Below are 115,343 nucleotides of genomic sequence, written 5' to 3'. Positions count from 1 at the left end.
GGAAGGCCTCGACTGGCTCGCTATAAACCTTCTGAATATCATGTCATACAACTCGAAATGCTTTGGTGTCAAGTTTGTTTGAACTCGGAGAGTCCCATCCAGGATCCCTCTCTTCAATCCGTCTGCATCGATGGGCTTTGTAGGCCTAATGGCTTCATGTGCTCCTTCACTCCCCCAGCTCCTGGGCTTGAACAGCTCTGGTTTTCGTGCGACTTTTTCGAAATATTCCTTGGCTACGGAAATTCCCTTTGAAGAGATGTGCGTGCTGTCGGTTCTGTGATAGGTAATTAGACCTGACTCAAAAAGATCCTGGAGGAGCTTCATCGCATAGGAAGAGCTCAGCCTCAGGTTTCTGCTGGCATCAAAGAGGAGAGAGTCCGTTGTATATGGAGGGGCAGGATTGATCTCTTCGATCCTCTTTTCAAAAGAGGTAACTCTGAGAAAGCCTTCCTCTCTAGCTCTCATTGCCAGCTGCTCAGCATCTCTCTTTTCCTTCTTGAAGAAGAGGACATCGATTCCCAGTTCTGTCCTGATCCTGACGAAATAGCCGGCATCTCTCTTCCATTCTTTGTATTTTTCTATTGTCCACCCAAGCACTGGAGTCTGAACTCTTCCCGCTCCAAGCCAAGGCTTCTGGTACTTCTCTTTCAAGAGAGAAGACAGGGGGAATCCGATCCACCTGTCAGTGATCCTCCTGAGGATTTGAGCTGATACTTTCCTTTCATCTATTTCCCTCAAGCTCCTCAGGGCCTTCACAATGGCATCGGGAGTTACTTCGTGGAATTCCGCTCTTCTGAGCCTGAGGGAAAACGGTTTCAAAACTAAGTAGACGTCCCACGCTATCTTTTCCCCCTCTACATCTGGGTCAGTGGCTATGATCACCTCCTCTGATTCGAGAGCAAGCTTTCTCAGCACTTGAACGACATCCGTTGATCTGCTCACTCTTGTTTTTTCTCCGCAGTATGGGCATGTGCCTTCAACATTGGAGAAAGTTTTTCCGCATGAAAGACAGGAGCTTATTGGAGCATAGACCGGAATTATATCGTTCTCAGCAGCTATGACGCCATGGGTACCAATCCCCTCGTCTGTAGCCAAATCGAAGAGGTGCCCTCTCGTAGCCACAATTGTGACCAGATATGTCTCGAGAGTTTCCTCATCGATTATGGGTACTTCATATGCTACTACTCTTCCAAACCTTCTCCGAGAAGGCCTTCCAAAGAACCAAGCAATCGTTTTGGCCTTATTGGGGGATTCTACTACCATCAGGACTGATTTTGCTGGTTTGAAGCTTTTGACTCCCTCTCCTCCTCTTCTTGAAGAATCAAGCATTCTCACCGTCTTATCCAGATCTAGTTCTTTCAGGCTGACAAGAGTGAAGTTCCTGGAAAATACCGACATTTTTCTCTCAAAAGCCCTCACCACAGCTTCGCTCGTTTCAAGAACAATGCTCAACCCTAATGTCATCTTGTCATTCAGAAACCTGCTGGTTCTCCCGCTTGCCTGTATATATGTGAGTGGGTCTGGAGATATCACGTAGAATTCTTCTTCGCTCTGCCTGAAAATAACACCTGTCCCTATGCTCGCGAAATCCTTGATCTTCATCTTCCATTTGAGCGTCCTCTTTATTTCTACGATAGCCTGAAGGATGCTCTCCCCTAGGTCTCTGAGCCAATCGCCCAAACTATTGATTTCTTTCTTCATCATAGAGATTCTGAGAGCGTTCATTTCTGATGGAGTGAGCTTCATGATCTTCCTGTTGAGCTCAGCGAAAAGCTCTTTCAATTTCTCGTCTTCTTCTGAAAGATAAGCCAGGACTTGAAGCAGCCTTCTTGGATTGATGAGAGCCTGCTCCAAGGGGACCTTGTTTTTAGGTACACCGTAAAATATAGCATATCTGACCTTTTCGGGCAGATCCAGACCTCTGACGGTAACTCCGTAATAGCTGGACACGCCGACCAAAATTTCTGCCTCCCCACTCCTCAGCTTCTCTATGGACCTCTTTCCCGCAACAGCAAGCTCGGCTCTTATTGCATTGGACGAAAGGAAGGAGGCTATTTCCTTCGCCGTCTGAACGCCCTGGTCCCTCGAAACAAAGACGATCCCTCCTCTTCCCAGCTTTTTCACGAGCTCAAGAAGCTTCTCCTTCATTTCTTCACTATCAAGGACAATTTCATAGCTGTCAATTACATTCCTCATATAGGCATGAATGCCCCCTATTTCGAAGCCGAGCAGTTCTTTGAAGAGTTTGGGGCGAAGTCCAGACTGCCTTCCTGTCGCACTAGATATGAGGAGCTGCTTATTTGAGCCTTCCCCTCTGGCTTTTGCTATGATTATTTCCAGCTCTTCGAGCTCCTTCTCCAGCTCTTCTATTTTTTCCTTGCTCCTGCCTGCTATCTTCAAGAAGAAGAGCTCGTTTCTTATCTTGATCGCCTTCAGCGCGGCTGAAATTTCCTCTTCCTTGAATCCTGAGAGAATCAGCACTCTATCGACGTTGGAGGACTCCCTCAGCAGGGAATCTGCATCGTCGACAACAATCAGACCAAACACTTTGTCTTTCAGGATGTCAAATCTCCTAGAAAGAAAGCTCGTAGTTATCAGAAGGATGTCAAAATCTCCCTGCTCAATTTTCCTCAGCTTGTCTTCTCTCCCCTTCTTTGAATCCTTGCTAGAGTATCCAATTATCCTCAGCTTGTTTCCATGAAGCGATGAGTAAGCGCTGAGCCTTTCGAGAGACTGCCTCAGGAGGGATTCAGTTGGAACTAATATGAGAACTTTTGTCCCTTCGATTACCTCATAGATCGAGTAGATGAGCAAGAGAGTTGTTTTTCCAACGCCGGTTGGAGCAGTGATTGCGAAGCTGTCTCCAGATAGCATTCTGTAAGCCCAGGTCCTCTGCAAGCTCCACAGCCCTTTTCCAACCGATTTTTCGAAGAATTTTTCAAACCTCTCAAGCTCTTCATATAGTTCTGCCATCATTGGATAGCTGCCTTCAGATCTGCTAGACATTTCCCGAGAGATCTTTTTGAATCTTTCACCAGGTGGAAGGGCAGAGAGCTTTTTTGCCTCCTCCAAATCTATTCTGGGAAGACAAGCAGAGCAGGGAAGACCTAGCTCTAATCGGAAGGATGAAATTGGACCTCCGCAGTTCGGACAAGAAGCGGCGTAAATCGCTTTCACCAACTTACAGCACCTTAATGCGGCTTCGCTCAGCTCAAATATTGCTTCGAATTTTCTTCAGATGTTGGTTACGTTTTAAAGGAAATGATCGAAGTATTTTGAGCGAGAAAGTTCCGACTTTATCCCCATCCTAAGGGCAAATCCTCCTTCGGGGCTAGGAGATCCTCTTCCTCGTTCCTAGAATACTTTTTCGTATCCAGAGGAAGGCTTGTCGATGGAGTTTTCGTTGCCCATATGTCGTGAACTATCCAGATTAAAAGTTTAGATTAGCTACGTTAGCTCTTATACTAACAGCTCTTCATATAAGGTTGCCTTTCAAATGAAGAAACAAGTTTAAATACCGTGTTTTATCTTCTATTACAGGAAAAAACTAAACTGGTGAAAACAGAATGACAGCACAAGGTCCAACTCCGAGTAATGTCATCCTCGTCGGAAAGAAGCCCGTAATGAACTACGTGATGGCTGTCCTAGCCCTCCTCAACCAAGGTGTTGATGAGGTGGTCGTCAAGGCCAGAGGGAGGGCTATAAGTAAGGCCGTGGATGCCGTAGAAATAATAAGAAACAAGCTGCTGGCCGAGAAAGTTGAGGTCAAAGACATAAAGATTGGCAGCCAGGTAGTCCAGGGCCAGGACAGAACAAGCAGAGTCAGCACCATTGAAATAACCCTGAAGCTCGGAAAGAAGCAGTGAGAGCTAAAAAGCTCCGGGCACGCCATCAAGTTTTTTCTTTTCAAAGCAACTGCGATATCAGCTCCACATTTTACATGCTTTGTTCACAGGATCTGGTTTTTTTGAAGGCTTCTAATCGCTTCTAAAAGCATTTTCATTTCACCTTCACTTCCTATGGTAATCCTCATCCACCTATCGTATTTAGGTGAAAAGGCAGGGACCTTTGAAAGGCACAGTATTTCAATTCCCTTCTTTTCAAGATGCTTCTCAGCTTCCAAGCACTTCAGCGGCAACTCGACGAACAGGAAGTTCGTGTAGCTTTTTGGAGAGAACAACCCCAACTCTGAGAGCTCTGCTCTAACAGCTTCTCTGAGCCTCACAATCGTGCTGACTGCCTTCTTCATGTGATCTATATCTTTCAGTGCTCCCAATGCTAATGCTTGAGAAGGTACTGGAACCTCATAGCCTATTCTGAGCCTTTCGAACTTTTCATTGAGCTTTCTGCTTGAAATGGTGTACCCCACTCTGGCTCCGGCGATGCTGAAAGCCTTGGAAAGCGTCCTTAGGATAACAAGGTTCTCGAATTCATCTACCATGTTGGAAAAAGTCTTTCCAGAAAATTCAAAATATGCCTCATCTATGACAACCAGCTCGGACTGCTTTGCTAACGATGCTACTAGATTCTCATCGGTAAACAGCATATTCGATGTCGGGTTGTTGGGGTTTGATATATACACAACAGCCCCTTTTGAGAGCCTCAAAAGCTCTTCTGCATTGAGCTCAAAATTTCTTCCGATGAGCTCCACATTCTTCATTTCGATGCCGTAGGAGCTCGCTAATCCATAAAGAACGTGAAACGTTGGAAATGGGGCCACAATTGGAAGATTTTTTACCTTAGCATAGACAAGCATGAGGGTCAAAAAGAATGATGAGCCTGGATATATCTCGATCTTCTCCTTATCTGCTCCAGAATAAATGGAAAGCTCCTCCAAGAGAGATTCTCTGAGCTCCCTAACATCGTACCTGTTAGAATGAGAAAGATACTCCTTAGCTATTTCAATTGCCTTCGGCGAAGGCGAAAATGGAGATTCGTTCATGCTCAATCTTATATTCATCGCAGGTCCCCGTGAAATCAGATGAGGCCTAAAGCTACTACTATGAGAAGCAATCCCGCGATCGGTACTATTATGTTTCTCACAGTTGCTACTTTATCCTGAGGAATGGATTTCATAGCGAGGATGACCACTTCCAAGAACACGAGCAGGGGAGCAACGAAAATCAAAACGTAGAGCAGGAGGTACAAGAGTCTAGCAATTCCTGCTATGCTTGAGAGCATAACGAGAAATACAACATATGGTCCAGCTGAACAAGGGATTAAAGCAATGGATAGGAGCAACCCGAAGATGTAGTGAAGAGCGGGGGATCTCTCGATCCACTTTTCAGCGGAAAAAGCTCTCCCTAAGAATCCTCCATCGTCCTTGCAGACCTTGCATCTGCTCTTCTTCACAAATGAATAAATTGAGCTTATTAGAAGGAGAACTCCATAAGCAGCAAGTATGTATCTCATGATGGTAGCTGGTATTTCTCCGAGCGCCCCTATGATTCTCAACAGACCTATGCCGAGAAGCATATAACCGGTGAATACCCCAGCCGCAAAAAGAAGGCCAGATACTGCCGCCATTCTCTTCGATTTTCTTGTCGCTATTGTGAGGAGGAGCAGTGTGTAGATTGATATTACGCAGATATTGACGGCATCAGTGATTGCCAGCGAAGCAAGAGTAGCTATAAAGCTCCTGAAGCTTATAGCGCTTCCACCAGCCTGCGTGCTTGTCTGAGCAGTTGTATTTGTTGGTGGAGAAGTTGCAGTGGTTTGCGATGGGTACAAGAATGTATCAATTATGAACTGCTGAGCAACTTGGGTAGCATTTATGTATCCCCACAGCTGCTCTCCAACGTAAACGGGAAACCGCGATTCGCTGGGGGTAGAGTTCGCGATGCTCGTCCAAAATGTCACATTGTCTACTTCCCCGAGAACGATTGCCAATATATATGTTTTGTTGTAGAGAACGAATGTCTGAGGAACGCTGAGCGGAAAAGAGGAGAAGTTTGCCCAGCTGTAGAACCTGATCAAACATGCTTGATTGGTAGCTATGTCGCAGAAATATGTGTTGTTTGGGAAGTTCTGGGCAAACAGGTTCAGCAAGGCAGCACAATGAGGACAGGTGCTCTCTCCCATTTCATAGAATGTAACCTCTTTCGGTATAGAAGCCGCTGTTGCTGAAATTGCGATGAAGGTCAGCTGCATGGCTACGAAAAGCAGGAAAACTATTGATCGTCTGCTCAAGCTTTTTCACCGAGATGTTGCTAATGTGTGGCTTTTTTTTTAAAAAAGTAAAGGAAGAGAGTATATAAAAATTAAGTATTCTAGTCTTTCTCCAAGAAGCTTTACTCCCCCAAGCTTTAAGGATAAACTGTTTCTAGTGGTATAAGCATTACTGCAACCAATCGAGCAACTCTTTGCTTGTATAAACGGATCTCAGCATATGTTCTGGAGAGGAGCTTCCATAATGCACTTGAAAATATTAGAAGAAGAGAAAGTTTATGCTTTTCAACTGATCTCCTGCATTGACAGCAGAAGCTCAAGCTAATCTACAAAACAGCCTTGAGGGTCAGGAACAACCAGAATTACAGATATCGCATCGGTTCAAAAAAATGCAAACAATAGTTATGATGGTATAAAAACTTTCAGATCTGTCCTCTCAATTTCATAGCGTTGTAAATTCTCTCCACGGAGAGCGCAAATGACGCGTCCCTCATCGTTACCAGCCTGTCAGCATTCCTATCTCTGAATCTCTTCCAAGCGTCCATGACTCTTCTGAAGTTATCGAGCATTATCTTCTCTAACCTCTCTCGCACTTCAATTTCGCTCCAGCTGTACCAATTCAGGTTCTGAACCCATTCGAGATATGACCCGATAACTCCTCCGCTGTTGGCCAATATGTCTGGGATGACAGCATAGAAATCCTTCCTTGAATAAAGCTGTCTTTCAGCTTCTGGAATGGTTGGACCGTTGGCGCCTTCAACAATCAACTTGGCTTTAATCCTAGAGACCTTCTCAGGCGTTATGATGTTCTCGAGCGAGGCAGGCACGAGTATATCTGCATCCACATACAGCGGGACGTCCGTGTCATCTGACTTCTGTCCTCTCGGGTAGGCTCTAACGTCTCTAAGTATTTCAGGCCTGCTCAAAGCAAGCTCCACGTCTATTCCATTTGGATCATATACGCTCCCGTATATGTTGCTTATGGCTATGATTTTTGCTCCTAACCTTGAAAGCCACAGCGCTGCGTAGCTCCCAACGTTTCCGAAGCCGTGCACAGCTACTTTCTTCCCTTCGATCCCTCCCATGAATATCTCTGAAGCTGCTTTCGCCACAACAGCCACACCGAACCCAGTTGAGTATGTCCTCGCAGGATTTCCTCCTATTTCTGGAGGCTTTCCTGTGAAAACCGCTGGAACGTTTTTGCCAGCAAGCTTGCTGTACTCATCCATCATCCAGGCCATTATCTGCGGATTTGTGTTCACATCTGGAGCAGGGATGTCTTTGTCAGGTCCTATGAATGGGTAGAGCGCTCTAGCGTAGCCCCTGCTCAGCTCTTCCAATTCTCTCTGGCTTAATTTATATGGATCTACTCTTACTGCTCCCTTACCTCCTCCATAGGGTATGTTGGCAAGGCTGTTCTTGAGAGTCATCCCCAATGCGAGTGCCATATCAGTTTCGAGAGTTACCTCCGGATGAAATCTTATTCCACCTTTGTAAGGTCCAAGAACGCTGTTGTGCTGAACTCTGTATCCCTCGAAGACTGCTATCTTCCCATTGTCCATCCTCACTGGAATCTTTACGGATATCACCCTCTCCGGCTTGAATATAATGTCGTGAATTTCCTCTGGCAATCCCGCTATCGATATAGACTCCTTCAGAACCTGCGACATCCATTGTAGGTATGAGGACATGCCACATCACTTTCGATATATTAAATAATTACAATCAGATATTTATAAGTTTCTGTTTTAAATCTATCAATGCAATATTTTTTTGATATTTCATGTTGAAATTTAAGTTTATATTAAGCTCAAAATTTCAATCGACACTTTAATTTCTTTCACCAAAAAAGCTATTTATTGAGAATTATATAAAACAAAAACGTTCACAGGTTGCTGTGCAGAGAGAAAACCAAAGCGTTGAGATGGCAGCTGGAGGTAGCGAAGATTTGTCGCAGAGCAGGTATAAGCTATTGCGCTCCCTCGGCTTCATGCACACATTCTTCATAGGATTGGGCGCTATAATCGGAGGCTCCATAGTAGTTCTCATAGGACCTACGATTGCAATGAGCGGCACCTTAGGAGCCATAATCACGCTAATAGTCAGCTCGCTCATAGCAGCCATAACAGCTCTCGTCTATTCAGAAATTACCTCAGCAATCCCCGAGGTTGGCGGAGGGTATCTTTGGGCCAAACTGACAATGCCTAGACCGTTTCCATTTTTTGCTGGATGGATCAACTGGCTCGCTCATACTTTGGCAGGCACCTTCTATGCTCTATCTTTTTCAGTGATGTTTACCCAGCTGTTGTATGACCTGGGCTTCTCTCTTCACATAGGGGCTTACTTCCTAGAGCGAATTGTTGCAGTAGCATTGATTCTGCTGTTTGGCTTCCTCAACTACAGTGGAACTTCTAAAGTAGGCCGATTCTCAATCCTGATTGGCCTAACTTTTACAGCGATTATAGTCTCCTATGCTGCCTATGGTAGCTACATAGGTGTTGTGAGCGGGAAGCTCGCAGCTGCGCTCTCAGATAGCGTCAGATTCACAAATGTCCCCTCAATCTTCATTGCTATGATAACTGTGGTCATCGCGTTTGAGGGATATGAGATATTGGCGCAGACGGCTGAAGAAACTAAATCTCCCCTCAAAAACCTGCCTAAAGCAATACTTTCAACTCTTCTGGCAGCTAGTGCCCTGTATTTGCTCGTAACAATTTCTACCATGGGGATCCTAGGTGAAGGAGCTTACGAATTCTCTTTGCATTTTGGAGACAGGAGCGTTATTAAAGCAGCGTCTATGATGTTCAAATATGGTGGACCCATAGTAGCGCTTGGGGGTCTGGCGACCATACTCTCTTCAATAAACTCTACAATGTTTTCCTCCTCTAGAGTTTTATTAGCAATGGCTAGAGCCGGGGAGTTCCCGAAGTCTTTCGCCGAAATCCATGATAGATACAGAACGCCTTCCAATGCAATATTATTCTCCACAGCCGTTATGATAGTGATGTCCTTTTTCATGGATGTAGTTGTCTCAGCATTCATTGTAGGAATACTATTCAACCTTCTTTTTATCATCGTAAATTATTCAGGGATCAAGCTGAGGCTCATGTACGAAAATAAGCTCAGCTATGGATTCAAGACTCCTCTTTTTCCCCTCATCCCCATGCTTGGGCTCATTTTGAAGATTTTCTTCTTCTTTGTAGCGTTGATCCTCTCTCCTTTGGCCACCCTTGCAACTCTGGGATTGATCGCCTTCGGCTTCTTTCTGTATAAAGGCTTCATTTTCAAATATGAAGTTGAGCATGAGCTCCCCCTCGTGGTTGGCCACGGGAGCCTTGTGAGGAAAGATTACAGGATCATGGTCCTTTACCCTTCAGACAAGAGGATGGGCCTGGTCCAAATCGCTTCACATATTGCGAAGGTTAAGGACGGAGAGCTCAACATAGTGCATCTCATTGAGCTACCGGAACAAACCCCCCTATCATTCGGTTCCAAATTGATGGAGAGGGACGCCAAGCCTCTTAAGGACATCACAGATCACCTGAACGACCTGGGAATACCTACTAGATATTTGATAAGAGTAACGCACTCGATCCCTGATGCTCTCCTGGCAACCACAGAAGAAGAGAAGATCGATCTCCTCATAGCAGACCTGAGAGATGCGAAGAGGCTGGCAGCAAGGCTGACAATTCCAGCAGGCAGGAGGATAGCCGGCGAGCCTGTTTCCAGCTGCGATCTGCTTCTCGTCAATATGAACTTTCCCCCCGTTTCATATACCAGGGCAAAATCGGTGATAGCTATAGTGAGCGAAAGCGAAAAGAACATCGTTGAAAGGTTAGAGGAAATTTTCCCCGATAAGAAGGTGGAGGCCAGGTTGGTCGAGCCGGAAAAGAGGAAGGAGGTTCTGAAAATCATAGAAGAGATAATAAGAACAGAAGGCGAAGTTGGAATTGTGGTCTTCAGCTTCTCCGTGTGGCAGTCCATAAGAAGATACGGCCGCAATTTCCTCTTCCCCTTCATGGTCTTCAAGAGAGGCTCCTTCTCAATAGAAGAGCTCAAGCAGCTCTTCACCGGCTGGAGGTAGAAACGGGAATATGGCGATTCTCGAAGCAGTATTGGAGACCTCCCTAGGAATCTTCCTCGTAGTAATCTCCGGTATTCTCATAGAAGAGCTCGTGGATTGGATTTCCTGGAAGATTAATCGCTCCAGTGCCAGCATAGCCATGATTATCGCCCCTCTCTTGACATCTACCCCGGAAATGGCTGTGTTCCTGATAGCTCTCCTTGAAGGGAGGAAAAACATAGCTTGGGGGACGATAGTATCCCAACCATTCATGGCAAGCACTGTGGTCTATCCGACATTCGTTCTCGTTGCAGTACTCGCTTTCTATTTAGGGAAGAGGAAAACTAGAACAATAAGAGTTCACAGATTTGTAGCTGTTCCACTAATCGTCTTCACAGTTCCTCTCCTTCCGATACTCTTTCTCCACCCAGAAACGCACGGAGTATATGGCAGGATCTATGGGCTCTTTCTGATCGCGATCTATTTTGCCTATTCGTATTTTATGATGAGAGGAACCACTTCCGTAGAAGAGGAGCCGGTTCTGAGGATGAAAGCTCCCCTCCTCCAGATCCTGTCATCTATTCTTGCACTGTACATCGGTGGGGAAATGATGGTGCGGGGCATTTATTCCCTAGGATTGCTGCTCAACTTCGACGAAACCGCGCTGTCTGTGCTAATCGTCCCTCTGGCAACTGTTGTCCCGGAATCTATAGTTGGCCTGATCTTCATAGCAAAAAACAGAGATGATGAAGGCGTGGGGGCAATGGTCGGGGAGAAGGCGCTGTACGGGACCTTTTACCCAGGTCTAGCGATGGTTCTCGGTGCCTATTCTTTGGACCACGCATCGAGAGCGGCTATAGAAATTGCTCTGGTTATTTCGCCAATGGAGTCAGTGGCGGTTTGGTTTGGGTACTTCGGAATCACTGCTCCCCTTGGAGTATTGGGATACATATGGTATCTCCTCAGAATCCTCATGATTTAGAAGGAGATTTTTTCAGTGGATTTTTCCCTTGGTAGAACGCTCCAGCCTCGCGAACACTGCACCACGCATTACTTCATTGCTACGAAAGAGGGACAAAACTATCAGTTTCGCTCAACCCCCTCCCTAGACTTTTTGCATATTTCCGCTTTTCTATATTGAAAGGCTGAAAACAGCATGATGGGAGCCGGCTCCAACGATGAAGGGGGTGGTTCTAGTGAAGACTGAAGCGGGCAACTGCGCTAAGACAGGAATAACAAGCATAGACTACCTCACAGGATGTCTGCCAGAAGGGATTGCTGTTGAGATCTATGGAGATTTCGAGCTGCTCTATCCAGCCTCATACACTGTTGCAGCTACGCTCCACTGCAGAGGTGGAGCTGTTCTCGGTATAGTCCAGGAAGGCCCGCTGAACTACGACCTATTTGCTGTCAGGTCTCTTCTCAGGAACATGAGGTGCTCAGAAGAGGGTTTTCTGATCTCCAGAGCGTTCAGGCTAGAAGATGCTGTTGAGATGCTGAGAGATGCTGCCGACCTTCCTCACAAGTCTGTTATTGTTTTCGATCCATATGCTCATTCCCCTTCTTCACCGAAAGAATATGCGAAGCTCACTCCTCTAACCGCTGCCATCAGAACAGCATCCTCAAGAGGCAAGAGGGTTTTGTTGCTGAACAGAGTGACAAAGTTCGGAAGATTTCTCCCAGAGGGAGGGAAGATGCACCACCACTCCGTCGCCGTAATTGTCAGGATAGAGAAGAGCGGCAGGAGGAGCTACAGAGCAATCTTGGTAAAGCACCCAACTAGACCGCAGATTTCGATTTCAGGCCCTCTCAGGGAGCTGTACGGGGTGAGCGCCTCATGGGAAGAACAACCCCTTCTGCTAGAATGGCTCTAGATCCGGAGATAAAGAGGCTGATCAGGATCATGGAAAGCGTTCATGATCCAGAAGCTAAGAAGGCAATCGAGGAGATAATAGACGGCTACGCGGATCTCGCGCCGGTTTTCAGATCTGTCCCTCCATACGATAAGGCTTACGCCATTCTCCTAGCAGGACTGCTCAGAGCCCTGGAGAAGGTGAATGAAATTGAGCGGAAACTGGAACCTGAAAGCTGAATTTTCGAGGGGAAAAGTCAAGCTGCTTCAAATAGACGGCAAAGGTAGGCTCAGAGAAAAGGAAGTGGAAATTAGCTATCCATTCTACTTGGCTCCCGTTAATCGAGATGCGGAAAGTCTGGAGCAAATCCTCAGGCAGTTTCCCTTCATAGAAGATGCTTTCATAGAAGACTGGTATCTTCCGCCGTGGTATAGTGAAAAGGGAAAAATAGTTAGAGCGGAGGCAGAGTGCCTCCCATGCATCAGAGAAGTAATGAAGAGGTTAGAGGGATTCGCCGCGGAGAGAGTTAATGTGCAACCCTCGAGCAAATCTCTGGCTCTTGCAAGAGGCAATATACCGCTTTTCCAGTGGGATGGCAGAGATCCATGGGAGATAGAGCTGGATCTCCCTCCTGTTCGAGTGCTGTACGCAGCAGAGAGGAAGAGTAAGATTATTCTCTCCTCCACCATAATAGCTGAAGATGGAGAGAGACTGGAAGAGGAGACCCTGCTGGAGGATATGTCCATCGAGCAGCTCAGCGATGTCAGCGAGGACTACCACATAGCTGTGGTAGATGGGAGCAGGATCTCCTGCAAGCTCATAAAGGCTCCCATCTGCCTTGAGCTTGAGAAGAGAGGAAATCCTGTAGATGATGTTGTAGGTCTCATGGAGCTTGCTAGGCTTTCCTACACTAATCTAAAAGAAACAGTAGAAAGGAGCATAGGCCACATCCTCACCGAGATAGAGGCCTTGAAGGCTGTTGAGAGGAGGATGATAGTTCCGCCATTCAGGCCGAGGACCGAAGGATGGAGGACGATTGAGGAACTGCTCGAGGCTGACAGCGGAGGTTTGATTGGCCTCCCGAGGCCCGGAGTGTATAAAAATGCTGTCCAGCTTGATTTTTCCAGCCTCTATCCCTCCATAATTGCCAGGTTCAACATATCGCCTGAAACTATGGAGAGGCCTGGTTGCCTCCACGAGATATCTCCTCCCGGCTCCCTGCACAGAATATGCATTGACACGGCTGGGCTCGTCTCCAGCGTGCTGGAGAAGCTTGTGAGAAGGAGGGATGAGCTGAAAGCAAGAGGAAGCTGGAAGGATTCCAGAAGAGAGAGGGCGCTCAAGTGGATAATGGTGGCCAGCTTCGGCTACCTCGGCTACAGAAACTCCAGATTTGGAAGCACACTTGCTTACGAGAGCGTTGTATCCATTTCTAAGGAGATCATGAGGAGGGCCATTGCAGCATCGAAGGAGCAGGGCTACGAAGTGATCCATTTCATAGTGGACAGCCTCTTCGTCTGGAAGCATGGAGAGAGGATGGATGACGAAGAAGTCATGAGGCTGAAGAAGGCTATAGAAGGAGAGACTGGAATGAAAATAAAGGTGGAAGCTATCTACAGATCCCTTATATTCCCGAAAACAGCGACAGCGGGGTTGGGCGGAGCACCGAACAGGTACTATGGAATCACCAGAGAAGGCAGAATCATCGTAAAAGGGGTCAAGTGTCCTGGCATCGAGACGGTATCGATTCCCGAGGGAGGAGAGGACCCTATCATAGACTTGCTCCTTTCAAATAAGCACCCAAGGAGGCTGTGCTCAGAGCTTTTCCATTTCCTGCAGAAAAGGCAACCAGAACTCGCGTCGCTTTCTCCACGGCCTCCTTGAAAAGAATAATGCCGGCGGATTAAAGCAAGGAGTTTATCGTCTCGAAATTTTGCAGTGGCATCAATCGCTCTTCTCGATTCTTCCACCATTCAGCATACTGCGCATTCCTTGCAGAATAAAAGCTCAAATTGGTACCAATCCTTGAACGTTTTTCCTTCTGAGGTGATGCTTCAGTTTTCTTTTGCGATCCGCAGAGAAATTTTAAGCTGTTTAAAAATTTTGAGGTTGATTTTGTATGTATTGCTTGTTGTTGCGTATTTTTTCCTCTCAATCTTTCTCAATAGTTTTCAAAGCTTCAACTACTCGTCGAAGCGCTCTGCTGGCCTTTTCTCTGATTACAATTGATGCGAATGGATCGAGGGGCGTTGGCGACTCGTTTATTATGAAGAGCTCTGCTCCTCTTTCAACAGCCTTTCTTGGAATGAGAGCTGCAGGAAAGACCGAAAGACTGCTACCTACAACAATCATCACTCTGCACGAGCTGGCCAATCTGAATGCTTCGTCTAGAGCTTCCCTTGGGAGAGGTTCTCCAAAATAGACGACGGCTGGCTTCAAAAGAGAGCCGCATTTTGGACAAATTGGCACCCTTCCCTCTTCAACAATCTGAACAATTTTTTGATCAATCTTTCCTCGAAATCCGCAATTCACACACTCAAACTCATCGAATCTTCCATGCAGCTCGATAACATTTTTGCTTCCTGCTTTCCAATGTAACCTATCGATGTTCTGTGTTATGACAGCTTCTATGAGACCCATCGATTCAAGCTTTGAAACTGAGAAGTGAGCATCATTGGGCTCTGCTCTCAAAATTGGGAAGTAAATTCTCTCAATATAATGCTTCCAAGAAATGTGAGGTTGGCTTGTGAAATAATCCAGACTGAATATTTCTGGATCGATCTTCATCCAAAGACCGTGCTTCCCTCTGAAGTCTGGTAATCCGCTCTCAGTGCTGATACCCGCACCAGTGAAAAACACGGCTTTCCCTCTAGCTTCTACCAGCGATTTCGCTATCAATGTTTCTCTTGAAAGCGACATGGTCCTTTCTCCATTGCATTTATAAAAGTAAAGACCTGAATTAAAGTCAACTATACTGCTTTGACAAGAGAGATGGAGAATGTAGATATGAGCCAGGTGCCGCTTGGATCGACATCCGCTCATAAACCCATAGTGGCGAATGAACAGCTGTAGGCGAGGTGAAGTTCCCTCCGCAAGTGCAATGCACTAAAGTTCAAACCAAAATGATGCAGGCGGGGCAAACGGTTTAAAGAAATAAGCTACATATAGTCAATGAAAATGATGAAATATGGGAAAGTGTCGTCTGTACAGACCGCTTATAAGATGATGGCCGTGACCAGAAAAAATCGGAATGCCTATCGGTCGCCTAAGAAGTAACTTATACCGTTCAGAAAGATAAAAAGGTGATCTTCTAGAAAATGAAGTTTCGAAGGTAATGGAGCTTGAAAGCAGAGGTTACTGTTCCTGAAGTGTTGGTCTCGAAAATAAGAGCTGAGAGCTCAGAAGTTCTCATAGTTCTCAGCATAGAAGGTAGAGAAGACTACGCAGTCGCCAGAGATGTCAATGGAAAGATCGAGATCGATCTGAGATGCTACTGCTCTCAGAAAAGAGAAACTATTGAAAATACTTTGGCTTCGGCAGGCATGAAGAAAGCCCTTTTGAGTTTTCAGCAACTTGATAAAACGAGCGAGGGTTGTCTGTCGTGCTCAATAGCAGCTGCACTGGCAGGTTTTTATTCGAGCGGGAAGTTTCTGGATCTCATGAGGGGCCTGGAAGTTGATCAGGAGTTCAGAGCAGCAGCCGCTTCCTCCCTATTGGGAGGAATCAGTATTTACTCTATTCGAGGAAGAACTCCAGCCCTCTTGAGATACTTCTATCCGAGCGAAGCGATAAAGCTGATTTTCCTTGAAAACGTGAACCCCGGGGGAGAATTCAGTGCTCCCAAGTCGGCGCTCTATGATTTCGTAGAAGGGCTGTCCTTAATTTATTCAGGTGAAAACGAGGAAGGCCTCAGGGCCCTCGTCAGTTCGTCGAACTCCATCCTCAAGAGAGAAGGGTGGCTTAAAGGAAGCGAAGATATTCCGCTCTTTCCATCGATGGGAGGCCTCTTCATGCTCATCCCTTCTTCGGCTTCATGTAGCTCCTATGTGATGGAGGTGAGCTCGAAGGCCTCCGATTTTATTAAAAGCAGAAGTGGTGTCAAAGTGACAAGACTATCGAGAGGTGCGACGGTTTTAATCAATGATTAAGCGTCCCGAAAAGCTCGCGTTTCGTCTTAGACAGAAGATTTTTCCTTAGCCGAATTGGCTTCCTTCCACTCTAAAGGGGGAAGCTTCCCTTCAGGAGTTCACAGGTTCCCCCTGCATCTGGATCGGTATTCTTTCCATAGGCTTGGGGGGGTGACCCCCATCCTGATTGCAAAGGTTAGGAATCCTTCATAGCCCGACATGCTCGCTCGATCCTATGTTTTGATATGTTCGTAGAAATTCATAAGCTTCCTATCTCCGCCTTAAAAGACGAGGCTTCAGCTGTAAGATGGGAGTATAGATCATCTTTAATTATGAAGAAAACTCTAACATTAATAATGTGAATGTTCTATGAACGGAGAGACCGCTCTCATTGTTGCAGGGGGAAAGGGAACGAGATTTCATCCCTATACAGAGCTGATACCGAAGCCCATGATACCTATTGGGAACGAGGAGAGGCCTATACTTGAATATATAGTGAGGTGGCTCGCGAAGCACGGGATCGATGATGTAGTTATGCTGGTAAATCATAGGTGGAAGTACATTAAAAACTACTTCGATACGGGCAGCAGGTTCGGTGTGAAGATCAGGTATTCTATTGATGAGCCAGGAGGATACACCAATACTGGCGGTTCGATATATAAGGCTTTCCAAGAGGGTCTAGTGAAGACCAGGGCCTTAGTCTGGTACGGGGACATATTAGCAAACTTAGATGTAAAAAAGCTTCTTGAATTCCATGAAGAGAAAGGATCTGAAATCACTCTGGTAGTCTCCAGAAAATACTCTGTCCCCGTGGGCATAGCTGAGCTGGAGAGCAACGGTCTTGTTAAAAAAATGGAGGAAAAGCCGAGCCTGAACATAAATGCTACAATAGGCATAGCAGTCGTTGAGAGGAGCGCGTTCGATGAAAAAATAATGTCGGGTTTAGATCTGAGCTTCGATTTCATGGGCGACTTCATCCCCCGAGCTATGAGCCACGGGAAGAAAGTGTACGGATACATTCATGATGGAGAATGGTACGATGTTGGGAGCTTAGAAAGATACAAGAAGATCGACCCAGATGATTTGGAAAAGATTTTCCTATAATCTGCCTCGCCGAGGAAAGCATTTTTTAATTGGCTACTCCCAGTTATAAGCATCCGAAGGTGGTAGATTTGCAGAGCAAGTACTTTCCGGATCCTCTTGTCAGAGAGATACTGGATAGATACAAACAGGTATGGAGCTTAGGATATGCTATCGCCCTTCTGGAGTGGGATATGGAGACCAACATGCCTCCCGAGGCCATTGAAGAGAGAGGCGCTGCAAACTCGCAGCTCGCAGTGCTTCAGCACAGGCTTCTCCTCTCTCCGGAGCTGAAACAGCTGGTCGAAAGAGCTTCAGGAAGGGATGGGCTGACAGATCAGGAGAGGGGAGTGCTCAGAGTGCTTTCCCGAGAGATAGAGAGGGCGGAGAAAATCCCAGAGAAGCTTATAGCTGAGCTGAGAGAAGTTACCACTAAGGCTCATGAGGCTTGGCTCATTTCGAGAGAGAAGAAAGAAGCTGAACCGTTCCTGAGCTATCTCGATCGCATCGTTGCACTGGAAAGGGAGATGGCCGAGAAGTTGGGATACAGAGAGCACCCGTACGACGCCCTCATGGACTACTTTGAAGAGGGGTTCACAACTAGAAAGGCTAAGGAGATGTTCGATTCAATAATTCCAGCTCTCAAGAGGTCTCTGGAGTACGCCTCCAAGAGCGAAGCTTTCCCCAAATGCCACTACCTGGAAAGCTACAGATATGAGCAGGAAAAGGCCAAGAGGATAAACGAGAAGATCCTGGATCTGCTGGGCTTTCCGAGGAAGAGGGGGAGGCTGGATGTTTCCGCACATCCTTTCACCATAAACATCGGCCACAGAGATGTCAGAATAACAACGAGGTATGAGGGCTTCGATGTGAGGAGAACCATCCTTTCAACGATCCACGAGTTCGGCCACGCCCTCTACGAATTGCAAATTGATGATGAGCTTTCCATGACGCCCATAGGGACAGGGGTCAGCATGGGAGTGCATGAGAGCCAGTCTAGATTCTGGGAAAACATCATTGGGAGGAGCAGGCCATTTGCATCTATTCTTGGAGGAATGCTCAGAGAGGAGTTCCCCGAGCTGAAAGGATACGATGACGATGATATATACAGATACGTGAACCTGGTCAGACCGAGCTTCATAAGAGTTGATGCAGATGAGCTGACATACAACTTCCACATAGCGCTCCGCTTCGAGATAGAGAGGCAGCTCATCGCGGGTGAAATAAAGGTCTCCGATGTGCCGGAGCTCTGGAACGATATGATGGAAAAGCTCCTCGGCATTAGGCCAAGGAATTACAGCGAAGGGTTCCTCCAGGATATACACTGGAGTCAGGGCAGCATAGGATACTTCCCCTCCTACAGCCTAGGAACAGTTCTAGCGGCTCAGATCAAGGCCAAGCTGGAAGCAGAGGTATCGCCGATAAGCAAGATCATAGAAAGAGGAGATTTTGGAGCTGTCAGAAACTGGCTGAAAGAAAGGATACACAGATATGGGGCTACCTATTCCCCACCGGAGCTCCTGATGAAGTCTCTCGGCGAGTATGTAAATCCAGAATACTATGTAAGGTACATTGAAGAAAAGTACCTCAGATAACGCTCTTTATGAACCTTCCATTTTCGTACACCAAATCTCCATCAGCATAAATTTTTCCGTTCCTCATGTCCTTTATCATGTCCCAGTGTATCGATGAAGCATTCCTCCCTCCGGTCTGAAGGTATGCTGAGCCGAGGGCCATGTGGATTGTGCCGCCAATCTTCTCATCGAACAGTATCTCTCTGGTGAATCTAGTTATGTCGTAATTCATTCCGAAGGCGAACTCACCGAGCCTTCTTGCTCCCTCATCCGTCGATATCATTTTCCTGAGGAATTCTTCGCCCTTTTCAGCGCTTGCTTCAACCACCTCTCCCCTTCTGAATACAAGCCTGACTCCCTGCACCTCAACGCCCCTCCATATGGCTGGATAAGTGAAGGTTATTTTCCCCTCGACCGAGTCCTCTATGGGGGCGCTGAAAACTTCCCCTCCAGGCATGTTGTTTCTGCCATCATCGTTGATCCAAAGCCTGTTATCGAACCTCAGATATAGATCTGTATCGTCTCCCACCTGAACTTTCAGCTCCTTGACCTTATTCAGGAAGCCGGCCACCTTCTCCTGAACTGCGGCCTGCTTTTTCCACTCCTCAACAGGGTCATCGGAATACAGCTTGACAGCCTTGAATACGAAATCCCTCCACTCAAGGGGAGAGAAACCAGCTTCCTGCGCCATGGAGTTTGTAGGGTAAGCAGTAACCGTCCACCTCAGGGTGCCTGCCGCATCTCTCTTCAGCATGATCTCGCTCAGCTGCCTTGTAGCGGAAGCCACCTTGCTTATCCTCTCCGGATCCACTCCAGTGAGAGGTTTGGTGTGGGTCGGCGCGATTATTCTTATCATGCCACTGATGTTCTCCATGATGAACTTGTCTATAGGTGAGAGGTACTCGAGGAGCTCGGCAGGAGCTTTCCTGTAGAAGTATTCTGTGAGCTCTTCGTTGGCTATTGAAATCCTTGGATAGCCCCCAGCGTCTACTATCTTCTTGTAGAGCTCAACTATGAGAGGCATTCCAGCTATTGTGGAAGATATCATGACTTCAGAGAGGGGCTTAACCCCAATGCAGTAGCTCGCGAGCAGCGAAGCGAACTTTTCTTCGGGTGTCTTGAAGGACAAAACTGTCACCTCGGGATTATTTATATTGCTTATTTAATAGTTTTATCTTTGGGATGATGTTGCTCGAAAGGATGGAGCTGAGCGATGACAGCCCCGCGCAGGTCTGACCATGTAGTGATGCTTGAAGCAGTTAAGCTTCTAGTCAAATCGTCTCTTCTTTCTTTGAAGGCATGGAATTGTAATTCTGCTTCATACCCCAAAGCAGAAAAGCTCGAGTGGAAAACAATTCCCGTCCAGAGCTGCGGCTCTGATTGAGTTCCTGCTGGATTTCGCATATGATATGCGAGACCTCGGCTTTTTTCCTCATTATGGTGTGAATCGACAAGCAGATTGCAGTTTTCTTAGCTGGACGGAAAAGAGGGCTCTTCAAATTGCTCTTGTTGAGAAGGGTGTCCCATTTAAGAAAGCATAAGCTTTTTGACCAACAGCACTTCAGTAAGAGAGGATATCAGGCCGGCTCTTCATGTACATGAACCCGCACGATTTTCGGTATTTTCTCCCTTATTCTCTTTTCAACTTCGTCAGCTATAGAATGCGCCTCTTTCAATGTGGACTTTCCGTCTACGCTTATCACTATGCTTACCAAAAATTCTCCTCCCGACTCTCTCACAACGACGTCGCCCACCTTCTTCACCCCATCAACCGAAAGCGCTATCTTCCTGACCTCAGATGCCACATCTTCTATATTTCTGTCCATGAGAACCTGAGAGACCCTACCCATCAGCTCTGTTCCTTCAAAGATTATGAAAACCGATATCAAGATTGTGAGAATCCCGTCTATTCTGGCTACACCGGTCAACCAATTCGCAACGACTCCTGCTACAGCCCCAAGAGTAATGAGAGCGTCCATCTTATGATGGAGAGCGTCTGCTTCGCACAGAGATGAACCGCTGGATTTCCCGAGCTCCTTCGCTAGATAGTAGTTGTAGTATTTGATCGCAACAGTTATGAGCGTTATGGTGATGGCCTCAAGCATGAACGGCTCTCTGAGAGGTTTCGGGAAGATTAGGGAGCGTGAGCCTTCCAGGATGAAGATGGCCCCGAGAGCGATGAGCATTATCCCTATGAAGAGAGATCCGAGATCAGCTACCCTTCCATGACCGAGAGGGTGCTCTCTGTCAGGAGGCTTCGACGCGATCTTGGAGGAAATGAAGACGCCGAGGGAAGTTATGCTGTCGCTCAACCCGTGGAAAGCATCGGTTATCAATGCAGTGCTTCCGATTGCTATACCGGCAAACAGTCTCATAGCAAAAACGATTAGGTTTATTACTATTGAATAGATCGCCTCCTTCTTCTCGGCCTTCCGTGGATCCCCAATTTTGAAATTGAACATGCACCGCACCAAATTTGAAATATATTTCAAAATTAAAATATTTTTCCTATACGAGAGATCCGTTTAATACTAATTACAAGATCCTATATCTTTTTCTGGTCAGGAGGGAGTAAGCTGCCATCAATGTTATTGCGACCACCATCGCATCCAGAATCTGAAGGTTCAGAGTGGGAATCGCAGTTCCTTCTATAGTTTCAGAGGGAAGCGCCGTGAAGATGAAGTAATAGCCTGAAGAGCTGCTCACCGAGACGTAGAAGTTCTCCCAAATGAGGTTCCCGGAGAGGGAATCATACATGGCGTTTTTTGATCCGTAGCTGAAGGATATCAGAACTTCTGGGCCCTCGACGAATTTGCCGTTGATCAATTGGAAGGCTCCCTTTCCTTGATAGTACAGAGTCCACCCCGACATGTTTAGAACTCCATTTCTGGTGAGTTCGCTTATCTGCTGGGCCGAAAGCTTGAAGTGCGATGGATCGGGAGCTTCAAGTATGGAGAGAAGATCGCTTTTGGGCATTCCGTCAAAGGCTCCGTAAAGCGTCAAGTTGGATGGCGGGACGTAGATCAATGTCATGTTTGCTAGGAGATCCATTGAAGAAGAATATATTAGGAGTTCGTACTCGAGCACTTTTTCCTGTGCATTTGAAGTCTGAGCAGAGGCTGCAAACAGCACAAGAAAAACAGTGATGAGTATAGCACCGGCATTGTTCATGCTCTATCGCACGAGAACGTTTAGAATGCTGCCATTTTAAAAATTTTCTCATGGGAAGAGGACTTGAAGGACTGCCAGCATGTAGAGAGGGATGAAGACGAGCGATATCGTGTTCAGCAGCTTGATCAGGATGTGGAGCGAGGGCCCAACGGTGTCTTTGAGCGGATCCCCTACTGTGTCCCCAACAACTGTCGCTGCGTGAACTGGCGATCCCTTTCCTCCCAGATTTCCTGCTTCAACGTATTTCTTGGCGTTATCCCAAGCAGCTCCTCCCCACATCATCATTATTCCCAAAACAATTGAGCTGGCAGTCGCTCCTACAACCAGCGCTCCTACGGCTTGCCCACCGAAAAGTGTTCCCAGCACGAGCGGTGTTATTATTATTGAGAGAGAGGGGGCGATCATGTTCCTGATGGCTTGCTGCGTACTTATATCGACGGCCCTGTAGTAGTCGGGCTTTTCTCTTCCCTCCAATATTCCAGGCTTCTCCCTGAACTGCCTCCTGACCTCCTCCACCATCATATAAGCTGCTCTGGTTACTGCCTTGAGACCCATTGAAGTGAAGTAGTAGGGAAGCATGGCTCCTATGAGAATTGAGATGAGAACGACAGGCTTAGTTACTACGAGCCCGCCGAAGAAGTTCCTGAGAGCATCAGCGAAGCCCGATATGCTTATCGAGAAGGCCGAAGCCGAGACTGTGAGGACTGAGGGATCTCTTGCTACGAAGTCCTGAACGAATGCCTGGAAGAGGAGCAGTGATGCAAGAGCTGCACTGCCCATTGCGAATCCCTTCGTCAGCGCTTTGGTGACGTTTCCAAGTGCATCGAGGGGATCGAGCCTCTCTCTCACTTCCTTACTGAGGCCGCTCATCTCAGCTATCCCCCCAGCGTTGTCAGCAATGGGACCGGAGCCGTCGAGGGTCATTATAATCCCCGTGAGAGTGATCATCCCCATCGTGGCAATAGCGCTCCCATAGATCCCGTATATGAATTTCGAGAGGTTTATTCCTCCTATAGATGCCTGAGTAGCTGCTGGGAGCGGAGAAGAATACAGAGCATAAAATGATGCCAAGATTGCGATTGATATCGTTATCACAGGTATCAGCGTTGCCCTCATTCCAACGGACAAACCAGAGAGGAAGGTCAACGCTGGCCCACTCTGGCTGCTCTCAGCAATCTCAATGACGGATTTTGAGCGGAGGCCTGTGTAGTAGTTCGTTACAAGAACCATGATTATGCTTGCCGCTATTCCAACGATAGAGGCAACATATAGGTTGATCCAGATCTCCGGGAAAGTATAGTAGTACAGCAGCGGCAGAAGCACCAGCGCGACGGCTGAAGAAACCATTACTCCATTTCGCATCGGCTCGATAGGCTCCCTGTATTTCTTCTGCAGAATTATGGTGAGTATTCCTGGCAGAGAGGAAACGATCCCAATCAGCGATACCAAGAGAGGGAGAAACATCAGCCTCGATGAGTGCTCGGCCTGGACACCAGCGTTTGCCAGCATGAAATATGCTACCCATCCGATCATCATTGCCCCTATGGTTTCCGCGGTGACACTCTCAAATATATCCGCCCCCCTTCCAGCGCAGTCTCCCACATTATCGCCAACTTGATCTGCTATCACGGCAGGGTTTCTGGGATCGTCTTCTGGTATGGATGCTTCCACTTTCCCCACAAGATCTGCTCCTATGTCAGCTGCTTTCGTGTAGATGCCTCCGCCGAGCTGTGCAAACAGAGCAGAGAGGCTGGCGCCGAAAGCGAAACCAGCCAGGCTGTCTAAAACGAATCTGTAGTTAAGCGGATTGTCAATGCTTGCTCCGAAGATGGCTGAATAAGCAAGGTAGAGGGCCGATATGGAGAATAAAGAAAGAGACGGCACTGAGAGTCCCAAGACAGCCCCCCCGATCACCGAGGTCCTGAGGGCTCTCTGCGCGCTCTTTATGGCAGAGGCAGCAGTCCTGACGTTTGCTTTCGTGGAGGCATCCATGCTGAAGAAAGCAGCAACGATTGAAGAGAGGGATCCAAGAAACACTGAAATGCCTACGAGCATTGATTCCTTCAGAACTTCGCTGGCGAGCTGAGGATAGGTGTTTAGAAGCTTCATCCTGTAGCCAAAGTACACCGCAGCCACAACAACCGCAGCCATCAAAATGGAAAAGGAGAGAATTGTCCTCGTCTGCCTCCTCATATAGGCGGATGAACCCTCCCTGATGGCCCTCCATATTTCGATCATGCGCTCTGTTCCCATCTCTTCCCTCAAAAGCATATAGTACATCAGCAACGCCGAAGCAAATCCAAGCGCTCCTCCAAGCAGACCCAGGACCGCTGTGGAAACCAACTGTTTCACCTCAAAGTTAAAGCTTGAAATTATAAACAGCTATTCTCAAGCTCGGAAGGAATGGCTTTTATCTTTTTCTTTGAATGATAAAACATTATAAATGTCTTTTAATACTCCAGAAATGTGCTTTTAATGCTCTCCGCCTTCTGAAGCGCGAACATTACAATTTTTTTAATGTAAGGATGAAAACGTTTATTAGTTGTGCTATCTGATAGAAAAATTCGGTGATCTCCTTGAAGAGCTCTCTTATAGCTTTAATAGCAGTTATCACTGCTGCAGCTGTTTTAGCAGGCCTCTATGCTTTTACGCATTATGGGGCAATGCAGAATCAAAAAAGCAACTTCATTGTAGTAACAGATGGCTTGGGGAGGAATGTGACAGTCCCCATCAACGTTTCGCGAATAGTTGTGCTTGATTCCGGCTCCGCTGAAATCATATATTCTCTCGAAGCAGGGAACCTCATCGTAGGAAGGTTGGATACCATGAGCTTTCCACCAAGCATACTGAATGCGACGCCACTAACATACACGAATGGTGTTGACCTGGAGAAGCTGATCTCGCTCAAACCAGACCTGATAATAACGTATATAAGAACACAGCAGGAGCTCCAGAGCTATGTAGACCACAACCTCACTGTTATAGGAGTACCGTGGACGAATAGCATTGAAGATATCTACAAGACCATTTCAATCATAGGTAAGGCCTTGAACAGAGAGGAGAGGGCCCAGTATGTCATCAACTACCTCAACAGCATGGTGAATCAGATATCCTCGATGGTTTCCAACTCTACTGAGAGGCCGAAGGTTCTCTTCATAAGGACGATAGGGACGTCGGGCATTCAGATAGTTACGCAGGGAATAGAGAATCAACTGATAGATTTGGCCGGCGGCATCAGCTTGAGTGAGGGGCTCTCCAGCAATGCCAGCACGATTTTCATAAACTATGAAGATGTTGTCAAAATGAACCCCGATATCATTGTGCTGAGCTACAGAGTGTCTCAGAACCCCAGCGACCTGCTCACAGACCAGAGGCTCCAGAGCGTAACTGCCATCAAGAACGGCAGCGTTTTCAAGGTTTCAAAAGAGTATACGCCGACAAGCCCTAGGTTCGTGCTGCTTCTCTCCTATCTAGCAAAGATCATCCATCCAAGCGAAGCCTCCGCTCTCAACCTCACAGATATCAGGCTGCAGCTCTACAGAAATATATACGGATTGAGCGATAGTGAAATCGCGCAGATCAAGTGAATTTGAAGGATGAGCAATGAAGGCCGGAGAGAAGCTCGCCATAGCAGCAACAGTGACCTTTTTTTCGTTCGTGATTTCTCTAGGGATGGGCAGCTACGGGTTCGATCCCTTCCGTTCATTGAGGGCGGTCATGGAATATACGGTTGGAAGCGCTCCTGCTTCCGATCCCCTTGCATCTGTTGTAATGCAGATCAGGCTGCCGAGAATACTCGCTGCCCTAATCATCGGAGCTTCCCTCTCAGTCTCCGGAGCTGGATTTCAAGCCCTCTTCAGAAACCCCCTGGTAAGCCCAGATATTCTGGGGGTTTTGGCTGGAGCCGGCTTTGGAGCATCTATAGCAATACTCCTCGACTTCCCTCTCCCAGCTGTCCAGGCCTTAGCCTTTGCGCTCGGCCTAGCTGCTCTAGCTTCCTCTTACCTAATCGCATGGAGAGGAGGGGGAGCGAGAATAATAGATTTGGTGCTTTCCGGAATAATCGTTGGCAGTCTGTTCAAGAGCCTGATGAGCCTGGTCAAGTTTCTCGCCGACCCGGAATCTAAGCTTCCGCAGATAACCTACTGGCTCATGGGAGGCCTCGCCTCAGTTTCCTGGAGGGATGTTGAGATCCTCACAGCGATCTCCATACCTTCCATAATACTCCTCTACTTGCTCAGATGGAGGCTCGATGCGTTTACGGTGGGAGAAGAGGAGGCGAAGGCCCTCGGCTTAAGAACAGAGCTCTACAAAGCCGTCATAATAGTTCTGTCCACACTGCCTGCGGCAGCAAGCACCGTGGTTGCGGGGCTCATCGGATGGGTTGGATTGGTTATTCCCCACATTTCCAGGATGCTCTTCGGCGAATCAAACAGGTTCGTTGTCCCGGGCTCCGCTCTCGTTGGGGCTGCTTTTCTACTTTGGGTCGACACAATATCGAGAGCTGTTCTTCCGAGCGAGCTCCCTCTGGAGGTGCTGACCTCTTTTGTCGGCGTTCCCTTCTTCGCATTTCTGCTGAGGAGGAGGATATACCGTGGATGGAGCTGAGATCAGAGTAGAGGGCGTAAGCTTCAATTACAAGGATACGGGCTTCTCGCTCAAGAACATAAGCATCTCCGTCAGGAGAGGGAAGATCGTGTCCCTCCTCGGCCCAAACGGGTCGGGGAAAACCACGCTCACCAAAATAGTCCTTGGGGTGCTTAAGCCGGTGCCTCCCAACGTGTTCGTTGGGGACAGGAACTTGTTCGAGATGAGCGACAGGGAGAGGGCCAGAACAATAGCATGGGTTCCCCAGGAAGTAATGAGGAGCGTTCCCCTGAGGGTTATTGATTACGTTCTGCTTGGAAGAACCCCCCACGTTTCGCCAATTTCCACTCCAAGCGATATGGACGAAAGAATTGCCTTCGAAGCGCTGAAGAAATTCGGTTTGGAAAGCTATGCTGACAGGTACTTTTCGCAGCTGAGCGGGGGGGAGAGGAGGATGATAAGCATTGCGAGGGCCTATGCACAGGGAGCGCCTTTCATTGTGTTGGACGAGCCCACAGCCTATCTCGATTTCAGAAACAAGATAGCAGTTCTCAAAATTATGAAAGAGTTGGCAGAGAGCGGAAAGGGGATCCTTTTCACTACGCATGATCCAAACGAGGCCATCGCGGTTGCAGATGAGGCCGTCGTTATGGCAAGAGGAGAAGTAATCATCAGAGGCCCCCCTTCCCTAGCGCTGAACGAAGAAGTCATCGAGAAGGTTTATGGAGTTCACGTTAAAATGATCAGGACGGACGGCAGAGAGTTCGTAGCTCCTGCTATCTAAACGAAAAAAATTCTGCGGAATTTAAAGAAAGTTTTAAATATAAGAAAATGGACATAAGAACCAGGCGATAGCTTTGAGTTCGGCCTCAAAGATCTCCATAATTCTGATTGCGGTGGCCCTCGTCTTTTCAGGAGTGGCAGCTGCTCTTGCTTACCAATCATACACGTATTCCCAGAGCCTCAAAACATCCATCGATGAGCTATCAAAGCAGATCACCAACGCTTCATCTCAGATTCTCTCGATTGGAACCTCTCTCTCCTCGCTCCAGCAGATGGGGGTTTCTCTACAGAGCCTTAACTCGACTCTTTCCCAGAGAATCGATTACCTTTCTAAGCAGATAGAAGAGCTAAGCTATCCCATCCAGGTCTACGATGCGCTGAATAGGACGGTCTTCATAACGCAGAAGCCTGCCAGGATAGTTTCTTTGGCACCCAGCATTACTGAGATATTGTTCGCCATAAACGCGAGCTCCTCAGTAGTCGGGGTAGACGACTATTCAAACTATCCGCCAGCCGTGCTTGATCTGGTCAAGAACGGGAGTATACAGAGAGTCGGGGGGTTCAGCACTATAAGTATAGAAAAAATCGTATCCCTGAGGCCAGATCTCGTCATAGGAACGACAGGTGTTCAGTATAAGTTTGTGTATGCGCTGTCTCAGATGGGGATCACCTCAATCTCCTTGAGAACCGAAAGCATCGATGACATCTTTTCGGCCATACTCTTGCTCGGAAAGATAACAGGACACTATCAGGAGGCTTTAAACTTGGACAACGAAATGAAGCAGGAGATTCTGCGAACTTATTCCCTAGTATCAGAGAAGACCCGGGAGAGGCCTACCGTAGCCTACATTGTGTGGATCAATCCGATCTATGTCGCTGGCGGGGGAAGCTTCTGGAGCGATGTGCTGAACCTGGCAGGGGGAGTCAACGCTTTTCAGAACATTTCCCAAGCTTGGCCGCTCATATCCTGGGAGGATCTAGTTAAGGAAAACCCAAGCGTAATAATCCTCTCGGAGTATGCTGGGGGCTTCTCCAATGCTACTCAATTTATACAGTGGGCCATGAGCCAGCCTGGCGGGGGCAGCATCGAAGCTGTAAAGAATGGAAACGTTTACATGCTGCATGGGGAGCTGAACGACGTCGCTTCGAGGCCAGGACCGAGAGTTACAGAGCTTCAGCTTGCTCTCTCCCTCATACTCCATCCCGACCTCTACGGAGCCACAAGCGTTCCCAAAGACCTCAAGCTGTCTGATGTCATGAATCTAACTTCGAAGTCTTAATGCAAAGCTCAAAGCTGTTGATGCTTCCGCTGAACGGGGAGAAGGGCGGGTTGGGCAATTCCCTGAAGAGCTACTTAGAGAGGAAGAGGAGCCGCTTCATTTCTATACTTTTTTCTTCTCTCTTGATGATATTTCCAGCCTCACTGCTCAGCATATGGATCGGATCCTCAGGCCTGCTCCCACTTAATTCCTGGTCTATGAGCCAACCAGTTTTCGAGCTGCGGCTATACAGAACCCTAACTGCAATATTCGCTGCAGTTTCCCTCTCTCTGAACGGCCTCATCCTTCAAACTGTGCTCGTTAATCCAATAGTGGATTCAAACATCTTGGGAATATCCTCGGGAGCAATGCTGGGCACACTTCTAGGCTACTACTTGTCCATCAGGACTGGAATTTACCTTGCACCCCTCACATCCTTCGCAACCTCAATTCTAGTCACAACGGTAGTTTACTTCTTGAGCAGAATGGGAGGATTCAGGGTTCTGGTCATTGCTCTATCCGGAATAATGATCTCGACTATGCTGACATCTTTCTCGTACCTCATCCTCATCGTGAATCCCACCATTTCGCAGGGCGGGGTTGCCGTAGTCCTGGGATCCCTGCAGTTTTCGGATGTGAGCACAGTTGCATACAGCCTGCTCAGCTCCGCAGTAGTGCTTTTCTATCTGCTGGCAAGAGTTGGAAGCCTCAGGAAGATGATGCTCGGGGAAGAACTGGCGAAGTCAGGAGGCATAGATACCGAGTCCCTGAGAAAGGAGAGCATAATAACATCAAGCATAAGCATAACCCTTGTAACTCTGGCTGTCGGACCGATCGGCTTCATAGGTCTCATTGTCCCTCACATCTCCAGGATCTTGGTGGGGGGCGATCCTGGAGCTTCAGCTGCAATATCTTCAGCTCTAGCTCCAACGATCCTCCTTTCAGCCGATGTCGCATCTAGGGTAGCTTTCATGCCATCTGAAATACCCGTAGGAATTGTTATGAGCATGCTGGGAGCTCCATTCTTTCTCTTTCTGCTGATAAGAAGCGCGAGGGGATGAAAATGATCGTAAGGTTAAAAGGAAGCATAGGCTACAATCGTCCCCTTTTTTCAGGACTGAGCTTCACCCTTTCGCCTGGAAAGATCTACTGCGTTATTGGACCAAACGGTTCTGGAAAGAGCACGCTGCTCAAGACGATCTCCGGTGCTCTCAAGCCGCTGGAGGGGAAAGTTGAGGTGGAGCCCCCCGCCAGGTCGATATATGTTCCCCCAGATCCTCCGAGCCTCCCGGGGATGAGGGGTGGAGACGTCGCGCTATCTGTGCTAGCTTCCAGCGAAAAGAGGATCCTCTATGGGAGGTGGCGCTCTGAAGAAGTGCTGGCTGATGTGGGAAGGATCCTGAATGAGCTGGGATCATCCATAGACCTCGAAAGGGAGTTCGACCATCTCAGCACGGGAGAGAAGATGAAGGTCATGCTTGCATCTTCAATTGCTTCCGATGCCAAAGTCCTGCTTCTCGATGAACCGACGGGACATCTCGACGTTAGATCGCGCCTTTCACTCTACAGAATTCTGAGGAGGGAGAAGAACGAAAAGCTCTTCGTCGTGAGCATGCATGAAATAGCTGAGTCCTCCTACGTTTGCGAAAAAGTGATAGCACTGAATGCGAGAAGGCTTCTGGGACCACTGGATATTGCAGAAGCCCTGAAAGAAGATCTGCTGAGGGATCTCTACGGAGTAGAGTTCAGAGTTCTGCTTGTGGACGGAAGAAAAATCCCCATCCCATCTGCTCCATCTTGACGCTGCTGTCATCGTTTCGAGATCCGTAGTTTTCATTGCAACAGAAAGAGGAGCCTTTCGCATGAATCTGTTCTCCGTTGAGCAGAGGAGTTGATTTCCCGGCTATAAGGTTTTAATCTTTAAAAACCTTAACACTTATAAACTTTTCTTCATAAATACTAAAATGTATCAAAGGTGGGACTATTGAACCAAACAGTAAATTTGATTGAAAGGTTCCTTTCTAAATATAGAGGAGGAAGTATAGACGCATATAAGTGTGCCCTAATCAGTCTAAGCAGATACACAGGTATGAATGAACTGGAGCTTATTGAGCAGGGTAGGCAAGATAAGAGCAGGCTTGAAGCATTATTAGACGAGTACAGAGCTACGCTAAAACGGGAAGGAGCAAGCGACTACACGGTGAATACGTACCTGGCTGGTATAAGAGCGTTCTTTAAATTTAATGGAATTGATATCAGAGTTAGACTTGAACGAGGGACTCCTAAGACGCTCGACTATATACCTAAGCCCGAGGAAGTTGATTTACTGTTGCAAAGAGCACCGTTGAAGCTCAAAGTTGCAATATGCCTTATGGCATATTCTGGAATGAGACCTGTAGATGTGGCAAACCTAAGATTTGCGAGCATAAAAGATGAAATCCGTCTTGAGAACAATATCTACAAGGCTCTCAAAATACCTCTAAAAATAGTTGTTAAACAGCAGAAGACGAGCCAGTGGTATATTACTTTCTTGGGTAAGAAAGGGGTTGACATATTGTTAGCATATTTGAACGAAGTGTATGAGGCAAGGAAAAAACCTTGGCAGGAAGATGAAAAACTCCTGCCGTATAACGATGGAGAGTCCATCTATAAAGCTATTACAAGGTATATTGAGAAGCTCAAGCTAAAGCATCCGGAGGCATTCAAGAGGTTTAGGCCATATTCACTGAGAAAATACTTCAGGAGACAGCTAGCAGGGGGCAAACATTAGCGATGCCGAGGCAGAATACCTGATGGGTCATGTAGGAGGCTTGAATTCTCTACAGGCAATCTACACTGGACTAAGGGATCTGGACACTGAAGCTATTGAACAGTTGAGGCAGAAGTATGCCCAGGCAATACCACGCCTAGAAGGGTCAGGCTCCGTAGTGAATAAGCTGGAGCTGATCAAGGCTTTCGCCAAGTCTCTTGGAATAGAGAACATTGATGTAAAGATAGCTAGGCTTAGACGCGAGAACAGGGATGCTGATGAGCTAGAACTTATAGGGAAGCTTATCAAGGAAGAGCTGTTCAAAAACGTTGGTTCTAGGAGCAATGGTGGGAGGAGATACCGTGCTACTGTAGTGAGTGAAGATGAGCTTGTGAACTATATTACTGAAGGATGGGAGCTTGTCCGCGAGCTAAGCAGTGGAAGATACCTGTTGAGGATTGAGGAGACTTGAACAAGCTAGAAGAGTACTTTGAAATCCTTAAGCAGGCTCTAGGTCTACCAAGAGAACTTAAGCTAGTTGTTAAGCCACACCGAGGAAAGTACCTAGGTGAGGTCATCGGGAACTTGGTCTACATATACACAGAAGATGAAGATGAGGCAAGAGCAACACTTTTGCATGAACTTGTAGATGCACTGATAACTTCTCTCATAAACTATGCTAAGAGAGAACAAGAACCAGAAGAAGTCTACAAGGTTAAGGAAGCTGTGGTTGAAACTCTCTGCAGGTTGGTTGATGACAAGCAGGTATTAACAGCGGCCTCGACCAATCACGTTATTTCAATCTTGAGAAAGATTGGAAGAGAAGATTTGATTTGTTAAATTTAAAGCAATGTAATACATAAGTTTATTACTTCTTAAAACAAAAATGTTAAATAGTGATGTAAAAATGAGTGAGCCTACTCAAAATAAAACGGTAAACCTGAATAGAAAGAAGGAAACTAATGGAAGAGTTGTGATAGAGAGGATAAGCGAGGACGGCGAGGTGAGAGTAAAAGAGATAGATCTGGGATGGAGAAAAGTAACTAGAATGGGCAATAGGGGGTTCATAACATTTCCTTCGGCAATCGCTAGAGAAATAGTAGGTAAATGGGTGCAGATAAAAGTGCTATATGTCGAGCCACTGAGCACCAGCAAAGCTGCGAGATAAGGTATATTAATGTAATACACAGCGGTGACAATCGAAGAAGGCGACCCGTATGTCTAATATATCTAACATGTCGCCTTCAAATGCCTCGCCCAGAGAGGCTAGCATAAACCAAAATAAAATCGCTAGCAATAGTAGTGAATGGGATTCTATTGAAACATTGATTAGAGTATTAGATAAGATTACAGATGCTAATAGACCTTTGAAGGAAGCCGCGGCGCTATATGCTATTAGCTCTCTAGTGGGTCATAGAGCTATTATCCCATTCAAAGCATCGCCGAATTTCTTTGCGGACGATACTGTTTATGGTATAAAACTTAACGTGTGGTTTTTGATTATTGGCCCTACAGGTGAATCAAGGAAGAGTACAGTGGCAAATAAAGTGAAGGAGTATTTGAGAGCTGTATTGGGTGGTAAATATAGCGTCCCAGATATTTCTACGCCTGAAGGACTTATTGATACGCTTAAAGATAATAATGGCTTCCTTCCATGGACAATGGATGAATTTGGGATAATTTTGGAAATGATACAAAATAAGCAGTACATGGCCGAATTAACAGGCCTTTGGCAAAAGCTTTATGACGGAACTACAATTATATATAGGACTAGAATAAGGGGTACTATAAATATCCCAAACCCCTACGTAACAGCATTTCTATGTACTAATTTCTATGCTGTGAAGGAAAAACTTATAAGAGAAGAAATGATTCATCACGGGTTTTTGAGTAGACTGTTGCTAATATGGGATGAAGGCATTGAAAATTTCATTCCCATAAGCGAGAATATTTTAACACCTAATAATATTCCTGATATCTCGGTAAGCCCAGATCCCGATATGGAAAAACTGCTTATTTGGGGGAAGAAGATACTTGAGCTTGATGTAAATAGTATTATGCTAATACCTACTCAGGATACTTTGGAAAGAATGAAAAATATTGAAATAAAGTTGCACGAAATAATGAAGAACTCTGATGAGGTTATGAGAGGTGTTAGAGAAAGATATGCCCCTCATCTATGGAAGTTGGCTGGTTTGTATAGGATTTCTAGGATGACTGTAGAAGAGCTTGAAGAGCGAAAGAAGAGTGGTAAATCTATAGCTCCTATTGAAGAAGAAGATCTTAATCGTGCTGGCACATTTCTGCTCAAAGTAGATAAATCATTCAATAGGCTTTTGGAGGAGATGAAGAAAGCGGAGATAGCGAAGGCAAAGCTTGAAAGCATAGAGGACCTTGTTAATATTGTGAAAGAGATTGTATTGAAATATAGTAAACAGGAAAATGGTGTATATGTTATTGATAGAACAGAGCTATATAGGCAGTGGTATAATAAGACAAAGCTTGGGCACGATAAGTTAGAGAAGGTCCTTGATGACCTAGAGAAGCAAGAGATATGCGAGTGTAAGGCGGAGCAAACAAATAGGCCTGGAAGACCTAAACAGCTATGCTCCTTTAAATTTCAATAGCATATTTATTTTTTAACTTTGTCTTAAAAGTAAAATTTCTTTTTTACTTAATAAAAAACAAGCTTAGCTCCTTAAGCATTAAGAGAGCAATTGACTCTTGGTCACAAAATTATTTATTACTTACTACATAATAGTAGTAAAAATTATATCGTGTATGGACATGTATGGAAGGGTTAAATTGAAAGCGTTTTTACAGTTAAAGAGTAGTAAGTAATAAATAATTTTCTCCCTTCAGCAGGCTGGTACGGATTGAACTGTTAGCACAAGCTATAAGAATGCTACAGTTTCATTGCTTCAAAGCTAGTTAAGACCAATGTTAAAGAAAGTTTTTAGTCTTCCTGGAGAAATATATGAATAGTGGAGGTTGGTAGGCTGAGGGGCCATTCGGAGGGGTTGTAGAACTTGGCGAAGAGCGAGAAGCTTGACAGAAGAGAATGCCTGAATGCTATCAACTATATGCATCCACCTCTCATCTCATAAAACCTCAAAATATCTTCTCAAAGAACCTCCAAAGCCGGCTCTTTGGACAAGCATAAGCAAATATAAGCAGAATACAATGAGATCAATCTCTGTTTAACTAAGCAACAAAAGAGGTTTTGCTTGAAAAAGTTGTGTTATTTTAAAGCGCTCATCTCCCTTTTCAGTATACGTACGTTATCGTTATCGTCACGCTCACTCCGAAGACTATGGACGGATTGTATATGTTGACGTAGGTAGTGCCGGGCAGCACAGGCACAATGAAACTTCCCGAGCTTGCAACAAAACTGCTACTATATGGATACCTAATTGAGTAGGACCCATAAGTCCCATTACCTCCTACATAGAAGTATATGTTCCCATTAGCAGAGAATGTTATTACTAGATAGCCTGCATAGTTTAAGCTGTATGCAAGGTATGTGCTACTACCTGCCGGGATTTGAACAGGCTTGTCCTTCTCAAGAGTTCTACTTACTGCAAGGTTTATGATAGCTTGGGCATTGCTATACTTATTTGCTAAGTCATTATACGCCGCCTCAAGGCTGTTGTAGTTGCTTAACAGAGAATCATATTGATTCTTCAGCGAGGTATAGCTCACCTCAAGGTTATTGTAATTGCTTAGCAGCGAATTGTACTGAGCATTCAGCGAAGTATAGTTTGCCATTAGAGAATCATATTGGTTCTTCAGCGAGGTATAGTTCGCTTCAAGCGATGTGTAATCTGCTTTGAGGGAAGTGTAGTTATTGAGGAGGTATCCATATTGGCTATTTAACAATGTATAGTTCGCCTCAAGTGAATTGCATCTAGTGTCTAGCGACATGTAATTTGCTTTGAGAGACTCGTACTGAGCGTTCAATGAAGTGTAATTTTTGCTTAGGTCAGCCAACTGCTCATTCAAGCTGCTGTTCGCATTCCTTAAGGTATATGCATAGTATCCAAGTGCAGATATAGCAAGGACCAAAATTATTATAGCGGTTGCGAAAAGCTTTGAGCTAATACCCCCGCCCTTCCGGGCTTCCCCCTTATCTGATGTCTCCGTTGACATGGTATATGCCCCCAGTATAAATGCTTCCTATCTTTTCAATTCTTTTTTTAACTATAAATAGCTTTCTATGAGAGATCATTATGCTTTACAACCCTGATTTCGTTTTTTCTATTGATATACTGACACGTATCCTGCTATGTTTTGGCAACAGGATTTGCAATATTAGTAAGCGGACTAATCGTAGCTATAGTGCATTCATTGCAAAGAGATCCGTCTCTACAAAGATGCAATAGCAGTTATTTCCTAGAGTCCTGCCAGACTTACAAACAAGGTTTCAAAGAATATCCTAGATTCAACAGCCCTCTGATTAGATCGTCTTTCACTCGCTTTCCTTCTCGCTTCCTATCCATGTCTTAAAGGCTTCGAATACACGCTTATATAGTCTTAATAGTTCTTCTCTAGCTTTATCCTTGTCTAGGGATGGGTTAAAAGCTTCTAGGAACCCCAGATCTATTCCGAGTCTGATAGGATCAGGCTTAACCGGATCAAACTGTTCTGGTATTCTGGCTGGGGCTTCTTTGGAGTACTTATCAAATACTTCTGCAAGCCTCTTCAAGGCATCGGGATTGAGCTTGGTAACGTCTAAAACCGGAAGGAGTCTCCACTGAGCTAGCTTAAGCCTCGTCCACGCGCCTTTAGTCTCTTCTCTATTGAAGAGAACTGTGAGGATACCCCACAAAGTGTTGAACCAGAGCGTGAGAGCTTTCTCTGCGTATTCTCTGAGATCTTCACTCACTTTAAGCTTTACAGCATAGAAGATGTTTGCGAGCACAGGTACCTCTGAGTAGAGAGCTATCACATGTGCTGTATCCCACCATATTCTGTCCGGCACTAGGAGTCTGGATGCATATTTCCTGAATATTTCGTCAGCCCTCTCAGTCTTACCTGCGGCATGGGCATTAGGCTTCACAGTCATTTTCTTCCTAACATCCTCTCCACCCCCATATATCACGGGGTACGCTGTTTCAGTATTCACCACACTAAAGTGATCATGAAACTGATGAGCGTCGACGCCTATCTCCGATATGACGCTGTTGAACCTGATTAACGGGATGCTCAGCTCTATTCTCTCATCTATTATAGTATCACCCTCCCCCTTAGCGAGGAGGTTGTTTACGACAAGGTTGATGAGATAATCGTCATATACGGCAACAAACCTGTTCCAGTTATCCATATTTTCAAGTAGCTGTCGCCGTAGAACCTTTAAGATTAAAGCTCTTGCTCCACCGACCTCTACAAGAGCTGTTCTATTCGCCTTCAACTGCCGGATCGCGCTCTTAATTTCCTCAGATAGCATCATGGCCTCCAAAGCTGTTGAAGGCTTGCTCAGTAAGTTAATAAACACAGTCTCCGCATTCACATCGGCGCTGTCAGACCTCTTAGCTACAACAAGGGTTTCACTTAACGATGTGCCCTCGGAGAAGTTGTATCCCTTCTCTGAATCGCTACTCACAATGATGTACTTTACGTGGAATTTGCTTGCAAGTAGAACTCTTGCGAGGAACCATGAAACCCCAGCAAGCAAACCCCTCGGAAGTACGAAAGCTATAACACCATCATTATTGATATACTTATAGGCCAAATAAAGAAACAGCAATCCCTCACCGGCCTGCCCGATATTTAGGTACTGCCTTAGTTCTAATTCTTTCCCACCTTCAATTATATCCTTTATCACATTAGGAAATGACTTGGCACTATTCTCTGCTATAGATTTTAGCTCTTTCTTAACGATCTCAACAGCTCTTTCATAAGCCTCGGCCATTTTCTCTCTAGATTCCTTATCAGCAATGAAGCCAAAATGACCACGTTGCTCGCCAAATTTCTCTGTTCTACCGGTAGCCCTTGTAAACGGAGGGTTCATTATTATTAAGTCGAATTTCTCGGGTATAGTAAAACTGCCTTCAAAACCCTCAAGGCTTGCTTTTTCTGCTATACCCTTTAATCCGCCCTCTATCCATGTAAGCAATTTGCCTACTCTTCCACCGTTACTGAGCAACTCCAGCGAACCCAACCAAGCCTGCTTTCTCTTTGGAATATATCCTAAGTATATTGTATAGATGTTCTCTTTCGATATGTTCCCTGGACTCAAGAGTGCTAGGTTTAGTGCTGTTATCTGCGAAGCATAGCGAAGCGCGTCTATTCCGTAAATGCCCTCCTCGATAATGGTCTTAGCAATTTCATCAACATCTAGATCCTCAAGTTCGTAATAGTACTTGAGCGCTGTAGCCAGTCTAAGCATCGTATTGTAGGATGCTGTAATCAGTGTGCCACTGCCGCAAGCAAAGTCGCTTACTTTCATAGACTTTATCTTACCAATAATTTTTTCGGCTTCCTGTGATCGGATTTCATGGATTTCTTTTACATCCAGATCTAGAAAAGAATTCAAAGACAGCGATGCCAATATGTAAGCTGCTGGGACTTCTGTATAGAACGTTGCGAAGCCCTTCCTTAGTGCTATATCTCCAGTGATCTTATGGTATACTCTTCCTGCGAAATCCCTCCTCAGGAGGCTGGGACATTCAGCTATCTTAATACCGAGATCTATTAGATCCTTACTCCTATACGATGCGTTAGGAGGGAGCACCTTTAGTATGTCACGCGTTGTTTCTACTGCGACTTTATAGTCTACTTTAAGGAGATCTTCTAGGGCATTTCTTAATCCTTCTAGAGCACCATGCTCTTTAACATACTCTCCAAGGGGTCTTAGTTCCGGGTGCTTATTCCTAATGTGCTCATAGAAAGTTGCTGAGAGAAGTATGGAGAGAGCCGCCTGACCGAATACTACTTCTGGATCCTCTGCTTCAGCAATAGAGAACCCGTAAAGCCTGTAGAGGATATCGTAAATGCCCTTGTAAATCTCTCGTTTGGTATCGATGCTGTTCAAAGCATTTATAAATTCGCTTATCTTTGACTCCACATCTTCTATAAGCTTCGTTACCTCTTCTTCTTTCACAAGGAATTCCACGGCACTATTTATGATGTCTTTAAGAGCAGGAATGTCTATGTCTGTAAACCATCCACTCGTATCTCTCGGTACGAATATCTTCACATCGAATTTAGAGCTATGGATTGCTCTCTCAAGCTCTACTTCGGGAATATTTCTATATTCATTCTTCAACCACAGAGCTATCGATATGTCTGCTATCCCCTGCTCAATCCTCTTCTTAGCATCGCTCTCCGCATCGCTCTTGCTGTAGGATGTCTCTATGACTACCATCAAGCCATTATAGAAGCAACTGATATCAGGTCTCTTTCCGCTTTTAGACCTCTCGGCCCTAGCATCAATACCGAGCTCTTTGCTTAAAATCTCAGCAAGCTTAGCATTAATAATGTATTCAGGAACTTCTGGCATGTGGCTTTACCCGCATCCTTATAATGTAGCTCTTTCTCTTCCCCTCTGGGTCAACCTGGTACCGGAATTTACCTTTACATTTAGGGCACTGATAATAGTAGACATTCCACCACTTATACTTCCACATCTTTAGAAGCCTGAGCTCGCCCTCGTAGCCACAGTAGGGGCATTTAACCACTTGATACACCTCAATTCCTAGAATAGTTCTCTATACTTATTATGATATATTAATTTCGATCTCGATCACGTTGATGATGATTTAAAAGATGCAATTGAAGTTAGAGTATATAAGGGCTGAGAAGAGGTTGAAATATGTTAGATAATGAAAAACCGATTTTCAAATAAATAAAATCAACATGTATCCAAAGATGTTTTAAGTGTTAAAATTCTCATAAATTAAAAGGTTATAAGTTCCCTGAACAATCCATTTTTCGGGAGAGCTTTTTGGATGAACTGCGCCTGTTTAAGAGAATAGCGGTGACAGAAAGAGGAGCAATTGCCGTCGGAGAGAGATTCGAAATAGATTCTTTTGCTGGAAAAGCTGTGAGACTCATTTCCCACTTCCACAGCGACCATACTATTCTTCTCAATATGAGCAAAAAGATAGCTAGGCACATAGTCGCTACTCCGGCGACAATAGATGCTCTGAAAGCTCTGGGGCACTCTCTTCCGGAGGAGAAGCTGATTCCGCTTGAATACGGCAGGTCCCTCGCTTTTGAAGATGAGATCATTACGCTGGTGAGATCAGCACATGTTCTGGGGAGCGCACAGATATTGGTTGAGCTTTCAGATGGAGCCAGAATAGGCTATACGGGGGACTTCAAGTTCCCTGGAACCAAGATAATGAGCGATCTCGATGTCCTTGTGATAGACGCCACGTACGGAGATGAGAGCATGGTGAGGCCGTTCAAAAACGAGGTCGACATACTTTTCAGCGATCTCGTCTCCGAGCTCCTATCAAAGGGGAGGCCTGTGGTCGTGAGGGGCTACCACGGGAAGCTCCAAGAAGCGATGATGATATTGAGGAGGTACGGCGTAGAGGCTCCATTCGTAATGCCTGAAAAAGTCTACATGCTCACAAAGGTAGCGGAAAGGCACGGCTTCAAGATTGGTGACTACTTCTCCGATTCCTCTGCGGAGGGGAAAGAGCTTCTCGATTCGAACTGGTTCGTCTACATGACACATATCAATTCGAGGAAGAGAATTTACCCTTCCACTTCCGAAATAACGCTGACCGGGTGGTTCTTCTCCTCCCCCCTTAAGAAAATCTACGAGAATGGACGGAGCGAGAAGTGGATCGTAGCATTGAGCGATCACGGCGATTTCGAAGATACGATGATGTATGTTGAGGAGGCGAAGCCGAGGAATGTGATCGTGGACGGCTACAGAACTTCTAGGGAAATTGCTGAGTCATTTGCAAGCAGCGTGAGGAAGAGGCTGAATATAGAGGCAAAAGTCATGCCCAATGTTCAGGGAGTGAGAGAGGAAGATTGATTTGCTCCTACCTCCACCCTACCCTGTTAAGAAGGGAGGTGGGCGAATTCCGAGATCTCCAGCGCTCCAAATGTCTCCCATGAGAGAGTTCGTGGTTTTGGCAGAGGCAGCTCTGAGCTCTGAGGAAAGGCTCATCGAGTCTCTCGAAGAGAGGTACAGCTATTCTGAGTCCCTTCTGTGGCTCAGAGCATTTCAGTGGATGGGGCTTTTGGATCCTTCCGAATCGTCTCCTCCCTTTGTTGCAGGGCTGAAAAATCTAGAGCTGAAGCCCATGCCGCTCCTCACTTTATTCAGAAACTCGAGGTGCCCGGCAGAGCTCAAGCCCTGCCTCATTCCTCTGCTCTCACTCCTTCTTCCCAACCCTTTCAGGAGCATCATGATCTTCTCCCTCAGCTCCAGATCCGTTGAAGAAGTTGCGGAAAAGCTCATGGAGCGGGGAAGCGCGGCTGAGAGGTTGATAGCAGTTCAGCATGTGAGATCAGGGGGTAAAGGGACAACTGATCTTGTCTTTTTGCTCAGGCTGCTCTTTTCTGCTGCCATTGTGAGAAGGGGGAAGAAGAGCGACGAAGGAAAGAGAATTGCTTATCTGAGGGAGCAACTCCGAAGGGAGTGGAGAAGCCACCCATGCTCAGGATACTCTCCACTGCTGGGGGCGGATCTCATTGAAGCGGAAAGCTTCGTGGCGGGAAAAATAGAAGGCTTTTATTCGGAAGGAGTTCCGAATGAAATCTATTTAGCTTCCAGGCTCAGAGGCGACTCGAGGGAGTGCCTCATTGAGCTCCTGAGAATGGTCAAAATAAACATGCCGGCTCTGGTAAGCAAATATGAAAAGTACTATGAGTTCAAGCCTTCAAGCTAGCCGCGCAGAACCGAGCAGTCCTTATTCCGTGGAGCCCCGAAATCTTCTCAACCAACTCCTTTATCCTCTTTACCTCACCTTTCACCGCAATGATGAGCAAGCACTCCTCTCTCGTCAGGTGAATGTGAAGTGAAGAAACTATCACATCCATGAATTCGTGCTGGACATCTGTGAGCGATTCGTCGATCCCCCCCGCTTCATGGTTGTACGCTATGAGAGCTGCTCCAGCGACTTTTCCCTCGCTCGCCATCCACTTTCTATCGGCGATGTAATTCTCAGCAGCTCTCTGGAGCACTGAGGACCTGCTTGTACCTTCCAATTCCGAAAGTCTCTCCAGCTCATTCAAAAGATCCTTGGGAAATGAAACCGAGAACCTCGCGGGCATCTTCCATTCCTCCTCTCATGTTATTGTCCTCCCATCTTCAATATAAACTGTCCTGGAGCAGACCTCTTTGAGATCTTCATCCTGAGTTGTGATGACAGCTCCCCATTCTCCTTTCTTATTGACAAAGAACTCCTTCAGCCTGGAGAGCATCGCTGCTTTGTTTCGCTTATCTAGGTTGCTGGTGGGCTCATCCAATAGGAGAAGGTCTGGATCTGTCACAAGAACAGAAGCGAAGGAGACGAGCCTTCTCTGCCCATAGCTCAGCCTGTGAGGGATCCTATCTCTCAGCGTTTCCAACCCAAGCAGCACCAGTTCCCTCTCTGCTCTCCTGAAGGCTTCCTCTCTGCTGAGCCCTCTTGAAAGCAGGGCAAAAGAAACCTCTTCGATAACTGTTGGGTTGAAAAGCATGTCGTCTGGGTTCTGAAAAAGCAGACCAATCCTGCTCCTCGCGAGAGATGCGTTCTTCGAGGTGATCCTGTTTCCGAAAAGGTAGACTTCTCCTTTCTGGGGGAATATCAGCGCATCGAGGATCATGAGGATTGTGCTCTTTCCAGCGCCGTTGGGACCTACCAAGCACACGACCTCTCCGCTCTCAACAGAAATGCTAACCCCAGATAGGGCCCTCGTTCCGTCGGGATATGTGTAGTGGACTTCCTTCAGTTCTGCTATCACCACTTGCTCCACCTTTCAACTTTCGTGAAACTCATAAAGAAATGCAGAAAGAGAGGATAAATGCAAGCATGAAGATGAGAACAAACGCTAGGGAAATCCATGTGAAGCGTGTTTCACCCAAGTGGTATCCTTCGCCTCCCCTTGAGATGAAGGCTGCATTGACCCTCTCCCCCCTCTCATATCCTCTGATCAGCTGGTAGCCAACGAAGTATCCCAGCTCCCTGAGTCCAATGCGGGGGTTGCCTCTCGAGATCAGTGCAAGTGCGGATGCGCTCGTGATCCTAGCTGCTGTGATGGCGTCTATCGATGTTACAGTTATCAGGTATGCTATTTCGCCCGGCATGCCGATCCTTTGAAGCCCTCTGGCAATGTAGGGAATGCCGTAGCTCCTCGACAGGAGAGACGGCAACGAAAGCGCTGCCCAAACCCTAAGCGAGAAAACAGCTGCCCCATAGAATCCGAAGGAAGGTTGAAAAAGGGCTCTGGGAACTGCTATGGCCAGCGAGAACAGAGGTATGAAGAGGAGCGTGCTTTGAAGGAATCTGGAGGGCTTTTCCCCAATTGTAACTGCCAGGAGGATTGATGCAGCTATAACAAACAGCGGAAAGAAAACTCCTCGGGACAGAACGACCAATACGGGAACCATGAGAGCCAGGGCTGCTGAGTCAGCCTCGCTGAAAATCCTGCGCTTAGGCTTCTCGCAGAAGTACATGAGCTCGAGGTATTCACTGAGTTTTTTTACTGCTTCCATCCGCCTTCCTTCCTCCTGAGAGCAGAATGACGAGCAGAACAGCAGCTATCCCAATGAACCCGCTGATGAGCCCCCCAAGCCAATCAGGGAGCCCAGGAACTGTGTACTCCGGAAGGGGAGCTCTGAAGAGCTCTTGCTGGGTTAGGTTCAGTTTTTCTGCCAAGGTATCGAGAGGCTCGTAAGAGTATGAGAAGAGAGTGGAGCCTAGGACCACTGCAATCAATCCAGTTAAGAACAGGACGATGTATGCCTTCCTCATATCCGATCACCCAGTGAAGAGCTCCGGCTTGTACTTTCCAAAAGCGTATACTGCGAATCCCGTTACCACTCCTTCAACTATTCCAAGCACGGCATGGGAGATCGTCATAACCGGAACCGTTATCTGGAGGCCATAGCCGAATGTCTGCTCTGAAAGGCCCAGCTCAATACCGCAGAGAAGCGCTGCAGAAACGATCCCCAGCCAACCCGCTACCGCTCCGGAAATTATCCTGCCATTTTCTCCTTTGAAGAACTTCCTCATCAGCTTGAATGAAGCAAAGGAAACCAGTGAAGCTGCTACTGCCATATTCAGAGCATTAGCTCCAAAAGTCGTTATGCCGCCGTCTCCGAAGATAAGGGCTTGAACGAGCAGCACAACCGATATCCCAACAATTGCGGCGTCTGGGCCGAAGAGGATGGAAAGCATGGGAGTCCCTATGAGGTGCCCTGTTGTCCCTCCTGGTCCAAGAGGGTAGTTGACCATTTGCAGGGCAAAGGCAGTTGCCGTGAGGACGCCGAACAGAGGGATCCTCTCCCTTCCGACCCTCTTTCTGAACCTGAGGTATGATATGCCTATAACAGGCAGAGAAACTATGTAGCAGGCCACCCAAACCTCCCAGGTGAGGTACCCGTCCGGAATGTGCATAATAAATCACGTATGTTACTTTTTTTACAATTTTTTCACACCATTTGGCCCTTTTATTTTTTTCTGGGGCCTGAGCTTCCGGCGATTTGCGTGGTAATTAACAACATGAATAGTGTGCTCTCTGAACTGCGACCTTTTTTCTCGGCTTCAGAGAAACGCCGCGAAATGCGAAGAGGTCCCGAAGCTTAGTGAAGACGCTTTGAAGGATTGTTGCAAAGAAGCAAAGAGCGAGGCCGGATCCCGCTGTAACCCGTCTTCTGTAGTTTCAGCGGCATTCGGCTGAGCGGACAGGCCCTGCCTGCAGCGTCACTTCATCGGCAGAGCTCCTTGCTCCGTGGAGGACGGCCGTTTCATCGGTCCACCCAGCCTCGTCGGCTCCCCGCAGCGTTGCCGCCGCGCTTGAGAGGCCTCATCCTCAAAGAAGCTGGGGCCGTGTCGTTTCTGTTCCGTTGCCGGGGAATCTCTCCCCGCCCCAGTTGGGGGCTCCACTGACGCCGGGAGGACGGTGTTTCCTCAGGGGAATGCTCCCCCGTGAGCCGCTAGCGGTGTCCGGCCTCAATCTATTCCTCTTCTTCTCTGCTAATAACTGTTTTTTCCAGTGGAAGATAGTAGTACTCCCCCATCCTTTTCTGCTCTCTATCAATATAGCTCCCCAGCTTGTTTATCCTGGGCCTTCCTGTTATGGGATCTCTCCTGAAGGTTATATCGAGCTGCTTCAGGAAGGCATTCATTCCCTCCCTCAATCCTACTGGCTGCCTCGCTATCCCATGCAAACCCGGCTTTCCTTCGAAAACCATTATCCTGGAGCATATGTAATCAACAATGGAGAGGTCATGCTCGACTACGAATGCAGCTATTCCCCTGGCCTCGGTCAGCCTCTTTATCACCTTTGAAACCGCCAGCCTCTCTTCAACGTCCAGATATGCGCTCGGCTCATCGAGAAGGTAGATCTGGGCTTCTCTAGCCAGAGCCACGGCTATTGCGAGCTTCTGCAGCTCTCCTCCGCTCAGGCCGGAGACCTCTCTGTCCCTGAGTCTATACAGGCCGAATGGCCTTACGATCTCCTCAAATATCCAGCTGTCAGGCGTGAGGACTGAGGGATTAGCTGAGGTGAGGTTTTCTGCGACTGTCGGTTTATCAAAGCTCTCCGGACTGACGTATTGCGGCTTGTAGCTGAACTTTGCCCGTTCATCGCCTGGGCTGTTCCCCTCTTCCTCGAGAATTTTTGCTATTCTACCGACGAAAGTCGTTTTCCCTATTCCATTTGGACCGAGTATGCCTATTACCTCTCCCCTCCTTATCTCGCCTCCCATGGCATCGAGCCTGAAGCCGCCGAGATCTACGGAAAAGGGATCCCATTTAACATAGACCTCGGTTGCTGTTCCAGACTGCAGAGGGGTCTCGGAGACGTGGAAGCGGATTGACTCCTTTCTCAGTCTCATGTTCTCAGCTGGGAGGTATCCTTCGAGGAAGCTGTTTATCCCCGCCCTTGCTCCGTAGACCTTCGATACTATTCCGTAGACGCCGGGCTCTCCGAACATGACGACCAGTGAATCGGAAAGGTAGTCAAGCACTGCGAGATCGTGCTCTATCACAAATCCATAGGAGCTTTTTGGCAGCAGCTCCCTGAGCATCCCAGCAACCTTCACTCTCTCCCTAACATCCAGAAAGCTGCTCGGCTCGTCGAATATGTAGACGTCTGCCTTCTTCGAGAGAACAGCTGCTATCAGGAATTTCTGCAGCTCCCCTCCGCTGAGCTTCCCTATTTCTCTGTCTAGAACGCTCTCCAGCCCGAGATCCTTGGAGAGATCTCTCCAGATCCCCCTCTCATCTGCCCTCTCGAGAAGCTCGCCTACCTTTCCCTTCAATCTCCTCGGAACGACTTCTATGTACTGTATTTTGTGCGCAACCTTCAGTCTTCCCTCATAGAGCTTAGAGAAGTACTGATGGAGCTCGGTTCCCCTGAGCCTGCTGAGCACGTTAGACGCTGACGGCTGAGATTCCAGGTCTCCGAAATTCGGTATGAGCTCACCTGCCAGTATTCTTATGCTGGTTGTCTTTCCTGTTCCATTCTTGCCTAGAATGCCCACCAGTTGCCCTTCCTTAGGAATAGGGAGGCCGAAGAGCTTGAAGCCGTTCCTGCCGAACCTGTGGATCGTCCTCTTCTCGAGCTCATCGGGGACGTTTTCTATGCTGATAGCAGAGAACGGGCACTTCTTGACGCAGATCCCGCACCCTATGCATATATCTTCGTAGATCAGCGGCTTTCCTGTTTCGCTGCTCAGCTCTATCGCTTTCACATTCTTTCTTCCTCTGTTTACTGGGCAGAAGCGTATGCATTCGAGGCTGCATTTGTCCGGCTTGCAGAGAGAGCTGTCCAATACAGCAATCCTCAAAGACGATCACCTCACGGAGCTCAGACCTTAAGCACACCACATTTCAAAAATGTTCGGTGCCGTCACCACTCATCATCGCCCTCTTCTCACTTCCTCCAGAGATCGGTCATTTTTTTCCTCTTCATCCTTCTAGCTTCCTTCTCCAGAAAGGAATAAACTGCTGCGTGGGGCTTGCCCTCGATGAGCATCCTTATGGCTTCTCCAGCAATTTTAACCTGCTCGTAATCTCCAATTATTCCGATGGCCTTTTCACCGATCACAATATCTGCTCCTGTGGTTTCTTCGATGATCTTTCTTGTTTTGCCCTCCTCTCCTATGATCCTCCCCTTTATCCTCTTCAGGTGGTTCTCTCCCTGAACAATGGAGCCGAGGTCTATTACTTCGAGGACTTGATCTTCTTCGAGGAGCCTGAATGCCTGCTCTGGGGTGAAGCCGAGAGCTATAGCCCTTATGATGTCCCTGGCTCTGAGCACAGATTCTGCGGAGACTCCGCTAGCTGCTGGCTCTATAGATACGCTTCCAGTTCTGCTGTCAATGGTTATGAAGGTCCCCGTCGAGACCTCGATCCTTTCCTTAACGCTGCCTCCAGGGCCTATGACAACGCCTATCCTCTCTGGAGGAATGAGCTCGAAAAGCTTCATCGCGTTGCTCCTCACGCTTCCTTCTCCAGACATGGCAGTAGCTCCTCCAAAAGAGCTTTTCCTTGAACATCTATTCCATATGTCCTGTTAAAGAATCTATCCACATTTGCTACATCCTTTCTCAGGAATTCAACTGCGTTCGGGTGCGAGATCAGCACCGACTGCGAAACATCTATTATTACCGGGGCACCTTCGAATACCATGATGTTGTACTCGCTGAGGTCGGCGTGGACAAGCTTTGCCCTGCAAACCATTTTCTTGATGTTCTCGCATATTTCCACGTAGAACCGATGGGGGTTATCGAGCGATTCTCCAACTTCTTTGAGGAGGGGGGCTCTGATTCCATTTCTCCCGATGAACTCCATAACTACGATATTATCTCTCTGAGCAACCGGCTCCGGCACCCTAACTCCCGAAGAGAACATCCTCTTCAGATTTGAGTATTCTTTCTTGGCCCATAACGACATGAGCTTCCTCGTGCTAGTTGCCTTTATGCCCTCGAACCTCTCATCTCCTTCTATGTACTTGTAGATGCCTTTCTTGAACTCGGCGGAAAAGGTCAGGTATATCTTGATGGCCAGCTCCCTGTTTCTGCCGTCCAATCCCCTGTAGACCCTCGCTTCTTTTCCGGAGCTAACAACTCCGCTTATCTTTCTGAGATCGATCTTTCTAGAAAGCTCGTACAGAGAGCGAAGGGTAAAGGAATCGAAGACTTCCTCCACGGTTTTCAGCAGATCGTAGTCCTTCTCCTTATCCTGCGCTTTAAATGATAAGGATTTGTCCAGCTTTCTCTCGAGCTCGTCTTCTCCCAACAGCTCAGACCCCTTCGAGCAAGCCAGGGGGTATGAGGTTCTTCTGGGCCAGCTTTCTAACTTCACTGCTGGAATACTTGTAAACGAGGTCTCCCCTCTTGTCAGCCTGCATTTCCCAGGGGGCTACGAGAACTACGTCTCCCTCTCTTATCCACATTCTCCTCCTGAGCCTTCCTGGGATCCTGGTCATCCTCCTCAAGCCATCCGCGCACTTTGCCACAAAGTGGTCTCCGCCGAGAATTTTCTCAACTACGCAGATGACCGTTCCCTCATCTGGAAGCGGCATTTCTCCTTCTTGCTCTTCATCTCTCTTTACCATCTTACCACTCTCTCTACCTTGATTTTGAACTGCTTTCAGCCTTCCTGCTTTATTTATCCGATGATTACTTCTCTATTTTTTCAACGGTTCTCTTATTAAGTTTGGCTGCCAGATTAAAAATCTTCACCATACCATTATGCATAAAACTCTCTTTCTTTATCACTGCTATGCTGGTCTTCTTCAGCCCCGATCGCTCAGGCAAACGAGCTCCCCATCAATCAGGTACCTCTTCTCCCTGTGCTCTATCAAAACGAAGCTCTTCTTTTCTGCTGGTTCACCGAAGACATCCGATGCGGGGACTTCCTCTGTAGAATACTCCTCGTCCATCACGATCACCTTATCTGGGAGGACCGCCTCAACTGTAACGCTCTTCGCGGTGCCTGTGAAAGGCTTCAAAGCTTCCATCTCTATCCTGCTCAGCCTTATCTCCTTCCTCCTTGAGAGAATGAGAATTCTGGCATCCTCCCCCCTCTCCTTTATTACGAGGGCCGGCTCTCCTCCAAGCTCAATCAGATCCCCATTCTTGAGGGGGAGAAGTCTCAGCGATATTGAAAGCCTCGTCCTCTTTTCCCCTCCCTTTTCCGAGATGAGCTTATAAGTGAGCTTCGTGGTTCCTCCAAGCTTATTGACTACAGCGGAAGCGATCAGCTTCGCTCCAGCTTTGTCTCTGATGTTTATATCGAAGCCCTCCCTGAGCTCATCTATGCTGACAATCGCCTCCCTCAGCTCGTACGGAAGGGATGAGATGACGTCCATAACTTCCTCGAACGCCTTCCTATCTATTCCTCCTTCGCCTCTTACCTGGATCTTCGCCTCATAGTGGCCAGATCTTTTGGCAAGGCAGTTTGGGCAGATGGATCTCTCCTCTTCTAGCTGGACATCGACTGGAAAGGAAAAGCTTCCCTCCTTGCCGAAGAGGTGGGCTGTGAACCTCCCTTCAAATTCCGTAATGGCAACTTCAAACCCATAGGCTCTGAACCTCTTCCTCAGTTCCCTCTCAGCCTCCTTGGATATATAGTCTACAAGCTTCCGCTGATTGAAAGGTTCCCACTTTCCTCTGAGAAAAACCGCTCCGCACTGACGGCAGCGCTTGATTTCAAGCTTGATCGGTTTCAGCGGATTTTTCTTCAAATAGCACTCAATGCATATCCCCTCTATGAACGGAAGGGAAGGAGATTTTTCTCTGCCGCAAATTGGACACTTCATATCCGCTCTCCTCAGAATAGCGTGTTCACATACAATGCATATGGAATGCCTGCAATCCTCGCTACCGCTTCAGGATGAACGAACCCCTTCCTTATCCCGAGATCTACCGATCTTTCTCCAACGAGTGAAATGTAGTCGGCACCATCCATTTCTGCCTCAGCTGCCCCTTCATCCACTAATTCACCGCCGTAGTAGTCTTCACTCACGTCAAGTATTGCCCTGTCCTCGGTGAACTTCTTGCCCAGCAACTCAGCGTCGCAGATGAGTACCGTTTTGAAGCCCTCAGTTTTAATAACTTTGAGAGAGAAGAGCCCCACCATCAGCGGGATTCCTCAGCGATCAGAAGGCCTTGACTGGCTGCTCGGCTCCGCAGGCATCGCACTTCAATATCCAAGTCTTTCCCTTCTTAATTATCCTGGTATCAGGCCTGCCACATGTTGGGCAAATGATGTAGTTCGCGGCAAACCTCTCCAGAACTTGGCTGAGAGTCGATGGGCTGATCTTCGTGCTGACCGTCAGTATGCCGCTGTTGGGATCGTAGTTCCCTGCTGTTGCCAGCTCTCGCAGTATGTATCTCTGCAGGAGCTCTGGATCCCTTCTGAGGATATCTGCAACTTCTCTGAAGTTTCTGATGATCGTCTGATTTCCAACGTAGTGCACTTGGAACTTTGGAAGCTCGAACCTTTCTCCGCTGCTGGCAGGTCTGGGAACCTTCTGATAGAGCCTCTGAAGGAGCTTTTCATAATCGTAGAACAGCTTTTCATCTATTTCCAACTTTTCCACCACCTTCCTTTGAGATTAGCTCTCTAGCTTTTGCTCTGAGATGCTCTATTAAGCTTTCCAATCCAATATTTTCAGCCGCACTTATAAAATAAATGTCTTTAATGCCTATAGATTCGGTTATGAGGTTCTTGACAAATTCCAACCTCTCCCTTTCAACTGCATCTATTTTGTTGACGACAGGAACAACTTCGACTATCTCGCCTCTGATCTTTCTGAGCATTTCCACCTGATCTTTTATCTCAACAGTAGAAGAAGGAGTTGGGTCTATCAGGAAAAGCAGAATGCCTCTGGCCATTTTCAAGGAGGCTACTGCCCTCCTCTCCGGGAGGTTCATTTCGCTGAACGGCCTCGGCAGGATCCCTGGAGTGTCTATTACCGTTATATCCAGGAGGTTCTCGCTGAGGAGTCTGCCGGGGACGGCCCTCTTCGTTGTGAATGGATATTCTGCTATATCTGTCTTGGCATTTGATATTCTAGTAGCGAGAGTGCTCTTTCCAGAATTCGGAGGACCGGCAATGACAACAGCGACTTTTCCCCTCAGATCTGGAAGCAGCATTGCTTCCTTCTTTATCTCCAAGACCTCTTCCAGCAGCTTTCTATTCCTCTTCACAATTGACAGAAGCCTAGAAGACATGCCCAGCGCCTTCTTCCTCAGATCCCTCCTCTCCGATGACAGCAACTCGCTTTTGAGGGAGATGTAAAGCTGCCTCACTTTTCCTTCAAGGCGGGCGGCCGACTCAAGCTTTTCCAGCGACTGCTCTCCCAAGACGAGGGAGATGTAAGTCCTCAGCTCATCCCTTTCTGCTATGAGCTTGTAGAGCCTTCGGTACGTCTCCAGCTTCTCCGATATTATATTGTAGGCCGTGTTCAATATTTCGATAGCTTCATCCATGCTGTCGCTCTTCTCTGAATGCTTCTGCTTCTCTATGAGCTTTCCCAGCCTTCTGTAGACCTTCTCATAAATTTCCTCGTAAGAAGACAGGTGCATCCTCCTGAGATCAGCATCTGCAGGGCTCGAGAGGGGGGATCTCTCGCTTATCACTTCTTCTTCCCTTCTCTTTCTCCTTTTACTTCCGTCTTCAGAACCTTCATGCTCTGCTTATCGATGAAGACTGTAACGCTTGGGTGCTCTCTGTCGAATTCCCTGACGTAGTACCTGACTAGAACCTTCTTCCCTTCTCTATCTTCTCCGACATCGATCTTTGGCCTTCTCTGCGATTCTGTGAACTTCTTGACCTCAGGGAGGTTCAGAGTAATCCGTATGTAATCAGCATAAAGCTTGAGGGCCTTGTTCTGCTGCCTGTAGTTCATTACAGCGTAGGCTACCGTGAAAATAGACATGGCTGCCATAGCATATGCCATATAGAGCATTACTGTATATCCGTCCAACATGCAATACCTCTGAGTTTCATTTTGAATACAGGAATAAAAGCATATTCTATTTTATATTGAACGTTCAACTAAATATATTTCTCGAGTCCCCCGAAGAAGGTTCAAACAAGCACCAAAGACAGAAGCTCAAATAGACCCACTGTTCGCCTCCAACTAAGAACCTTTGCAGAGGGTGATGCTGGAATGGTTTCAGGCGCTATGCGAACAGAGTGCATACCATGTGGAAAGGTGTTCGAGGGCATCGTCCTCAGCTGCGGAGAGTGCGGAGTGCCAGTCCTGAGATTGAGCGGTATGAAGTGGAAAGTGAAGCAGGGGATCCCCAACATATGGAGATATCAGCACATGCTTCCTCCTCTCCAGCGCAGAGTTTCTCTAGGAGAAGGGCTAACCCCTCTCAGAAGGCTCGATGGGACGCTGGTTAAACTTGAAACAAGGAATCCGACTGGGAGCTATGCAGACAGAGCTTCTGCTATGATAGCAAGCTATTACGCATCATTTCCTCCTTCTCTTCCAGTCAGAATAAACTACGCGAAGGATTTTGCCCTCTCTATAGCAAGCTACATGGCAGGGATAGCTGGAGTCGAAATATACCTAGAAGACCCAGGGTCAGTTGACACCGAAGAAATTCTAACTCTGGCGGAGCTGGGGGCCAGCGTGAAGTTTTCGAGGGAGGGCGACGTGCTGAGCTACATGAACCCCCTCACTATCGAAGGGCTGAAAACCATCGTCTTTGAAATTTTTGAGAGAGGTTTTACAAAAGGCAGCATCATTGTTCCAGCGGAAACCGGGCTTCTAGCTCTCTCTATGTGGAAGGGGTTGGAAGACCTCAGAGAGACTGGGGAGGAAGCTGACCTTGATATTGTAGCGGTGCATTTAGAAGGGACTAGCCCACCCGAAATCTTAAGGGGAATAAGAGGAGTTAGAAGCTTAGCAATCAGCAGGGAGAAGACCTTGAAGGCGCTCATCGAGCTCGCCAGAAGCGGAATAAAGACAAAGCTGATAGCTGCTGCTCCTGTAGCTGCTGCAGGAGAAGTTGGATGCAAGAGGTGCATTTCCATCATAACGGCTTCGAGCGCAAGATATATTCCACAAAGCAGAGGAAGCAGGTCCAAGCTGGCAAGAGAAGTTCTCGAGGTCCTGAAAGAAGTTAAGAGCGGGACAGCTTACGAGATCTGGGAAGCTCTTGGAAAATACACGCTGAGGGGGGTCTACAAAGCTCTAGTCTCACTTGAGAGGTCAGGATTGGTCAGGTCAGAATACGATGTGAAGGGAAGGAAGAGGAAAAAAATCTACGTGTGCTGCGAGGGCTAGGGCGATGAGCGAGATGTTCTAGTGTCATGCTGACATCGAGATCCGCGAAGCTCAGCATCCATCTGGAGCAGACAGAGAACGGGATCATGCTTGAGATTGGCTGAACTTCAGCGAGTGGAGGATCCCTCCGGAACCCCAATTTTCCTTTGGGACTTCATAGATTATTATGCTCACTGCTTCTTTGGGAATTCCCTGCCTCTCGAATGCGGCTGTGATTTCCTCGACCAACTTCTTCTTAACGTCTGCGCTCACTCCCGACCACATAGTTATCTGAACCAAGGGCAAGACATACACCCAAACAATTGCTGTGCAGGTGGTGTTTGTTATTTTTTCGTGCCTGGAGCGAAACTGCTTACCACGATGTTCTTCAAATTGTATCTTTTCGATTCTCAGCAGCATTTTTTCTCAGGAGAGAGCATCTCTATTCTGCTAGGAGAGGGAAGTGACATGCAACGTAGTGATCTTCTTCGATTTTGACAAGATTGGGCTCTTCAGCCGAGCACTTTTCCCTTGCAAAAGGGCACCTGTTGCTGAAACGGCAACCCTTCGGCGGGTTTCTCGGATCAGGCATCTCCCCCCTGAGCCTGATCGTCTTTTCCCTTCTCCTCCTACTGATGCTCGGAACTGCTTCCAGGAGCGCTTTAGTATAGGGGTGGGCTGGATTTTCTATAATCTGCTCTGTTCTTCCAATCTCGACGATCTTCCCTAAGTACATTATGGCTACTCTGTCGGAGATCAGCTTGGCAATTGATAGGTCGTGGGTGATGAAGAGCATGGAGAGGCCCCTCTCTCTCCTGAAGCTCTCAAGCAGTGAAACGATAGAAGCCTTGATTGACATGTCCAGCATCGAAACTGCTTCATCTGCAACGACGAATTTTGGGCTGGTGATCATTGCCCTCGCAATAGCTACCCTCTGCCTCTGACCACCTGAAAGGTTGTGAGGATACCTCTGCGCGATTTCTCTGCCAGGCAGGAGGCCGACTCTCTCCAGCATTTCAACTGCTCTCCTTTCAGCTTCCTCTGGGTCAGCCGTCCCAGATATTACGAGCGGTTCCGCTACGGCTTCCCCAATCTTCATCCTGGGGTTGAGGCTGGCGTAGGGATCTTGAAATATTATCTGCATGTCCTTCCTTATCTTCCTCATTTCATCTTCACTGAGAGAGAGGATCTCTCTGCCCATGAACTTCACACTTCCTGATGTCGGCTCTATCAGCCTCAGAATGAGCCTTCCGGTCGTGGTCTTCCCGGATCCGCTCTCTCCAATGAGAGCTAGCACTTCCCTCTCCCCAATGCTGAAGCTAACTCCATCCACTGCCTTTACTACTGTTCTGTTTCTGCCGAAGATAGTCGAAGAAGAAAAATACTTTCTGAGATCCTCAACCTGGATCACTGGGCTCTCGCTCACGCCATTCCCCCTCCTTTGGAGTGTAGCCAGCAGGATACCCATCTCCCGTTAACATCCAGAACAGGAGGCTCCCTCTCTCTGCATATATCCATCGCGCTCGGGCACCTCGGATGGAATCTGCATCCCTTCGGAGGGGACCTCATGTCTGGGGGGTTGCCGGGGATGGGAGCTGCTCCCTTTTCAGTCCAAAGGTCAGGGACGCTGTTGAGGAGCCCCCTTGTGTAGGGGTGGAGGGGATCCTCTATTACGCTGTCAGCATCACCAAGCTCGACCAGCTTTCCAGCATACATAACCATTATCCTGTCGCTCCAGACAGACGCTAAAGATAGATCGTGAGTTATGAAGATTATTGAGGTTCCCTGATCTTTCATTCTCGAGAGAAGCTCCATTATTCCTTCCTGAACAATGACGTCTAAAGCTGTGGTCGGCTCATCAGCTATGAGGAGCTTGGGCCTGAGAGACATGGCCATTCCTATCACAACCCTTTGCCTCTGTCCCCCGGATAGCTGATGGGGATAGCTTTGAACTACATGCGGAGGGAGGTTCACGCTCCTGATTATTTCTTCGACTCTTGCCGCAGCCTCCTTCTTTGTCACACCCTCATGTTCTATGATGACCTCCACCATCTGATCTCCGATCTTCCTGAGGGGATCCAAGCTTGTCATTGGATCCTGAAAGACCATCGAAATTTCCTTGCCCCTGAGCTTCCTCAGCTCCTCCTTGTCCAGAGAGAGGATGTCCTTTCCTCCGAAGATAATTCTCCCTCCGCTTATCCTACCGGGAGGGGGGACAAGCCGCATAAGCGCATAAGCAAGGGTGCTCTTCCCCGATCCGCTCTCCCCTACGATGCTCAGCCATTCTCCTTGCCCAATGGAGAAGGAGATGCCTTCAACAGCCTTGAGTCTGCCTCCCAGCGTTAAGTACGTTACCTCCAGATCGATCACTTCGAGGAGCACCATTTCCCGTTCACCTGAGATTTGAGGCTAGGCTCGACCTCTCCCCAAGAGCTTCTCCAATCAGCGCAAATCCCAGAGCAAGAATGGTTATCATCACTCCTGGGAAGAAGCTGATCCACCAGTATCCCGTTGTGAAGTATCCCTGCCCTGCTCTGAGGTCATACCCCCAGTCTGGAGTTGGTGGAGTCACCGAGAGGCCCAAATAGCTCAATCCAGCTTCAGTTATTATCGCATCAGCTGCGCTGAGGGTGAAGACAACGAGGATTGTCTGCAACAAGTTTGGCAATATGTGCCTTCTCATTATGTGCCATCTGCTTGCTCCCATGCTCCTCGCAGCTTCGACAAAAAGCTGCTCCTTGAGGCTCAAAGTCTGCCCTCTGGTCATCCTGAAGTAGGTCGGTATGTACACTACAGCTAAGCTGATGGCGGTATTGAGAGGGCTGGGCCCGAGCACCGATGCTATAGCAATGGCTAGAATGAGAGAGGGGAAGGCATATATGCTGTCCATAATCATGCTCAGTATTCTGTCAACTTTTCCCCCTACGAAGCCTGAATAGATCCCCGCGGGTATTCCAACAGCCATTGAGATGATTGTAGCACTCACAACTACGAGGAGAATGATCCTCGATCCGTAGACCACCCTGGATAGAATGTCCTGGCCTATTTGGTTTGTCCCCATGAGGTGAGCCCTGTTCGGCGGCTGAAGAATGTCTGGAGTGGCTCTGGTTGGATCGTATGGAGAAATAAAGGGGGCCGCCACTGCGATGAAAATTATGGCGAGAATTATGCCGAGCCCGATCTTGAACATGACGCCTGGGGGAATATGCTTCTTTGCTTTACTCAATATTTTCCCGAAGCCGGCTGAGCTGAGCTCCATCGCGAGACACCTCAATACCTTATTCTTGGGTCGAGCAGTGCATAGAGAGCATCAACCACAAGGCTGATCAAGCCGACAATGAAGGCGAAGAAGATTATTGCTGCCTGTATGCTGGTGTAATCCCTGTAATCAAGCCTCTCAACTATGAATGTTCCCATACCTGGCCAGCTGAAGGTGCTCTCTGTTAGGACCATGCCTCCGAGCAGTATGGCGAACTGGAGGCCCATGTAAGTTACGACTGGGAGGAAAGCATTCTTAAGAGCATACCAATAGATCTTCCTCTCCCTTATCCCTCTCGCATAGTAGTTCCTTATGAAATCTGAGCTGAGGATCTCAACCATGTTGTTCCTCAGGAGCCTGGTGTAAGCTCCGCTCATGACTATGCCCAAAGTTATGCTGGGGAGGATGAGGTGGAGAACTGAGCTCTTCAGCGCTGCCCAGTTCGCTGTCAGGAGGCTGTCGAGGACGTAAAGACCAGTTATTGTCCTCGGGGCCATTCCTGGATCTATCCTCTGTGCTATCGGCAATACTCTGAGATAGACCCCAAAGATATACTGCAGGACCATTCCCAGCAGAGGGATGAAGGTCACATATGCAACTATGCTGTAGATTTTTATAGCAGCATCGGTCCTCGTCCCCCTCCTTATCGCTGCAAAAGCGCCGGTGCCCAGGCCTATGAGCACGCTGACGATGAAGCCCCAGATGGCGAGCTCTAGAGTTGCTGGGAATCTCTGAGCTATGTATGTTGAAATTGGGACTCCGCTGGGAAATGTAATCGTGACTCCGAAATCTCCTCTCAGAGCGTTGAAGAGATAGCTGAAGTACTGGACGTAGAGAGGCTTATCCAGTCCCGCCATTCTCCTCAGGTTTTCCAGCTGCTCTGGAGGAATGTTCTTCGTTCCCAAGACAGCCAGTATGGGATCACCCGGAAGAATCCTCAGCACTATGAACACGATTGTGTAGAGTATCAGAATCGTCGGAATTATGGCAAGTGCCCTTATTACTAAGTACCTTGCCAGTCCTCCCACTTTTCAACCACCGAGAAAGATTATTAAAAAATCAAAAGATTATTAAAAAATCATTTGGTTTTGGTTATAGAGCTGTACATGAGTATCATTGTTGGGCTCGGAACTATTCCGGTCACGGAACTGCTAGCTACGATGTACAGCTTCCCCTCGAAGAGCGGCACTATGGGAACATCGTGAGCCAGTATATTCTGCACCTGCGCATAGATCTGGTTCCTCGCCGCCTCATCGACAGTTACTTGGGCCTGCTCAAGTAGCTGATCCATCTGTGGGTTTGAGTACTGGTTGCCCAGCCACTTGTTATCTCCTGTGTGGAGGAAGGGTGTCGTGTAGTCATCGGGATCGAGATAATCGGGATACCATCCCATGAGGTATGCTGCCATCTGGCTGCTCCTCGCGTTCTGCACGTACTGGCCCCACTCCGCGCTCTGCAGAGTCACAGAGATCATTCCAGTAGCCTCGAGCTCCTGCTTTATCAGGGTTGCCACGTTCGCCTCAGTATCCCCGTAGTGGGTTGGTGTGTACCAGAGCGTTAGCTGAAGCTTGTTGCTGCTGCTGTATCCAGCCTGAGAAAGCAGCTGCTTTGCCAGCGTTATGTTGCCGTCTCCATAAAGTGTCTTGAATACGGGAACATATGCAGACATGGACGTCGGTATCAGGCTGTAGAGAGGTGTACCAGCTCCCATCAGTGCTGTGCTTATTATTTCGGTCCTGTTTATGGCTGCAGCTATTGCTTGCCTCACCAAAACGTTGTTCGTAGGTGTCATGTTGACGTTTAGGACCAGATATCTGATGAATGTGCTTGGAACATCAATCACCTTGATCCCGCTCTGCTTGCTCAGCGCCGCAACATCAGCAGGAAGCAGCGTCCTCCATGCTATATCGATCTCGCCAGATTGAAGAGCCATCCTCATTGTCGAGGCATCTTTGTAGAACCTGATTATCACCTTACTGTTGTTTGGAGCCCCAGCGTAGTAGTAGGGATTTGGAACCAGGACGAGCTCCTGATCTCTTGTGAAGCTGGCAATCTTGTAGGGACCTGCACCTCCCCATAGGGCGTCGCTGACGTAAGTGTTGTTGGGATACTTCGGGTTGACTGGGAAGTAAGGCGGAGTGGCTACCAGTGAAAGGAAGTAGCTGCAGGGAAACTTCAGATGAAACACGACGGTTGAGCTGTCTGGGGCTTCGACGCTCTCAACGAAACTGGTCACGAGCCAGCTGGGATCCCCGCTGATGTTCATTACCCTGTTTATGCTCCTCACAACATCATATGCTGTCAGCGGTGTGCCGTCTGAGAATTTCAGGTTTGGTCTGAGCTTGAAGGTCCATGTTTTCCCGTCCGCACTTACCGTCCAGTTCTCTGCAAGAGCTGGAACTATTTCCAGCGTTCCTGGTTTGTATTTAACCAATCCTTCCATAGTGTTGTAGAGCACTTCCCATGTGAAAAAATCGTAGGCATTGGAAGGGTCGAGATCGGTGACTTTATCGGTAACGCCGATCACTATGGTTGGCGCTGCGGCGGCTGTGGTTGTAGTAGTCGCAACTGTGGTTGCTTGAGTTGCGGTTGTTGCAGCTGGTGAGGTTGTGGTAGGAGTAGTTGTTGAGGGGGCTCCGCCTCCCCTCGTTGCCAAGTAGACTCCTGCGACAGCTATTATGAGGATTACTACAACAGCAGCTATAACGAGCGAAGTTGAGACTGCTCTTGTTCGAGGCATTTTTATTCCATTCCCTCCGAAATCCCCCCTATTCAAGTGGGAAGGGGAATTACAGTAGCTTTCAAAAGTTTTTACTTATAAACTTTTCCCAAGGAGCATTTTTGTTAACAAGCTCGCAAATTATCTTGAAAATTTTTAAGTTGACTGGCTAATATTTAAAAAAAATTATTTCAGCTTTTTAATGAATTCCTTCATGAAGAACGGGAGGTCGTTTGGAATTCTTGCAGTCACAATATTTTCGTGGACTACTACTTTTTCATCTGACCACTCTGCTCCTGCTGCCACCAAATCATCAGCTATTCCTGGATAGCTGGTCAACTTGACGTCTTTGATTCTGCCTGCTGATAAAAGCAATTGCGGTCCGTGGCAGATAGCTGCTATGGGCTTTCCAGTATCTGCGAAGTGCTTAACAATTCTCACCGCATCGTCTCTTGCCAAGACCCTTATCCTCTCCGGCCCCCGTCCACCCGGTATGACCAAAGCATCGTATTCTGATGGATCTATATCCTTCAATGAAATGGCTTTTAGCTTGTATCCATATTTCCCTTCCACATCGCCGGGGGCCGGAGCAGCAACTGTGACTTCATGGCCTTCTTCAATAAGGCGATAGTATGGATAGAGAGCCTCAATGTCTTCAAATTCTGATCCTACTATCATCAAGATTCTTCTGCCCATTGCCCATCACTTCAATGCTTTAATTTCACGCAGATGCCCAAAATATTGTGCTGTATATATTTCTGGGATCCAAACCTGCATACTCACTAGAAATACCGCATAAACCTTGGAATTAGGCAAGCTCAGCGTCTTTTTCGAGTTCATCGGGAGCAAAGGCATCACTCAATGTTTGCATTAAATATTCAGCTATTCGCTGCAGTTCCAAAGCTGTCTTGGCTCCGGGATAGAATGAAGAGGCTTACCTCGGCAATATCGAAGTCTTTAAAAGCGCTTTATGTTATCATAGAAAATCTACCGATATTGGAGGAATTTTTCAAATATTCATGGCGATGGCTTTGGAAGAAGACAGGAAGAGGATTTTGACGGTTCTCTCTGTCACCACACTAGCAAGCTTTCTAGCAGGCTTCAATGCCAGATTAGCTGTTGTGGGCCTTCCAACTATAGCGGCAGACATCAAAGCTGATGTCTGGAGCATGGTATGGATAATCCAAGGCTTCATGCTCGGCTCAACGATCTTTCAGCTGATAATCGGTAGGCTTTCCGATGTCTATGGCAGAGTCCGAATTTTTCTCATTGGTATTGGTGTATTTGTGCTCGGTGCATTGATATCTGGGACGAGCATCACCCCAAAAATGCTCATCTTGGCAAGGATAATTCAGGGAATTGGCGGAGCGATACTGATGAGCTTGTCCATAACCATCCTCTCAGATAATGTCCCCCCTTCTCGATTAGCGACATGGCTTGGTGTGAACCAGGTAGCATGGAGAGTTGGAGCGCTCTTAGGTCTAACACTGAGCGGATTCATTATCGAATTTTTAGGGTGGCAGTGGATCTTTCTCGCGCAGGTTCCAATTGGCATTGCTGTTCTTTTTTGGTCTAGAAGAAGACTCAAGGAAGTTTATACTCCAAAAGAAAGCAGAAAAGTTGACGTTGTCGGCTTCGCTTCATTTACAACTTCGCTGACATCGCTTTTGCTCGGGCTGACTATGATGGGATATGGGAGCAGTGATCTTTCTGCTCTTCTTCTGATCCTCTTCATTGCTTCTCTCCTGATATTTGCTTTTTACGAGCTAAGAGCGGAAAATCCCGCTCTTGACCTCAGGCTGTTCAGAATATGGCAGTTCACTGGGGGAATAATAGCTCAATTGCTGTATGCTATTGGCTTTGGAGCGTCGCTCACGCTTTTGGCCATATACTTGCAGAGCGTTATGGGCTACTCGCCGAGCTATACGGGAATCCTGCTCGTCCCCTATGAAATCAGCTACCTGGTCTTTGGCCTGGTCGGTGGAAGAGCAGCCGATGAAATTGGATATGCTCCTGTCACCATCATCGGCCTCTCATTTTCTTCAATATCGCTCTACATGCTTTCGAAGTTTGCATCAATCAGCCTCATAATCTTAAGTGAAGTCATTTTCGGGTTGGGAACGGGCCTTTTCGTTTCGCCTAACACGAGTTCGATAATGCTTTCAGTTCCACCGCAGAGGAGGGGGGTTGCCTCTTCGATAAGAAGCATTTCATTTAATGTTGGATTCGTGCTTAGCCTAAATATAGCCGTACTCACAATGACCCGGTTTCTTCCATATGAAGCGGCCTCCAACTTGATAATCCTGGGAGGGATATCTCCAGGCAACGCTGCCCTGAATATAGAGCTTGAGGAGCTGGGGAGAGCAATAAGAAACTCGTTTCTAATTCAGGCCGTATTGATGGCATCAGCTATACCATTCAGCTTAAGCAGGCTGAACTTTCTCCGACCAAGAAGATCCCATGGAGAGAAGAGTAGCAATTTCTCCTGAGGTGTCGGAAAAACCGGGCGTTTTTTTAAAAAAGATGCTCGTTAAAGCCATCTGTCCACGCGTTTCAGTGCCTCCTGATAATTAAGATTACAATTACGCCTGCAATCACGGCGATTGCTAAAGCTGTTGCAATCTCGGTACTGCTAGAACTTGATGAATTGCTCGAGAGCGAGGTTGTTGAATTGACAGGAATCTGAGTGCTCGAAGAAGTGGTGGAAGTTGGAGTTGTGGAAGTTGGTTGCGGAGCAGTAATGCTTTTCTGGGAGAGCAGGGCGCTCATAGAGATTGGCTCTGCAAATGGATACCTATCAATATCGCCCGACTGGCTAACCGCGTAGCTGCTTCCGCAGGTCAACGAAGAACCCGGTGCGGAACAGCTGTTTCCGCTCCATTAGTTTCCATAGGTTCCATTGTCCCAGGAGTTGCCTTCAAGTGAACCTTCCAGGTTCACGTGGTTCTTGTTATCGATGAAGTTGTTGAGATATATCAGATTGAAGTTGCTTCCATATCCTATGTTTATCCCGTAGAACACACTGCCAGTTATATTGTTTCCATAAATGGTGTTGTTTGTGGAAGAATAGAGATCTATTCCATAGTAGTTAGCGCTTATGGTATTTCCAATAATGCTGACATATTTTGATCCGTATAGGTGTATTCCAACTCCATTATTCGCTACTGTGCAGTTTTCAATTGTTATGTTCGAGGCTTCATAGAGCTCTATACCGGTATCAAAGTTTGCAATGCTTAAATTGGCTATAGTAACATTGCTGCGCCCGTTCACCTCTATCCCTTTCCCCATTCCGTTTCCGTAAATCCTCCACCCATTCCCGCTGATCACAATTGAATCTTTTTCAACTACCAGGCTTTCAAAAATGTCTCCCGTAAAGTAGTAGCTATTGCCAGCTCTCGTTAAATTAATCTGAGCTCCCGATGAGGTAGTCGAAATGCTCCCGTCACTCTGTATGTATATCGTAATTGGCGATGACTGAACACTCACAGCATGTGCAAAAGTGAACAGGAATAAGAAAGCCACCGGTAAAGCTATCGCTTCCAGATCCCTGAACAGTCTTTTCATAATATTCACCATTTTAGTTCTAACATTATTATTAGTTAATAAAATATTATCTAAAGAAAAGAAGTTGATTATAAGCTTGTATATTTTTTGATTTTTATTTAAAATATAATCAAACGGTTAGAAGCTTATTTCTATCAATTTAAAACCTTAAAATTTTAACGGAAAATAAGTTAGCTGAAAACGTAGCCTATAGTATTTGTTTTCAAAGATGGTTTCATTTTTTCGCAGAAACCTTCCTTTCATATATAGCATGGATCACTTGGGGCAGCTCGTCGGAGCACTCTCCCACAATTTTTCCAACGAAGTCGCCTTTCTGGAATTGCCTCTCCGTTGTTTCGCCGCTCCCCAGACATTTTAAAATAGTGACAGTTTCATAGCTTTCCTGGGCCTTCTTGGGCTGCATCTGGATCATCACATAGTAGAGGAATGTCAGCGAAATAGCCATGAGCAGAAGAGTCAATATCCCCTGAACTTCCGGGGACAAAATCGAGCTGTTGTTTCCGAAGAGCTGGAGCGAGATGCTCTGAAGAAGCAAAGCCTATCCACCTCACAAGATCCCTACACTGTTTCCAATACCTGCTATTATCACGCTCTGCCCCTCTGGAACTTTCTTCACTAACTCCTTAACTACTTCAACGGCCTTCTCCACGGCGTCGCTTATATCTTTCTTCATTGTGAGTATGGCCTCTTCCATACCCATTTTTACTATCACGGCATGAAGGGGGATGTTGTTTGCCGAAGCAGCTCTCTCGATCCTTATCTTCTCCGGTCCTGGATCCCCTATGGCTGCTCCTGCGCCTTCAGCAACTTCTCCAGTATTTTCTCCTTCGAGCTTTAAAGCTGCATCAACGGTTATTATCATTCCTACCTTTTCTCCTTTCTCCTGCAGCTTCCTGAGCAGTTCTTCTACAGCGAAGCCCGGATGGCCAACGTTGCTTTCTGGCCCACTTGCTTTCACCAAATATGCTTTCCTGCCCTCGATCTGCGTCTCATAGTAAACGGTATCTTTCACAATTTCTACAGGCGTGGCATTCGGACCCACGATTCTGTGAACGAGAAGGGGACCGGCTCCATCTCCTACAGGCTTCCCCTCGAGGAAGACGTCGAGGGCTTTACTGTAGGACTCGGCCTGCTTTATGATCATTGGAAGAACCATTTCCAGCTGCATTATCAGGATCCAGTTGTTCGTCTTCTGCCCTGTTATGAGCAGGTGCCTGACATATTTGTAGACAAAGGTCAGCGCGGCGCTTATTTCAAGCGCTGTTGAGGCAATGCTCCTCTCCACCTTACCAGCATTCGGAAGGGCTTCCTTTATGAGGCCTTCGAGCCTCTCCTCCCTTGTCGAGAAGAGAACATCCATCCTCTTTATTATGTCCGTTGGCTCTATATTAACAGGCTCGATCGTGAAGTAGTTTACACCTTTCTCGATCACCTGCTCTGGCTTTTCCAACCCGAGATTCCTGATGTAGCTCGCAGTTTTGCTCTGCGACTCATTCATCATTTTCTCGAGGATGCCTAGCTTCAATTTTATGTTTCTCGATGAAATGTATATCTGAAATTTCTGGTTGAAGCCAAGAAAGAGAAGCATGAATATGACTAGGAACGCTAGCTGTGATATAGCAGAAATCCAGTCAGTTATCGTTGAAGACAACAGTCACACACTCCTCATTTGCTGTTTTTAAAAGAGCTCCTAGGAGGTAATTAATTTAACCGGCATATCTCCCTTTGTTTTACTCAGCAGAGATAGCCGGAGGCTCCTGCCGATATTGACACTGCTTTCTCAACCAGATTGCTCCGATTAATTTGCTGAATGATAGGATGGCTCCGGAGGAAAACCAGTGCGGGGGGTGGGATTTGAACCCACGCTGGCCTGCGCCAACGGATCTTGAGTCCGCCCCCTTGGTCCGCTCGGGCACCCCCGCCACTAGTTCTTCTCTCCTCGGGAATAATTAAGTTTTAATCTTACCTTTTCTTCCAGATAGAGAGAGGGCCAAAGATGCTTGAAGAGATTGCTCAAGGAGCAGTGCTGGGCATAAGTCTCGCAGCTCCTCCAGGACCCGTCAATGCGATAATAGCTTCTAGAAGCATCGAGAGCTGGAAGAGCGGAGCTTTGGTTGGGTTTGGAGCGCTCACGGCAGATCTCATCTTCATGTGCATCACAATATATGTAGGTTACTTAGTTCCTTCGAACATCATTCCTTTCATTTCAATTGTCGGGGCTTTCTTTCTCGCATGGCTCGCCTACGGAGTTTTCAGGTCGAGTTCGAATTACGCTCTTTCCAGAAGAAAGGCAGAGACCAGAAGCTACTTAACAGGCCTAGCAATGGGACTGTCAAATCCTTTTCAGATCATGTGGTGGATGAGCGTGGGAGTTTCACTGGCGAGGAGCTTCGGTGCAGAGATTTTCATTGGATTTGTGAGCGGCATAGTTGCATGGGTTTCGCTTTTCTCACTGTTTGTGAGCATGTATGGGGTCTCGCAGATGTTCACAAAGGGAGTAAAAATATTCAGCTTCTTAACTCTCTCTGCGTTTTCAGCCTACCTTTTCATATATGGGCTGAGAGGTCTCATTTGAAGCTTCTCTCAACACTCAAGATTCGCACTGAAATATATTTGATTATATTGAGGTAAGAGAACCAGAGTTTCAGCAACAGTTATAATGCTGATGCTGGGCAAAGATTTCATTTCTTCGGCACGTATAGTGGAGACCTCCTGCTTCTGCTCACCAATTCAACCGCTTTGCTCTCCTCCAGCATCCTGAGAATCTTTTTGGCTGTGCTGAGAGAGACGCTGAGCTTCTGAGCTAGAGAGAAGGGCGTTATGTAGTCCATACCCTTAACTTCTCTCTCCGCTCTCTTAAGCAGTTCCGCTGGAACAGAAACATCCATTTCTGCCTGCTGCACAATTGTTCTGCTCGAAGTCTGTTGCTTTTCCTCTTTCTTCTGCTTCGGCATTTTTTCAACCCTCTGAGGAAAAATGCAGAAAATTGGTTTATTAACAATTTGCTTTCTAAGTTAAAAAGAACTGAGGGGATCCTCCTTGAAGATACTGCAGCTAGGAGATATCCACTGCGACATTGGAATGCTCAGGAAGCTGAGGGAAGCATCTACTTCTCTGCAGTTTGATTTGTTAGCTGTCCACGGCGATGTTGAGTGCGATGGGGAAATTGTCGATCTTTTGAAGGAGATCTCTCCAAAAATAATCTTCGTTCCGGGCAACATGGATGATGTAGCGATTTCGAAGGAGTTTTCAAGACAAGGCTTCAACATCGATTCAAAGGCCTTGGAAATCGGTGATCTTGTCTTCTTTGGCATAGGGGGGTTGAGCTTCTACACTTCCTATGTAAAAGTGAAGGAGCTGATACCATTGTATAAAGGCAGAAAGGCTGTTTTGCTGACACATCACCCCCCGCTGGCGGAGAAAACGGACCTCGCTCTTGGAAGCATCCATGCGGGACTGGTTGAACTGAGAGAGCTCGATGAAGAGTTCAAGATCTACATCCACATGCACGGCCACATACACGAATCTCCAGGATGGGAATTCATCGGGGAGACGTTAGTTGTGAACCCCGGAGCATTGAAGCATGGGAGATATGCCATCATAGACACGACAACTAGGGAAGTCCAGCTGCTGAGGCTCGTGCAGAAATGATGGAAGATCTCAGAAGACTCACGGAGCTCCTGAGCGGGAAAAGCGTTGTCCTGCTGCATTCTCCAGATGCCGCAAAAGAGTGCATTGAGGCCTTCACCGATTCCCTGGGAACTGAGGACTATACTTGGAAAAGGTGCTTTGTTAGCTTGGAGGAAAAGAGGGAAAAAGAGGAAGAGGTTCTGAGGCTTTTCGCATCCATGTTCAGAGTAAGATGGATAGTGCATATTTCTCCATCCCTAGCGAGTATAGGAGAAAGCCGCATCGAAGAAATCAATCTCTACTGGGATCCTTGGATTTTCTCTTCATTTGGAGCAGAAATGAGCATGAACTCTGAAAATAGAGAGGTGCTCTTCCGCGGCTCGAAGTTCCGGAATCCTGTGGTGGAATTTGTGCGAACAGAGCTCCCAAAGAAGCTCAGCAGAGCACTGAGAGCATCCATGTCAAGCGATTCCCTTTTGGTTCTCGGGAATCCCGAACAGCTTTTTCCTGCTGCTATGATTCCATGGGTAGCTAAGAAGTACGGGAAAATTGAGCTAGTCATTGTATCGGATAAAGAGGTCTCACTCGCTAAAATTGCTGATGCTTTTATTAAAGTCAATCCACGGGATTTGCTGAAAGAACCTTACTAGTAGATGCGATTCGGGGATTCAGCGTTCCAATGTATCAGGCTTCATCGAACTCCTCTGCGTAGCTTCTCCGTCATCTGCTGGGGAAAAAAGGGTGTCATAGTGTCTGCTCTATTGATTCTTAAAGAGCATGATCCTTTCATTGATTTTCAAAAATGATTAAAACTTCAATCTTACTTATTAATAATTTTAAAATTCCGTTATACCTTAATATTTTTTGAAAAAGGTTTATTTATAGGAAGAGCTTTAATCGGATCTTCAATGGGGAATATCCCCAGAAAATATGAAGCATAACTATATAAGAAAGTAATGAGATATAAAACTTGATAAGAATGGGGTGATAGCAAATGAAGTTAAAGTCAATTTATGAAGATGAGGACGTTGTCGTTGAGGTAGGCCCCCACGACGATGAGATCCCGGAGCTGATAATGGACCTGTTCAAGAAAACAAAGAGGCCCATGACATGGCAGCAGCTTAGAGAGCACTTCAGCGCCGTCATAGGAGAGGACAGGCTCAGGAGAGCTCTGAGGCAGCTGGTGAAGGAAGAGAGGCTCGTTCAGCTTAATAGGACAACATATGCTGACCCAGATACACTGACGCCAGAAATGATAGAAGAGCTGGAAGCCAAGAGGAGGATATATTCATCGAGGGCCAGAAGCTACCTGTATGAATCCATGAAGAGGAGCTTAAGCTCAGAGACAAACTGAACTAAATTTCAATGAGAAGGTCGATTTTGTTCAGCGGTCTGCCTCCCTTCTCAGTAACGAGAACAGTGTTTTCAACTCTCATACCAAGCTTTCTCGGTATGTAGAAGCCAGGCTCAATGGTGACAACATCGCCTTCTAGAAGAACTTCATCGCTCAGCGGAGAGAGGCTTGGGGGCTCATGCACCTCGACGCCAACGCCGTGTCCGAGAGAGTGAATGAAGTATTTTTCAAGTCCTCTCCAAGAAAGCACGTTTCTGGCTTCCGTGTCAACATCTTTGGCTCTCACACCGGGCCGCAATAGATCGAGCGCAGAATTGTATGCGGAAATGAGGTTTTCGAGTAGTACCCTATAGGATCCAGCACTGTAGAGTATAGTCCTGGTCATGTCTGAACAGTACGATCTGAATTTTGCTCCTGCATCGATCACAACAGCATTTCCCCTCTTCAGTTTTCTTTCCCCAACCAGAGCGTGAGGATTCGAAGCGTTTTCTTCGAATGCCACGATTGGGTCGAATGCTATGCCGTCTGCTCCTTCTTCGTAGAGGTTTCGCAGAAGCTCTGCGTAGAACCTCCTCTCGGTCGTGCCGTCTCTCAGCTGGTCAAGCGACTTCATGAGGGCTCTTTCGGTTATCTCCGAAGCTGTTCTTATCAGCTCGATTTCCTCCTCTGTTTTCCTCCTTCTCATGAGAGAGATTTCTTTGCCAGCATTAACAGTCTTCTTTCCACTGAGGCTTTGGGAGAGTGAGGAAGATTGAGGTAATTCGATATCAAAAGCAACTGAAGCGTCCTTTTCGAGAAATGATCGAACTGCTTCCTCCAACCCACCGAGGATGAGGGGGAGCTCCTGATCTTCTCTGAAGGCCATCCTGCTGTAAGCATACACTTCCATCTTGCCTTCGACTGCGCTTGATACTTTCCAGAACTCCATGAGGGGGGCAATTGCTATGTATTCTTCAGTACTTGGATTGATATATACAGCCCCCACTGCATCTATCCCAGTCATATACAGAAAGTTCCCCTTTGAAAGTAGGACTGCGCTCTCAACCGAATTTTCTTCGAGGATCTTTGCTAGACGTTTTATCTTCTTCTCCACCAGATGCGGATATCCGACGCCCAAGGCGTTTCTCCTCAGTATAGCTTCAAGATAATCTGCTCATTTCTTCCTCGCTTTCGGGAGAAAAGAGCTCCATGCTTTCTAGCTTAGACATGACCTGCTGAACAAGCTCGTCAAGCTTATCCTTATCTCCTCCCCTCTTCACAAATTCATCGATCACTATCTTCTCAACAACTCTGTAGCTCTTGTATTTCTCATTGAGGGATCTCCATCTTATTCCAGACAGCTTTGAAGCTATATCTTCATCATATGGAAGAGCTCCCTTCAGCATGAGAAAGGCTATTATAGGATAGCCTATATACCCCCTGAACTTCGTCCCGTTATCTGTAGAGCTGGCGATGTTCTTCTCCAAATCGAGGAAAACTTTATACTCTCTCTGCTCATCTGAAGAGGTTACAACCGCTTCTTTATCGCTCTTCTGCATTATCCTCCCTTCGGAAACCGCAGAAAGAGCTTCGAGAACCTTTATCCTGGGTGGAAGAGACAGCTTCTTCAAATTGATTTTACCTCGCTTCATTCACTCATAACCCGCTGCGCGCTACGGCATCATCGCGCTGACCATTTCCTCAGCCACAGCAGGCAATTTAAAATTAGATTAACAAGTATAATAGCATTTAGGATGAAGTGCCAACGTTAAAGCGAAAATTTTCCTAAAAACTTGGGGCTCAGAGCTTCTGAGCTTCGTCCCGTGGAGCTTACATTAAAATCCAGCTTTCTACTTCGCTCGAAAAGCTAAAGCCCTGGCAACAGGAACTTCTAACTCGACTTCCTCTCCAGTCCTGACCTTGATGCCAGACGGTATTGAGGCGTATATGAAAAGATCTTCTTTTCCGCCTATAGCTATCTTCAACTCCTGAATGTTGCCTGTGAACATCCTCATAACTATTTTTCCTTTAACTCTCCAGAACTTCTCAGCTCCTGGCTCTTCTCTTCCAATTATATGAACATGCTCAGGTCTTATTACAATCTTCACTTCTTCGCCTTTTTCCAGCTCTTTTTCCTTAAATACAGGGGTGACTTCGATTTCTAAGCCATCTCCTATCTTTGCCCTGCCGTCGCCGAGGTAAACTCCATCGAGAACGTTGGGCTTTCCGAAGAACGTGGCAACGAAAAGCTCCTTGGGAGAGAAGTACAGCTCTTCAGGAGTCCCTATCTGGATTATCTTCCCTTGATTCATAACAGCTATCCTGTCTGAGATGCTCATTGCCTCCTCCTGGTCGTGGGTGACATATATAGTCGTGATCTTCAGCTCTCTCTGTATCCTCTTTATTTCCTCCCTAACTTCCACTCTCACTTTTGCATCCAGGTTGCTGAGAGGCTCGTCTAGGAGGAGGACTCTGGGCTGCACAACGAGGGCCCTGGCCAGAGCTACTCTCTGCTGCTGACCTCCAGATAGTTGTGTGGGATATCTGTTCTCCAGCCCAGAGAGCTTAACCAGCTCGAGCACCTCTCTAATCCTCCTCCTCTGCTCGTCCTCACCTACCTTCCTTATTTTCAGTCCAAACGCCACGTTTTCATAGACTGTCATGTGGGGCCAGAGAGCGTAGTTCTGGAAAACCATCGCAGTGTTTCTCTCATACGGCTTCTTGAATGTAACATCTTCATCCCCGAACAGTATTTTTCCGCTGTCCGGAAACTCGAATCCTGCTATAAGCCTCAGCGTCGTCGTCTTTCCGCATCCGCTTGGACCGAGGAAGGAGAAGAACTCGCCATCGGCTATTTCGAGAGACACGTTATCAACCGCTACAACCTTTCCGCCTTCGTATTTTTTTGTGAGATCCTTGAGAGTGACCTTCACCATGGAAATCACACTCCTATGAAGGCGTAGCTCTGCTTGAATATCATAGTAATGATAACGATAACAGCTATCTGGATCCCCATCAGAAGCACTCCCAGGGCAGCAGCGAGATTGACACCCGCTAGCCTGCCACTTGTTATGAGGTCGAGCATCACCATGGTTATGGGGCCCTTATGGTTGGGGCTTGAAACGTCTCCTCCCAGACCTCCGAGAGTTATGCTTGCACTGGTTTCCCCCATGCAGTACACGAAGGTTATCATTGCCCCGCTCGCAATATTCAGCGCTATGAGAGGTATTACTATGTACCAGAGGGTCTTCAGCCTGGAAGCTCCAAGATTGAGGCTGGACTCTTCAAGGTTGACGTGGGTCTGCTGGAGGCCTGCGAAGATGCTTCTCGAAGTGAATGGAAGCCTCCTAACGGAGTAAACCAGTATAAGCGGAAGTGCTGGGTTGTAGAGGGGATCCAGAAGCGTGTTGGGGAAGTATTCGTGGAAGAAGTAGAAATATCCAAATGCAAATATGAGGCCCGGTATGGCAAGGGGCATCGTTGATAGGTAGTCAAGGGCAGTGATCCCTCTGAGTCTTACCCTTGCAACAACATAGCTCGCGCTCAGCCCAAGGAGGACTATTATGGCAACAGCTGCAGTTGAATATAAAAGACTGTTCTCTATCCCCCTGAACACGCCTTTTATCTCGACCAGCTGGACAAAGTTAGAGAGTGTGAACCCGGAGGGGAGAGGGTCTGAACCCCACCTCTCGGAAAAGGCCAGGAGAAAAACCCCTATCTGAGGCAGCATCGTTATTATCACGAGGGGAAACACGAACAAGTATACGGCGAGCTTGCCCTTGGTTCCAAGAGTCCTTTCCCTCGGCACCCACCTTCCCCCCTTGCTCACCATGGCATACTGCCTCAAGCTAGTCTGCCTCCTGATGAGGACAAATATTGAAAGGGAGATGAGAAGCATTGTGAGGGCCAGCGCTCCGGTTTCAGGAGAGTTGACGTTTACTCTTACTCCCTGGAAGTAGTTGTAGATCTGGTATGAGAGAACGTCTCTGACTCCGAAGATTATCGGTGCGCCAACGTCTTCTATGCTGAATATGAAGACGAGTGCTGCTCCTGCCATGAGTCCTGGAAAGCTAAGGGGGAGGGTTACGCTTCTGAACAGTTTGAACCCCCTTGCCCCTAGGTTTTCAGCCTGCTCCTCGAGGCTAGGATCTATATTCATCATGGAGGAGAAGACATTTAGGTATACGATGGGGTAGTATGTTATTATCTGCGTTACTATGACTCCTGCTATTCCGCTGAAGGCTATTCTGATGTCGAGGCCTGTAAGGTGGTAGAGTACCCAGCTCAGCGTGTTGTATCCGAAGCCGGGGCCTATCAGCTTTTTGACTACGTAGGCATTTATGAATGGGCTCATGAGGAGGGGTATAATGGCCATTATCCTGAGAGCGGTTTTCAGCCTGAATCTGTATCTGGCCAGCACAAATGCTACGAGCACTCCCAGAAAGCTCGCAAATAGCGTGACTATAGCTGCGACTATTATTGAATTCAAAATGACTCCATATGATAGGCCCGTAATCTGAATGAATGTGGTGCTGCCGAACTTATTGATTGTAATGGAGGAACCAGATGGGTGGAGGTTGAAGTATAGAGGCTGAAAGAGGAGAGAGAGGCTGTAGTTTCTGGCAGAGAGGAGAATGGTTAGTATGGGGAGAATCATGAAGAGGGTTAGATACGAGATCGGGAAAAAAATTTGAAATAATATGAGCCTGTCCAGTTCAAACCTGAGCCTCCTGAAAACAGCGGAGGACATTATTAAGGCTAACCTCCAATGGCTTGTAGGACCGATTGGTACTTCTGCATAGCAGCATTTCTCCACTGCGACATCAGTCCGTCAAGCAGAGATGGGTTGCTCAAGACGGCATTGTTGAGCTGTATAGCTACATCCTGAGTTAATGTGGTTTTCTGTCCATTCAGAGGGTTGGAGAAGACGACGAAGTCGGTTAGCATCTGCTCGAGCTGCTGGAATCTCGTCTGGTTTATCCTGCCGCTGGTATATGCTTTGACCAGCGCTATCCAGGCATTCTGGAGGTACTGGACTTCGTCGGTAAGGGTAGCTTTGAAATAGTTCTGCATTATGTATTCATAGCTCAGAGCGAGGCTATCGCTGAAGTTTATAGATGGGGTCTGAGAAGCCGCCAGGTAGGCCTGGTATAGATCGCTCCTTGCCTTACCTTCAGTGGTGTTGAAAACGTTGGGATTTGCCGGCAGCCTATTTATGTTCTTGTCTAGCCAGACCTTCTGCCCGTCAGGGGAAAGCACCCAAGCTATGAAAGCTTGGGCCTCCACAGGATGCTTTGATGTGGAGAACAGAGCTATTGGATCGCCATTCACTATACTCTCGTTGGTGGGGATCACGTAGATGCATGCTGGATTCTGGTAGTGAGCCGTGTAGCCGTAGAAGTCGATGGTTATTCCTACGATCCTCTCTCCCCTTATTACAACGTCCCTCACTTCTTCGCTGCTCTGGCTTATGTAGGAGTTGGCGGCCATGAGCGTTATGAGCCTCCAGCCCTGATCCCATCCAAAAGCCTGGAGAATTATTTCATACATCCTCGTGTTGCTCGTGCTGCTTGTTGGGTCTGCAATAGCTAGGGGGGCTTGACCTGTGCTAGCAAATACTTTCCCGAATGCCAGGGATCCCAGATCTTCCCACTTCTGCGGAATGGGCAAACCGAACTGCTGCGCCAAAGCTGTGTTGACGGTAAAACCGAACGATGAAATGGCTGCGGCAACCCAATATATCTGCCCATCCGGTCCAGTTCTCTTCATCGGAACACCGGCTATCTGATCGGGAATTTGAGAAGCTGCCTGAAGAGCTAGCGGCAGTGTCAGCGGAGCAGTGAGGTTGTTAAGGTACATGGTGTCGAAGAGGGTTGGCCCTCCTCCCCAGCCAAGATCTACGCTCTTAGCCACTGCTGTCTGAGGCCACAGCCCGGGAGGAACAACTATGAAGTTCAAGTCCACTATATTGTACTGCTTAGCAATAGTCGAATTGAGGAACATTTTCCTCGCAAGATCGAGGATGTCGGTTGAGTGCCTGGTGAGTATTGTCAGAGTGACACCCTGGGCCTGTGTAGTGGTCGTAGTAGTGCTTGGCGGTGTGGTGGTTGTAGTAGTCGCAACTATGGTGGTTGTTGGAGTTGTGGTCGTGGAAGTGGTTGCTTGAGTTGCGGTTGTTGGAGCTGGTGAGGTTGTGGTAGGAGTTGTTGTTGAGGGGACTCCGCCTCCTCTCGTTGCCAAGTAGACTCCTGCGACAGCTATTATGAGGATTACTACAACAGCAACTATAACGAGCGAAGTTGAGACTGCTCTTGTTCGAGACATGTTTATCGCCGCCTTCTGACCCTCAAATTTCTTATTTTTTATAATTAAAATTTTTCCTCCAGTTATGCTTGAATGTATAAGCTCATTAACAATTTAAAAAAGAATTATTTTGGAAAGATTACTTCTTCGGCTTCATAGCAACAGCTACCAGTGCAACTATGAGAGCCACTAGGCCTATAGCTATCCCAGCATACGCCATTCCGGAGCTCGCAGCGCCACTCGCTGCCTGCAGGGCGGAGTTGGCTGTCGAATTAACATTTGATAGCTCGCTCTGGAGAGATGAGAGCTGAGAGCTCAGCTGAGAGATCTGGCCATTAGCATTTGCTAATGCAGATTGAGACTGCTGCAGCTGCTGCTGGAGCTGAGATATCGTCTGCTGCGCAGCTTGCAAGCTGCTTTGAGCCTGGGCCAGCGAGGAGCTCAAGCTCTGCTTATCATTAATGTACTGCTGAACGAACTTGAGCTCGCCCATGTATCCTGATATCCAGAGTATCATGTTCCTGAAGAATCTGGGTCCATCGAGATTGACGCCTATATAAGATGCTGAAATTCCCGGCTGATAGCCCCCTATCGGTGTTTCTCCGCTGACAACGACAAATCTAGTGGCATTGCTTCCTCCTATGTTCAGGGTCATCTGCTCAGCTGCCAGCAGCACATACCTTCCGGTATCTCCAGCGCTCGCTGTCTTTCCCAGCTCGCCTGGCGCTCCAGGCTGCTGGGGCTGATTCTCTGATATTTTTCCTTTATCGGTTGTCCATGCAATTCTGTAAATGTTGGGGAGCCTAGAGCTGTTCAGGTTGTGCCAGTTCCCTTGATCGTCAACGTAGGCAACAATTCCTGGGCCGTGGAAGAGGACCTTCTGAGCAGCAAATGCCACAACCTCAGCTCCAGGATCCGGCTGTATGAGCCCAGCCACTCTGTACGTTGCTCCGCAGTTGCTGGCATAGTCATCAACCGAGACGAAGTCCTCCCTGAGGTGGGAGCCTATGGCTTCTGCGATCATATCGATCTGGTGCATCGCTATTTCTTGGCTACCACCCTGAGCAGGATAGTCGCTGTCGCCTGCAAGCCATATGGCTTTCTGCATCGTTGCGGTTGAGTTGAACCAGTTCGCAACGGCCTGCACTTCAGCAGGAGAGAAGACCATCGTGGGTTGCGGTATTATTATTACGTTCACGTTCTTCAGGTCGTTCGTTATGGTGTCAAAAGTGCCCACAAGTATTTTGTATGCCAGCTCCTTCACTATCGGAGAGAGGGAATTGGCCTGATCTTGGCTCGAGACCAGGACATAGAATTCTGCCTCTGGAAGGACCTTTATAGCCATGTCAAGACCAGCTGCAGATTCGCCGTGAGCCAAATCAACCAGGACAACGATGCCAGGCTCCGAAGCTCTCGCTGCTGGGAGAAAAGCTGAGAGACCCAGCAGAACGGTCAGTACTAATATAGGTAGTAGTTTTCTATTTACCATTATAGATACCTCTCAATCTTTATTGCAAAAATAGTTTGAGAGGGATTATATAAAAACGTTTCTAATTGGCTGTCTGCAAAAGAAGGACGTTTAAATTGAAAATTAACGACAATTAATTTATTTTAAAAAAATTATCTTTTAAATAGGAAGACTGCGGCTATGGCCACTATCACTACAACAATAACGACCGCGATAACTGCGGAGCTGATTCCTCCTCCCTGCGCTACTGTTGATGTTTGAGCTGGTGTAGTGCTAGCTGGTACAGTCTGCGATGCGGTAGTAACGGCACTTGTGGTAGTTGTGGTAGCTGCTGTTTGAGTCGTCGTAGTTGCTGCTGTTGTTGTGGTAGTTGTCGTGATAGTAGTTGTTGTGGTTGTTGTCTGCGTAGCTGTAGAGGTTGTGGGCGGCGAAGTAGTAGTTGTAACAGGCTGAGTTGTCGTGGGGACAGTTAAGCTCAGATTCGTCCAGCCAACATCGCTGGAGAGGCCTCCCGAGTTCTCAGCTACCACATCGAACTGAATATACGGAACGTTGGCTGGAGGTATTGTTGCCTGGTAGTAGCCCTGTCCAACATCCCTCATCAGATATTCCATCGTAGTGCCATTGGGGAACTTAGCTATCAGCATCACCTTTGCCACTCCCCATTCTGGGTCGGATGCCTGGATGCTTATTTGAATCGAGTCTCTCCCTGCTACTGGCTTCTGGGGGAATACGAGAGGTGTTCCAACGGATGGTGGGGTTGTGTCGTTCGCCACAGAAGTGAGGAGTATTCTGACGAGATCGTTGGCAGATTTTGGCATAGTAACGTGTATGATGCATGAATATTGCCCGCAGCTCATGGAAGCTTCGGAGACGTTTCCGAGAGCAAGCAACTTAGCCCCGCTCGGTATCATTGATGAAAGAACGTGTATGCTTAGGTTGAGCTGATTCCCTGGGGAGATCACCTGGAGCTCTTTGACTCCGTCGGCCTGAAATATCCAGGCGAGGGTTTTGTCGGTCGTAACAAACTTTGAGAAGATGTTCTCAACCGGTATAGATGTTGGGCCGGAGAAGACGTCTGGATTGTCTGCCCTCGGAATCACTGAAACAGTGCCGTTCGCAAATACGGCAATGAGCCTGAAGCCGTGGTAGTCGGCGTGTCCGTGATAGGAGGCTGTAGCTATTGGACCAACGGGACCTCCAAGGGCTGTCGTGGTTATGAACCACGTCTTACCATTGTAGAGGACAGCACCATCGCTGTGCACGTGGCCAGCTAGAACCAGGGAAATGTTGTATTTCTCAACCAGCTCCAGAACTTTCGAGGCCGCAGTGAGGTCGCTTGCCCATGAGCTGTAGAAGTACTGCTGCAGGGATGCTATGTTGGTATAGGAACCGTTTATCTTTCCATAGAGGTCGGTCCTGAAGATTGGATGGTGGAAAGCGAGAATTTTCACTGAAGCGTCTGTGTTGTTCTTCAGAACCTGCTCGGCCCAGTTTAGCTGATCGAGGGGAACAGTCCCTGTCGCTCCAGAGTCCAGGGCTATTATCAAATACGGCCCCCAACGCAGGTAGAAGTAGTTGGGTCCTATGTACTTGTGCCAGTTGTTGAGGGAAGAGTCTCCGGAGTAGTCATGATTTCCGGGGAGAATTATTGTAGGGAGAGTTGAGAGCTGGGTTATCCTGACGAAGTCCGCATATTGCGAGGCGATGCCGCCTGTATCTGCTATATCTCCTGTCTCTATTATGAGGTTTGCTCCGAGCATGGGAGCCAGCAGGATGGCGTTGGTGTAGAGGTCCAGGGCATCTTCGGTCTTCGGATAGCTGTTGACCACCCCTATATGGACATCGGTGAAGTGGGCTATTACCAGCTCCTTCGGCCACTCAGAATACACGACCACTGACCTCTGGGAAATTGTGGTTTCGTTGCCGGATGAAACGATGAGGTCGTAGAGTCCTGGCGTGAAGTTGCCTACTAAAGCATGGAGCACGAGGCTCCCCCCGCTCACCTCATAAGTATAGTTGAGAGCATATGTTGTGTTTCCAGAGGAAATGCTGACTTGAAGAGACGATGGATCGCTCACTCCTGTGAGAGTGATGTTCAGCAAGTTTCCAGGAACCACTGCCTCTGGCTCGCCGAAAAGGGGGAAAGTCACAGTTAATGCAGATTGAGCGTTGGCCGTAGAGGCCACTGCTGCAATGACAAGCATAGCAATTGCTATGAGGAACAAAGTCTCTCTTTGACCACACATAACAGTTCCACCTTAAGCCTTTTTATTGAATTTATAATTAAAAAACATTTTCTTTCCCTTGAGCTAACACAGAAAAGGGTTTGGCGAAGAGCGGAATGTTCAATAAATGTTTTATAAGCATTTTTATAACCTATTTATAACCTGTAAAATGAAATTGAGGGCGGTGGGGATGCAGGAAAATCCGCTCGATATCGCTCGGATGGGAAGAGAGCACTGGAAGCTCTTCGCAATAGTATCTCTCAGCCTCCTTCTGGACGGCATCCTCTTCTCTCTCGTTCCAGTAACACTTTATTTGATACGGATTCTCTCTTCGAGGGCCCCTCTAATTCTAATGCTCAATTCGCTCTCGTTCATGATTGGTTCGCTCAGCTTCGGTCTGGTCTCAGATAGGTTTGGGCGGAGGATTGGTTTAGTGCTTTCGCTTTCCATATATGCTCTCTCAACGATTGTATATGCAACGCTTGCCAACACTGGCCATCTGAACCTTTCCGAAGCAATCGTTTTGACCTGTGCTATAAATTACGGGGTTGGGGCTGAGGTAGGGCCCTCCTACGCAGCTCTCTCAGAGCTTATGCCAGCTAAGCACAGAGGTAAGCTGCTTATGCTTGCTCTCAACTTCTGGAATGTGGGGGCTACCCTCATAGCCTCAATTTCCCTCTTCTACTCGAAGCTGACTTCGGATCTGAACACGATCTTGACTTACACCTTTCTCACGGCCATCTTTCTCTCCTTTATTGTTCTCGCAGCAAGGCTCCATATAGCAGAATCTCCAAGGTGGCTGATCTTCAAAGGGAGAAGAGAGGAAGCTCTCGACGTAGTTGAGAGATTCACTGGAAGGAGGGTTTTGCCAGAGTTTGCCGAGTCCGAAAGAGTTGGGCTCATGCCCGCAGTTAAAAAGTACGTGCGCAGGTTGCTGATACTGATGGTTGCTGTAACGGTTCAGCTCATAACATACAATCTGGCAGCATACTACGTACCATATGCCCCGGGCTTCCCCTTTGGAGAAGGGGCTGCTCCGTTGATAGTTGCCGTTTCAAATCTCGGGGCTTCAGCTGGCGCAATCCCATTCTTATTCCTCATTGATAAGAGCAGAAAAGCTGCCCTCCTTTCTTCATTTGCTCTTGGAGCCGCTACATCAGTGATTCTCATTTTGACCTTCAATTCTTTTCCTCTCTTCGCGGCATCGCTCTTTATGAATATGATTTTCTCTGAATGGGCCTATGGAACAGTTGCAGTGCTCGAAGGAGAGCTGTTTCCAACTGGCATAAGAGCATCTGCTGCGGGGTTCATTACAGCTGTAGCCTGGCTAACCAACTCGCTTTTGGTTGGGGCGATGGCTCTTTTGAATGCAAAGACAATGCTTTATTTCAATTTCACTCTCTGGATGATTGGGTGGCTGGTAGCAACTTATTGGGTAGTTGTGGGAAAAGAAACTGCGGGAAAAAGCCTGGAGGAAGCTTCTTCTGAGGTCTGAGCTTATTTTTTCTCCAGAACAATGATTCCAGCAGGTAGCTTTATTCTGAGGAGCAATGTTTCCCATGCTCTGTATTCAATTTCTCCGTCTCTTGGACCGATCTCATCTACTTCGGTATCAGCGCCCACAACTAAGTCTATGGCGGAGCTGCTGAGGGACAAGGCAACAGCTTTTCCCTCTGGAAGCCAAGGCAGCATGGTGACTTTATCGAATAGCTCACCGATCCTCTTCAGTTCAGATATCCCTGTGTGCTCCGTGTGCTTCAAGAGCTTCGCATAATCGCTTGGATTGAGCAACAGGGCATACGGCCTGGGAACCTCGCTTGACGCCAACATGCCAAGAGCAGTTGCGGCATCTGCAAGGCCAGCGTTTGGAGAATTCCAGTCGCTCATTTCAATTCTTTGAGAATTAACGCAAGTCAGAAGTCCCTTTGCTCCATCTTTTTCGGAACCGAACAGAACCAGCTGGTCTTCCATCTTTGCAAGCTTCATGCCGGCTTTCTGGGCTGACATGAACTCCGGCAGAGCGCCGCTCTTTCTCCAGAAATCTATTTCCCTCTGTTTAACGGAAAATGTGGTCTGAATTTCGATAAGCTGAGAGAATTTGAGCTCTTCTCCTTCGATGATCTGCACTACCTCCGCTCCTCTCCCCAGCTTCTGCATCGGAACGATCTTTCTCAAGTACCTTGAAGCGTCGGCCGATTCCAAAACCTTCTTCTTGAGGAGCGACAAAACATCCGAAGCATTCTCTGACTGCTCAGGGGGGTCCGCCTTTTCATGGTTGCTCTTTATACCCGTGAGCTCCTCTACTTCTTTCGCTCCGCTGGCGAGCTCGGCGGCCTGTTCCGGATCGAAACTCTTGAGGAGCGCGAGGAACTCTCCAGCGTGTGTTTTTTCTTCCTTGGCAATGTCGAGGAAAACCTTCTTTATATTTTCATCCTGAATATAGTTGGCTAGCTGCTCGTACAAGCTGACTGCATCGAGCTCAGCTATAATGTTCAGCCTGATAGCTTCTAATATTTCCTCCTTGGAAAGCTCCCTCTTTGGAGGGAGCTCAAGCGGATGCTTGGAGAGCAAGAATTTCACCCATCAGTAATAAGCGCTCTATTATCATATAAAGTTATTTCAAAAAATGATGAATGTATCCATATTAGTAGCGCAATTCTCCATGTGCCAAGAATTTTTAGGCTTCTAGAGGTTCTAAGCTCGCTTGCTAACCTCCTTCCAGCTCTGAGGGCGAAGGATCCGCTCGGCGGCTCATCGGTTTCCCGCATCTGTTTGAGAATACATCTGCAACAGCCTTTTATGAAATTAAGGCTGAGAAAGAGGTTAGCATATTTTCGGTGGAGGTTTTATGAGGAGCCCTTTTTCCCCTTGAATATGTGGTGGGCCCGGGGGGATTTGAACCCCCGACCTTCGGGTCTCTCCCAACTTATCCTTTTCCAGTCATATTTCATCCCCCCTGCAGGAGGTCAACAGACCCGTCATGACTCTTGCTAGTGACGGGCCAGGCCAGCGAAATTGACTGGAGCTTCAGCCCACGATCCCCATGGACGTGGACCGCTGCTCTGCCTGGCTGAGCTACGGGCCCTCCACCGGACATCATTATTTTCTTAGCTCAACAGAAATTTTATACTTTTGGGTTCTAGGTCTGGGTGGGGGCAAGGAAGTATGTTATCTTCCCTCCTCCGAGCACTTCGAATTCCAGCTTTATAGGGGCCTGAGAAGAGAATTCGATTGAAAGCGAATCGCTCACCTTAGTGAGGGACAGGATATTTGAGAGGTAGATGATGTCGTACACGCTCTTCACATTCCCCTTCACATCTATTTCGAGAACTGAGGAGGATTCGCTCGTAAGCTCGGTTCTGTACCTTCCTTCTTCGCTGGATATGATTAGCTTACCGTCTTCAGAAGCCTCGAAGACAGCATTGCTCCCCGCTACTTCGGCATCTTTCAGTATCGTCTTCAGAGGATCTGTGAGCATTCTGATTCTAGCATTGAAGGAGATGTTCAGCTCGGGTATCTCCTGCGAAGCAACCTCGATGTTTCTCAGCCGGTATTCTTTCTTAGAAGACGAGACCAGCTTTATCGTGGCGCTTTCCTCATCAGCTTCAATTTCCAGCCTGTCGCCTCTCCTGGCGCGCTTCATTACTTTGATGACAGTGCTCATGCTGAGCCCAACATCGAGGGGACTTTCCAGCACGTATTCGGAGAAGGCGCTTTGGGGGAAAGATACGTCTATAAGCGCCACGTTGCTGGCATCCATTGCTCTGATTCTCAGCCCTTCATCGCTGAACAGAAGCTTAACTTCTTCGACCAACTTTGAAACGGTTTCAAACAGGTTTTTGAATATAGAAGCATCAGGATAAACGGCATGAACGCTTGGCAATAGTGCTCTCACCTTTTCATCCAATATCTAATGAAAATCTACCACGAGAGCATTATTTTAGGTTTGTGATCCGACTGCTTCTCTCTAAATGTTCATTCCGTTCATTTCATATTTTTTCGCGGTTGCTTTTATGGATTTACTCCTTGCTTAGAGGGCTCGCCTAGCTATAGTTTTTCCGTTTGGTCAGTATCACTACGGCTACCAATGCGATTAATATAATGATGGCGCTTGCTTGGGCGGTCATCACTATATTCGGATTTGTTTGCTTCGATATGATGCCCAATAGCGCCCACACTATGACTAGGCCGTATGCGATATCTCTTCTCGTAGCTGTTACGATTAGAGTTAGGAAGAGGGCAACTATTATGATTATAATTGCCCATGTTTCAGGGTCTATTCCGAACCCGTCCCAGTTTGCCGAAACTAGGGCAACTGCGACGTTGGCTATGGCTGCTATAGTTATCCAGCCGAGATAGATGCTGAAGGGTAAATGGATTGCAATTCTCTCTTTCAATGGAACTTTCTTTTTTCCTATGCCAAGACGTGTGTAAATCAGAATCAGACCGATTAGAAGCACCATCATAACGAGAACCGACAAGGTCACTAGGTCGTATTGCCAAAGGAATATCCAGACAATATTTGCGATGCTTATGAGGACAAACAGCCAACCTATTTGTTTATGATACTCTTTTTCTCTCTGGCTTGGAAGTGCTTGATAGAAAACAAAGACACCTAACAGCAAGTAGATTACGCCCCAAATGGCGAAAGTAAAACCTGCAGGAGTAATTAGTGTGGTATATTTTTCAGATATGGTAGCGGTGTTCACACCACCTATAAGCGTCGTACTGCCCGCTAATCCGTTTATTATTACAGTCAAGACATAAGCAATAATATTCGCCCAACAAAGCAGAGAGGAATTGTTTTTCGCCATTTTTGCTTCCTCAAAGCTATATTTAACTTGAATATATATAAACACAAAATATTACCGCTAACTCAACCAAAATATTTGCAAAATATTTGGCTGACGCCTTCTAGGCATAGCATAGGACTCTAGAGCCTTCTCCCGCACACATCTATTATCATCAATGAGAAACTGAGAATAAGTAACTCTTTCCCTAATCTTCGGGCACATTAGTTTTTTGGGGAGAGAGCCCTTTGCCCTGAATATGTGGCGGGCCCGCCGGGATTTGAACCCGGGACCAACGGGTTAAAAGCCCGCTGCTCTACCTGGCTGAGCCACGGGCCCTCAATCGATGCCCATGGATTATCAGGGTTATATGGAGTTAAAAATCTTTTAGATTTTCGTTTTTAACCAAGCTCTGAAGAGCTTTCCTCGCTTATACTCCTAGCCCATTAAAACACTTTTCTTCGTCCCAAGAAACTTGTTATTGCAAGAATAAGCATGAATCGCGATAATAACAGAGAGAAAGGTTTATAATTGTTAAGTTTAGTTATTAATAATTGTAAAAAAGATGTGAAGTGATTGGATTGAGCATCAATTACCATTCTAGACTGGATAAACCATACATAAAGGCATACATACCAAAGCCGAAGTACAAGTGGAGCAAGCTGATTAATTGGGACGAAGCGAGGATTTACGACCTGAGCCAGCCTCTGAGCATTTATACTCCGCCTTTCCCAACATATCCGCCGTTCAAGATGTACTGGATAAAGACTCTTCCTGAAAACAAAGTCCAGGCACAGGCTATAGAAACCGCCTGGCACATAGGCACCCACATGGACGGGCCGATCCACTTCGATCCTGGAGCCCCCTCGATCGACATGATTCCGCTGGATCACTTCGTCGGAGAAGGAGTCATCGTCGATATAAGCGATGAGGTTGAGGACCTCAGCATATACACATCTGAAATGATAGAGAGGAAGCTCAAAGAGCACAACTTGGAGCTGAAGCCTGGAGATATCTTGATAATTCACACCGGCTATCACAAGTACCAGTGGGACCAGCCAACAGCGGACACTGTGAGATATCAGCTGATGCATCCAGGCCCAACAGCAGAGTTTGCTGAGTGGTGCGTGAAGAAGCAGCTCAAGTGGACCGGTGTCGATGCTATAAGCCAGGACCACCCGCTTGATACCGTGATCAGGAAAGTTAGGCCTGATATTGCGGATTTGTTCAAGGAGAAGTTCGGGAAGTCCGTCGACGAAGTGATGCCGTGGCCGAAGAACTACCAGGTCCTGCATACATATACATTCCCGAGGGGAGTTCTCCACGCAGAGAACCTGGGAGGAGAGATAACTAAGGTTCTCAACAAGCGCTGCCTGATCTCAGGCGCTCCGATTAAAGTTGAGGGTGCCGAATCAGCATTCGCCAGAATCTTCGCGATATGCAACGGGCCTGAGTGAGACCCGCATATACTGATCTTTTTTTAAAAAGCTACTCATACTTAATGGTGAAGAAAAGTGGCAAAGAACAGAGTTTCGGGTGCAGTTGTTGAGAAAAACCTGATGAGGGATAGCCTCCAGCTCATGAAGATCAGCGAAGAGCTCAAGAAGCTCAGCGGAGTTATAGAAGCAATTGCAGCAATGGGTACAGATACCAACAAGCAAATAGCAGAGCAGCTCGGACTCCTCCTCCCGGAAGTGGAAAAAGCTTCAGATTCTGACCTCTTCATAGCAGTAGCTGCAGCCGATGAGGATTCTCTGAAAAACGCTCTTTCCAAAGCTAAAGAGATGCTAAGCGCTCCGGTTTCTGGCGGGGAGATGGAGTACCTCGATGTTGAATCCGCTCTCTCCGCGATGCCTGACGCCAACTTAGCTCTGGTCTCAGTTCCAGGCGAGTATGCCAGAGATGTGACCATGAAGTTTCTGGAAAGAGGGATCCACGTCCATCTATTCAGCGACCACGTTCCTGAAGAGCACGAAGTCGAGCTGAAGAAGTATGCTTACGAAAGAGGGCTCCTTGTGCTTGGACCTGGCGCTGGAACCTCGATAATCAACGGGAAGGCGATAGCATTTGCAAATGCCGTGAGGAGGGGTCCTATAGGGATAGTAGCAGCAGCTGGAACAGGACTCCAGGAAGTCAGCTCCCTCATACACAACATGGGGCTTGGAGTGTCCCACGGGCTTGGTGTGGGAGGAGGCGACGTGAAGAATTACGTTGGAGGGCTGATGACTAAGCTATCGCTCCGCTACTTGGAAGGAGATCCCGCAACGAAAGTCATAGCGATCGTTTCGAAACCACCAGAGCAGGAAACGCTGAACTCAATACTCGAATATGCCGAGAAAAACACCACCAAGCCCCTCGTCCTCGGATTCATGGGAAAGGTGAGCATAGAGCTCCCAGAAGGACTGAAGAGGAGGACCAGCGTAGCGAGGACTCTCCATGCAACCGCGCTGGAGGCTGCGAGGCTTGTCTCTCCTTCAAGTTACGAAGACTTGAAAAGAAAATATACAGTGCCATTTGAAAAGATCAACGAAATTTTAAAGCTGCACTATGAAAAGCTGAAAGACACACAGAAATACATCAGGGCTCTCTATACCGGGGGTACGCTGCTGAGCGAGTCCCTCATGATATTCGACCTGCTTGGATTGGAGATCTACAGCAATGCTCCCCTGAAAGGGCAGAAGAAGCTGGAAGATCCATTCAAGAGCGTCGGAAATACCGTGGTGGATCTGGGAGAGGAAGAGTTCACAGCAGGAAGAGCTCACCCAATGATAGATCCTACGATAAGGAGGCTCAGGCTCATCGAGGAAGCGAAAGATCCCGAGACAGCTGTCATTCTGATGGACTTCGTGCTTGGATACGGAAGCCATCCGGACCCAGTAGGGGCCCATATAGAGTCCATAAGGCAGGCGAAGAGGATCGCTGAGGAGGATGGGAGGCATCTGATCATAATAGGCTATGTGCTCGGCGTTGATGAGGATCCACAGGGGTACAGCTCGCAGAAGAAGAAGCTGGAAGATGAGGGGGTGCTGGTCTTTCCAACAAATGCCATATCTGCCTTGGCAGCTGCTGCAGCGGCCCTCAGAGGAAGGCTCGATAGAGGGAAGCTCGACGTTCTCTACAGAGAATACCTGAATGCATATACATCTCAATCGAGGTGATGGTGCATGTCCCAAGCCAGGAAAATTTTCGATGAAGAGCTCAAAGTGATAAACGTAGGGCTTCGCATATTCTACGAGGAGCTGAAGAGGCAGGGCATAAAAGCAGTGCAAGTCAACTATCAGCCTCCTCCCAAGCTGGAGAAAGAGCTGAAGGACAAGCTCGCAGAGTTGTTATAATTTTTTAAAATTTATTCGTTCAAATAAAAACCGTGAGCTGATGGGAAATGTCCCTCAAAGAGGAAATAGAAAACGCAAATAAAAAAGCAGTAGAGAGAATGATGGAAGCTGAGCCGTACCTCATTGATACAGGCTTGGCTAAGGATGTGATTCCGGGATTCAAAGAAGACATGCTTCTCCATGCCGGACCCCCTGTGACTTGGGAAAGAGCTTCCGGTCCTATGAAAGGTGCTATAATCGGAGCCCTCATCTATGAGGGGAAAGCCTCCAGCGAGGAAGAAGCGATCAAGCTGGTGGAGAGGAATGAAGTTGTTCTGAAGCCCAACCATGAGCTCGGCTCTGTGGGCCCGATGGCTGGAGTCATATCCCCAAACATGCCGGTATACATAGTGGAAGACAAGAAGTTCGGTATAAGAGCGTTCAGCAACTACAACGAGGGGATCGGCAAGGTTCTGAGGTACGGGGCTTATGATGCTGAAGTCATAAAAAGGTTGAAGTGGATGGCTGAGGAGCTCTACCCCGCGATGAAGGCGGCATTGAAGGAAGCCAAGAACGATAAGGGAGGAATAAACTTCAAGTCCATAATACAGCAGGCCCTCCACATGGGGGATGAGTGCCACAACAGGTACGTTGCAACGACGAGCAAATTCATGAACGAGCTGGCCCCATACTTGGTGAAGGCTGACCTCCCGAAGGATGTCTTCTTCAGGGTCTGGGAGTTCATGAAGAACAACAACTTCTTCACCCTGAACATAGGGATGGCTTCAGCCAAGGCCATGACCCTCGCTGCTCATAATATTAAATACAGCACAATAGTGACGGTAATGACCAGAAACGGAACAGATGCTGGCATATGGGTTAGCGGTCTGGGGAACAGGTGGTTCACTGCCCCTGCTCCGGTACCCAAGGGGGTGTTCTTCCCAGGGTTCACTCAGGATGATGCTAATCCCGACCTCGGAGACAGCTCAATTACAGAGACAGCCGGCTTCGGAGGCTTCGCCATGGCCGCTGCTCCGGCAGTAGTGAGCTGGGTAGGCGGCTCAGTCGACTTCGCCGTTGAGAACACGAAGAACATGTACAACATCACCTATGCTAAGCACAAGTACTTCACCATACCGTACCTTAACTTCCAGGGAACGCCGACGGGTGTAGATATAAGGTACGTTTTGAAGACCGGGATAACCCCAACGATCAATACGGGGATTGCGCACAAGAAAGCCGGAATCGGGCAGGTTGGAGCCGGAATAGTGAAGTTCCCATTTGAGATGTTCAAGGACGCCTTCAAGGCCTATGTCGAGCAGTACGGAGCGTAAAGCCGGAGAATGAAGGAAATTGTAGAAGCCGCTCACTACGGCTCCCTAATACCCTTTTTTCCAAACACCCGCTTCAGAGTTGAACACGTCTTCAGAACCACAGTTTACCTGAGAAACCTCCTCGACGACTCTCTCTATTTGATCTCCTCACATCCGTGGAGATCTCCCTTCACAGTCAATGTATCATTCGAGGGATTCAGCGGCCTCTTCTCTCCAGGAGAAGTCCTCTCATTGAAGGATGGAGCGATCGAGGGGGAAAGTGCAGTTGTAGATCTGTCGAGAGGAAGGGTCTACATCCAAAACATACCAGCCATGATCGGAAGGGGGATCGGTTTCGAAGACGCTGCAGAGCTCTTGAAGTACTTCGGGGTGCTCAGCTCAGCCTGGAGCGGTGTTCTGAGATCTGCTGTCCTCGAAAGGATCTGCAGAAACAGGAGCAGAATTCTATCAGATGACTCGCTCAGAGAGTTGGTGGGGGCAGGAGCGGGGTTCACGCCCTCGGGGGACGACTTCCTCGTCGGCCTCTTCTCATTTTTAACTCTAGCGAAGAAGCTGAACATCTTGAATGGGTGGATCTATGAAGTGAGGGAAGACCTGCTGAAGAGAACCGTGTGGGCAAGCTACCAGTACATGCTGTATGCTCTCAGAGGCTACTTCGATGAGCTGGTGCTCAAAAATGCCCTGGCACTATTAGGAGGAGATTTGAGGGAAGCCGAAGATTCGTTCCTCCTTCTGGCCAGAAGAGGCCATGAAAGCGGGCTCTATATATGGCTAGGGCTTATAACTGGGTATTCTCTAATAAAATATAACAGCACTGCACTGCTTGATTACGTGTGCAGGTGATTTATTTGTCTGTTGAATACCCCAGCGACCAATCATTCTTCAGGTGGGTTTTGGAGAGGCTGGAGAGGGGAAAGCTCGTAGCGATGATACAGATAACAAAGAAGGCTGGCTCCGCCCCCAGGGGGCCGGGTACGAAGATGTTTGTAGATGAGGACGGAAACACCATCGGAACGATTGGAGGGGGCGACTTCGAGAGGAAGGTAATTGAAGAAGCTAAGAAGGCTCTCGAGTCTAGGAAGCCGGTAGAAAGGAAGGTCGCCATGTTCAGAGAGAGCCTTTATGAAGATGTGATAGCCACAGAACAGCTCTGCGGGGGTGTTGTAACCGTGTTCATAGATATCTTGAAGCCTCTTCAGAGACTGATAATCGTAGGAGCGGGGCACGTTGCCAGGCCCCTTGCCAAGCTTGGAAAAATGCTCAACTACAGAGTCGTTGTCGTGGACAACTTCCCTCAGTATGCCAATAAAGATAGGATACCTGAGGCCGATGAGATCTACGCATCGAGCGATATACTGGCGGAGATCGATAAAATCAAGATAGGCAAGAACGACTTCGTGGTCATCGTTCACGGAGACGGAGCGCTGGAAGCAGAAGTGCTGAAGAAGATATTCAGAGAAGGATCCTTCCCAAGGTACCTGGGCCTCCTTGCTGGAAAGGGGAAGCTGAGCTACATTCTCAAGTCTATGATGGAGAGCGGAATAGATCCCGAGCTTATAAAAAGCAAGCTCATTTCCCCGATAGGACTTGCGGTGGGGAGCGAGACTCCCGAAGAGATAGCGATAGCAGTCATGGCAGAGATACTGAAAGTTGACAGGGGGGCTCAGGGCATACAGGAGAACCAGACGCCGGCCCTGGTCGATCAGATACTGAAGGGAGGAAAGAGCAGTGAGGGAAAATAAGTTCGCAGTGATAATTCTGGCGGGCGGCCTTTCGAAGAGGTTTCCGGGGAATAAGCTGCTGCAGAGAATTAAGGGCAAGCCTCTCATTGTCCACACAGCAGAGAAGTTCCTTACCGCTGGAATGGACAAGATAATCATCGTCCTGGGAAAAGATGCTGAAAAGATCTTCGCAGCAATAGCTGAAGGGGTGAGCGAAGAGGAGCTCTCGAAAATATTCTTCGCATATAACTCTGGCTATGCTGTCGGGGGCATGAGCAGCTCCATAAAGACGGGGATGAAGATAGTGCTTCCAGGAGAGAGCGTGATGGTGCATCCTGCGGACGTCCCCTTCATAAAACCAGCCTCAATCGAGATGGTTGCCAAAGCTCATCTGTCGAGCGATCTTCCCATAACCGTTGCCTGCTACAACGGGAGGCATGCGCACCCAATAGTCTTCAAGCCGGAGCTGCACGAAGAAATAATGGGGATCAGCGAAGAGGGGAGGGGCCTCAAGAGCCTGGTGGCAAAATACAGGGAGAAGATGCTCTGCGTTGAAACGGGAGACCCAGGAACGTTAAGAGATGTAGATACTCCAGAAGATTTGAAAAAAGCCGTTGATGAATTCAATTTGGAGTAATTTTTCGAGACTCAGAGCTCTATCTCAATCTTTGATGGAGGTCTGAGCTCGTAGCTCTTCTTGAGGAGGTCTTCTGGAACCGGCCTTGTACCGAAGAAGGGCTTCAGCTCCTCTCTCTTCTTGTGGAAGTTGAACCAGTCGTCAGCGGTCATGTAGAATACTGGGGATCCTCCAAGCTCATGCTGAACTTCTGGATATGGCTTCATGAAGTGCCTGAAGTACATGCCCAGCCTGAAGCCGAATGGGCTTTCGAAGGTGGCCCACCATTCCTTTGCGCCCAGGACTTCGAAGGCATACTCCGCCTTGGTAGCGTATCCTGCTGTGCCTATCCCTCCCAATCTCTTGAACGTTATGCTGTGGAGGCTAACAGCTATGTCCTTGTTCATCATTCTGGCGTTCCAGACTCCTATGAGCTCATTTTCGTGGACTCCGATTATCACGTACTCGTCCTTGTACCTCGCCTGAGCCCATGCCAGAACCTCAGCGTATGTCCTGGCAGCAACGATGTGGTAGAGGTCCTTATCATACTGGTGATCAATGAGCTTCTTCAGCGTTTCGAGGATGATCGGCGCCTCCTCCTTCTTGGCGAGCCTGAATACTACTTTTTCTCCCTGCCTTGTCGTGTAAAGCTTTGGGACGAATTCTTTGCCGGCAACGAGGTCCTCCGAAGAGTGCAGAAATGCCTCCAGTATCTCTACTTTGAATGGAATTTCATTAACCGATATTGGAACGGGTGGTTTGACCATATTAGATCACAATTGTGATCTCGTCCTCTGAGTTAATAAATTTTTTAAAGACAATAAAATTTAAGAAATATTATAGAGCGGCGAGCTGCTTCTTCGCCTCGCTCATTCCAAGCTCCAAAGCCCTCAGATTAACCTCAAAGAACCTTTTCGATATGACCTTCTTCAACCCTGAGAGTATGCTATCACTCTTGAGCGGAAAGCCCTCGACTGCCGCAGCAGCTCCAAGCATCGCTGAATTCTGGGCTATTATGCTGCCGGAGGATTCAGCGATCTTTCTGGAATCGATTTCAACGATCCTCAAGCCGAAGCTGCTGCGTGCTATTTCTTCCACCTTTTCTAGCTCGGGATACTTGAAGAGGCCCATCGATACCTGAGGGGGCTCGATCGGGTTCTTGCTCAAGATGAGGTAGCCTCCTTTCTTCATGTAGTGGAGGTGCCTGAGAGATTCGGCTGGCTCCAGCGCTATCAAGACATCGCCCTTTCCCATCGGCACGAGCCCTCCGAAGATCTGATCCCCCAGCCTGACGTGGGCGAAGAGGCTTCCGAACCTCTGGCTCAGCCCGTGGATTTCCCCTATCCTCACTTTCACTCCTTCCTCAAGAGCGGCTTCACCTATTACCCTTGCGATCGTCAGCACGCCCTGCCCTCCGATCCCCGCTATTATGATGTTGTACCCCACTACTTCATCACCTCTATAGCATCATACGGACATACCTGTGCGCAGCCTCCGCATCCCCAGCACATTTCGGGATCTATAACTGCCTTCTTCTTCTCCCTTTCCCACCTGATGGCTGGGCACCCGTAGGCATTGATGCAGACCTTGCAACCGGTGCACTTGTCCTCGTCAACCTTGTAGATCTTCCAGCTTTCTCCCCTCCTCCTCTTCTGAGAGATCACCGCGAGGGCGCAGTCCCTCCTCGCTACTATGACCTTGACGCCCTTGATGGAGAGAGACTTCTTGACAGCGTTTTCTACTGCCTTAATATCATATGGATCCACGACTTCCACAAAATCTGCCCCCATAGCCCGCGCCACATCTTCTATGGAGACCCTCTTTCCCTTCACTCCGCTTGCACTTCCAGGGTTGGGCTGGTGCCCCGTCATTGCCGTGGTCCCGTTATCCAGAACGACCAGGGTGAAATCAGAGCCGTTGGCTATCGCGTTTGCCAGAGCCGGAATGCCTGTGTGGAAGAATGTTGAATCTCCTATGGTAGCGACGATCTTCCCCTCTTTCCCTCCTCCTTCAGCTGCAGAGATCCCGTGCGCTATTGAAATTGAAGCGCCCATATCTACTGTCGTGTCAACGGTTTTGAGGGGAGGGTAGTATGCCAGAGTGTAGCAGCCTATATCGCTCGGGAAAATCGAACGGGGAGTCGCTGCCTTTCTGATCGCATAGAAGGTGTTCCTGTGGGGGCAGGCGGGACAGAGGGTCGGCGGAACTGGGGGTGCGAGGGAAGATGCTTCTCTTCCCAGCTCTTCCAGGCGGGAAAGATCCAGCGGAAGATCCCTCTTTAGAAAAGAGGCCAGAGATTTGAGGACCTTTTCGGGCGTCAGCTCAAAGTCCCTCGGAACAAGGTCCTTGCCATGAACTTTGATCCGGATTCCGCTATCGAAGGCAGCTAATTTCACCTGCTCTTCCATGACGGGCTCGAGCTCTTCGACGACAAGTACCTCTTCGAGGCTCCCGAGGAACTCCAGGACAGGCTCTCTGGGCAGAGGGTAAGGCATGAGAACCTTCATTATCTTAACATCTCTCTCTGCTCCCAACCAGTCCAGTGCTTCCTTCACATATCCGTAGGCCGCTCCCCCCGTTATTATCCCGAATCTGCTCGATTCGTCCCCCTCGATTTCTACGAACTTCCTCCCTTCGTTCTTAGATAAATTCTCCATTATTCTGCTGTGCTCGAGCTTCATCCTCCTCGAATTGGAGGGGAGGTTCACATAGCTCTCGGGAGACTTCTTGAAGCTTCCCGTCTTCCTCCTGGCATTGACTATATCGTCGGGAAGGTCCCCAGTCACCACTTCGCCTCTAGTGTGCGAGAGCCTTGTCGTGGTTCTCAGTATGACCATTGTGCCGTAGCTTTCGCTTAGGTCGAAGGCCTTCCTCGTCAGCTCGAGAGCCTCCTGAGGCGATGTCGGCTCGACAGCAGGGACGTTTGCGAACCGGGCGAATATCCTTGTGTCCTGCTCGTTCTGGCTGCTCCACATGCTCGGGTCATCGGCAACAACAGCCACAAAGCCTCCTCTGACTTTCATGCTTGCTGAGCTCATCAGTGGGTCGGCTGCGACGTTCAACCCGACATGCTTCATGCTCGTCATGGACCTCAGACCGCTCCAGGAGGCACCGAGGCATGCTTCAAATGCGACCTTCTCATTCACAGAGACTTCAGCATAAACTCCAGCCTCTTCAGATATCTCGAGCATGCTGTCGAGGATCTCGCTGCTTGGAGTCCCTGGATATGCCGCGAAGAAGCCGATGTTCGCCTCGAGGGCCCCTCTGACAATGGCTTCGTTTCCAAGCAGGAGGAGCTTGGAGCTCTTCGGAGCCAGGAGCATCCCCTTGCTCAATTCTCCCCACCTCGAGAGAGGTTCTTGGAAAACTCGTATAGGGCCTTTGCAGCAGCGGCCACATCCTCCGGCCTCTCGTAGACCGGGATCCCCTCGCTTTCCAGGAGCTTCCTCGCCTGAGCGCTGACATCTCCAGCCATGAATAGAGCAAGCACAGGCTTTTTGGCTGAAGATCTCCTGACGGCTTCAATTATTCCTCTGGCGTGCTCATCTCTCTCGATGCCGGCGAAAGTGGGAACAACGGAGATCTCAATCAAAATATCCACGCTCTCGTCGCCCATGAGGATCTCTGTGGCCTTCCTGTAGTCTTCTCCTCTGGCGCTTGCTATCATGTCCACGGGGTTTCTGAATGAGGCGAATGGGGGCAGAAACTTCCTGAGCTCTTCTACAGACCTCTCGGAAATGCGGGGAACTTCGAGCCCGTTCTGCTCCAGCTGGTCTGTCACAAGCACTCCTCCTCCTCCAGCATTGGTGATCACACCAACTCTTCTCCCCCTCGGAAGGGGCTGCGAAAAAGCCCTCGACATAGAGAGAGCTTGATCGATTGTTTCGGCAATTATGCCCCCCGCCTCTGTTATAGCTGCCCTGTACACTTCCCACGAGCCCGCCATGCTGCCCGTGTGCGAAGAGACTGCCTCGGATGCCGCCCTGCTTCTTCCCCCCTTCAGCACGATCACGGGCTTCTTCTTCGTTGCTTTTTTGAGCGATGAGATGAACTTCCTTCCGTCTTTTACTCCCTCCAAGTAAAGCATTATGGAGTCAGTCTCCTCATCCTGAGAGAGGTATTCGAGGAAGTCCGAGAAGTCCAGGTCAGCCATGTTCCCTAGGCTGACGAACTTAGAGAAGCCTATGTTTTCCTTCACCGTCTTGTATATTATGCCTGCTCCCAGCGCACCGCTCTGCGATAGGAATGCCGTCCTTCCAGGCACTGCAGACATGATGAATGTGGCGTTCAGGTTCTTTCCAGTGTTCATTATGCCTACGCAGTTCGGGCCGATTACCCTCATGTTCCTCTTCCGAGCCTCCTCCACTATCTTCGTCTCCATCTCTTTCCAGTATTCATCGCCGGTTTCACCGAAGCCGGCAGTTATGATCACAGCAGCCTTTGCTCCCTTGTCCCCGCTCTCTCTTATCACATCAAGGACGTGCTGCCTCGGAACAGCTATTACTGCTAAATCCACATCATCTTCCACATCTCCTATGCTCCTGTAGGCCTTCCTGCCCATTACCTCCTTTTCCTTCACATTTACAGGATAAACCCTCCCCGGATAGCTCAGGAGGTTTTTGAAGATGTCATATCCGATTTTTGCGGGATCGTTAGAGGCTCCAATGACCGCTACGCTCTTCGGGCTGAAGAGATGGTCGAGCTGCAAATTCAATACCCCAAGCATCGATATTATCCTTGAAGCAGTTATTTCATTTGTGCAGGTGCTCCCACTATCATGGATTATGAGAGGATATTCCGAGTAAATGTCAGCGAAGAAGCCGTCTCTCTGTCGAGGAAGTACGGAGTGTTGCCATACATGGCCGAGAGGTATCTGATGCTGTTCGGAAGGGATGGAGCAATAGATTTCTTGGAGAGCGCAGCTAGGGGAGTCCCCAGGAGCATAAGATGCAACACTCTGGTCGTGAAGAGCTGCGCGGAGCTCAAAGAGAGGCTTGAAGAAAGAGGTTTCGTTCTGAAGCCTTCGAAAATTGCGCCATATGCTTTCTACGCTGAGCGAGAACCTGTCTCCCTCGGAACTACCTTAGAGCACTTGCTGGGCTACTACTTCATCCAGGGAGTTGGGAGCATGGCGTCGGTCATAGCTCTTTCCCCAAGGCCGGGGGAGAGAGTAGCGGATCTCGCATCGGCTCCCGGGGGAAAGACCACCCACATCGCCCAGCTCATGGAGAACAGCGGGGCAGTGCTCAGCGTTGACAACGATGCCGGGAGGCTGGCCAAGCTCGTCTCCAACATAGAGAGGATGCATGTAAGAAATGCAGTTGTCCTCATGGAAGACATTTTGAAGCTGGATTTCCTGGAGAGCAGGTTCGACAGGGCTATGCTCGATGCTCCATGCACTGGAGAGGGGCTTCTGGTCTACAGGAGGGAGAGGAAGTCAACTAGAACCATCGAAGATCTGAAGAAGATGAGCAGCTATCAAGAGAGGCTTGCTCTCAAAGCATACAGGCTGCTGAAGCCAGGAGGGATCATGGCATATGCTACATGCAGCATAGCTCCAGAAGAGAACGAGCTCGTTCTCTCCAAGGTTCTTGAGAGAGAAGATTCGCTTGAAGTCTTGGAGACTAGAATTGACGGCGCAGCCAATAATCCCGGGGTTGAAGAGTTCAATGGAGTTCGCTTCAGCAGCGAAATGAAGAAGTGCCTGAGGCTTTATCCGCACACAGATGGAACGGAGGGATTCTTCATATGCCTTCTAAGGAGGAGAGAGTGAAAGTCTTCGACTGCGACGCTGGAAAAGAACTGCTCCAGAAATTTCTCAGGCAGATCGGAGCTGCGTGGAGGGATTGCGAAAGAATCCTCTGCAGAAGATCTGGGGATAAGGTGTGGATATACTGCGTCGATCAGCAACCTGCGGAAATTGCTGAGCTGCTCGCATCGGCTGGAAGGGATCCATATCACGCGGGCATGATGGCGGGGTATATTGATGAAAGGGGAGAGTTTGTGCCTTCGCTGGAGCTGGGGTGGGAGCTGATTGCGTCAAAAGCAGTTGGGAGCTCTGCAGCGGTAGTGCTCGACGAGAAGGAGGAAAGAGACTTCATCTTTGGAAAGGCCGTGAAGCTCAGCGGAAATTACCCTCGCAGCAGAGGAATGCTTCTCGTGGTTAACAGGAGAGGAGAGTTCCTAGGATGGGGGAGAACAGCTGGTAAGATGCTGGTGCCGATAGCAGATATCGGCCTCTACCTGAGGTCGAGGAGCTGAAGGTCGTTTAACAAACCTTAATAACCTTCCTTTTTCAAAAATACCGCGTTGGTTCAGTTATCGATGAGGTGCCATTCGGAATGCCCTTCAATGAAAAGGACTTCGTGTTGGTAGAATACACAGCTACTGTCAAGGAAACAGGCAGCGTTGTCGACACCACGAGTGCCGATATAGCTAAGGCAAACAACATCTTCGACGAAGATAAGCAGTACGAGCCCATTCTGGTTGTGATAGGAGAAGGGAGAGTAGTTAAGGGACTTGAAGAAGCTATAAGAGAGATGAACGAAGGCGAGGAAAGGGAGGTGGAGATACCTCCCGATAAGGCCTACGGGGAGAGGGATCCATCGAAGCTCAGGAGGATCCCGCTGAGAGAGTTCAGGAAAGGAGAGATTGAACCGATTCCCGGAAGAATCGTGGAGATCAATGGAGTTCCTGCTGTAATAAGAGACGTCAGCGGTGGCAGGGTCCTCGTTGACTTCAACCACCCCTTGGCTGGAAAGGTGCTCATATACAAAGTGAAGGTTACCAAGCACCTCAAGACCGACGAGGAAAAGATCAGGGCCCTGCTCAAGAGGAGGCTCAGAGCGAAGGAACCTGAGAAATACCAGATAACAATATTGAGAGAAGAGGGGGTCGTTCAGATAAAGATACCTGAGCAAGACATGCTCAATCAAGACATACAGCTTGCTAAGAGGGCTCTGGCCAGAGAAGTGCTGGAATACATCCCAGGCATCAGCAAGGTCGTGTTCGTGGAGGAGATAAGCAAGCAGAAGGAGGAGAAGGCTGAGAAGGAGCAGGCGGGGGCATCAGAAGAAAAACCCAGCGAGCAGCCCCAGCAGAGCTCCGATAAAAAATAAGTGTGGGATAGTTCATTAATTCGAGAGAATGTTGGGAAGCCATAATGCTTCTTTTCAGTTTTTTGCTTCTTTGTTGCTAACTTAAAATCCCTTGAAGGCTTCTCGTCGTGCCCCGCAGACAGGGCATTTCTCTGGAGGCTCATCGCCCACGTGAGTATATCCGCAGACGGGGCAGATCCACACTTTACCTTTCAAGTCGAGATCCTTTCCCTCATCAACGCTCTTCTTCGCCTCTTTGTAGAGTTCAGCATGTATCTGCTCAGCTTTGTAAGCGTAGGTGAAGCTGACTTCAGCTTCCCTCTCCCCCTGAAACTTCGCTATTTCGATGTAGACGGGATACATTTCCTTCACCTCGAATTCTTCCCCTCTGATAGCCAGCTCAAGATTCTTGCTGGTGCTACCGGGACCTATTGGAACTCCTCCGCTCCCCTTTGCATCCTCATTGTACTCTCTCAGTGCTCTGTAGTGGTTGCTAGCATGAACCTGCTCAGCATATGCTATTGCTCTGAAGAGCCGTGCCACATTTCTGTAGCCTTCCTTCTCAGCGACTTCAGCAAAGAAGAGGTAGCGCATGCGAGCCATCGATTCTCCGCTGAAAGCTGAGAGAAGCGCTTCCTTTGTCATGTCCTTTACCATATTCCATTCCCCCAAGGCAGGAAGTTTCTCCTATATTTTTGGCCTTTTTTATACAAATAAATTTCTTTTCTATTAATTGCACGCCTCTTTTCCGGAGATTGTTCTCAAGAAATAACTTCTGTTTCCATTGCCAGCCTCTCAGCCGCTTCCCAGCTCAGCCCTCTGTCTCCCAGTATAGTGTATCGTTCCGGTCTTATCTTGTGAGCTATAGTTAGGGCTTCTATGATTGTATTCTCTGGAATACCGAGCTCCTTGGCATTCACTGGTGCTCCAACGGTTTTCAGAACTTTCCTTATTTTCTTCCAGTTGAGCCTGTGGAGCTTGGCCATCATTATCGTTCCCACACCAGTCTGCTCTCCGTGAAGGGCTGGTTTTGGAGCTATTTTGTCCAAGGCATGGCTGAAGAGATGCTCGCTCCCGCTGGCAGGCCTGGTGGAACCAGCTATTCCCATAGCTACGCTACTGTTTATGAGGGCCTCGAGAACTATCCTCGTGCCCTCATCTACGTTCTTGGCAATTATGCCGCTGTACTTAACCACGTGCCTTGCTGAGAGCAGAGCCAGGCCAGCTGCAAATGCTCCATAGTATTCATTTCTCAGCAAATGAGCGAGCCTCCAATCAGCGACTGCCGTGAACTTCGCTATTGTATCCCCCACTCCAGCAACGAGAAGCCTCCTCGGAGAAGATGCTATCATCTCTAGGTCTGCAAGAACCAGCGCTGGTTGCTGCGCTCTGACAGAGGTGCTCCATCCTCCACCCTTGAGGCTGGCAAAGGGGCTGGCTATGCCGTCGTGGCTGGCCGCTGTTGGGATGCTAATGAAGCCCTTCTTCGCTTCCCAAGCAGCGTATTTTGCCAGGTCAATGCTCTTTCCTCCTCCAAACCCTGCAATAATGTCATATGAAAGCTTCGTTGCTTCCTCCGCAATCTTTTTAGCTTCATCGATGTGGGGAGCTTCGGAGACATGAACTTCATACGAAATATTCCCCTTTTCCAAGCCTTCCGTGAGCTTCTCTCCGTGAGCTCTCCACACATTCGGACCTGTTACAATTAGAGCCTTAGTTCCATGCTTCTTCAAGCCTTCGGGAAAATATTCCACAATGTTTGCAACGATGCTTTTTCCGATTACTACACGGTGCATCAAATCGATGATGTGGCTCTTCGCGTTCATACCTACACCTTCTCTTAAACCAGGTATCAATTAAATACTTCCGTTAATTATATTTAACCGGCTGCCAATCAGTTTCTCAATAGGTTTGAGAGGTCAGCGAAATGGAATTCTCACTGAACACCGACAGAGCACTGCATGGAACAACCACAGTTGGATTGATAGCAAGAGATGCCGTGGTTTTAGCAGCAGACAGGAGAGCTACTGCTGGTACATTCATAGCCCACAAGAGGACGAAGAAGATACTGAGAGTTGGGGATAAGATGGCCCTGACAACTGCAGGCCTTGTGGCCGATGCTCAGGTGCTCGCCGATTTCCTCAATGTTGAATTGAAGTATCTGACGATAACCAGGAAGCAGCCGGTAACTGTCAGGGAGGCTGCGCACCTCCTCTCTCTGATTCTGTACAGGTACAAGGCTTTTCCCTTCTACGTCCAGCTCATCCTCGGAGGCTACGACAGCGCGCCGAGGCTGTTCTCGCTGGATCTTTTCGGAAGCGTCCTTGAGGAGAGATACGCGGCTACAGGCAGCGGTTCTCCAATAGCAGTCGGGGTGCTTGAAGAGGGATTCAGAGAAGATATGGAGCCGGAGGATGCTAGAAGGCTGGCAGTGAAAGCGGTGCAGATGGCGCTGAGGAGGGATTCCGCAACTGGCGATGGCGTAGATAGCGTTATAATCAATAAAGAAGGAATAAAGGAGTTCTCTGATCCAGCTGTTCCATAGCTTTCTTGTCCTACAGAAGCTGCATGGCGGAAATCGCAGTGAAGACAAGGGGAACAGCTACTACTGCGGGCTTCAATCCGAGCGCTAGGACTGCACCCGCTGTCAAGGAGCCTACCAGCGTTCCCATCTCTCTAGAAATGAAGTAGGAGTGGGTTCCATAACCGCTGCTCGCTTCAGAATAGAGGTTGAATAACGTGGCATCCATCGCCAGCCCTAGGAAGTACATCCCTATGAGGTAGAAAACGAGCGTTTCTTCTCTGTACATAAGCGGCATAGCGAAGGAAAGCCAGAGCCCCCTCATAGCTATTATTGACACAGCTATTTTTCTGTCCCCCGAGAGGAGCCTGCTTATTAATAGGGAGCCGACCGCTACGGTTATCCCGGTTATGCCCTGGGCAAGCCAGTATTCCCTCAGGGGGAGCGATGTTTTCACAAGCAGAGGCATTGCAGTGAAGACAAAGTCTCCTGTTGCGACAGCCAAGAAAACTGAGAGCATGATCCTTCCTCTGGGCAAAACCGATCTCCCGCCCCAGAAAACGAAGGGCTCTGAAGCGCCCCCGAGAGCGCTTTCTATTGCCGTTGAAAGGATCCCCCTGCTACTTGCGAACCCTATGAACTGAGTGACCCCCTTTCCAAGCATATGCAGCTTCCTCTCCAGGCCCAAGTTTATAGGGGGGAGCAGGAGGAGAGTGAGAGCTCCGAGGAAGGAAGCCAAGACGAGTATGCTAGAGAGAGACGCATTTACGATTCCAGATGATATTAATATGAGAGCACTCCCCCTCAGGAAGTTCTGCAGGATTCTCTGAAGAGTGGAATACCTGGACCAGGAGAGGCTGTCGAATAGCTCATATATGCTAGTGCTGATGGCCAAGTTAGCGCTTGAGACAGCCGCAGAGTGAAACATGTATGCTAGCGTAACGGAAAATAGAGTGCTCCTGGTGAACAGGAGGAGAGACACCGTTATGGAGAGGAAGGCAATCGCCATCAAAGTCCTGTTTCTTCCTGCATTCCCGAGAGAAGAGAGAGATTTGTTCACCGCTATGTAGAGAAGGCTCCACATTGCTGCCACGATGCTGTAGTATATTGGAGAGACTTTGAACGTGAAGCCTATATATGTGAAGATAGCCATGTCGAGCATTGAGAGCATTGCCATGAAAGAGACTCCTATGTAGAACCACAACTCAGTCTCCACCTGCTATCTCCTAAAGTCTCCAGTGAGATTTTAAAAAGAGAGACAGGTTCATTTCACTTCAGAACTATGCTTTCAGAAGCTTCAGAGCTGAGCGAGATCTTCAGCAATACCTACAGCGAGAGTTTTTAGAAAAAAGCAAAGCGTGCATTTGAACGGGATCTCATATTACAAAAGAACCAATAACTGAATTAAGAAAGGATGATTGAAGTCTCGGTCTCATTCATTCTTGTAGGTTTCAATTATCTCCCTGACGAGGGTCTCGGGAATCCTGGATGGTGTCTTTCCAAGAGAGAGCTGAATGTAGAACATCTTGGATGCTTCTTCAAGTATTTCTATCTTAGCGATGGCCTCCTCAATGCTCCTTCCCATGCTGAAAACCCCGTGGTTCTTGACGATGATGATGTCGCTTTTCTGTACTGATCCGGATATGGCCTCAGCCGTTTTCGCACCTGGTGGAGCAAACTCCAAAACAACTGGGCTCTTCAGGTAGAGCACTTCCTCGGGCGTTGCGTGGAGAGGACCGATCAGAATTCCAGCATTAGCTAGAGCTACTGCGTGCGGAGGGTGAGCGTGGGCAACAGAGAAAACGTCCTCCCTGCTCCTGTATATCAGAAGGTGGCTTGGCAACTCGCTTGACGGTTTGGCTCTTCCAGAAATGACTTTCCCCTCCATATCTACCTCTACTATATCTTCTGCACCGACCTTCCACTTGGGAGATCCAGATGGAGTTATCAGTATCCCCCTCATGCTCCTCGCGCTTAGATTTCCCCCTAGGGAAGACACGAGGCCTCTATCATAGAGCCTCCTCATCCCTTCGGAAACCTTCACTCTGAGATCCTCCTCTTCCATCCTTCTCACCTCAATTTTCAAGCAGTCTGGATATCTCCCGCGAGAACTTCTCCTTTTCGACCGGACAGCCTATAGATATTTGCTCACTTTCTGCATCAACTATGAGGGGGAGGAGGAGGTCTCCTCCCTCGAAGATTTCTACTTCTTCAGCCGCCATTTCGTTTTCATCGACATCTATGTAGATAAAGTCTATGCCCATCTCCTTCAAATAGCTCACGGCCCTTTCGCAAGGGATGCAGCCTCTGCTCCCATATATGATGAGCCTCTTATTTTTCGCTCTTGATGGCATCGAGGAGCTCCCTTTCCCTCTTCTTCAATTCGTCTTCAAGCTCCTTGAGGAGCTCTTCGCTCCTGCTTTCTATCTTCTTCTTCCCTTCAGCATATGCCTCATCAAGCTCAGCAAGCTTCTCCTCCACCCACTTCTTCTTATCGATCATGAATTCCAGCACCGATCATTGTTATCGCATGTTGCTATTAAAAATGTTCCCTGCAAGGTGAGAACCATCACAGGAGCGGGAGTTGAAGAAATCCCGAGAGAGTAGGCCTTCCCTGCATGTGGCGTATTCTAATCCAAGCTTAGCCGCTTCGCTGACAACCGGCATGAGGAGCTTCTTCCTCAGTTGCCTTTGAAGGTACCTGTAGCTCCCCACAGACTCTCCCTCCTCGAAATACAACTTCCTCCAAGTCCTCTCCATTTCTGGAAAAGCTTCAATCATGTCTCTGAAGTCTATGGGCTTGGCCTTATAGGTGGAAGTGACAACCATCTTCGCCCCCGCACCTGCAACCGCCCTCACGAGCTCTCTAAGCTCTTGCTCATCATTGTTGAGCCCAGGTATGATCGGGTCTATTCTCACACCTACCGGAACTCCTGAAGAAGCAAGCTTCTCCATAGCTCCCATCCTCTCCTGAGGTGAAGGGGCCTCCGGCTCCAGCTTCCTCGCGAGAGAGCTTTGGAGGGTTGTAATGGTTGGGGTAACAGCTGTCTTCCCCCTCAGCATAATGTCGGCATCTCTGAGGAGGAGGTTTCCTCCCTTTGTAGTGATTAGCACTCTGAATCCGCTCTCCACTAGAAGAGAGAGGACGCTCCTCGTTAGCTTGTGCTCTTCCTCTTCACTTGGGTAGGGGTCGCTGCTTGTTCCCAGGTTGACGACTATCCTCCTGTCCAGCTTTGGCAGCGCCCTCGCAGCTAGCTTCAGAAAGTCCTTCTTGGGCTGACTTCTTTTCTTCCCTATATAGCTCTTCGCATAGCAGTAGAGGCATGAAAAGGAGCAGCCTGTATACGGATTGAGAGAGTACTTTCTTGGGCAGGTGCAGAGCTCACTCTGCCAAGGATCGAAAAGCGAGAATGGATATATGCTGCCTCCTATGCAGCTCACCTCAGGAGCACATGCTTCTTTCCAGTCCTCTTATCATAGATGTATATCAAATTGCTCTTCTCATCTACCCTTATCTCGTATCTGTAGCCCAGGTGGATCTTTTGCCCGCTCCTCAGCATCTGCTTAGTCCTTCTCCTAGCATATTTGGGGATCCACATGATCCCAGCTTCTCCGTGCGAATTTTTTCAACCTTTATTTTTCGGAGCCAGAAGCTCAGCACCCCTCCGCGGAGGTCACAGCATCCCGCTTTTCTTAAGAGGGGCGTTTAGGGGCGAGCGCTCTGCTTTCGCTCCCCGTGTGAGCACATTTAAGTAATATTTCAATGACAAAATTATAAACTTATCTTCCAAACATAAAGTACATGCACCTTTTCAAGACCCGTTTAAGCGGCGCCTCCATATTGTTTATAGACAATCGGAATTTTTCCGAAAACTTTCCTTATGTTCTCCACCGAATATCATACAACAGCTGCACACGTACCAGGCGACAAAGAAATTAGTAGGATTTCAGTACAATGCAGCAACAGGTGGAATAGCTTGAAGAAAGAATTCTGCATGGGCCCAATTGGATATGTGAGACACGATGTTAGTTATGAAGAGCTGAGAAACAAGCTAGAAGGAGTAGAGGGATACATAGAGATCCTCCCCGAATATGCGGAGGGCCTCACCAATTTGGAGGGGTTCTCGCATATAATTGTAATAACATTCTTAGACAGTGTTACACAGGAGCAGAGAAAGACGCTGAAGATTAGGCACAGGAAGCTTGAGAGGCTCGGGATAAAGATAGACGATGTTCCTGAAGTGGGGGTTTTTGCTTCGGACAGTCCGCACAGACCGAACCCCATCGCTCTCTCAATAGTGAGGCTCCTGTCAGTTGAAGGCAATAAGCTCAGGGTGGAGGGAATAGATGTTAGCAGCGGAACCCCTGTCTTGGATATAAAGCCATACGATCAAGGAAGATGCGTGAGGAACTTCACTGTACCGTGGTGGTCCGAGCTTCTCGAGAAGAGAATTAGAGAGAAGTTTGGTGCTCGAGAGGGCTACTATGGATTCTCTCCTTGACTGTTTTTCCAGCCACAGCACCTACATCGCTTCTTACTACTTTCAATTAATAAGCGATGTTGATTTTACAAAGAAATATGAACTACACTATTCATTGATTCCCTTAAAGGGAGCTTCATGGAACCCATTCTCTGAATCTTCTCGGCTATCATTGATGGAGGCTGTTCCCAATTTTTCGACAAATTTAATTACTTCTAAATGCTAGCAAATACTTGATGCATTATGGTGGAGAAGCTCTACAAGCTTAGCGAATTCGCCAAGTTGATGGGTGTAAGCCGCAGTGCTGTTATTAAGTGGATTAAGCAGGGAAAAATCAGGGCAATTAACATCCACGGCAGATGGTACATCCCAGAATCAGAATATGAAAGGCTTGTCAGAGGAGCATAGAAAGAGAAAGAGCTGGAGGAATTTAGTAGGTTGTTGAAGACCATTGAGAGGACAGTAATCTTCGAACCGTGGGCTAATAAATTTGTTATGCAGGCTCTCAAATCCCCCACGCATGGGGTGCGGTTGAAGCTTATGAACCCGCACCAAGGGCTAACCCCGCTCACGGAATTAAAAGTATTGTGAGGAGGAACGCATATAAAAACCGTAAAACAATCACAGCGGTAGCTTCAAAGCTCTCCATATTTCAGGATGGAGGAGTCAGAACCAGCCGAAAGATGTGGAGGCTTCTAGATGTGAGCCTTAGCCGAGCAATCTTCGACTGCTGTGAAGCACAGAGAAAAAAAGGGGGGAACTACTGGCAAGTCCTCCATAGATCTAGAGCGGGAAACTGTTTCTTCGTGAGCTCGTCACTTTTGATGAGATGAATCTGTTTATATGTATATACAAACGTACTTTAAATGAAAACTTTTTTATACTGTTGCGCAGTTATTTTTCAGATGATTGTCTATTTAGTTTCTGATAAATGAGGTAAAAAATTAAAAAAGAGGAAGGGTCGATCGTGAACGAGGAGACTGTTACGTTCAGGCCTTTGCTTCTACTCTACTCCGAGAAGGGGCCTTTTTCATGCATTGATTTGAGCTTATCTGGGGAGCAGGAAAAGCTCTTCTCTAGCATTGAAGAAGTCATGAAGAAGATAAAGAACAGCGGGCTGGAGATCCTGGGGGCTAAGGGGAGCTACAGATTGGATGGAAGCAACTCTTCCGCAGACCTGCTAATAGCTGTAAGAGGAGGAGAGGAAGAGGTAAGCAAAATCTCCGAGCAGTTGAGGAGCCTGGACTGCGTTACCCACTCTTCCATTTCAATGAAATTCAACGGATTCTGCTACTCAAGGAGGTTGTTTCCCATAGACGTTTTCGGTCTGAGATGGGTGATGATGGGGCCTGCCAACTACGAAGCTATTCTCCTCGGAGCTAAGAAGATCCTCGGCTATCAGATATTCCCGTATTTTCAGAGGAAGCTCGGAAATCAGATAGGAGAGAATCTCTATGATTACTACGTCAAGTCGATGGGAAGAATAGAGAGCTTTGACGAAGCGATGAGCTTTCTCTCAATGATGTTTTCCGTATCAGGGTGGGGAGTCCTCGAGACGTGGAAAGTAGATCAGAACGGGGTTGAGGCCACCCTGAGAGACTACTGGGAGGTGCAGTTCTATCAGGCCAAGATGGTGGATGAGAAGCCGAGAATATTGCTGGGCCTTCTAGAAGGGTTCTTCAAGAATCTTCTCAGGAGAGAAGAAGCATATGCAGATTTGGTCTTGGTGAGCAAGGAAGGGAAGAGCCTGAAGGTTACAGTATTCGTTCGATTCTGAGCTCAAGCATCCGCTCTGAGGATTTTTCTATGGAACTCTTCGGCTTTGCGGGCAGCATGCGAGTTCAGAGCTCTCCTCCACTTCTCTCCGTTATGTGAGATTCGCTCGGGGAGGAAACTGCAACTATCCTTTCTACCCCTCCTATTTCATCTATATATTCAGCCACTGATCGAGGAACGAGCTCCTTCCACCTCTCATCGCCCCTCTTCATAAGTTCTCGAATAAATGTTCCATTGTATTTTTCTCTCATGTATGGTTTCGGGGGAACTGTTTTGAAGCCGAGCTCGCTGAATATTCTGTACATAATTGGGTTCCCCACATATATAGCCTCAGCCTTTGGGCATGTGTAAACAGCGTGGTAAGCAGATGAGGGGTGGATCTCCATCGTGGGGAGCGTTGAGGTTATTATCCTTCCCAGATCAATTCCTCTTTCTGCCATTGAAAGCCTTATCATTTCTATTCTCTCGCCGGCTGTGAAGGGGTTTCTCTCTGTGTGGCTCTCGCTACTCATTCCTATGAGAAAAATGAGCTCGTCGTATTCTTTCAGGATGTCCTCAGCAACATGCAGGTGCCCCAAGTGAAATGGCTGAAACCTCCCGAAGAATATTGCCCTCCTGGGAATTTTCATGCCTGCTCACTCAGCTTTCAGTATTTTAAAGCTGCGATGATAAAAAACATTTCTATCTGAAAGGAGAAGAGCAAGAAGAGCAGATAATCTGCTCCAGAAGTTCAGAGGAGGTTCGCACATATATGACAGCGGAGATTCCGATACCAAGGGAGATATTCATTGAGGTTCTTGAAGAGCTGAAGAGGAGGTTCAAGGAGTACAACAGAGCCATAGCCTCTTCCGGCTACTACCTCAAGCCAATCCACTATGCTGTCAAGAACGTCGGAGGTGAAAGAAGGAGGTACGTCTATCTTGGCAGGTATTGGTGGAGGGTTAGCTATCGAGGGAGGACAAGTGAAGGCAAAGCGGTTCTGAAGTGGACCTACATTGGAAAGGAGAAGCCTAAAGGATTGCAGGAGCCTCCTGAGAATCCTCTGGATAGCATATCGATATACACGAAGATAGGGAACGAAGAAGTTTACTTCATTGTGCAGAAGAAAGGAGAGGATGCTCTGGAAAAAATAGAGAGGATTTTGGGGAAAAAGATCACTCGCTGACGCTCTTGTAGCAGAGCCACCAGTCGAGGCACTCGTACTTCTTTAGCCTCTCCGGGATCTCTCTCTTGTCTGTTGGGGGCGGCACAATTACCTTGCTTCCCATTATCTCGTTGTTTGGCCAGTTTGCCGGGATTGCAGCTTTCTCTCTGTCAGCTACCTGCAGCGCTTTGACTATCCTGAGCAGCTCGTCCATGTTCCTTCCGAGCTCCTGTGGATAGTACAGTATTGCTCTTATAATGCCGTTGGGATCTATTACGAAGACTGCTCTTACAGTCTGTGTTCCCTCTGCCTGCGCGTGGAGCATTCCGTAGAGCGATGCGATTTTGCCTGTATTGTCTGCGATGATGGGGAAAGTTATTTCAACTCCGAGCTTTTCCTTTATCCACTCGTCCCACTTTATGTGTGCGAAGACTTGATCAACGCTGAGGCCGACCAGCTGAACTCCGAGCTCCTCAAACTGCTTTATCCTCTTCTGGAAAGCGTAGAACTCTGTTGTGCATACTGGGGTGTAGTCTGCTGGGTGGCTGAAGAATATTATCCATTTTCCCTTGAAGTCGTCCGGGAATGTTATTTTCCCGTATGTCGTCTGGGCTTCGAATCTTGGTGCCTTTTCTCCTATTCTAGGCATGCTAGAGAAGACTTGACTCATGGTTTACACCTGATGTTATAATTTTAGTTCTACAATAAAAGACTTTCGTTTATATAAACAAACATGTAAAAAAGATTCAAAAAATATTTTTCTGCGAAAAATTAAATAGAAGCGCTGAAGGATGCTATCTCTGTGCTCGCAGAGGTGGATCAATTGAAGTATATTGTCTGCAGCGCCTGGCCTTATGTAAACAACGTCCCCCACCTTGGGACTATGATAGGAAGCCTGCTTTCTGGAGATGTGTACCAGAGGTACCTCAAGCTGAGGGGGGAAGAAGTCATATACGTGAGCGGCAGCGACGAGCACGGCTCTCCGATAGAAGTTGAAGCCAGGAAGAGGGGGATCGAGCCGAAGCATCTCACAGATGCCATGCACTCCTATGTGTCCGACCTCATAAAGAAATGGGAGATTGAGTTCACAAACTACACCAGGACGCACAACCCCACCCACATAAGCTTCGTGCAGCAGTTCATGCTCAAGCTGTATGAGTGCGGTTATCTGGAGAAGAAGAAGGAGATCCTCCCATACTGTCCAAAGGACAAGATCTTCCTGGCCGACAGATTCATAGAAGGCACATGCCCTTACTGCGGCTACGATAAGGCCAGAGGAGATCAGTGCGATAACTGCGGAAGGCTGCTTCACCCAACCGAGCTCATAAATCCCCACTGCGTTTTCTGCGGCAGCACCCCCATATACAAGGAAACTGAGAACTACTTCTTCAAAATGCAGCTTGTGAGGGATCAGCTCCTTGAGTGGCTGAGGAATAACAGGGAGCTCGACGACAATGTGAGGAACTACAGCCTCAATTGGGTCGAGGAAGGGCTGAAGGAGAGGAGCATCACCAGAGACATATCCTGGGGCGTCCCGTCTCCGCTCCCTGGAACCGAAGGAAAGACCATCTATGTGTGGTTCGATGCCCTCCTGGGATACATAAGCTCAGTCAAAGAGCACTTCGAGAAGGAGGGGAGGGGGGAAGAGTTCGAAAGTTGGTGGAAGGACCATGAAACGAGAACAGTATACTTCATAGGAAAGGACAACATACCCTTCCACGCCATAATATTTCCTGCCATGCTGATAGCTTCAGGAGAAGGGTATCCGCTTCCCTGGAGGATAAGCGCCACCGAGTACCTGCTTTTCCAAGAGGAAAAGTTCAGCAAGAGCAGGGGGATAGGAGTCTGGGCCGATGAAGCCCTCGAGCTTCTTCCTGCAGACTACTGGAGGTTCGCGCTGATAAGGATGAGGCCGGAAAGCAAAGACACCAGTTTCAGCTGGGTTGAGTTCTACAGGATAATAAACACTGAGCTGAACGACGACATTGGAAACCTCGTTCACAGAGTCCTGAGCTTCGTTTGGAAGAACTTCGGAGGGGAGGTACCCAGCTTTAATAACCAAGACCAGGACGTGGTGAGGGGGAGGGAGGAAGTTCAGGAATTTCTAAAGAACGCTCTGGCTGCCTATGAAAAGATAAAGCTGAAGCAGGCAAGCGAACACATACTTGAGATGGCCAGATGGGGAAACCAGTTCTTCAATGCAATGGCTCCATGGGATCTCCTCAAGAGCGACCCAGATAAGGCGGGTGCTGTGATCAACCTGGAGGTGAACCTGGTAAGGCTCATAGCCCTTCTGATGAGCCCGATAACTCCTGCCTCTTCCAGCAAAGTCTACGAAATGCTCGGCCTTGAAGGGCCTAAGGTCGGTGAGCTGAGGGATGCTTCGCTTGATTTCATCAAGCCCGGGCAGAAGATCAGAAAGCCGCAGCCCCTGTTCAGCAAGCTGCCGCCGGACTTTCTAGACAGAGTTGAAGAGCTCCTGTCGAATGCCAGAGAAAAGGCTTCGAAAAAGAGGCCGAGGATTGAAAAGACCCTGCGGATCGGCTGACCCCCTTGCTATCGAAGGCCCAGCTTTTTTTTATTTTAAAGTGATTTCTGCTCGATTTGAAAGGCTTTGAGTTTTTGAATGTTTTTGTAGGGCTTTCCGCATCAAGGTCAGACAAGCGTCAGATTTCTTAGAGCTTGAATTGTGGAGCCAAGTATGTAGTTCATCATCATGCTGCCGAGGATGACGCTGGCACCGCTTATAATCATCAGTATGCCGAGGTAGTACCAAAATGTCCTGGAGACTCCAGGAGTCACTCTTGCTATAGAAAAAGCGTTCATCACCGCCGTTGCTACTGAGAATACAGCTGTCATGTACATCACTGGTTCAATGGGGATCTGAGAGCCGAATATGGGGCCGACGATGTTCGTAGGTATCTGGGCCTGCATTGAGGCAAGTATTTGGGAAAATGAGTAGAGCAGGCTGACTACGAAGACGTTTATTACGACGATGGCCCCCTGCATTATATATGTCGTTGTCTCGAACGTCTTCGAGATCTGCAGCCTGTTTCTCCTGAGCGTTTCCCCTCTCACGGAATTAAAAACATTGAAAACCAACTAAAAGTACCGTGAGCGGGGTTAGCCCTCGGTGCGGTATCACCAGCTTCAACCGCACCCCATGGGGCTCCGTCGAGCCCAACGCCACGGGGCTCCCATTTGAGTTTAGGTATTTGAGTCCGATGTTTATTGCTCCTATGGCATCTCTATCAAGTCCACTTCCAGCTATCCTCAATCTGAACTTAACCGCTCTTATTCTCATCGCCCCTCTCAACGCAATGCGAATCACTGAGGGTTTGAACCTCCTAATGCGCTTCCTCGTGAAGGGATCTTTGGATGATGTATATGCCTCGGAGACACTCACAACATGTATAGGCTTATTGTTCAGAACCTCTATCAGCTTCGAGACATTCCACTGGTGGATTCTGTGCCTCAGCTTATCATTGTATATCTTCTCCTCTAGCTTCTTCTTACCCTTATGGACATTTCCTACAACTACTAAAGCATTATTCCGAACAGCAAGCTCTTCGATGATCTTAGCAGTCTTGCGTACTATGTCCTGCTTCCTCTCCTTCTCACTGAGCTTCTTCAGAACTTTCTTCACATCTCTATCCTTCGTTGACCTACCTTTGGTCAGCTTCTTCCTCCTCTCAGCATAAGCAATAACTATCCTTCCAAGGTTTGTCTCAACCCTGTAAACCTCTGAGAGCTTCTTCTCTCTGAACACTGCTAATGTAACATTATTCTCATTAATATCCATGGCAACAACATTTCTTGGATTGAGCTCTGCTTCGAAATCCTTTTTGAAGGTAAGATAAACAAGCACTTTCCCGTTGGCTGGTTTTAGTTTCAGCTCCTCTGAAAGCTTCCAGCCACTGTATAGATATCTGTATAGCTGTCTGTGGTGTCTATAGTGCAGTAGAATCCAGCCCCTGTGAGTTCTCACCTATATCATTCCATCCTCTAGCTTCCAGTCCTGCGAATCCGATAATGTTATTGTAACCTTCCTTACCTCGGGTTTTTTTTGTCTTGGCTGCTCCTTTTTCTTGAAATTCTCTGAAGGACTTAGCCCTCCTAGCAGCATCCCTATAGCACCCCTTGACAATCCTCGTTGGCAGCCAAGGGTATACCTCTCTAAATTTGCTGTAGAAAGCTTCGTGCAACGTCGACTGAGAAGCCTTGTGCTCCACGGCATAATCAACCATTATTTCGAGCATTCTCCTATAAGCATCCTCGATCTCTCTGAGCGCATGCATACCAATCCTGTTAGTCCATGCTTCTAGGATTACAGTCCTCTCAATGGTCTTCAACAACCTACTAAATTCCTCCAGCTCTTTCTCTTTCTATGCTCCTCTGACAAGCCTTTCATATTCTGATTCTGGGATGTACCATCTGCCGTGGATGTTAATTGCCCTGATTTTTCCCTGCTTAATCCACTTGATAACAGCACTGCGGCTTACACCAACAGTTCTGGTGAACTCGCTCAGCTTGTAGAGCTTCTCCACCATAATTCATCAAGTATCTACCAGTATTTAAAAGTATTTAAATTTATCGTTAAATCGAAAACAGCCTCGCGTAGAGGTTCTCCAGAATTCCCGTGAGCTTTCCGAGCTCAACTATGAGCATGGGCCTCAGCGCCTTTGCCTGGTTTGGAAGGGTCTCGTAGTTGAGAGCGTAGCTCCTTATGAATACTGGGAAGAAGTCGTCTATCTCCCTTATCAACCCCTCTATTCCCTTGGCCAGCCATCCCGGTGCCAGAAACATTGCTCCGAAGGCGATCAAGAGAGCTCCCAAGATGTTGAAGGTCATCCTTCCCGTGAGGGCAAGATATGCTGAAGCGATTATCGAAGATGCCGCTATGGCAGTTGAAGATAAGTCGATGATCCTGTAAACCGGAGGCCTGGGCTTCATCTTTGTTTCATAAACTTCAGGCGGCATGGTGAGGTAGAGGAGCAGAGCAACTGAAGCAACAGTCGCCATTACAAAGAAGCGGCCTTCCACTGCTGTAAAGCATGGAGAAGAGAAAGCTAAAAACTGGCAAGGCCTATGACGGCCTAGATCAAGAAACAGAAACCATTTATTAAGGCTGAAGGGATACTTTTTTGAAGGGTCCTGAAGGTGTAGAAGAGGAATGTCTTCAGTAATGCAGAGCAAGAAGCAGATATTGATAAGCCAGCTCTCTGTGCTGCTATTTGCCGTTGTGGCTGGATTCCTTGGAAGAACCGGCGCGATATACTGGGCCTTCATCTTTCTCTATTTCATTGTCTATATGTACCTCATGAGCAGGTTTGGGCAGCCAAAGCATCCCAGCTCAGCAAAGGCCTCTGAGCTCGAGAAGGGAAAGGTGTTATACGAGGAAGCCAGGCCGTTCGAATATGTGCAGAGCGATAAGCAATATCCCGCCGAAATGCAGGAGCAGATGAAGATGATGAACGTGAGCATGATCCTGTCCTTCGTTGTTCTCTTTTACTTCTTCCTAGCCTTCGGCCCAATCACGCAGTACATAGCTCCCAAGTTCTCTGACCCGAGGATAGGAATGACTGTCGCCTATCTCGTCCTTTTCGAGGGGAGCTTCCTCATAAGCACGGTGGGGCAACTCTACACGAGCGCGAGAATGAAGAAGCAGAACAAGAAGATGGTTGCGTTCAACATACCAAGAAGCTTTCTCGTGACCACGGAGGGCATAGTTTTGAAGGGGTTGGCGTCGAGCAGCGGTTTGAAGTTCCCGCTAAGAGGCTTCAGGGTGGAGCTGAACGAAGAGAGGAAGTTTGTTGAGTTGGTGAACGAAACCGATAAAAGCATATACAAGATAAGGCTATACACCAAGAGCCCGAAGAAGCTATATGACATAATAATGAGGAGGATCGAGGGAAGATCTCAGGGAGGAGATGATGAGGAAAAACTGTCGGAGCATGAGCGATGAAGTCACCTGTCTCAGCTGATTTCACTGTTTGGCTCTGCATCTTCCACAACCGCAAAGTCCTCAGCTCCCTCTAGAGCCTTTCACTTCATTTGACCTGTTGGCCCTCACTGCACGTTCGAAAGCTTTTCCTGTGCCCACAGATCTTTCTTGGCTGATTGAATAGCATTATATGCAGGTTCTTGGCGGGGCCTCCTCTTTCCCGGCCTAGTACTTACGCTGACCATTTTTTCCCTGAACTTGATGAGCGACCACTTGGTTGGCGTGCTAGTGGAAAAAGAAAAATTGCCTCAGATTTTATCGACCACTGTCTATCCTTTTTCCGGCAGTTTTTTAAAGTAAAACAGATAATTCTATCCACATTGGAGGTGTTTGAAGAAGTGGAGGACGGAGAATACATAGAGCTCTACGGCGAGCTGGTTTCTCTGAAGGAGCTCGGGATCTCCTCTGCGATATGCACGGCAATGGCCTTTCTGTTGTTCGCGCTCTCCCCCTATATAGCATCGTTATTAGGGATGTCGAACCTGAGCAACGCGCTCAAGATAACTCTGGGAGCTGTTGGGGCTTCCATTGGATTCTTCCTCTCCATACCCTTGACGAAAGTGAAGAGAAAAATAGTAGTCGAGGGAGAGTGAAATGGATCTCGCGATATTTGCTCAGGCTGCGTTGCTCTCCGCCATTTCAGCTTTGATCTACATATTCATTGGAATACTTCCGGGCACAGATGAAACGGCGACGATGGCTCCCATAGCCCTAGCCCTCCTGCTCTCCGGCTTGGATCCCATTCTCGTTCTTGCCTGGTTCATGGCCTCCATAGTAGCCTTCAAAATCGGAGATGCCGTCCCCGTTGCTCTAGCTGGAATACCCGGAGGCGTCATGGCAGTCCCTCAGGTTCCCGATGCACTGGTGGCCAAGGAGCACGGCATGTCAGACATTCTGCTCAGAAAAGGAAATTCGGCTGCCCTCATCTCTGCGCTCGTGGTGACCCTGTTCGTCCTGGGCGTTTCCTATGCGCTCATGCCCGTAGGAGCATGGCTCAACACACAGGATATATTCCTCGGGCTCAAGATATACAGATGGTTCTGGCTCATTCTCCTGGGCGTAATCTTTCTGGCTGCTACTTCAAAGAATAAGTGGCTAGCCTTCCTAATGATACCCTCCTTCGCTATACTCGTGCAGGGAGTGAGGGGGGTTTACGGAAAATCGGTCTCCGTCAGCCTTTTCCTCGGAATAACCATCGGACCCATGCTGTTCGAGCTGCTGAGCGCACTCAACAGAGAGCTCAGAAAATCACTCGAGAGGAAGGGTTTGAAGGGAGTAAAGCTGGCCAAAGTAGGAAAGATTTCGCTCAATCCCTTTTCAAACATGAGCAGGGAAGAGCTCCTGCATGTGCTGATATGGTCTCCAATTTCTTCAATTCTAGCTACTGTGATGTCTCCGGTTGGACTCACCATACTCATTGGAGATACGCTGAGAGAGACGAAGAGAGAGAAGCTCCAGGGATCCCTCCTCGCCTACACTGTAAGGGAAGGGATTAAGCTGGGAACCTACATAGGAGGAACGCTTGTACCGTTGCTCGTCATAGGTCAGGCTACAGGCCCAATGAGCGCCGGCCCCGCCGCACCGTTTTTCCAATCGCTACCAAACATCGGTGTACCGGCGTTCAAATACATCCTCACTCACTATAGCTACGGAGAAATAGCAGCGCTTGTCGTCTTTTCTGTAGCAGTCTCTCTCCTCATCGCATATCCCATCATAGTGAAGTATTCGAGGCAACTGACCATCCTAGTGTTCAGGAGAGTTTCTGCTGAAGCCCTCTACGGCATTTTCATAGCAATTGTCCTCCTCCTGGCGTTCTACGATGCCGGCATACCGGGGATATTCGGAATGCTGCTCGTGGCCCTCCTCTCTGGAGCGGTGAGCAGGCTGGGAGTCTCGCTGGGGGTTCTATTCATGGTCCTCGTGGGCGCTCCCTATATAACGGCGATCCTATCAGCTATCTGAGGTGAAGTCTTTGAAGGTCGTGGCGTCTGCCCCGGGAAAAGTCACTCTCTTCGGAGAGCACGCTGTCGTGTACGGACACCCAGCCTTAGTTGTAGCTATAGATAGGAGAGTATACGCAGTGGCAGAGCCCAGGAGCGATGATGTCGTCAAGATATGCGCAAGGGATCTCAGAGTCCCCGGAATAGTGATATCATATGTTGGAAATGAGGTGGTTCTGGAGACGGACTACGGGATGGTTCTTCCAGCCATCGCTTACATTAACAAGGCCATAGAGCTGACGGCGAGAAACCTCGGGATCCGAAAGGGAATCAATATAGAGATAAAGTCCGAGATGCCTGTCGGGGCTGGACTGGGAACCTCTGCTGCAGTTGCTGTTTCGACCATAGCCTCATATGCTGAAGCGAACGGATACAGCTTGACCAAGGAGGAGATAGCAAAGCTGGGATGGGAGGTGGAGAAGGAGGTGCAGGGGATCGCCTCCCCAATGGATACGTCGATAACTTCATTCGGGGGATACATGAGGATTCGCTACAGCGGAAGCTCTGTGGAGAGAGAGCCGCTCAGCTTCAAAGGAGATCTGCCCCTGCTGATAGGATACGTGGAGAGGGAAGCAAGAACGAAGGACATGGTTGCGATGGTGAAAGAAAGAATGAAGAAGTACCCCGAAATATTCGAGGGCATAATGAAGATGATAGGCTTTATTGTCGAGAGGGCAGAAGCTTCCCTGAGGAGCAGAGATTTGAAAGAAATCGGCTTCCTGATGAACCTGAATCACTCACTCCTCGATGCTCTCGGAGTTTCCACTAGAAGGCTCAACGAGCTGGTTCATGTGGCTAGAGATTCTGGAGCATACGGAGCTAAGCTCACCGGAGCTGGAGGAGGGGGTTGCGTGATAGCACTGGTTCCAGAAAGAGAGGAAGTCGTGGAGACAGCGATGAGGCTCCACGGCTCCATGGTTCTGAAGACCAAGCTCGGGGCAGAGGGGGTAAAGGTTGAAAAGATTTCTCACTGAGGTCTGAGAGAGCTTCTCTCAGAGTTGAGAAACGAGCTGCGGCAGCTCAGCCAGGGATCGCAGCACGTAGGCCCTCTTTCCTATTGAGAAGCTCGCCGGAGAATCCCTTTTGACCAGCACAGCAACAGCACCCGCCATGACGGCCCCGGCGAGGTCGTTCTCAAGAGAGTCTCCCACGTGGATCAGCTCTTCCAGCCTGCAGCCAAGCTTGTTTGCCAGGAGCTCGAACGCTTCCTTATCCGGCTTCT

At 48.0% G+C, this 115,343-nt stretch carries 115 protein-coding genes, 3 tRNA genes, 1 other RNA gene and 2 pseudogenes (2 of these 121 cut by a window edge); 50 read left to right on the top strand and 71 right to left on the bottom strand.

Translation table 11 applies throughout. The features are described 5' to 3' along the window. Positions 1 to 3,177 carry the 5' portion of a reverse gyrase gene (rgy, locus tag ACLGLO_RS03935; RefSeq protein ID WP_492129131.1) on the bottom strand. Its footprint begins 573 nt before the window's first position, so only the first 3,177 of its 3,750 coding nucleotides appear in the window; it begins with the start codon at positions 3,175 to 3,177; its stop codon lies off the left edge, out of view. A gap of 389 nt (positions 3,178 to 3,566) precedes the next feature. On the opposite strand from rgy, the gene albA reads away from it, so the two are divergent. Then, a complete protein-coding gene (gene albA / locus ACLGLO_RS03930) occupies positions 3,567 to 3,866 on the top strand; it encodes a DNA-binding protein Alba (protein ID WP_492129087.1) in 300 nt (99 codons plus the stop codon). A gap of 83 nt (positions 3,867 to 3,949) precedes the next feature. On the opposite strand, the gene ACLGLO_RS03925 is transcribed toward albA, so the two are convergent. The 3 genes from ACLGLO_RS03925 to ACLGLO_RS03915 form a co-directional block, all read right to left on the bottom strand. Continuing rightward, on the bottom strand, positions 3,950 to 4,960 hold the full coding sequence (locus ACLGLO_RS03925) for a pyridoxal phosphate-dependent aminotransferase (protein WP_492129086.1): 1,011 nt from the start codon (positions 4,958 to 4,960) through the stop codon (positions 3,950 to 3,952). A 17-nt stretch (positions 4,961 to 4,977) separates the two neighbouring features. Further along, positions 4,978 to 6,189, bottom strand: coding sequence for a hypothetical protein (locus tag ACLGLO_RS03920; RefSeq protein WP_492129085.1), 1,212 nt, complete (start codon positions 6,187 to 6,189; stop codon positions 4,978 to 4,980). A gap of 401 nt (positions 6,190 to 6,590) precedes the next feature. Continuing rightward, the gene (locus ACLGLO_RS03915; protein ID WP_492129084.1) at positions 6,591 to 7,859 is read right to left on the bottom strand and encodes a Glu/Leu/Phe/Val family dehydrogenase; all 1,269 of its coding nucleotides are present in this window, start codon (positions 7,857 to 7,859) and stop codon (positions 6,591 to 6,593) included. 257 nt (positions 7,860 to 8,116) lie between these two features. Between ACLGLO_RS03915 and ACLGLO_RS03910 the strand changes: the two genes are divergently transcribed. From ACLGLO_RS03910 to ACLGLO_RS03890, 5 genes are all read left to right on the top strand, one after another. Further along, entirely contained in the window at positions 8,117 to 10,252 is a 2,136-nt protein-coding gene (locus tag ACLGLO_RS03910) for an amino acid permease (protein ID WP_492129083.1), read from the top strand. 10 nt (positions 10,253 to 10,262) lie between these two features. Continuing rightward, complete coding sequence (locus ACLGLO_RS03905; protein WP_492129082.1) at positions 10,263 to 11,213, top strand: sodium:calcium antiporter; 951 nt, start codon at positions 10,263 to 10,265, stop codon at positions 11,211 to 11,213. A 214-nt stretch (positions 11,214 to 11,427) separates the two neighbouring features. Continuing rightward, a complete protein-coding gene (locus ACLGLO_RS03900; RefSeq protein ID WP_492129081.1) occupies positions 11,428 to 12,105 on the top strand; it encodes a hypothetical protein in 678 nt (225 codons plus the stop codon). Continuing rightward, positions 12,069 to 12,323 carry a hypothetical protein gene (locus ACLGLO_RS03895; RefSeq protein ID WP_492129080.1) on the top strand — a complete coding sequence of 85 codons (255 nt, stop codon included), beginning with the start codon at positions 12,069 to 12,071 and terminating at the stop codon, positions 12,321 to 12,323. The genes ACLGLO_RS03900 and ACLGLO_RS03895 overlap by 37 nt, the downstream gene beginning before the upstream one ends. Next, positions 12,295 to 13,968 carry a DNA polymerase domain-containing protein gene (locus ACLGLO_RS03890; protein WP_492129079.1) on the top strand — a complete coding sequence of 558 codons (1,674 nt, stop codon included), beginning with the start codon at positions 12,295 to 12,297 and terminating at the stop codon, positions 13,966 to 13,968. The genes ACLGLO_RS03895 and ACLGLO_RS03890 overlap by 29 nt, the downstream gene beginning before the upstream one ends. Positions 13,969 to 14,235: 267 nt before the next feature. On the opposite strand, the gene ACLGLO_RS03885 is transcribed toward ACLGLO_RS03890, so the two are convergent. Further along, positions 14,236 to 15,003, bottom strand: a complete 768-nt coding sequence (locus ACLGLO_RS03885; RefSeq protein WP_492129078.1) for an NAD-dependent protein deacylase — start codon at positions 15,001 to 15,003, stop codon at positions 14,236 to 14,238. A 422-nt stretch (positions 15,004 to 15,425) separates the two neighbouring features. On the opposite strand from ACLGLO_RS03885, the gene ACLGLO_RS03880 reads away from it, so the two are divergent. From ACLGLO_RS03880 to ACLGLO_RS03870, 3 genes are all read left to right on the top strand, one after another. After that, on the top strand, positions 15,426 to 16,232 hold the full coding sequence (locus ACLGLO_RS03880; protein ID WP_492129077.1) for a hypothetical protein: 807 nt from the start codon (positions 15,426 to 15,428) through the stop codon (positions 16,230 to 16,232). A 348-nt stretch (positions 16,233 to 16,580) separates the two neighbouring features. Then, entirely contained in the window at positions 16,581 to 17,315 is a 735-nt protein-coding gene (locus tag ACLGLO_RS03875) for a nucleotidyltransferase family protein (RefSeq protein ID WP_492129076.1), read from the top strand. Positions 17,316 to 17,383: 68 nt separating this feature from the next. After that, a complete protein-coding gene (locus ACLGLO_RS03870) occupies positions 17,384 to 18,886 on the top strand; it encodes a carboxypeptidase M32 (RefSeq protein WP_492129075.1) in 1,503 nt (500 codons plus the stop codon). Here ACLGLO_RS03870 and ACLGLO_RS03865 read toward each other — a convergent pair. From ACLGLO_RS03865 to ACLGLO_RS03850, 4 genes are all read right to left on the bottom strand, one after another. Further along, positions 18,879 to 19,994, bottom strand: coding sequence for an aminopeptidase (locus ACLGLO_RS03865; RefSeq protein ID WP_492129074.1), 1,116 nt, complete (start codon positions 19,992 to 19,994; stop codon positions 18,879 to 18,881). The two genes, ACLGLO_RS03870 and ACLGLO_RS03865, sit on opposite strands and share 8 nt — an antisense overlap. A 448-nt stretch (positions 19,995 to 20,442) precedes the next feature. Next, the gene (locus ACLGLO_RS03860; protein WP_492129073.1) at positions 20,443 to 21,327 is read right to left on the bottom strand and encodes a cation diffusion facilitator family transporter; all 885 of its coding nucleotides are present in this window, start codon (positions 21,325 to 21,327) and stop codon (positions 20,443 to 20,445) included. 73 nt (positions 21,328 to 21,400) lie between these two features. After that, positions 21,401 to 22,036: a hypothetical protein gene (locus ACLGLO_RS03855; RefSeq protein ID WP_492129072.1), complete on the bottom strand. Its 636-nt coding sequence runs from the start codon at positions 22,034 to 22,036 to the stop codon at positions 21,401 to 21,403. Between the two features lie 48 nt (positions 22,037 to 22,084). After that, positions 22,085 to 24,388 (bottom strand): sodium-translocating pyrophosphatase, encoded by a 2,304-nt coding sequence (locus tag ACLGLO_RS03850; protein WP_492129071.1) that lies wholly within the window; start codon positions 24,386 to 24,388, stop codon positions 22,085 to 22,087. Between the two features lie 224 nt (positions 24,389 to 24,612). On the opposite strand from ACLGLO_RS03850, the gene ACLGLO_RS03845 reads away from it, so the two are divergent. From ACLGLO_RS03845 to ACLGLO_RS03795, 11 genes are all read left to right on the top strand, one after another. Beyond that, positions 24,613 to 25,623: an ABC transporter substrate-binding protein gene (locus tag ACLGLO_RS03845; RefSeq protein WP_492129070.1), complete on the top strand. Its 1,011-nt coding sequence runs from the start codon at positions 24,613 to 24,615 to the stop codon at positions 25,621 to 25,623. A 16-nt stretch (positions 25,624 to 25,639) separates the two neighbouring features. Continuing rightward, positions 25,640 to 26,644 (top strand): FecCD family ABC transporter permease, encoded by a 1,005-nt coding sequence (locus ACLGLO_RS03840; protein ID WP_492129069.1) that lies wholly within the window; start codon positions 25,640 to 25,642, stop codon positions 26,642 to 26,644. Continuing rightward, a complete protein-coding gene (locus tag ACLGLO_RS03835) occupies positions 26,631 to 27,407 on the top strand; it encodes an ABC transporter ATP-binding protein (protein ID WP_492129068.1) in 777 nt (258 codons plus the stop codon). The genes ACLGLO_RS03840 and ACLGLO_RS03835 overlap by 14 nt, the downstream gene beginning before the upstream one ends. A 73-nt stretch (positions 27,408 to 27,480) precedes the next feature. Beyond that, positions 27,481 to 28,686 carry an ABC transporter substrate-binding protein gene (locus tag ACLGLO_RS03830; RefSeq protein WP_492129067.1) on the top strand — a complete coding sequence of 402 codons (1,206 nt, stop codon included), beginning with the start codon at positions 27,481 to 27,483 and terminating at the stop codon, positions 28,684 to 28,686. A 20-nt stretch (positions 28,687 to 28,706) separates the two neighbouring features. Continuing rightward, positions 28,707 to 29,726: a FecCD family ABC transporter permease gene (locus ACLGLO_RS03825; protein ID WP_492129066.1), complete on the top strand. Its 1,020-nt coding sequence runs from the start codon at positions 28,707 to 28,709 to the stop codon at positions 29,724 to 29,726. 2 nt (positions 29,727 to 29,728) lie between these two features. Then, positions 29,729 to 30,466, top strand: a complete 738-nt coding sequence (locus ACLGLO_RS03820) for an ABC transporter ATP-binding protein (protein WP_492129065.1) — start codon at positions 29,729 to 29,731, stop codon at positions 30,464 to 30,466. 183 nt (positions 30,467 to 30,649) lie between these two features. Then, positions 30,650 to 31,435, top strand: coding sequence for a tyrosine-type recombinase/integrase (locus tag ACLGLO_RS03815; protein WP_492129064.1), 786 nt, complete (start codon positions 30,650 to 30,652; stop codon positions 31,433 to 31,435). A gap of 22 nt (positions 31,436 to 31,457) precedes the next feature. Next, entirely contained in the window at positions 31,458 to 31,886 is a 429-nt protein-coding gene (locus ACLGLO_RS03810) for a hypothetical protein (protein ID WP_492129063.1), read from the top strand. Then, entirely contained in the window at positions 31,883 to 32,254 is a 372-nt protein-coding gene (locus tag ACLGLO_RS03805) for a P-loop NTPase family protein (protein WP_492129062.1), read from the top strand. The genes ACLGLO_RS03810 and ACLGLO_RS03805 overlap by 4 nt, the downstream gene beginning before the upstream one ends. Positions 32,255 to 32,321: 67 nt before the next feature. Then, positions 32,322 to 32,582 carry a hypothetical protein gene (locus ACLGLO_RS03800; protein WP_492129061.1) on the top strand — a complete coding sequence of 87 codons (261 nt, stop codon included), beginning with the start codon at positions 32,322 to 32,324 and terminating at the stop codon, positions 32,580 to 32,582. Positions 32,583 to 32,781: 199 nt separating this feature from the next. After that, a complete protein-coding gene (locus tag ACLGLO_RS03795; RefSeq protein WP_492129060.1) occupies positions 32,782 to 34,041 on the top strand; it encodes a DUF3987 domain-containing protein in 1,260 nt (419 codons plus the stop codon). Positions 34,042 to 34,681: 640 nt separating this feature from the next. Here the strand turns inward: ACLGLO_RS03795 and ACLGLO_RS03790 are convergent. The 3 genes from ACLGLO_RS03790 to ACLGLO_RS03780 all read right to left on the bottom strand — a co-directional run bounded on the left by ACLGLO_RS03790 (position 34,682) and on the right by ACLGLO_RS03780 (position 39,093). Beyond that, entirely contained in the window at positions 34,682 to 35,293 is a 612-nt protein-coding gene (locus ACLGLO_RS03790; RefSeq protein WP_492129059.1) for a hypothetical protein, read from the bottom strand. Positions 35,294 to 35,882: 589 nt separating this feature from the next. Next, positions 35,883 to 38,915, bottom strand: a complete 3,033-nt coding sequence (locus ACLGLO_RS03785; protein WP_492129058.1) for a DNA methyltransferase family protein — start codon at positions 38,913 to 38,915, stop codon at positions 35,883 to 35,885. Beyond that, entirely contained in the window at positions 38,899 to 39,093 is a 195-nt protein-coding gene (locus ACLGLO_RS03780) for a hypothetical protein (RefSeq protein ID WP_492129057.1), read from the bottom strand. Before ACLGLO_RS03780 ends, ACLGLO_RS03785 begins: the two co-directional genes overlap by 17 nt. A gap of 266 nt (positions 39,094 to 39,359) precedes the next feature. On the opposite strand from ACLGLO_RS03780, the gene ACLGLO_RS03775 reads away from it, so the two are divergent. Both ACLGLO_RS03775 and ACLGLO_RS03770 read left to right on the top strand, forming a co-directional pair. Then, positions 39,360 to 40,409 carry an MBL fold metallo-hydrolase gene (locus tag ACLGLO_RS03775; protein WP_492129056.1) on the top strand — a complete coding sequence of 350 codons (1,050 nt, stop codon included), beginning with the start codon at positions 39,360 to 39,362 and terminating at the stop codon, positions 40,407 to 40,409. Between the two features lie 70 nt (positions 40,410 to 40,479). Continuing rightward, positions 40,480 to 41,268, top strand: a complete 789-nt coding sequence (locus tag ACLGLO_RS03770) for a hypothetical protein (RefSeq protein WP_492129055.1) — start codon at positions 40,480 to 40,482, stop codon at positions 41,266 to 41,268. On the opposite strand, the gene ACLGLO_RS03765 is transcribed toward ACLGLO_RS03770, so the two are convergent. From ACLGLO_RS03765 to ACLGLO_RS03695, 15 genes are all read right to left on the bottom strand, one after another. After that, positions 41,252 to 41,653, bottom strand: coding sequence for a CopG family ribbon-helix-helix protein (locus ACLGLO_RS03765; protein WP_492129054.1), 402 nt, complete (start codon positions 41,651 to 41,653; stop codon positions 41,252 to 41,254). The genes ACLGLO_RS03770 and ACLGLO_RS03765 overlap by 17 nt on opposite strands. Before the next feature lie 15 nt (positions 41,654 to 41,668). After that, on the bottom strand, positions 41,669 to 42,328 hold the full coding sequence (locus ACLGLO_RS03760) for an energy-coupling factor ABC transporter ATP-binding protein (protein ID WP_492129053.1): 660 nt from the start codon (positions 42,326 to 42,328) through the stop codon (positions 41,669 to 41,671). A gap of 28 nt (positions 42,329 to 42,356) precedes the next feature. Beyond that, positions 42,357 to 43,076 carry a CbiQ family ECF transporter T component gene (locus ACLGLO_RS03755; RefSeq protein ID WP_492129052.1) on the bottom strand — a complete coding sequence of 240 codons (720 nt, stop codon included), beginning with the start codon at positions 43,074 to 43,076 and terminating at the stop codon, positions 42,357 to 42,359. After that, positions 43,051 to 43,335, bottom strand: coding sequence for a PDGLE domain-containing protein (locus tag ACLGLO_RS03750; protein ID WP_492129051.1), 285 nt, complete (start codon positions 43,333 to 43,335; stop codon positions 43,051 to 43,053). Before ACLGLO_RS03750 ends, ACLGLO_RS03755 begins: the two co-directional genes overlap by 26 nt. Positions 43,336 to 43,341: 6 nt before the next feature. After that, entirely contained in the window at positions 43,342 to 43,980 is a 639-nt protein-coding gene (locus ACLGLO_RS03745) for an energy-coupling factor ABC transporter permease (RefSeq protein ID WP_492129050.1), read from the bottom strand. Positions 43,981 to 44,215: 235 nt separating this feature from the next. Further along, positions 44,216 to 44,531: RNase P RNA component (gene rnpB / locus ACLGLO_RS03740), an RNA gene on the bottom strand. A 9-nt stretch (positions 44,532 to 44,540) separates the two neighbouring features. Next, complete coding sequence (locus ACLGLO_RS03735) at positions 44,541 to 46,376, bottom strand: ribosome biogenesis/translation initiation ATPase RLI (protein WP_492129049.1); 1,836 nt, start codon at positions 46,374 to 46,376, stop codon at positions 44,541 to 44,543. Positions 46,377 to 46,462: 86 nt separating this feature from the next. Further along, positions 46,463 to 47,050 carry a KH domain-containing protein gene (locus ACLGLO_RS03730; protein WP_492129048.1) on the bottom strand — a complete coding sequence of 196 codons (588 nt, stop codon included), beginning with the start codon at positions 47,048 to 47,050 and terminating at the stop codon, positions 46,463 to 46,465. Next, positions 47,029 to 47,829, bottom strand: coding sequence for a serine protein kinase RIO (locus ACLGLO_RS03725; protein ID WP_492129047.1), 801 nt, complete (start codon positions 47,827 to 47,829; stop codon positions 47,029 to 47,031). The genes ACLGLO_RS03730 and ACLGLO_RS03725 overlap by 22 nt, the downstream gene beginning before the upstream one ends. Before the next feature lie 4 nt (positions 47,830 to 47,833). Continuing rightward, positions 47,834 to 48,148, bottom strand: coding sequence for a translation initiation factor aIF-1A (locus tag ACLGLO_RS03720; protein WP_492129046.1), 315 nt, complete (start codon positions 48,146 to 48,148; stop codon positions 47,834 to 47,836). Positions 48,149 to 48,328: 180 nt separating this feature from the next. Continuing rightward, the gene (locus ACLGLO_RS03715; protein ID WP_492129045.1) at positions 48,329 to 49,354 is read right to left on the bottom strand and encodes an NMD3-related protein; all 1,026 of its coding nucleotides are present in this window, start codon (positions 49,352 to 49,354) and stop codon (positions 48,329 to 48,331) included. Positions 49,355 to 49,365: 11 nt separating this feature from the next. Beyond that, complete coding sequence (locus tag ACLGLO_RS03710) at positions 49,366 to 49,674, bottom strand: DUF424 domain-containing protein (protein WP_492129044.1); 309 nt, start codon at positions 49,672 to 49,674, stop codon at positions 49,366 to 49,368. Between the two features lie 19 nt (positions 49,675 to 49,693). Further along, complete coding sequence (locus ACLGLO_RS03705) at positions 49,694 to 50,128, bottom strand: translation initiation factor IF-2 subunit beta (protein ID WP_492129043.1); 435 nt, start codon at positions 50,126 to 50,128, stop codon at positions 49,694 to 49,696. Continuing rightward, positions 50,115 to 51,179 (bottom strand): GTPase, encoded by a 1,065-nt coding sequence (locus ACLGLO_RS03700; protein WP_492129042.1) that lies wholly within the window; start codon positions 51,177 to 51,179, stop codon positions 50,115 to 50,117. The genes ACLGLO_RS03705 and ACLGLO_RS03700 overlap by 14 nt, the downstream gene beginning before the upstream one ends. Beyond that, positions 51,176 to 51,526: a hypothetical protein gene (locus ACLGLO_RS03695; protein ID WP_492129041.1), complete on the bottom strand. Its 351-nt coding sequence runs from the start codon at positions 51,524 to 51,526 to the stop codon at positions 51,176 to 51,178. The genes ACLGLO_RS03700 and ACLGLO_RS03695 overlap by 4 nt, the downstream gene beginning before the upstream one ends. A gap of 186 nt (positions 51,527 to 51,712) precedes the next feature. Here ACLGLO_RS03695 and ACLGLO_RS03690 point away from each other — a divergent pair, with 186 nt between their 5' ends. Then, positions 51,713 to 52,840, top strand: coding sequence for a pyridoxal-phosphate dependent enzyme (locus tag ACLGLO_RS03690; protein WP_492129040.1), 1,128 nt, complete (start codon positions 51,713 to 51,715; stop codon positions 52,838 to 52,840). A gap of 84 nt (positions 52,841 to 52,924) precedes the next feature. On the opposite strand, the gene ACLGLO_RS03685 is transcribed toward ACLGLO_RS03690, so the two are convergent. From ACLGLO_RS03685 to ACLGLO_RS03655, 7 genes are all read right to left on the bottom strand, one after another. Beyond that, positions 52,925 to 53,125: a tautomerase family protein gene (locus tag ACLGLO_RS03685; protein ID WP_492129039.1), complete on the bottom strand. Its 201-nt coding sequence runs from the start codon at positions 53,123 to 53,125 to the stop codon at positions 52,925 to 52,927. Positions 53,126 to 53,261: 136 nt separating this feature from the next. Beyond that, positions 53,262 to 54,245: an ABC transporter ATP-binding protein gene (locus tag ACLGLO_RS03680; RefSeq protein ID WP_492129038.1), complete on the bottom strand. Its 984-nt coding sequence runs from the start codon at positions 54,243 to 54,245 to the stop codon at positions 53,262 to 53,264. After that, on the bottom strand, positions 54,242 to 55,204 hold the full coding sequence (locus tag ACLGLO_RS03675; RefSeq protein WP_492129037.1) for an ABC transporter ATP-binding protein: 963 nt from the start codon (positions 55,202 to 55,204) through the stop codon (positions 54,242 to 54,244). Before ACLGLO_RS03675 ends, ACLGLO_RS03680 begins: the two co-directional genes overlap by 4 nt. Before the next feature lie 7 nt (positions 55,205 to 55,211). Then, positions 55,212 to 56,078: an ABC transporter permease gene (locus tag ACLGLO_RS03670; protein ID WP_492129036.1), complete on the bottom strand. Its 867-nt coding sequence runs from the start codon at positions 56,076 to 56,078 to the stop codon at positions 55,212 to 55,214. Between the two features lie 11 nt (positions 56,079 to 56,089). Further along, positions 56,090 to 57,106: an ABC transporter permease gene (locus ACLGLO_RS03665; protein WP_492129035.1), complete on the bottom strand. Its 1,017-nt coding sequence runs from the start codon at positions 57,104 to 57,106 to the stop codon at positions 56,090 to 56,092. 50 nt (positions 57,107 to 57,156) lie between these two features. Continuing rightward, a complete protein-coding gene (locus tag ACLGLO_RS03660) occupies positions 57,157 to 58,818 on the bottom strand; it encodes an ABC transporter substrate-binding protein (RefSeq protein ID WP_492129034.1) in 1,662 nt (553 codons plus the stop codon). A gap of 165 nt (positions 58,819 to 58,983) precedes the next feature. After that, positions 58,984 to 59,493, bottom strand: coding sequence for a DJ-1/PfpI/YhbO family deglycase/protease (locus tag ACLGLO_RS03655; protein ID WP_492129033.1), 510 nt, complete (start codon positions 59,491 to 59,493; stop codon positions 58,984 to 58,986). A gap of 335 nt (positions 59,494 to 59,828) precedes the next feature. On the opposite strand from ACLGLO_RS03655, the gene ACLGLO_RS03650 reads away from it, so the two are divergent. Together ACLGLO_RS03650 and ACLGLO_RS03645 are read left to right on the top strand one after the other, a co-directional pair. Next, positions 59,829 to 61,286 carry an MFS transporter gene (locus ACLGLO_RS03650; protein ID WP_492129032.1) on the top strand — a complete coding sequence of 486 codons (1,458 nt, stop codon included), beginning with the start codon at positions 59,829 to 59,831 and terminating at the stop codon, positions 61,284 to 61,286. A gap of 209 nt (positions 61,287 to 61,495) precedes the next feature. After that, positions 61,496 to 61,624, top strand: a complete 129-nt coding sequence (locus tag ACLGLO_RS03645; RefSeq protein WP_492129031.1) for a hypothetical protein — start codon at positions 61,496 to 61,498, stop codon at positions 61,622 to 61,624. 53 nt (positions 61,625 to 61,677) lie between these two features. Here the strand turns inward: ACLGLO_RS03645 and ACLGLO_RS03640 are convergent, their stop codons facing one another. The 4 genes from ACLGLO_RS03640 to ACLGLO_RS03625 form a co-directional block, all read right to left on the bottom strand. After that, positions 61,678 to 62,361 carry a NosD domain-containing protein gene (locus ACLGLO_RS03640; protein ID WP_492129030.1) on the bottom strand — a complete coding sequence of 228 codons (684 nt, stop codon included), beginning with the start codon at positions 62,359 to 62,361 and terminating at the stop codon, positions 61,678 to 61,680. A gap of 214 nt (positions 62,362 to 62,575) precedes the next feature. After that, positions 62,576 to 62,896 carry a hypothetical protein gene (locus tag ACLGLO_RS03635; protein ID WP_492129029.1) on the bottom strand — a complete coding sequence of 107 codons (321 nt, stop codon included), beginning with the start codon at positions 62,894 to 62,896 and terminating at the stop codon, positions 62,576 to 62,578. Positions 62,897 to 62,908: 12 nt separating this feature from the next. Then, positions 62,909 to 64,012: a DUF1512 domain-containing protein gene (locus ACLGLO_RS03630; protein WP_492129028.1), complete on the bottom strand. Its 1,104-nt coding sequence runs from the start codon at positions 64,010 to 64,012 to the stop codon at positions 62,909 to 62,911. Between the two features lie 188 nt (positions 64,013 to 64,200). After that, positions 64,201 to 64,283 (bottom strand) — tRNA-Leu (locus ACLGLO_RS03625). 74 nt (positions 64,284 to 64,357) lie between these two features. On the opposite strand from ACLGLO_RS03625, the gene ACLGLO_RS03620 reads away from it, so the two are divergent. Further along, positions 64,358 to 64,936: a LysE family transporter gene (locus tag ACLGLO_RS03620; protein ID WP_492129027.1), complete on the top strand. Its 579-nt coding sequence runs from the start codon at positions 64,358 to 64,360 to the stop codon at positions 64,934 to 64,936. A gap of 106 nt (positions 64,937 to 65,042) precedes the next feature. Here ACLGLO_RS03620 and ACLGLO_RS03615 read toward each other — a convergent pair whose 3' ends face one another. Next, positions 65,043 to 65,315: a 30S ribosomal protein S25e gene (locus ACLGLO_RS03615; protein WP_492129026.1), complete on the bottom strand. Its 273-nt coding sequence runs from the start codon at positions 65,313 to 65,315 to the stop codon at positions 65,043 to 65,045. 85 nt (positions 65,316 to 65,400) lie between these two features. Here ACLGLO_RS03615 and ACLGLO_RS03610 point away from each other — a divergent pair, with 85 nt between their 5' ends. The 3 genes from ACLGLO_RS03610 (at position 65,401) to ACLGLO_RS03600 (ending at position 67,345) form a co-directional block, all read left to right on the top strand. Continuing rightward, positions 65,401 to 66,012, top strand: coding sequence for a metallophosphoesterase family protein (locus ACLGLO_RS03610; RefSeq protein WP_492129025.1), 612 nt, complete (start codon positions 65,401 to 65,403; stop codon positions 66,010 to 66,012). After that, positions 66,009 to 66,641 carry a hypothetical protein gene (locus tag ACLGLO_RS03605; protein WP_492129024.1) on the top strand — a complete coding sequence of 211 codons (633 nt, stop codon included), beginning with the start codon at positions 66,009 to 66,011 and terminating at the stop codon, positions 66,639 to 66,641. The genes ACLGLO_RS03610 and ACLGLO_RS03605 overlap by 4 nt, the downstream gene beginning before the upstream one ends. A gap of 344 nt (positions 66,642 to 66,985) precedes the next feature. Then, positions 66,986 to 67,345, top strand: coding sequence for a hypothetical protein (locus ACLGLO_RS03600; protein ID WP_492129023.1), 360 nt, complete (start codon positions 66,986 to 66,988; stop codon positions 67,343 to 67,345). Between the two features lies 1 nt (position 67,346). On the opposite strand, the gene ACLGLO_RS03595 is transcribed toward ACLGLO_RS03600, so the two are convergent. The 7 genes from ACLGLO_RS03595 to ACLGLO_RS03565 form a co-directional block, all read right to left on the bottom strand. Continuing rightward, positions 67,347 to 68,462, bottom strand: coding sequence for a M24 family metallopeptidase (locus tag ACLGLO_RS03595; protein ID WP_492129022.1), 1,116 nt, complete (start codon positions 68,460 to 68,462; stop codon positions 67,347 to 67,349). Between the two features lie 22 nt (positions 68,463 to 68,484). Beyond that, positions 68,485 to 68,976 carry a hypothetical protein gene (locus ACLGLO_RS03590; RefSeq protein WP_492129021.1) on the bottom strand — a complete coding sequence of 164 codons (492 nt, stop codon included), beginning with the start codon at positions 68,974 to 68,976 and terminating at the stop codon, positions 68,485 to 68,487. 198 nt (positions 68,977 to 69,174) lie between these two features. Beyond that, entirely contained in the window at positions 69,175 to 70,260 is a 1,086-nt protein-coding gene (locus ACLGLO_RS03585; RefSeq protein WP_492129020.1) for an ABC transporter ATP-binding protein, read from the bottom strand. Between the two features lie 5 nt (positions 70,261 to 70,265). Next, positions 70,266 to 72,074, bottom strand: a complete 1,809-nt coding sequence (locus tag ACLGLO_RS03580) for an ABC transporter permease (RefSeq protein ID WP_492129019.1) — start codon at positions 72,072 to 72,074, stop codon at positions 70,266 to 70,268. Positions 72,075 to 72,082: 8 nt separating this feature from the next. After that, a complete protein-coding gene (locus ACLGLO_RS03575; RefSeq protein WP_492129018.1) occupies positions 72,083 to 73,648 on the bottom strand; it encodes an ABC transporter substrate-binding protein in 1,566 nt (521 codons plus the stop codon). 118 nt (positions 73,649 to 73,766) lie between these two features. Continuing rightward, positions 73,767 to 75,116, bottom strand: a complete 1,350-nt coding sequence (locus tag ACLGLO_RS03570) for a hypothetical protein (RefSeq protein WP_492129017.1) — start codon at positions 75,114 to 75,116, stop codon at positions 73,767 to 73,769. Positions 75,117 to 75,247: 131 nt separating this feature from the next. Continuing rightward, complete coding sequence (locus ACLGLO_RS03565; RefSeq protein WP_492129016.1) at positions 75,248 to 77,344, bottom strand: metallophosphoesterase family protein; 2,097 nt, start codon at positions 77,342 to 77,344, stop codon at positions 75,248 to 75,250. A 169-nt stretch (positions 77,345 to 77,513) separates the two neighbouring features. On the opposite strand from ACLGLO_RS03565, the gene ACLGLO_RS03560 reads away from it, so the two are divergent. Beyond that, entirely contained in the window at positions 77,514 to 78,818 is a 1,305-nt protein-coding gene (locus ACLGLO_RS03560; RefSeq protein WP_492129015.1) for an MFS transporter, read from the top strand. 2 nt (positions 78,819 to 78,820) lie between these two features. On the opposite strand, the gene ACLGLO_RS03555 is transcribed toward ACLGLO_RS03560, so the two are convergent. The 5 genes from ACLGLO_RS03555 to ACLGLO_RS03535 all read right to left on the bottom strand — a co-directional run bounded on the left by ACLGLO_RS03555 (position 78,821) and on the right by ACLGLO_RS03535 (position 82,452). Then, complete coding sequence (locus tag ACLGLO_RS03555; RefSeq protein WP_492129014.1) at positions 78,821 to 79,894, bottom strand: family 1 encapsulin nanocompartment shell protein; 1,074 nt, start codon at positions 79,892 to 79,894, stop codon at positions 78,821 to 78,823. Between the two features lie 306 nt (positions 79,895 to 80,200). Further along, positions 80,201 to 80,408, bottom strand: a tRNA-Trp gene (locus ACLGLO_RS03550). 54 nt (positions 80,409 to 80,462) lie between these two features. Then, positions 80,463 to 81,230, bottom strand: coding sequence for a proliferating cell nuclear antigen (pcna) (gene pcn / locus ACLGLO_RS03545; RefSeq protein WP_492129013.1), 768 nt, complete (start codon positions 81,228 to 81,230; stop codon positions 80,463 to 80,465). A gap of 136 nt (positions 81,231 to 81,366) precedes the next feature. Further along, positions 81,367 to 82,137 (bottom strand): TspO-related membrane protein, encoded by a 771-nt coding sequence (locus ACLGLO_RS03540; protein ID WP_492129012.1) that lies wholly within the window; start codon positions 82,135 to 82,137, stop codon positions 81,367 to 81,369. Between the two features lie 238 nt (positions 82,138 to 82,375). Continuing rightward, positions 82,376 to 82,452: transfer RNA gene (locus ACLGLO_RS03535), tRNA-Lys, on the bottom strand. Between the two features lie 242 nt (positions 82,453 to 82,694). Here ACLGLO_RS03535 and ACLGLO_RS03530 point away from each other — a divergent pair. From ACLGLO_RS03530 to ACLGLO_RS03500, 7 genes are read left to right on the top strand one after another with little or no spacing between them, the layout of a single operon-like run. Then, a complete protein-coding gene (locus ACLGLO_RS03530) occupies positions 82,695 to 83,570 on the top strand; it encodes a cyclase family protein (protein WP_492129011.1) in 876 nt (291 codons plus the stop codon). Between the two features lie 57 nt (positions 83,571 to 83,627). Then, positions 83,628 to 85,271, top strand: a complete 1,644-nt coding sequence (locus tag ACLGLO_RS03525) for an AllF/FdrA family protein (protein WP_492129010.1) — start codon at positions 83,628 to 83,630, stop codon at positions 85,269 to 85,271. Between the two features lie 6 nt (positions 85,272 to 85,277). Beyond that, positions 85,278 to 85,448 carry a fdrA domain protein gene (locus ACLGLO_RS03520; RefSeq protein WP_492129009.1) on the top strand — a complete coding sequence of 57 codons (171 nt, stop codon included), beginning with the start codon at positions 85,278 to 85,280 and terminating at the stop codon, positions 85,446 to 85,448. Between the two features lie 47 nt (positions 85,449 to 85,495). Continuing rightward, entirely contained in the window at positions 85,496 to 86,761 is a 1,266-nt protein-coding gene (locus ACLGLO_RS03515; protein WP_492129008.1) for a YlbE family protein, read from the top strand. Positions 86,762 to 86,770: 9 nt separating this feature from the next. Beyond that, positions 86,771 to 87,604 (top strand): oxamate carbamoyltransferase subunit AllH family protein, encoded by an 834-nt coding sequence (locus tag ACLGLO_RS03510; protein WP_492129007.1) that lies wholly within the window; start codon positions 86,771 to 86,773, stop codon positions 87,602 to 87,604. 5 nt (positions 87,605 to 87,609) lie between these two features. Next, positions 87,610 to 88,503 carry an XdhC family protein gene (locus ACLGLO_RS03505; protein ID WP_492129006.1) on the top strand — a complete coding sequence of 298 codons (894 nt, stop codon included), beginning with the start codon at positions 87,610 to 87,612 and terminating at the stop codon, positions 88,501 to 88,503. Beyond that, complete coding sequence (locus ACLGLO_RS03500; RefSeq protein ID WP_492129005.1) at positions 88,490 to 89,119, top strand: nucleotidyltransferase family protein; 630 nt, start codon at positions 88,490 to 88,492, stop codon at positions 89,117 to 89,119. The genes ACLGLO_RS03505 and ACLGLO_RS03500 overlap by 14 nt, the downstream gene beginning before the upstream one ends. An 11-nt stretch (positions 89,120 to 89,130) precedes the next feature. Here the strand turns inward: ACLGLO_RS03500 and ACLGLO_RS03495 are convergent, their stop codons facing one another. From ACLGLO_RS03495 to ACLGLO_RS03480, 4 genes are all read right to left on the bottom strand, one after another. Further along, complete coding sequence (locus ACLGLO_RS03495; RefSeq protein WP_492129004.1) at positions 89,131 to 89,865, bottom strand: N-acetyltransferase; 735 nt, start codon at positions 89,863 to 89,865, stop codon at positions 89,131 to 89,133. A gap of 70 nt (positions 89,866 to 89,935) precedes the next feature. Next, positions 89,936 to 90,544 carry an indolepyruvate ferredoxin oxidoreductase subunit beta gene (gene iorB, locus ACLGLO_RS03490; protein WP_492129003.1) on the bottom strand — a complete coding sequence of 203 codons (609 nt, stop codon included), beginning with the start codon at positions 90,542 to 90,544 and terminating at the stop codon, positions 89,936 to 89,938. Next, complete coding sequence (iorA, locus tag ACLGLO_RS03485; RefSeq protein WP_492129130.1) at positions 90,544 to 92,421, bottom strand: indolepyruvate ferredoxin oxidoreductase subunit alpha; 1,878 nt, start codon at positions 92,419 to 92,421, stop codon at positions 90,544 to 90,546. Before iorA ends, iorB begins: the two co-directional genes overlap by 1 nt. 8 nt (positions 92,422 to 92,429) lie before the next feature. Continuing rightward, a complete protein-coding gene (locus tag ACLGLO_RS03480; protein WP_492129002.1) occupies positions 92,430 to 93,806 on the bottom strand; it encodes an acetate--CoA ligase family protein in 1,377 nt (458 codons plus the stop codon). Between the two features lie 69 nt (positions 93,807 to 93,875). On the opposite strand from ACLGLO_RS03480, the gene ACLGLO_RS03475 reads away from it, so the two are divergent. The 3 genes from ACLGLO_RS03475 to ACLGLO_RS03465 all read left to right on the top strand — a co-directional run bounded on the left by ACLGLO_RS03475 (position 93,876) and on the right by ACLGLO_RS03465 (position 96,216). Further along, positions 93,876 to 94,871, top strand: coding sequence for an RsmB/NOP family class I SAM-dependent RNA methyltransferase (locus ACLGLO_RS03475; RefSeq protein WP_492129001.1), 996 nt, complete (start codon positions 93,876 to 93,878; stop codon positions 94,869 to 94,871). Beyond that, entirely contained in the window at positions 94,847 to 95,359 is a 513-nt protein-coding gene (locus ACLGLO_RS03470) for a hypothetical protein (protein ID WP_492129000.1), read from the top strand. Before ACLGLO_RS03475 ends, ACLGLO_RS03470 begins: the two co-directional genes overlap by 25 nt. A gap of 80 nt (positions 95,360 to 95,439) precedes the next feature. Further along, positions 95,440 to 96,216 carry a peptidylprolyl isomerase gene (locus ACLGLO_RS03465; RefSeq protein ID WP_492128999.1) on the top strand — a complete coding sequence of 259 codons (777 nt, stop codon included), beginning with the start codon at positions 95,440 to 95,442 and terminating at the stop codon, positions 96,214 to 96,216. A gap of 81 nt (positions 96,217 to 96,297) precedes the next feature. Here ACLGLO_RS03465 and ACLGLO_RS03460 read toward each other — a convergent pair whose 3' ends face one another. Together ACLGLO_RS03460 and ACLGLO_RS03455 are read right to left on the bottom strand one after the other, a co-directional pair. Further along, on the bottom strand, positions 96,298 to 96,852 hold the full coding sequence (locus ACLGLO_RS03460; RefSeq protein ID WP_492128998.1) for a rubrerythrin family protein: 555 nt from the start codon (positions 96,850 to 96,852) through the stop codon (positions 96,298 to 96,300). Between the two features lie 104 nt (positions 96,853 to 96,956). Then, positions 96,957 to 98,021, bottom strand: a complete 1,065-nt coding sequence (locus ACLGLO_RS03455; protein WP_492128997.1) for an NAD(P)-dependent glycerol-1-phosphate dehydrogenase — start codon at positions 98,019 to 98,021, stop codon at positions 96,957 to 96,959. A 101-nt stretch (positions 98,022 to 98,122) separates the two neighbouring features. On the opposite strand from ACLGLO_RS03455, the gene psmB reads away from it, so the two are divergent. Continuing rightward, positions 98,123 to 98,740: an archaeal proteasome endopeptidase complex subunit beta gene (gene psmB / locus ACLGLO_RS03450; RefSeq protein ID WP_492128996.1), complete on the top strand. Its 618-nt coding sequence runs from the start codon at positions 98,123 to 98,125 to the stop codon at positions 98,738 to 98,740. 10 nt (positions 98,741 to 98,750) lie between these two features. Here psmB and ACLGLO_RS03445 read toward each other — a convergent pair whose 3' ends face one another. The 6 genes from ACLGLO_RS03445 to ACLGLO_RS03420 form a co-directional block, all read right to left on the bottom strand. After that, positions 98,751 to 99,932 (bottom strand): hypothetical protein, encoded by a 1,182-nt coding sequence (locus tag ACLGLO_RS03445; RefSeq protein WP_492128995.1) that lies wholly within the window; start codon positions 99,930 to 99,932, stop codon positions 98,751 to 98,753. A gap of 216 nt (positions 99,933 to 100,148) precedes the next feature. Continuing rightward, positions 100,149 to 100,781, bottom strand: coding sequence for a class II aldolase/adducin family protein (locus ACLGLO_RS03440; protein ID WP_492128994.1), 633 nt, complete (start codon positions 100,779 to 100,781; stop codon positions 100,149 to 100,151). 10 nt (positions 100,782 to 100,791) lie between these two features. Beyond that, positions 100,792 to 101,070, bottom strand: a complete 279-nt coding sequence (locus ACLGLO_RS03435) for a glutaredoxin family protein (RefSeq protein WP_492128993.1) — start codon at positions 101,068 to 101,070, stop codon at positions 100,792 to 100,794. Next, positions 101,048 to 101,230: a hypothetical protein gene (locus ACLGLO_RS03430; RefSeq protein WP_492128992.1), complete on the bottom strand. Its 183-nt coding sequence runs from the start codon at positions 101,228 to 101,230 to the stop codon at positions 101,048 to 101,050. The genes ACLGLO_RS03435 and ACLGLO_RS03430 overlap by 23 nt, the downstream gene beginning before the upstream one ends. Before the next feature lie 9 nt (positions 101,231 to 101,239). Continuing rightward, positions 101,240 to 102,157, bottom strand: a complete 918-nt coding sequence (locus tag ACLGLO_RS03425; protein ID WP_492128991.1) for an SPL family radical SAM protein — start codon at positions 102,155 to 102,157, stop codon at positions 101,240 to 101,242. Then, on the bottom strand, positions 102,154 to 102,315 hold the full coding sequence (locus ACLGLO_RS03420; protein WP_492128990.1) for a hypothetical protein: 162 nt from the start codon (positions 102,313 to 102,315) through the stop codon (positions 102,154 to 102,156). The genes ACLGLO_RS03425 and ACLGLO_RS03420 overlap by 4 nt, the downstream gene beginning before the upstream one ends. A 378-nt stretch (positions 102,316 to 102,693) precedes the next feature. Between ACLGLO_RS03420 and tsaA the strand changes: the two genes are divergently transcribed. From tsaA to ACLGLO_RS03405, 3 genes and pseudogenes are all read left to right on the top strand, one after another. Then, on the top strand, positions 102,694 to 103,218 hold the full coding sequence (gene tsaA, locus ACLGLO_RS03415) for a tRNA (N6-threonylcarbamoyladenosine(37)-N6)-methyltransferase TrmO (protein WP_492128989.1): 525 nt from the start codon (positions 102,694 to 102,696) through the stop codon (positions 103,216 to 103,218). Positions 103,219 to 103,482: 264 nt separating this feature from the next. Beyond that, a pseudogene (locus ACLGLO_RS03410) lies at positions 103,483 to 103,599 on the top strand (helix-turn-helix domain-containing protein); the annotation flags it as partial. Positions 103,600 to 104,164: 565 nt separating this feature from the next. Then, entirely contained in the window at positions 104,165 to 104,974 is an 810-nt protein-coding gene (locus ACLGLO_RS03405) for a hypothetical protein (RefSeq protein WP_492128988.1), read from the top strand. Positions 104,975 to 105,038: 64 nt separating this feature from the next. Here the strand turns inward: ACLGLO_RS03405 and ACLGLO_RS03400 are convergent, their stop codons facing one another. Then, a complete protein-coding gene (locus ACLGLO_RS03400; protein ID WP_492128987.1) occupies positions 105,039 to 105,602 on the bottom strand; it encodes a nicotinamide-nucleotide adenylyltransferase in 564 nt (187 codons plus the stop codon). A 122-nt stretch (positions 105,603 to 105,724) separates the two neighbouring features. On the opposite strand from ACLGLO_RS03400, the gene ACLGLO_RS03395 reads away from it, so the two are divergent. Further along, complete coding sequence (locus tag ACLGLO_RS03395) at positions 105,725 to 106,138, top strand: hypothetical protein (RefSeq protein WP_492128986.1); 414 nt, start codon at positions 105,725 to 105,727, stop codon at positions 106,136 to 106,138. Here the strand turns inward: ACLGLO_RS03395 and ACLGLO_RS03390 are convergent. Further along, complete coding sequence (locus ACLGLO_RS03390) at positions 106,128 to 106,787, bottom strand: peroxiredoxin (RefSeq protein WP_492128985.1); 660 nt, start codon at positions 106,785 to 106,787, stop codon at positions 106,128 to 106,130. The genes ACLGLO_RS03395 and ACLGLO_RS03390 overlap by 11 nt on opposite strands. Positions 106,788 to 106,931: 144 nt before the next feature. Between ACLGLO_RS03390 and metG the strand changes: the two genes are divergently transcribed. Next, on the top strand, positions 106,932 to 108,665 hold the full coding sequence (metG, locus tag ACLGLO_RS03385; protein WP_492129129.1) for a methionine--tRNA ligase: 1,734 nt from the start codon (positions 106,932 to 106,934) through the stop codon (positions 108,663 to 108,665). Between the two features lie 107 nt (positions 108,666 to 108,772). Here metG and ACLGLO_RS03380 read toward each other — a convergent pair whose 3' ends face one another. From ACLGLO_RS03380 to ACLGLO_RS03360, 5 genes and pseudogenes are all read right to left on the bottom strand, one after another. Then, complete coding sequence (locus ACLGLO_RS03380; RefSeq protein ID WP_492128984.1) at positions 108,773 to 109,219, bottom strand: hypothetical protein; 447 nt, start codon at positions 109,217 to 109,219, stop codon at positions 108,773 to 108,775. Beyond that, positions 109,200 to 110,105: an IS200/IS605 family accessory protein TnpB-related protein gene (locus tag ACLGLO_RS03375; RefSeq protein WP_492128983.1), complete on the bottom strand. Its 906-nt coding sequence runs from the start codon at positions 110,103 to 110,105 to the stop codon at positions 109,200 to 109,202. Before ACLGLO_RS03375 ends, ACLGLO_RS03380 begins: the two co-directional genes overlap by 20 nt. Then, positions 110,068 to 110,469 carry a hypothetical protein gene (locus ACLGLO_RS03370; protein ID WP_492128982.1) on the bottom strand — a complete coding sequence of 134 codons (402 nt, stop codon included), beginning with the start codon at positions 110,467 to 110,469 and terminating at the stop codon, positions 110,068 to 110,070. The genes ACLGLO_RS03375 and ACLGLO_RS03370 overlap by 38 nt, the downstream gene beginning before the upstream one ends. 39 nt (positions 110,470 to 110,508) lie before the next feature. After that, positions 110,509 to 110,667: pseudogene (locus tag ACLGLO_RS03365) on the bottom strand (helix-turn-helix domain-containing protein); the annotation flags it as partial. A gap of 46 nt (positions 110,668 to 110,713) precedes the next feature. Beyond that, positions 110,714 to 111,160 carry a hypothetical protein gene (locus tag ACLGLO_RS03360; RefSeq protein ID WP_492128981.1) on the bottom strand — a complete coding sequence of 149 codons (447 nt, stop codon included), beginning with the start codon at positions 111,158 to 111,160 and terminating at the stop codon, positions 110,714 to 110,716. A gap of 130 nt (positions 111,161 to 111,290) precedes the next feature. On the opposite strand from ACLGLO_RS03360, the gene ACLGLO_RS03355 reads away from it, so the two are divergent. The 4 genes from ACLGLO_RS03355 (at position 111,291) to mvk (ending at position 115,095) form a co-directional block, all read left to right on the top strand. Further along, positions 111,291 to 112,082: a DUF2208 family protein gene (locus ACLGLO_RS03355; RefSeq protein ID WP_492128980.1), complete on the top strand. Its 792-nt coding sequence runs from the start codon at positions 111,291 to 111,293 to the stop codon at positions 112,080 to 112,082. 377 nt (positions 112,083 to 112,459) lie between these two features. Continuing rightward, the gene (locus ACLGLO_RS03350) at positions 112,460 to 112,714 is read left to right on the top strand and encodes a hypothetical protein (RefSeq protein WP_492128979.1); all 255 of its coding nucleotides are present in this window, start codon (positions 112,460 to 112,462) and stop codon (positions 112,712 to 112,714) included. Position 112,715: 1 nt separating this feature from the next. After that, positions 112,716 to 114,083: a tripartite tricarboxylate transporter permease gene (locus ACLGLO_RS03345; protein ID WP_492128978.1), complete on the top strand. Its 1,368-nt coding sequence runs from the start codon at positions 112,716 to 112,718 to the stop codon at positions 114,081 to 114,083. Positions 114,084 to 114,102: 19 nt separating this feature from the next. Next, on the top strand, positions 114,103 to 115,095 hold the full coding sequence (mvk, locus tag ACLGLO_RS03340; protein ID WP_492129128.1) for a mevalonate kinase: 993 nt from the start codon (positions 114,103 to 114,105) through the stop codon (positions 115,093 to 115,095). Between the two features lie 18 nt (positions 115,096 to 115,113). Here mvk and ACLGLO_RS03335 read toward each other — a convergent pair whose 3' ends face one another. Beyond that, a protein-coding gene (locus tag ACLGLO_RS03335) for an HAD family hydrolase (RefSeq protein ID WP_492128977.1) crosses the window boundary here: on the bottom strand, positions 115,114 to 115,343 show its final stretch. Its footprint extends 457 nt past the window's final position; 230 of the gene's 687 nt are visible here — the last part of the coding sequence; the start codon falls outside the window, past its right edge; the stop codon is at positions 115,114 to 115,116.

The sequence above is a fragment of the Fervidicoccus sp. SLHALR4 genome (assembly GCF_058692745.1).
Note: the sequence above shows the minus strand (reverse complement) of the source record. Positions and strands in the feature narration are given on the sequence as shown.

Bases quoted from the DNA above. Each gene is read 5' to 3' on its own strand.
- ACLGLO_RS03600 (WP_492129023.1), top strand. From the start codon at position 66,986: ATGAAGTTAAAGTCAATTTATGAAGATGAGGACGTTGTCGTTGAGGTA.
- ACLGLO_RS03715 (WP_492129045.1), bottom strand. From the start codon at position 49,354: ATGAAGTGTCCAATTTGCGGCAGAGAAAAATCTCCTTCCCTTCCGTTC.
- ACLGLO_RS03915 (WP_492129084.1), bottom strand. From the start codon at position 7,859: ATGTCCTCATACCTACAATGGATGTCGCAGGTTCTGAAGGAGTCTATA.
- ACLGLO_RS03755 (WP_492129052.1), bottom strand. From the start codon at position 43,076: ATGGAAGCAGTAAAAAAACTCAGTGAATACCTCGAGCTCATGTACTTC.
- ACLGLO_RS03670 (WP_492129036.1), bottom strand. From the start codon at position 56,078: ATGGAGCTCAGCTCAGCCGGCTTCGGGAAAATATTGAGTAAAGCAAAG.
- ACLGLO_RS03800 (WP_492129061.1), top strand. From the start codon at position 32,322: ATGAGTGAGCCTACTCAAAATAAAACGGTAAACCTGAATAGAAAGAAG.
- ACLGLO_RS03810 (WP_492129063.1), top strand. From the start codon at position 31,458: ATGGGTCATGTAGGAGGCTTGAATTCTCTACAGGCAATCTACACTGGA.
- ACLGLO_RS03590 (WP_492129021.1), bottom strand. From the start codon at position 68,976: ATGAAGCGAGGTAAAATCAATTTGAAGAAGCTGTCTCTTCCACCCAGG.
- ACLGLO_RS03435 (WP_492128993.1), bottom strand. From the start codon at position 101,070: ATGCCATCAAGAGCGAAAAATAAGAGGCTCATCATATATGGGAGCAGA.
- ACLGLO_RS03885 (WP_492129078.1), bottom strand. From the start codon at position 15,003: ATGTCGCTTTCAAGAGAAACATTGATAGCGAAATCGCTGGTAGAAGCT.
- ACLGLO_RS03395 (WP_492128986.1), top strand. From the start codon at position 105,725: ATGACAGCGGAGATTCCGATACCAAGGGAGATATTCATTGAGGTTCTT.
- ACLGLO_RS03770 (WP_492129055.1), top strand. From the start codon at position 40,480: ATGTCTCCCATGAGAGAGTTCGTGGTTTTGGCAGAGGCAGCTCTGAGC.
- ACLGLO_RS03605 (WP_492129024.1), top strand. From the start codon at position 66,009: ATGATGGAAGATCTCAGAAGACTCACGGAGCTCCTGAGCGGGAAAAGC.
- ACLGLO_RS03840 (WP_492129069.1), top strand. From the start codon at position 25,640: ATGAAGGCCGGAGAGAAGCTCGCCATAGCAGCAACAGTGACCTTTTTT.
- ACLGLO_RS03495 (WP_492129004.1), bottom strand. From the start codon at position 89,865: ATGGTCAAACCACCCGTTCCAATATCGGTTAATGAAATTCCATTCAAA.
- psmB (WP_492128996.1), top strand. From the start codon at position 98,123: ATGGAATTCTCACTGAACACCGACAGAGCACTGCATGGAACAACCACA.
- ACLGLO_RS03585 (WP_492129020.1), bottom strand. From the start codon at position 70,260: ATGGTGAAGGTCACTCTCAAGGATCTCACAAAAAAATACGAAGGCGGA.
- ACLGLO_RS03390 (WP_492128985.1), bottom strand. From the start codon at position 106,787: ATGAGTCAAGTCTTCTCTAGCATGCCTAGAATAGGAGAAAAGGCACCA.
- ACLGLO_RS03420 (WP_492128990.1), bottom strand. From the start codon at position 102,315: ATGTGGATCCCCAAATATGCTAGGAGAAGGACTAAGCAGATGCTGAGG.
- ACLGLO_RS03455 (WP_492128997.1), bottom strand. From the start codon at position 98,021: ATGAACGCGAAGAGCCACATCATCGATTTGATGCACCGTGTAGTAATC.
- ACLGLO_RS03475 (WP_492129001.1), top strand. From the start codon at position 93,876: ATGGATTATGAGAGGATATTCCGAGTAAATGTCAGCGAAGAAGCCGTC.
- ACLGLO_RS03875 (WP_492129076.1), top strand. From the start codon at position 16,581: ATGAACGGAGAGACCGCTCTCATTGTTGCAGGGGGAAAGGGAACGAGA.
- iorA (WP_492129130.1), bottom strand. From the start codon at position 92,421: ATGCTCCTGGCTCCGAAGAGCTCCAAGCTCCTCCTGCTTGGAAACGAA.
- ACLGLO_RS03640 (WP_492129030.1), bottom strand. From the start codon at position 62,361: ATGAAAAGACTGTTCAGGGATCTGGAAGCGATAGCTTTACCGGTGGCT.
- ACLGLO_RS03465 (WP_492128999.1), top strand. From the start codon at position 95,440: ATGCCCTTCAATGAAAAGGACTTCGTGTTGGTAGAATACACAGCTACT.
- ACLGLO_RS03710 (WP_492129044.1), bottom strand. From the start codon at position 49,674: ATGGTGGGGCTCTTCTCTCTCAAAGTTATTAAAACTGAGGGCTTCAAA.
- ACLGLO_RS03905 (WP_492129082.1), top strand. From the start codon at position 10,263: ATGGCGATTCTCGAAGCAGTATTGGAGACCTCCCTAGGAATCTTCCTC.
- ACLGLO_RS03750 (WP_492129051.1), bottom strand. From the start codon at position 43,335: ATGAGGAAGGCATACATCGTCCTGTTCTTAACTGGATTGATTGCAGTG.
- ACLGLO_RS03730 (WP_492129048.1), bottom strand. From the start codon at position 47,050: ATGTCTGGAGAAGGAAGCGTGAGGAGCAACGCGATGAAGCTTTTCGAG.
- ACLGLO_RS03565 (WP_492129016.1), bottom strand. From the start codon at position 77,344: ATGTGTGGTCAAAGAGAGACTTTGTTCCTCATAGCAATTGCTATGCTT.
- ACLGLO_RS03855 (WP_492129072.1), bottom strand. From the start codon at position 22,036: ATGAACAATGCCGGTGCTATACTCATCACTGTTTTTCTTGTGCTGTTT.
- ACLGLO_RS03540 (WP_492129012.1), bottom strand. From the start codon at position 82,137: ATGGCGAAAAACAATTCCTCTCTGCTTTGTTGGGCGAATATTATTGCT.
- ACLGLO_RS03765 (WP_492129054.1), bottom strand. From the start codon at position 41,653: ATGCCCGCGAGGTTCTCGGTTTCATTTCCCAAGGATCTTTTGAATGAG.
- ACLGLO_RS03575 (WP_492129018.1), bottom strand. From the start codon at position 73,648: ATGTCTCGAACAAGAGCAGTCTCAACTTCGCTCGTTATAGTTGCTGTT.
- ACLGLO_RS03345 (WP_492128978.1), top strand. From the start codon at position 112,716: ATGGATCTCGCGATATTTGCTCAGGCTGCGTTGCTCTCCGCCATTTCA.
- ACLGLO_RS03520 (WP_492129009.1), top strand. From the start codon at position 85,278: ATGTCCCAAGCCAGGAAAATTTTCGATGAAGAGCTCAAAGTGATAAAC.
- ACLGLO_RS03785 (WP_492129058.1), bottom strand. From the start codon at position 38,915: ATGCCAGAAGTTCCTGAATACATTATTAATGCTAAGCTTGCTGAGATT.
- ACLGLO_RS03515 (WP_492129008.1), top strand. From the start codon at position 85,496: ATGTCCCTCAAAGAGGAAATAGAAAACGCAAATAAAAAAGCAGTAGAG.
- ACLGLO_RS03675 (WP_492129037.1), bottom strand. From the start codon at position 55,204: ATGGTGCTCCTCGAAGTGATCGATCTGGAGGTAACGTACTTAACGCTG.
- ACLGLO_RS03470 (WP_492129000.1), top strand. From the start codon at position 94,847: ATGCCTTCTAAGGAGGAGAGAGTGAAAGTCTTCGACTGCGACGCTGGA.
- albA (WP_492129087.1), top strand. From the start codon at position 3,567: ATGACAGCACAAGGTCCAACTCCGAGTAATGTCATCCTCGTCGGAAAG.
- ACLGLO_RS03825 (WP_492129066.1), top strand. From the start codon at position 28,707: ATGCTTCCGCTGAACGGGGAGAAGGGCGGGTTGGGCAATTCCCTGAAG.
- ACLGLO_RS03570 (WP_492129017.1), bottom strand. From the start codon at position 75,116: ATGGTAAATAGAAAACTACTACCTATATTAGTACTGACCGTTCTGCTG.
- ACLGLO_RS03655 (WP_492129033.1), bottom strand. From the start codon at position 59,493: ATGGGCAGAAGAATCTTGATGATAGTAGGATCAGAATTTGAAGACATT.
- ACLGLO_RS03660 (WP_492129034.1), bottom strand. From the start codon at position 58,818: ATGCCTCGAACAAGAGCAGTCTCAACTTCGCTCGTTATAGCTGCTGTT.
- ACLGLO_RS03860 (WP_492129073.1), bottom strand. From the start codon at position 21,327: ATGTTCAATTTCAAAATTGGGGATCCACGGAAGGCCGAGAAGAAGGAG.
- ACLGLO_RS03620 (WP_492129027.1), top strand. From the start codon at position 64,358: ATGCTTGAAGAGATTGCTCAAGGAGCAGTGCTGGGCATAAGTCTCGCA.
- ACLGLO_RS03745 (WP_492129050.1), bottom strand. From the start codon at position 43,980: ATGCACATTCCGGACGGGTACCTCACCTGGGAGGTTTGGGTGGCCTGC.
- ACLGLO_RS03925 (WP_492129086.1), bottom strand. From the start codon at position 4,960: ATGAATATAAGATTGAGCATGAACGAATCTCCATTTTCGCCTTCGCCG.
- ACLGLO_RS03720 (WP_492129046.1), bottom strand. From the start codon at position 48,148: ATGGTAAAGAGAGATGAAGAGCAAGAAGGAGAAATGCCGCTTCCAGAT.
- ACLGLO_RS03690 (WP_492129040.1), top strand. From the start codon at position 51,713: ATGGTTTCAGGCGCTATGCGAACAGAGTGCATACCATGTGGAAAGGTG.
- ACLGLO_RS03400 (WP_492128987.1), bottom strand. From the start codon at position 105,602: ATGAAAATTCCCAGGAGGGCAATATTCTTCGGGAGGTTTCAGCCATTT.
- ACLGLO_RS03615 (WP_492129026.1), bottom strand. From the start codon at position 65,315: ATGCCGAAGCAGAAGAAAGAGGAAAAGCAACAGACTTCGAGCAGAACA.
- ACLGLO_RS03580 (WP_492129019.1), bottom strand. From the start codon at position 72,074: ATGTCCTCCGCTGTTTTCAGGAGGCTCAGGTTTGAACTGGACAGGCTC.
- ACLGLO_RS03560 (WP_492129015.1), top strand. From the start codon at position 77,514: ATGCAGGAAAATCCGCTCGATATCGCTCGGATGGGAAGAGAGCACTGG.
- ACLGLO_RS03460 (WP_492128998.1), bottom strand. From the start codon at position 96,852: ATGGTAAAGGACATGACAAAGGAAGCGCTTCTCTCAGCTTTCAGCGGA.
- ACLGLO_RS03895 (WP_492129080.1), top strand. From the start codon at position 12,069: ATGGGAAGAACAACCCCTTCTGCTAGAATGGCTCTAGATCCGGAGATA.
- ACLGLO_RS03440 (WP_492128994.1), bottom strand. From the start codon at position 100,781: ATGGAAGAGGAGGATCTCAGAGTGAAGGTTTCCGAAGGGATGAGGAGG.
- ACLGLO_RS03355 (WP_492128980.1), top strand. From the start codon at position 111,291: ATGTCTTCAGTAATGCAGAGCAAGAAGCAGATATTGATAAGCCAGCTC.
- ACLGLO_RS03510 (WP_492129007.1), top strand. From the start codon at position 86,771: ATGAAGGAAATTGTAGAAGCCGCTCACTACGGCTCCCTAATACCCTTT.
- ACLGLO_RS03820 (WP_492129065.1), top strand. From the start codon at position 29,729: ATGATCGTAAGGTTAAAAGGAAGCATAGGCTACAATCGTCCCCTTTTT.